The following is a 114,539-nucleotide window of genomic DNA, read 5'->3' on the forward strand; positions in this document are numbered from 1 at the left end:
GCGCGAGCGGGTGCTGCGCGCCAGCGAGGCCGCCTTCGGCTACCGGCTGATGATGGATGCGGTGGTGCCCGGCGGCCTCGCCGTGGACATCGACGCCACCGGCATCAGGGCGTTGCGGGGACTGGTCAAGACCGCCCGCGCCGCGTTCCCGGAACTGGTGAAGCTCTACGACGCCACCGCCTCCCTCCAGGACCGCACCGTGGGCACCGGCGTCGTCAAGGCCGCGCTGGCGCGCCGGTTCGGCGCCGGTGGCTTCATCGGGCGCGCCAGCGGGCGCGCGTTCGATGCGCGGCGGGCCTTTCCCTACCCGCCCTACAACCAATTGCCCTTCGCCGTTCCGGTGCGCCACGAGGGCGACGTGAACGCCCGCATCTGGGTCCGCATCCAGGAGATCGAGGAGAGCCTGTCCCTGGTCTCCCGCATCCTCGACACCCTGCCGGCGGGTCCGGCGCGGGCGGCGGTGGAGGCCGGCCCGGGCGAGGGCACCGCCCTGGTGGAAGGATTCAGGGGCGATGTGTTCGCCTATGTCCGGCTCGATGGCGCGGGGCGGGTGGACCGCGCCCACCTGCGCGACCCCTCGTGGTTCCAATGGCCGTTGCTGGAAGCCGCCATCGAGGGCAACATCGTGGCCGATTTCCCCCTGTGCAACAAATCCTTCAACTGCTCCTACGCGGGCCACGACCTGTAGAGGGCGGCAATGCGCAACATCCTGCTCAAGGGCCTTCTGGCCGGTCCCCTCACCGAGGCGGCGCCGGACGCCGACGAGATCGCGACGCTGGCCACCGCGCTCGGCGATGTCGCCACCGCCCGGCTCGGGCGCTCGCTCGCGATCCGGCAGGTGGATGCCGGCTCCTGCAACGCCTGCGAGCTGGAGATCCACGCCCTCTCCAACCCGTTCTACGATCTGGAGCGGTTCGGGCTGAGGTTCGTGGCCTCGCCCCGCCATGCCGACGTGCTGCTGGTGACCGGGCCCGTCACGCGGAACATGGAAGAGGCGCTGAGGCGCACCTATGCCGCGACACCCGCGCCCAAATGGGTGGTGGCGGCGGGAGCCTGCGCCATCGATGGCGGCGCATTCGCCGGCAGCTATGCGGTGCTCGGTGGAGTGGACGCGGCGCTGCCGGTGGACCTGCGCATTCCCGGCTGCCCGCCGAGCCCCCTGGCCCTGCTCAAGGGCCTGCTGAGCCTGATGCACGCCGCCGACGCGCGCTGACCGACCCCACCGACACCACGCCCCGGCCCCGAGCGGGTCCGGCCGCCGCTCTATTGCCGGCCGCCGGCCGCCTCGCGCGTCAGTTCCTCCACCTTCTGCATGATGGCGAGCCACGTCTGCTGGTCCTGCGTCTTCCCGCCGATCTCGAAGCTCTGCGCCATGCTGGCGGCAAAGCCCACGCCCTCGGCGCCGTACTGCTCGGCGATGATCCAGGCGGTCCGCCACAGGTCCTGCTCGCTCGCCATCGGCCGCCTCCTGCTGGATGCCGGCGGCCGCCGAGGCGGGCCTCTCCGGCGCCGGTGCTCAAAATTTCCCCGGCCACCGCGCTCTTTTTCACCACGCCGGCACCCCGCCGGCTGGTATCAAGAAACCTAAGGTCGCGGCCGGGCCCATCCCTCCGGATCGCCCCAGCCGCGACGTGTCAGATGTCCAACACCAGAAGGTCGCTTTTGGCACGCGACACGCACGCCAGCATCCAGCCCTCTTCGCGCTGGGCCGCGGACAGGCGCTTGTCGCGATGCTCCACCTCGCCCTCCAGCACCTTCACCTTGCAGGTGCCGCAGGCGCCCTGCTCGCAGGAGGTGGGGATCTTCACGCCCGCCGCCTCAAGGGCCGCGGACACCGACTTGTCGCCGGGGATCTCGTAGCTCTTGCCGGAGGAGGCGACCTTCACCGAGAACACCTTGTCCAGCAGCGGCGCCGGCGCCTTGCCGCCGAACCGCTCCATGTGGATGCGGTTGGTGCCGAACCCCTTCTGCTGCGCCACCTTGGATATGGGGTCCATCCACCAGTCCACGCCGCAGACGAACAGATGGGTGTCGTCCGGCCGGTCGGCGAGCAAGGTGGCCGGATTGAAGACCGGCTGAGTGCCTTCCAGATAGAAGGTGGTGTCGCCGGCGAAGCTGGACGCCTCGATGGTGCCCTTGAACGAGCCCGGCGAGCCGCCCGCGAACACATAGTGCAGCTCGAACGGAATCCCCTTGGATTTCAAGTGGTCGGCGATGCTCAGGATGGGCGTGACGCCGATGCCGCGGGCCACCAGCACCGCCCGCGCGGTGTCGCGCGGCACCTTGAAGCGATTGCGCGGAGCGCTCACCTGCAGGGTGTCGCCCACGTTCACCGCCTGGTGCAGGGCCACCGAGCCGCCGCGGCTGTTGGCATCCTTCCACACGCCGATGAGATAGCGATGGCGCTCGCCGGCGCTGTTGTAGAGCGAATACTGGCGCACCAGGCCACCGGGGATCGTGACGTCGATGTGCGCTCCGGGCGAGAAAGCCGGGAGCTCGGCGCCAGAGGGGTCCACCAGTTCCAGCGAGACCATGTTGCTCGCCTCGACGGTCTTCTTCGCTACGACGACCGGATGCAGGACATCGTCAGACATTCCAACCTCTCCATCGACCTAAAGTCGAGGAGAGAGGAGCAAGGCAGAGGCCAATTTTCGGGCGCCAAACCGACACTGCGCACCGATGATTAAATCTTAGGCAGAACCATCCCCGCCCCGCCGGGGACGGCCTGCGGCGCGAAAGCGGCTTCCGCCCAGGCGGAGCCGCTCCCGCGCCGGCCATCAGGCCTCGAAATCGAGGACGATGCGGCCCTGGATGTCGCCCTTGTGCATGCGGGCGAAGATGGTGTTGATGTTATCCAGCCGGTCGGTGTGAATGGTGGCCTTCACCTTGCCTTCGGCGGCGAAGTTCAACGCCTCCTGCAGGTCCAGCCGGGTGCCGACGATGGACCCGCGCACGGTGATGCCGTTCAGCACCGTGTTGAAGATGGACAGCGGGAAGTCGCCGGGCGGCAGGCCATTGAGCGACACCGTGCCGCCGCGCCCGACCATGCCGATGGCCTGCTCGAACGCCTTGGGCGACACGGCGGTGACGAGCACGCCCTGGGCGCCGCCCACCTCCTTCTTCACGAAGGCGACCGGATCGGCGGCACGGGCGTTGACGGTGAGGGCAGCGCCCAGAGTGCGCGCCAGTTCCAGCTTGCTGTCGTCGATGTCCACCGCGATCACGTTGAGACCCATGGCCTTGGCATATTGCACCGCCAGATGGCCCAGGCCGCCGATCCCGGAGATCACCACCCAGTCGTCGGGCTTGGTGTCGGTGACCTTCAGGCCCTTGTAGACCGTCACGCCCGCGCACAGGATCGGCGCGATGTCGGTGAACGAGACCGAGGCCGGCAGGTGCCCGACGAAGTTCGGGTCCGCCACCACATATTCGGCGAAGCCGCCGTTCACCGAATAGCCGGTGTTCTGCTGCTCCTCGCACAAGGTCTCCCAGCCACCCAGGCAATGCCTGCAATGCCCGCACGCGGTATAGAGCCACGGCACGCCGACCCGGTCGCCCTCCTTCACATGCTTCACGCCCGCGCCGACGCCCACCACCGTGCCGACGCCCTCATGGCCGGGAATGAACGGCGGCTTCGGCTTCACCGGCCAGTCGCCCTCGGCCGCATGCAGGTCGGTGTGACACACGCCGCTGGCCGCGATCTTGACCAGGATCTGCCCGGCCCCCGGGGTCGGAACCGGCACCTCCTCGATGGACAGGGGCTGTCCGAACGCATGGACGACTGCAGCCTTCATGGTCCTGGTCATGATTTTCCCTTTCGACCTCACGCGTGTGGATGCGCGCACCACTCCCCCGGCCCCCGCCCCGCTGCCGAGGCCGCGACGAGGCTGAAAGGGCGGCACCCGCGCCGCGCCCTCTACACGCCGGCCGCCGCGGGATGGCCAGCCGCGGTGGTGATTGCGGACTGGTGATTGCGAAACGACGATGCGGCGCGAACAGCCGGCACCCCGGCGGCCACGCCGCGAGACGGTTGGAACGCAGGGGACGGCAGAAGACGGCCACCGGAAACCAGGGGGAAGCTGGTCTCCGGTCTGATGCATGGCCGCCTGGTCCTCCTTGCGCGCTGGTGTCGGTGTCTCATCCGAGACGTCGCCGGCGACGGGCTGAAGTCCGCTGCTCACTCAACGACGCCACGAACCATCGGTTCCGTCCGGCGGGGCGGGAGCCCCCGCGCCCCCGCCGGGTTCGGATCAGAAGAAGCCGAGCTTCTTCGGCGAGTAGCTCACCAGCAGGTTCTTGGTCTGCTGGTAGTGGTCGAGCATCATCTTGTGGGTCTCGCGACCGATGCCCGACTGCTTGTAGCCGCCGAAGGCGGCATGGGCCGGATAGGCATGGTAGCAGTTGGTCCACACGCGCCCGGCCTCGATGGCGCGGCCGAAGCGGTAGGCGCGCGAACCGTCACGGGTCCACACGCCGGCGCCGAGACCGAACAGGGTGTCGTTGGCGATGTGCAGCGCCTCCGCCTCGTCCTTGAAGGTGGTGACGGACACCACCGGCCCAAAGATCTCCTCCTGGAAGATGCGCATGGAGTTGGTGCCGAGGAACACCGTGGGCTTCACATAGAAGCCGTCGGACAGGTCGCCCTCCAGCACGTTGCGTTCGCCGCCGGCCAGCACCTTGGCCCCTTCCGCCCGGCCGATGTCGATATAGCTCAGGATCTTGTGCATCTGCTCGGAGGACGCCTGGGCGCCGATCATGGTGGCCGGGTCGAGCGGCGAGCCCTGGGTGATGGCGGCGACGCGCTTCAGCGCCTTTTCCATGAAGCGGTCATAGATGCTCTCCTGGATCAGCGCGCGGCTGGGACAGGTGCACACCTCGCCCTGGTTGAGGGCGAACATCACGAAGCCCTCGATGGCCTTGTCGAAGAAGTCGTCGTCCTCCGCCGCCACATCGGAGAAGAAGATGTTGGGCGACTTGCCGCCCAGCTCCAGCGTTACCGGAATGAGGTTCTGGCTGGCATAGCCCATGATGAGGCGGCCGGTGCCGGTCTCGCCGGTGAAGGCGATCTTGGCGATGCGGGTGGAGGAGGCCAGCGGCTTGCCGGCTTCCAGGCCGAAGCCGTTCACGACGTTGAGCACGCCGGGCGGCAGGAGGTCGGCGATCAGCTCGGCCAGCAGCAGCATGGAAGCCGGGGTCTGCTCCGCCGGCTTCAGCACCACGCAATTGCCGGCGGCGATGGCCGGCGCCAGCTTCCACGCACCCATCAGGATCGGGAAGTTCCAGGGAATGATCTGGCCCACCACGCCCAGCGGCTCATGGAAGTGATAGGCGATGGTGTCGTGGTCGATCTCGGAGAGCGCCCCTTCCTGGGCGCGCACGCAGGCCGCGAAATAGCGGAAATGGTCGATGGCGAGGGGAATGTCGGCGGCCGTGGTCTCGCGGATCGGCTTGCCGTTGTCCCAGGTCTCGGCCAGCGCCAGCAGGTCGAGGTTTTCCTCCAGCCGGTCGGCGATGCGCAGCAGCACCAGGGCGCGCTCGGCGGCCGGGGTGCGGCCCCAGGCCTCGCGGGCGGCGTGGGCGGCGTCGAGCGCCTTCTCGATATCGTGCTCGTCGGACCGCGCCACCTCGCAGATCACCTTGCCGTTGATGGGCGAGATGTTCTCGAAGTAGCGGCCATTCACCGGCTCCACGAAGGTGCCGCCGATAAAGTTGCCGTAGCGGGCCTTGAAGGGCGAGGCTTTGTCCTTGGTCAGGAACTCTGGCTTATTCATGGTTTCCTCCCGTTTCTGGGTTCGCGCATCATATCGCACTCCCCGTGCCAGTTGCCGCCGCCAGCCCGAACTTTTGTTCTTGCAGTGCGGTAAGTTATTGCGTCACACCAACGTGCGGCAACACTTGGGGGCCTCCGGGCGGCCACCGCTGGACGGGACGCAAATCCTGGTGCAAGACTGTCGCCCATAAGAACAAAGTGGCCGCGACAGGTGTTGCAGAATGCGACAGGTGTCGCGTGGGAGCGAAACCGACCCGAGGTGCCGATGCTTCAGACCGTCCCGTTCTCCGAGGCCCACCTGTTCTCGGCCCAGGCCGTGGCGGAAGCGCGCCACCGTTTCTTTTCCGGCGAGGCGGTCGCGGACGGGGTGGCGCCGCCCATCCTGCGCTCCTGGACCCGCTGCGCCGCGCGCGGCCTGCCCACCGGCGGCCGGCTGCCAGCCGAGCCCCTCGCCGCCAACGAACTGCGCCAGCGCCGGGAGAAGGCCGAGGCGCTGCGCCGGCGCTGCCGCCCGGAGCTGGAGGCGCTTCACGCCGAGGCCGCCGGCACCGGCTCCATCGTCATCCTCACCGACCCCACCGGGCTGGTGCTGGACACGGTGGGCTCCGCCGATTTCGCCGACCGTGCGGCCAAGGTGGCGCTGCTGCCCGGCGTGAGCTGGAGCGAGACCGCGCTCGGCACCAACGCCATCGGCACCGCCCTGGTGGAACGCCGGGCGCTGGAGGTCCGCGGCGCCGAGCACTATGCCGAGGCCCATGGCATCCTGAGCTGCGCCGCCGCCCCCATCCTCGATCCGTTCGGCGAGGTGGTGGGCCTGCTCGACGTGTCGGGCCCGGCCGCCGTCGCCCAGATGCACGCGCTGGGGCTGGTGCGCCTGGCCGTGGGGCAGGTGGAACACCGCCTGTTCGAGGGCGCCTTCCCCGGGCATACCGTGGTGCGCTTCCATTCCGACCCCAGCTTCCTCGGCACCAGCCGCGAAGGCATCCTGGTGTTCGAGGATTATCGGCTGGTGGCCGCCAACCGGCCCGGCCTTGCCCAGCTCGGCCTCGGCTGGGACGCCCTCGCCAACCGGCGCTATGCCGACCTGTTCGACGGCAGCCTCGGCCGCGCCGGAGAGGACCGCCGGGTGCGCTCCGTCACCGGCGACACCCTGCATGTGCGGGTGGAGGCGCCCGCGCCGCAGGCGGCCGCGCCCCGCCCCCCCGCACCCCGCACCGCACCGCCGGCGGGCGCGGAGCCCTGCTTCGACCCCGCCACGCAACAGGCCCTCGGCCGCGCCATCCGCCTGCTCGACGCCGGCGTGCCGGTTCTGGTCCAGGGCGAGACCGGCGCCGGCAAGGAGGTGTTCAGCCGCCAGATGCACCGCCAGTCCAGCCGCGCCGGCAAGCCCTTCGCCGCCGTGAACTGCGCCGCCCTGCCGGAGGGCCTCATCGAATCCGAGCTGTTCGGCTATGAGGACGGCGCCTTCACCGGCGCCCGCCGCGCCGGCTTCAAGGGCCTGCTGCGGGAAGCGGACGGCGGGGTGCTGTTCCTGGACGAGATCGGCGACATGCCCCTGGCGCTCCAGACACGGCTTCTGCGCGTGCTGCAGGAACGGGAGGTGACGCCGCTGGGCGGCGGCCGGCCGGTGGCGGTGGACTTCCGTCTGATCTGCGCCTCCCACCGCGATCTCAAGCAGTTGGTGGATGGCGGCCGGTTCCGCGCCGACCTCTATTTTCGCATCGCCCAATATACCGTGGCCCTGCCGGCCCTGCGCCACCTGCCGGACCGCGAAGCGCTGGTGCGGCGCTTCTGGCGCGATCTGGACGGGAGCGCCGACGCCCCGGCCCTCTCGGATGCCTGCGTGGCAGCGCTGGCGCGCCAGCCCTGGCCCGGCAACTTCCGCCAGTTCGTGGGCACGCTCAAGGTGCTGCACGCCCTCGCCGAGCCCGGCTGCACCCTCGACCTCGACGCCCTGCCCCCCGAGATGCGGGACGACGCCGAGACGCAGCCGCCGGCCGCCGCGCACGCAGCCCCGGCCGTTTCGGCGAGGCCCGAGGCCACCGGCGGCGACGCCGCGAGCCCGGCGGCGGCAGACAACCTCAACGCGGTGACGCGGGCCACCATCCAGGCCGCACTGGCGGCCTGCAACGGCAACATCTCCATGGCGGCGCGCCGGCTCGGCATCCACCGCTCCACCCTCCACCGCCATCTGGCGGCCGGCGGCGGACGCCCCGGCAAGCTGTCCTGAGACGACCGCTGACGCGCGGCCGATCCGCCGCGCCAAGCATCGGCTCCCGCGCTCGATCCGCCCCAGGGGCAGGCAGGGGGCAAGGACAAGCGGCCGACCGCGAAAACGGTAACGCGCCATCCCCCGCCAGCGGGGCCAAGCGGCCCTGGGACATGACGGGAGCCCCTTTCGCGAGGGGCTCTCGCCGGAAAGGTTTTGCCCGGCGCCCCGGGTCATGCCAAAGGCTCGTGAGCGTGACTCCTTGGCCTTTGGTCAAGCCCGCGCGGCGCTTGAGCGGAACCATCTGAGTGGACCCACTTGGCACCGGTCGAAAACCGCGGCCGATGGTATCACCCCCGCAGCAGGCCGCGCAGGGGCGCGACGCCGACGCTCTGCGGAAACACCTGGCCCGCCAGCAGCGCCGGGCTCAGGTCCAGATGGTCCTGCAGCAGCCCCTTGAGCACCGCGCGCAGGTCCAGGGTGGGCGCCAGGTCGCGCCCCTCGAACAAGGCCGCCTGCGACAGGCCCGGCCAGTCGGCGATCACCCGGCCGCCGGCCACCGCGCCGCCGGCCAGCATGGCGATGGTGGCGGTGCCGTGGTCGGTGCCGCGCGATCCGTTCACCCGCGCCGTGCGGCCGAACTCGGTGATGAACAGCACCGCCGTGTCGCGCCACACCGGGCCCAGCCCCTCCTCCAGCGCGGCAACGCCTTGATCGAGGGATTCCAGGGTCTTGGCGAGGCGCCCGTCATAGGGGCCCTGCTCGGCGTGGGTATCCCAGCCGTTGAAGCTGATGGCGCCGATGCGCGGCCCGTCGCTGGCGGCCATGAGCAGGCCGGTGGTCTTCATGGCGTTCGGGAACCCCGCCGCGCTGTCGGCCGCCCGCGCCTTCTCGCCGACCGCCTGCACCCCGAGCAGGCGACCATCCACCTGGGCGCCGGCCGACAGGGCCTCGGCCAGCACCGGATCGCGCGCCTCGTAAAGCCGCATCAGCCGGCGCAGGGTGTCGTCGTCCACATAGTTGAAGGCCTGGGGCTGCCAGCTCTCCACCGGCGCCGCCCCGCGCATGATGAGCGGTGCCGTGGGCGCGACGGCGAGGCCCGCCGGCCCCTTCAGCCGCGCGCCGATCTCCACATGCTCCAGGGCCCGGTTGAGCCACCCGGTCTCGGCGCGCCCGCGAAAGTCAGGCAAGCCGCTCTCCAGCATCGCCTGGGCGTCGAAATGGGAGCGCTCGCGATAGGGCGTGGCGACCGCCTGGAACAGCAGCAGCTCCTTGCGCGCATAAAGGCCGCCGAGATGCTTCAGCGCCGGGTTGAGGGCGAACAGGGAATCGAGCGGCAGCGCCTGCGCCAGGTGCGGGCTGCGGAAGCCGGCCCGCAGCGCCTCGAAATCCGGATCGCCCACCGGCATCACAGCCGCCAGGCCGTCGAGGCCGCCGCGCAGCACCACCACCAGCAGGCGCGGGTCGCGCCCCGCCGCCGCCCAGGCCCGCGGCGCATAGGGCCAGGAGAAGAGCGTCGATGTCGCCAGCGCCGCCCCGCCCGCGGCCAGGAAAGAGCGCCGTGTCAGACCACCAGCAGCCATCGTCACCTCCTCTGCAGTTCGGGGCTCATGATGAGCAGGGTCAGGGCCTGTTCCTGGCTTTCCGCCTGGAGCAGGGTGGTGCGGGTCTCGTCGCTGAGCACGCCGCGCAGCGGCCCATCGGCGATCTGGCGGATGTCGATGGCGGCATGAAACGCACCGGCGACGCTGCGCGCCCAGTCGAGGCGGGTCTTGATGCCGTCGGCGGTGGCCCAGGCGTTGTCCTCGTCCGGCCAGCCCTTGGGCGAGGGGGCGCTGAAATAGGGCTGGCCCATGGCGGCCAGGGCCTGCTCCACCGGCGGCTGGTTCGGCACCGCGTTCAGCAGCCGCGCCACCACATAGACCAGTTCCATGGGTGAGCGCACCTTGCGCGGCGGCAGGCTCCAGGCCTCGTCGGAGCGGACCATCACGCGCACCACCTCGCCCAGGTCGCCGTCGGTGCGCTGGAACGCCTGCGCCATGCGCGCCACCAGCTGCGGCGGCGGCTCCTCGCTGAGGAAGGCGCGGCACATGCGCGTCGACACATGCCGGGCGGTGGCCGGATGACGGGCGAGATCGTCCAAGACCAGCTGCAGCTGCTCGCCGCCCACATCGGGATAGGTCTTGCCGAGCACGGTTTTCGGGCCCGGCTCGTGGTGGGCCGGCTCGAACGCGCAGGCGCCATAGGTGTCGCGCTTGAAGTTCGTCACCATGGACCAGCCGCTGAGCACGGCGGCGAAGGCGGTGACGTCGGTCTGCGTGTAGCCGCCCTGGCTGCCGAGCGTGTGCAGCTCCAGGATCTCGCGGGCGAGGTTCTCGTTCAGCCCATGCCCGCCCTTGAGCCCGGTGCGCGAATTGGGCCCGAACGAACGGTCGTTGTCGAGATAGATCAGCATGGCCGGGTGGGTGACCACCTTGGACAGCAGCACCCGGAACGGGGCGAAAACGTGCGGGCGCAGGGCCTCCCGCTCGAACGGGCCGACCAGCGGCGCCAGCACGCTCTTGCCGCTCTGCGCCACGGTGAAATAATCCGACCAGAACAGCACCAGCCGTTCCGGCAAGGCCTCCTTGTGGGCCAGGGCGCGTTGCACCCGCACCCGGAACTCGTCGCCGGACTTGATCCAGCGCACCGGCGCGCCGTTCTCCATCACCGCCATGGCGGCGGGCGCCGGGGCGGCAACGGCCGGCGCGACCTCGGCGCCGCCTCCGGCCATGGCGCGGTTCGCCGCTTCGGTCTGCGCCTTCTGCTGCCGCGCCGCCTCGCGCAGGGTGCGCCAGCGCCGCACGTTCTCCTGGCCCGACAGCAGCCGGTCACTGAGGCCGGTGGCCGGGGAAACGCCGATCTGCGCTTCCACCCGCGCGCGCGCGTCGGGCCCGGACCAGTCGCCGGACAGGTCAGGACCGAGCCCGAACCGCGCCGCGGCGGTTGCCAACGGGTTTGTACTGTTCATGCGGATGCCCTTGCGTCGCCGGCTGCAGCGCCTGTCGGCGCCGGCGCAAGATCACCCCAACATCGGGCCGAAAACATGACCGCGCCGCCCCGCGCCATCGGGAGGCGGCGCCGGGCCGGCCGGGCCGGGGCGCCTCGCCAAGGGGAAGCGCCCCGGCCGCCGGGTCAGTGCCCGGCCTCGAGAACCACCGCCCCCACCGGCCGGAACCGCAGCGCGATCAGCGCCAGCGTGCCGACACCGCAGGCGAGAATGACCGGGACCATCAGCAGCATCACGTCCGACGGCGTGCTGCCATAGGCCACCAGCGCCCCCGCCAGCAGCGGACCGGCCATGGACCCGAGGCGGCCGACAGCGACCACCAGGCCCACGCCCGTGCCCCGGATCTCCATCGGATAGCATTGCGGGGCCACGCCGTAGAGCACCGACTGCACGCACAGCACGCCGCCGCCCACCAGCGCCACGACGCTCAGGGTCAGCGCCAGCACCGGCGGCAGCACGCCGAGCAGCGCGAGGGCCGCCGCCACGAAGGCGAACGCGATGCCGATCGCCGGCAGGCGCCAGCGGCTGTCGAGCAGGTGCCCGCCGATGAGGCTGCCGGCGACCCCGCCCAGGCTGTAGAGGATCTGCGCCAGGGACGCCTCGCTGCGCGAGAAGCCATGCACCACCAGCAGCTGCGGCAGCCAGTTCATGAGCAGGTACACCACCATCAGGCCCAGGAAGAAGGTGATCCACAACAATACAGTGGTTCCCATCGCATCCGGGCGGAAGATCTCGGTCCAGGCCACGCGCGGCGCCGGCCCGTGGGGCGCGATCTTCAGCGGCGGCAGGCCGGCGAGGATCGGCGGCACCAGCAGCAGCGGCAGCAGGCCGCCCACCAGGAAGATGGAGCGCCAGTCGTCGCCATGAAAATCGAGCAGGGCGACGAGGCTCGCCACCGCCGCGCCGAGCGGCATGCCCGCGTACATCAGCGCCACCGCCCGACCCTTGCGCTCCGGAGCGACCGCCTCGGAGGCGATGGAGACAAGGTTGGGCAGCGCGCCCCCAAGACCGACGCCAGTCAGGAACCGCAGGCCGATAAGCATTTCCACCGAGGTGGCGAAGACCGTGGCGAGGGAGGCGATGCCGAAGGCCAGAAGGGCGATGACGAGCCCGGCCCGGCGCCCCCAGCGATCCGCCGTGTAGCCGCCGGCCAGCGCGCCGAACATCAGCCCCAGCGTCGCCGAGGAGAAGAACAGGCCCATCTGCTGGGGCGTCAGGTGGAACACCGGCGCGATCTTCGGCGCAGCGACGCCGGCCGCCTGCAGGTCGAAGCCCTCGATGGTCGCGGCGAGAAACACGAACAGGAGCGCGCGGTTGCCCGCGGCGCCGGACGGCAAGGCATGGGTCATGGTTTTCTCCCTGGCGCGCGGGCTTTTCGCCCGCGTCTGTTGTGCCGCCGCGCATCGGCGCGGCGGGGACGAGACCTTCGCCCCCCTGGGGGCGGAACGGGCGGGCCCTACTCTGCGGCGTTGCGCGCGTTGAGGATGTCGAGGGCGACGTCGAGGATCATGTCTTCCTGTCCGCCGACCATGCGGCGGCGTCCGAGCTCGACCAGGATCTCGCGGGTGTCGACGCCGTAGAGGCCGGAGGCGGTCTCGGCGTGGCGCAGGAAGCTGGAGTAGACGCCGGCATAGCCCAGCGCCAGGCTCTCCCGGTCCACCCGCACCGGGCGGTCCTGCAGCGGGCGCACCAGGTCGTCGGCGGCGTCCATGAGGGCGTAGAGGTCGCAGCCGGTGGCGATGCCCTTGCGGTTGAGCACCGCGATCAGCGCTTCCAGCGGCGCGTTGCCGGCGCCCGCGCCCATGCCGGCCAGCGAGGCATCCACCCGCACCGCGCCCGCGGCGATGCCGGCCACCGCATTGGCCACCCCGAGGGTGAGGTTGTGGTGGGTGTGCACGCCGATCTCGGTCTGCGGCGCCAGCGCGTCGCGCATGGCCCGCACGCGGACGAAATAGTCCTCCGGCAGGAGCGCGCCGGCCGAATCCGTCACGTAGACGCATTCGGCGCCGTAGCTCTCCATCAGCTTGCCCTGCTCCACCAGCTGCGCCGGCTCCAGCATGTGGGCCATCATCAGGAAGCCGACGGTGTCCATGCCCAGGGCGCGGGCGGCCTCGATGTGCTGGCGCGAGACGTCGGCCTCGCTGCAATGGGTGGCGATGCGCACCGAGCGGGCGCCGGCGGCATGCGCCGCCTTCAGGTCGTGCACGGTGCCGATGCCCGGCAGCAGCAGCACGGTGGGCACCGCGTGGGTGCACACCTGCGCCACCGCGGCGATCCATTCGGCATCGTCATGGGCGCCGAAGCCGTAGTTGAAGGTGGAGCCGGTGAGGCCGTCGCCATGGGTGATCTCGATGGCGTCCACCTTGGCCGCGTCGAGCGCCCGGGCGATGGCGCGGGCGGTGTCGAGGGCGTACTGGTGGCGCACGGCGTGCATGCCGTCGCGCAGGGTCACGTCCTGGATGTAGATCTTGTCCGGGTTGGGGCGGGCCATCACGCGGCCTCCTTCGCGAGCATCTTGGCGGCCCAGTGGTCGGCGGTGACCAGGGCGGCCGAGGTCATGATGTCGAGATTGCCGGCATAGGCGGGCAGGTAGTGCGCGGCGCCCTCCACCTCCAGCAGGATGGTGGTCTTGAGGCCGCTGGAATAGCCGATGCCGGGAATGCGCACGGGCGCGTTGTTGCCGATCTCCTCGAACTGCACCTTCTGCTTCAGCCGGTATCCGGGCACGTATTTCTGGACCGTGGCGGCCATCTCCTCGATGGAGGCGGCGATGGCGTCGCGGTCGCCGCCCTGGCTGAGGGTGAAGACGGTGTCGCGCATGATCGGCGGCGGCTCGGCGGGATTGAGGATGATGACGGCCTTGCCGCGCTCGGCACCGCCCAGCACCTCGATGGCCTTGGAGGTGGTCTCGGTGAATTCGTCGATGTTGGCGCGGGTGCCGGGGCCGGCCGAGCGCGAGGAGATGGAGGCGACGATCTCGCCATAGATCAGGCGCCGGGTGGCGCGCTTGACCGCATACACCATGGGGATGGTCGCCTGGCCGCCGCAGGTGACCATGTTGACGTTGGGCTGATCGATGTTGGCGTCGCCATTGATGGCGGGGATGGTGAAGGGGCCGAGCGCGGCCGGGGTGAGGTCGATGACCTTCTTGCCGTCCTGCTGCAGCAGCGCGTTGTTGCGGATGTGGGCGCCGGCGGAGGTGGCGTCGAACACCACGCCGATGTCGCCGTAGCCGGGCATCGCCCGCAGCCCCTCGATCCCCTCATGGGTCACCGGCACGCCGAGCCGCGCCGCCCGCGCCAGCCCGTCCGACTTCGGATCGATGCCCACCATCGCCCCCATCTCAAGATGGCGCGACGTGCGCATGATCTTGATCATCAGGTCCGTCCCGATATTCCCCGAACCAATGATCGCTGATTTGATCCTGGGCGCGCTCATGCGTCCTTCTCCGCCGTGCTGTGCGTTCCGATGGAAATCTTCACCGTGCCAAGGCCGCCGATGCGCGCCGTCAGCACGTCGCCGGGCACGGCCGGCACCATGGGGCCGAGCGCCCCGCTCAGGACCACGTCCCCGGCCTTCAGCGGCATGTCGAGGGCGGCGCAGGTGCGCGCCAGCCACAGCACCGCCGTCGCCGGGTTGCCGAGGCAGGCCGCCCCGCCCCCGAACGACGCCGCCGTGCCGTTGCGCTCCAGCACCATCGCCAGCCCGGCGAGATCGACGCCGTCGAGCCGGCGGACCGGGCCGCCGATCACGTAGCAGCCGCTGGAGGCATTGTCGGCGATGGTGTCGGAGATGCGGATGTCCCAATTCTGCACCCGGCTGCCGACGATCTCGATGGCCGGAGCCACGAAGTCGATGGCGCGGACGAGCTCGGTGGGCGTGACATCGCGGGCGAGGATGTCGCGCCCGAGGACGAACGCCACCTCCGCCTCCGCCTTCGGTTGCAGGAGACGGGCGAAGGGAACCTCCTCCCCGTCGCCATATTCCATGTCCGCGAACAGCACGCCGAAATCCGGCTGGTGCACGCCGAGCTGCTGCTGGACCGCCTTCGAGGTCAGGCCGATCTTGCGGCCGACGAGCCGCCGTCCCGCCTCCAGGTCGCGGCGGGTGTTGAGGAACTGGACCTGATAGGCGGCGTCGAGATCGAGCCCGATCAGGTCGCGCACCGGCTCACACGGCCGGCCGTCGCGCGCGGCGGCCGCCAGCCGGTCCGCCGCCGCTTGAATGGAATGCGCGGTCATCTGCGATCACCTTGAAAGGAACTGGAGCACGAGGGCGTTGAACGCCTCGGCATGCTCCCACTGGGCCCAGTGGCCGCAATTGTTGAACACGTGCAGCTCGCTGCCGGAGATGCCGGCGAGCAGACGAAGGCCCGCGTCCATGGGCACGAACCGGTCGTTGCGGCCCCAGACCAGCAGGGTGGGCGCCGCGATCTCGCCGAGGCGGGGGCCGAAATCGGGGAACTGCTTGGGGTTCGCCGCCAGGCTGGCGACGAAATTCTCCAGGTGGTCGCGCCGCTTGAGCATGTTGGCGAGTCGCGCCTGAAACAGCTCCTCGGTGAGGTCGCCCGGATCGAACACGAACACCGCCATCATCGCCTTCAGGTTCTCGATGGTCGGCGCGCGATAGAGCGCATTGAGGAGCTTGATGCCCTCGGTCGGCATGGGCGTGAACGGGCTGACGCCGCCGGTGCCCCCCCCCATCAGCACCAGCCGGCCCACGCGGCCCGGATGATCCAGGGCGAAGGCGACGGCGCTGTGGCCACCCATGGAATTGCCGAGGATATGCACCCGGTCGAGCCCGAGCGCATCGAGGACCCCCGCCAGAACCCGCGCGTTGAGGTGGGACCGCGATCCACCGCAGACGATGCTGTCGCTTTTGCTCCAGCCCGGACAGTCCAGCAGGATCACCCGATAACCCGCCGCCGCGAGCGGTTCGATGTTGCGATTGAAATTGGCCCAGCCGGAGGCGCCCGGCCCGGAGCCGTGCAGCATCACCACGCTGGCGCGCGCGGCGCCGGGATCGCAGTCGTTGTAGTGGATGTTCAGCTCGCGCTCGCCATCGCGCACGCGCACGAAGCGGCTGGTCTCGGCTTCGGTAAAGGGTTGGACCATGTCAGGATTCCAGCGGGCTGGCGCGGTGAAAGGCGCCGTTCACATAGATCAGCGGCACGCCGCCGGCGGGCTCGGGGGCGGCCAGCACCTCGCACAGGAAGGCGTGATGGGTGCTCTCGTCGAACACCTTGACCACCCGGCAGTCGAAGGTGGCCAGCGCCCCCTCCAGCGCCGGCGCGCCGGTAATGTGCGTCCGCCACTGCCCGTGCTCGAAGCGCGCCGGGCCGAACACGCCCTCCACCATGCCGGCGAACACCCGCGCCAGGGGCTCCTGGTCGGCGGCCAGCACGTTGATGCACAGGGCGCCGCTGGCCAGGATGGCGTCTGCCGCGGCCACCTTCTTGTTCACCAGCACCACCATGCGCGGCGGATCGACGGTGACCGAGCACACGGCGGTGGCGGTGAGCCCCACCGGCGTCTCGCCATCGCGGGTGGTGATGACCGACACGCCGGAGGCGAGATGGCGCATGCCGCCGCGATGCAGGTCGGCGCTGACCACGGGCAGGCCGTTGAGGTCCGCGTTCGCCGCCCAGTCGAGGCGCTGATTGATGTGGGATGTCATGACGGGGCCTTTCACGCGCGCACGCCGAACGGGTTCGCCGCCGGCATGGGATTGCCCAGCATCTGGCCACCGAGGAGGTCGCCGATATTGTCCTGGTTCTGGGTGATGTGGTTGGCGCCCACCAGGATGTCGCGCAGCTGGCGTTGCATGGGATTGCTCAGCCAGACGCCGCGCGTCGATGTCTTCTTGAAGATCATGTGCGCCGCCTCGAAGCATTCGCTTCCGGTGAACTGGTTGGTGGCGAAGTGGCGCACGCGCACGTCGAGCGGCACCAGCGCGCCCTCGGAGGCGTAGCTCCAGGCCTCGTCGGTGTTGTGCAGAATGCGGCTCGCGGCGGCCAGGATCCGGGCCGAGGCCTCGCCCAGCCGGCCCTTGATGAAGGGGTCGTTGACCGCCGCGCCGATGGCCTGGTTCAGGTTCTGCCGCGGCTTCATGTGCTCGATGTAGAGATCGACCATGCCGCGGGCCATGCCGACGATGACCGATGAAACGGCGGCGTAGAACACGTAGAAGAACGGCATCTTGTAGAGATTTTCCACGTGGCCGTGGGTGTCTTCGCCATAAGCGGCGATGACGTGGCTGCGATAGGCGGGCACGAAGGCATCCTTCACCACCAGCTTCTTGCTGCCGGTGCCGGCAAGGCCCACCACGTGCCAGTCGTCCACGATCTCGAAGTCGCTCGCCTGCACCCAGAACGAGCGGAACACGCCCTCGCCGTTCTCCACCAGCCGGCCGCCCAGGAAGGCGCCGCCCCTGGCATGGTCGCAGCCCGAGGAGGTGAGCCACTCGCCGTTGAGCCGATAGCCGCCGTCCACCGCCGTCACCGTGCCGAACGGGGCGTAGGAGGAGGACACCAGGCGGCTGTCGTCCTCGCCCCACAATTCGTCGCCGCAGCGCGGATCGAGCAGGCCCACCTCGAACGGATGGACGCCCAGCACCATCACGTTCCACGCGCTCGACGGGCAGCCGCGGGCGAGCTCCATGAGCACCCGGTTGAGCACGTTCGGGCTCATCTCGTACCCGCCCCAGCGGCGCGGCTGGAGGATGCGGAAGAAGCCCGCCTCCTGGAACGCCTGGATGGTGTCCTCGGGCACCATGCGGGCCTTCTCCACCGCGTCCGCCTTCTCGCGCAGCCACGGGATCATGGCCTCGGCGCGGGCGACCAGCACGGCTTCGGTGGGGGTGCAACTCGACCGGTCCAACATCTGGGTTCCTCCTGGCTTTTCTTGCTGGGCGTTGACGGCTGACGGAGCGGTCAGCATGGCTCGGCGCTCATCACGCCATAGCCGGCGATCCATTCGTTGATGGGCCGGTAGTAGTCGCTGCGGGCGCGATAGCCGCCGGCGGCGGCGGCGAGCGCGGCGAAGGCCGCCACCCAGGTGCGCACCTCATGGGTGGAACGGCCCGCCGCCCGGGAGATGTCGTCGATGCTGAAGTCGTCCACGGCGTCGAGCCGGCCGGACAGCAGGAGATCGATGAATGCCTGGTCCCATGCCGCGTTGAGCGGCGTCTGGGGGCTCAGCTCGGTGCCGTAGATCTTGCCGGCGGCGATGGTGCGGGCCTGGCGCGCGGCGCGAGCCTCCGGCGTCGGATTGCGGCCGCAGATGAGGAATTCGCCGATGGCCTCGGGGGCGCCGTCGAGCAGCGGCACGGGCGGCTCGTGGGAAAGGCCGCCGGTGCCCACCACCAGCACCCGCTTGTCGAGGCCGGCGAGAAAGCGGCCCACCACCTCGCCCAGCCGGCGCACCCGGCGATAGGGCGCGAACGGCGGCGCCACCGAATTGATGATGATGGGGACCACCGGATAGCGGGTGAGGCTGCCGGTCAGCTCCTCCAGCGTCTGCGTGCAGCCGTGGTCCACCTGGAGCCGGTGGGACAGGGCGATGTCCACGTCGTGATCGAGGATGAAGCGGGCGAGGTTCTCGGCCAGCGTCTTCTCCACCGACAGCGGCCCCAGCCGGGTCATGTAGTCGCCGACCGAGGTCGCCGCCGTGGCGATGACGAACGGCGGCATCAGGTCATAGAACAGGCCGTTGTAGTGATCCGGCGCGAAGATCACGATCAGCTCCGGATCGAACGCCTCGACCTCGGCGCGGGCAGCGGCGATCACCGCGTCGACTTCGGCGACGACCTCGGGACCAGGATCGTTGAGCCCACGCAACGGCGTGTGCGACAGGCACTTGAGCGTGATGGTCATGATGGCTTCCTCAACCGTGGAAGCGGCCGGCCGCCATGGCGCGGCAGCGCGCTCCTCCCGTCCCGGTTGCGTTTTTCGTTGTAGGCGAGGCGCAGAATAGAAGCGGCGGCGGGTGCGCGGGAACAACAAACGCGGCTCTCGTGCACCACGTGCACATTGTTGAAAGAAAAAGATATTTTCTATTTCGCAATGCGGCGCGAAAGTCTGCCGCGCTGCGCAAGATCGAGCATTCGCGCGCCTTTTCGGGCGGATCGGCCGGCGCGGCGGACGCCGCCTCGTCCGGTGAGGCGCACGGATCTTTTGCGATATGCTGGGCCAAAAGCCGGAGGACCCCATGGCGGGCGAGAGCCCCTACAAGACCGTCCGCGGGCTGAGCCGCGGCCTGGCCTTGCTCAACATGCTGAACCGCGTCGACGGCGGCGCCACCGTGGCACGCCTCGCCGCGCTGACGCACCTGCACCGGACCACGGTGCACCGCCTGCTGGAGACCCTCAGCGATGAGGGCTACGTGCGGCGGAGCGGCTCGGATGAGCGTTATTACCTGAACCTCCGGGTGCGCGAGCTCAGCGAGGGCTTTCGCGACGAGCAATGGATTTCCGCCCTGGCATCGCCGCTTCTGGGCCAACTGCTGAAGGAGGTGGTGTGGCCGACCGACCTCACCACCCTCGACGTGGATGCCATGGTGGTGCGCGAGACCACCCACCGCTTCAGCAAGCTGTCGTTCCACCGCTCCATGATCGGACGCCGCCTGCCGCTGCTGCAGACCGCCAGCGGCCTCACCTATCTCGCCTTCTGTCCGCAGGCGGAGCGCGAGAGCATCATCGAGCTCCTCGCCCGGCGGCCGAAGGTGGAGTATCGCCTCGCCCGCGACCGGCCGGCGCTCGACGATCTGCTGGCCCGCGTGGTGCAGCGTGGCTATGGCGAGAACTACATGGCCTGGACCGAGGAGCCGAAGGTGGCCGGCATCGCCGTGCCGATCCGCGGCGGCGGCGGGCTGATCGGCTGCCTCGGCCTCGTCTACATGGCCTCCGCCATGAGCATCGAGACCGCCGCCGGCCGCCACCTCGCGGCCCTGCGGCGGGTCGTCGGGGAAATCGAGGCCGGCACGGCGCGGGCGGCCAAGCCCCCGGAACCGGCTCCGGGCGGCGGGGGCGAGGGGTGAGCCGCGCGGACATCACCGGCGCCGGGCGCCGGCATTCCTGTATCGCGCGGCCGCCACGCCGGGATAGAAGGAGGCCTCCGCGGCGCGCGGGGCGCCCCGAGGAGTCCATGACGCCGTGTCCCCCGAAGCCCATATCCTGATCGTCGACGACGACGCGGAGATCCGCCGCCTCGCCGGCAAGTTCCTGCGCGAGCACGGCCACAAGGTCACCTCGGCGCACGATGCCCGCGAGATGCGGGAGGCGCTGGCCACCGGCCCGGTGGACCTCGTGATCCTCGACGTCATGCTGCCGGGCGTGAGCGGGCTCGACCTGTGCCGCGACATCCGCCGCACCTCCAGCGTGCCCATCATCATGCTCACCGCGCGCGGCGGCGAGGTGGACCGCATCGTCGGGCTGGAGCTGGGCGCCGACGATTATCTGGCGAAGCCGTTCAACCCGCGCGAGCTGCTAGCGCGCATCCACGCGGTGCTGAGGCGCGCGCGCCCGGCCGGCGGCGCCGGCGCCTCCGGCACACGGCTCGCCTTCTCCGGCTGGACCCTCGACACCCGGCGGCGGGAATTGACCACGCCCGAGGGCGCGGTGGTGGACCTCTCCACCGGGGAATATGACCTGCTGCTGACCTTCCTGGAACACCCCCAGCGGGTGCTGACCCGCGACCAGCTGATGGACGCCGCCAAGAACCGCACCGCCACCGGCTTCGACCGGGCCATCGACATCCAGGTGAGCCGGCTGCGCAGGAAGCTCGACTCCCACGGCGGACCGGAGATGGTGAAGACGGTGCGCGGCGCCGGCTATTTCTTCGCCCCGGAGGTGGAGCGCACGTGATCCGCGCCCTCGACAGCCTCGCGGTGCGCACCGCCGTGGTGGCGGTGGCGGGCATCGTCGTCGTCCATGTGCTCAGCCTGTGGACCTATGAGCACGCCAGGGAGCGCGAGCGCCACGCCGCCCACGCCATCCGCCTCGCCGACCAGATCGTCGCGCTGCGCCGGTCGCTGGCGGCGGCGGCGCCGGACAGCCGCGAGGACGTGGCCCATGAGCTGTCCGGCGGCGCTGTCGATGCGCACTGGAGCCGGGAGGCAATGGCCGCCTCCGGCGCCCATGCCGGGGAGGGATGGCAACGCCTCGCCGACGACGTGCGCACGCTGGCCCCCGACCTCGGACCCAGGGACATCCAGGTGGGCGCGGGCAGCGATCCGCACCTCAGCCTGATCGCCGTGCGCCTGCCGGATGGAAGCTGGCTGAACGCGCGCCTGTTCGCCTCCGTGCCGCAGGCGGCGGGCACGCATGGGTCCTTGCTGTCCACCACGCTCATGGCGGCGGGCGTGCTGCTGCTGTCGCTGGCCATCGCCGCCTGGCTCACCCGGCCGCTGCGGGCCATGGCCCGGACCGTGGCGGCCCTGCCGCCCGCCGCGCCGATGGCCCGGCTTCCCGAGACCGGCCCCCGGGAGGTGCGGGAGCTGGCCCACGCCTTCAACGGCATGCAGGCCCGCATCGCCGAGCTGATGGAACGCCGCACCCAGGCCCTCGCCGCGGTCTCCCACGACCTGCGCACCCCCATGACCCGGCTGAGCTTCCGCCTGGAGGACGTGCCCGACGCCGGCCTGCGCGCCGCCATGGCCGCCGACGTGGCGGAGATGGAGCAGATGGTGGAGGCGACCTTGTCCTATCTGCGCGGCGAAGCCGCCAGCGAGCCGGTGCGCGCCCTCGATCTGGTGGCGCTGGTGGAAACCGTGGTGGACGACGCCCGCGACCGGGGCCGCTCCGCCGACCTCTCGGCGCCGCCGCGCCTGGTGGTCGAGGGCCGCCTCGTCAGCCTCAAGCGCGCGGTGTCCAACCTGATGGAGAATGCGCTGGCCTATGGCGGGACGGCCCATGTCACCCTCGTGGATACCGGCGCCGAGGCGGTCCTGACGGTGCGGGACAACGGCCCCGGCATTCCCGAGGACCAGCTCGCCGCCGTGCTCGAACCGTTCGTGCGGCTGGACGCCTCCCGCAGCCGCTCCACTGGCGGGGTGGGCCTCGGCCTCACCATCGCCCGGGACGCGGTGGCCGCCCATGGCGGCGCGCTGACCCTCGCCAACGCCGGGGGCGGCGGGCTCGCCGCCACCATCCGCCTGCCCAAGGCGCAGACTGAAACAAACTGATACAGACGCGATACGCGCCGTGACAGCCGGCGCGCTATCAGCTTCCCCTGCCGGATTTCACAACGGACGGGTCGAGGCATGGCGTTCCCCCTGCTGCGGACAGCAGTCATCGGCTTCTGCGGCCTGCTGGGCGCCATCGCGCTGGCGGTCGGCGCCAGCGCGCACGAGGGGCACGACCATGGCGCGCCGCCGCCCGCCCCCGTGACCGCGCTGGCGCCGCGCGCGGAAGCCGCAACCGCGGATTTCGAGCTGGTGGCGGTGCTGCGCGGCAACACGCTCACCATCCATCTCGACCGCTTCGCCGATAACGCGCCGGTGGAGGGCGCCACCATCGAGGTGGACACGCCTGCGGGCGTGCGCGCCGCGACGCCGGCCGGCCCCGGCGCCTATGTGCTCGCGGCCCCGTTCGCGGCGCGGCCGGGCGGGCACGATCTCGCCTTCACCGTCACCGCCGGCGACGCAGTGGACGTGCTCACCGGCACCTTGACCGTTCCCCCTCCGGCGGTGGACGCGCCTGCCGCCCCGCCGGCGGCCCTGGCGCAGTTCGGCGGGATTCCCGTGGCGATCCTGGCCGGCCTCCTGATCGGCTTCGCGGCGGGCGCGCTCGTCACCTCGCGGCGGCGGCGGGCCGGCGCGCTGCTCGTGGCCGGCGCCCTCGCCCTCGCCACCGCGCCGCAGCCCGCCCAGGCGGACGCTGCACCGGCGGCGGCCCGCGACGCCGCCCAGCGCCTGCCGGACGGCACGGTGATCGTGCCGAAGCCCAGCCAGCGCATCCTCGGCGTGCGCACCATCGTCACCGCTTCCGGCAGCTTCACCCGCAGCGTTGAAATGCCCGGCCGCGTGGTGCCGGATGCCAATGCCAGCGGCCTCGTCCAGGCCGCGGTGGGCGGGCGGCTCGCGCCGCCGAAAGGCGGCTTCAAGCCGCTCGGCGCCACGGTCACGGCCGGCGAGATCCTGGCTTTCGTGCATCCGCCCATCGGCGCCTCGGACCTCAAGGACCTGGAGCAGCAGGGCTACGAACTGGACCAGCAGATCGCCATCGTGAAGCGCCGCTACGAGCGCCTCTCCGCCATTCAGAACGCGGTCACCCGCCGCGAGGTGGAGGAAACCGCCATCGAGCTGAAGGGCCTTGAGACACGCCGCGCCAATCTGGAACGGGTGCAGCGCGAGCCGGAGGCGCTGCGGGCGCCGGTTTCCGGCGTCATCGCCACCGCCGATGCCATGGCGGGGCAGATGGCGGACCCCAATACGGTGGTGTTCCGCATCGTCGATCCCGGCCGGCTCTGGGTGGAGGCGCTGGGCTTCTCCCCCGACGCCGGCCGTTCCGGCGCCTCCGGGCGGCTGGCCGATGGCAGCGCCGTCCCCCTCGCCTTCCTTGGCGCGGGGATCTCCGATCGCGGCCAGGCCTTGCCCCTCCTGTTTTCCGTGACCGGGGGAGCGGAAGGGCTGCGTCCCGGCCAGCTGCTCACCGTGCTCGCGGAAGCCGGCCCCCCGCGCACGGGCATCGCCATCCCCCGCGCAGCGGTGGTGCGCGGAGCGAACGGCCAGTCCATCGTCTATGAGCACGTCGCCGCCGAGCGCTTCCTGGCGCGCGAGGTGAGGACGGAGCCGCTCGATGCCGGCCGCGTGCTGGTGGTCGCCGGCCTGCCGCCCGGCCGGCGCGTGGTCACCGAGGGCGCCGCGCTCATCGACCAGATCCGCTGAGGCCGGCCGATGTTCACCGTCCTCGTCACCCAGTCCCTGCGCAACCGCCTCCTGGTGCTGGCCATGGCGGTCGTGCTGGCGCTCTACGGCGCCTATGCGGTGACCCGCCTGCCGGTGGACGTGCTGCCGGACCTCAACCGGCCCACCGTCACCCTCATGGCCGAGGCCGAGGGCCTCGCCCCGGCCGAGGTGGAACAGCTCGTCACCTTCCCGCTGGAAACCGCGCTGGCCGGCCTGCCGGGCCTCGTCCGCCTGCGCTCGGTCTCGGGCGTCGGCCTTTCGGTCGTCTATGTGGAGTTCGATTTCGGCTCCGACATCTTCCGCGATCGCCAGCAGATCGCCGAGCGCCTCGCCCTGGTGCGGGACCGGCTGCCGGCGAACGTCTCCCCGCAGATGGGGCCCGTCAGCTCCATCATGGGGCAGATCCTGATGTTCGCCGTCACCAGCGACACCGCCTCGCCCATGGCGGTGCGGGACGCGACGGACTTCGTCATCCGGCCCCGGCTCCTCGCCATTCCCGGCATCGCGCAGGTCACCCCCATGGGCGGAGAGGTGCGGCAGGTCCGCGTCTCGCCGGACCTTGCCGCCATGCGCGCCCACGCCATCACGCTCGACGCGCTGGAACGGGCTCTGGCGCGGTTCGGCACCGATTCCGGCGGCGGCTTCGCCGACCAGGGCGCCCGCGAGATGCTGATCCGCAACATCGGCCGCACGCTCAGCCTCGACGACCTGAAAAGCCTCGCGCTGCCGCGCCCCGCCGGTGGCACCGTGCTGCTCCACCAGATCGCTCAGGTGGAGCATGCCGCGCGGCAGAAGCGCGGCGATGCCGGCTACATGGGGCGCCCGGCGGTGATCGTCTCGGTGGAGAAGCAGCCGGACGCGGACACCCTCGCCCTGACCCGCGTCGTGGAGGACGCGCTGGCCGATCTCAACCGCACGCTGCCGGACGGCATCCGCGTCTCGCCGCCGGTCTTCCGGCAGGCGGACTTCATCTCCGCCGCCATCGGCAACGTGGAAAAGGTGCTGATGGAGGCCATGGCGGTGGTGGCGCTGGTGCTGTTCGCGTTCCTGCTGAACTGGCGCACCACCTTCATCTCGCTCACCGCCATCCCGATGTCGATCCTCGCCACCGCCATCGTGTTCCACGCCTTCGGCCTCGCCATCAACACCATGACGCTGGGCGGGCTCGCCATCGCCATCGGCGAACTGGTGGACGACGCGGTGGTGGACGTGGAGAACATCTTCCGCCGCCTGCGCGAGAACGCCGCGGCCGCGGTGCCGCGCCCCGTGTTCGAGGTGGTGGTGGCGGCGAGCCGGGAGGTGCGCTCCGGCATCGTCTATGCCACGGCCATCATCGTCCTGGTGTTCGTGCCTTTGTTCGCGCTCCCGGGCATCGAGGGGCGGCTGTTCGCGCCGCTGGGGCAGGCCTACATCGTCTCCATCCTCGCCAGCCTTGCCACCTCCGTCACGCTCACCCCGGTGCTCGCCTTCTACCTGCTGCCAGCCCTCAGCCGTCGCGCCGAACGGGACCGCGCGCTGGTGCGTGGCCTGAAGGGCGGATACGCGGCGCTGCTCGCCGCCGCCTTCCGCCACCCGCGCCTGGTGACGACGGCGACCGGCCTGCTGTTCGTCGCCGCGCTGGCCGCCGCCGCGAACCTGCCGCGCGCCTTCCTGCCGCCGTTCAACGAGGGCTCCCTCACCATCTCCATGTCGTTCAGGCCCGGCCTCTCGCTCGCCGAGAGCGCCCGCATGGGCCTTATCGCCGAAGCCCTCATCCTGGAGGTGCCGGAGGTGAAGGCGGTCGCCCGGCGCACCGGCCGGGCCGAGCTGGACGAGCACGCCGAGGGGGTGCACGCCTCGGAGATCGAGGTGGACCTCGAGCCCTCCGCCCGCGGCCGGGCCGAGATCACCGCCGACATCCGCGACCGGCTCTCCGTCCTGCCGGCGGCGTTCAACGTAGGCCAGCCCATCTCCCACCGGCTCGACCACATGCTGTCCGGCGTGCGCGCCGAGATCGCCCTGAAGCTGTTCGACGATGACCTCGATGCCCTGCGCACCACGGCCGAGGGGCTGCGCCTGCGGCTCGCCGAGATTCCCGGCCTCGTGGACCTGCAGGTGGAGCGGCAGGTGCGCGTGCCCGAGGTGACGGTGCGGGTGGACTATGGCCGCGCCGCCCTCTATGGCCTCCAGCCCGCCCAGGTGACCGACGCGCTGGCGCGCCTCTCCAACGGGCGTGTGGTCTCAACCCTCGTCGACGGCAACCGGCGCTTCGACCTCGTCGTCCGCCTCCCGGATGCCGCCCGTAGCGCCGAGGGCCTCGCCAGCCTCCTCGTCGAGACACCCTCCGGCTGGGTCCCCCTCTCGGAGGTGGCGGAGGTGAAGGAGACGGACGGGCCGAACCAGATCCTGCGCGAGGGCGGGCGCCGGCGCATCGTGGTGCTCGCCAACACCACCGGCGGACGCGACACCGCCGCCATCATCGCCGACATGCGCCAGGCCATCGCGGCCACCGCCTTGCCGCCGGGCACCACCGCGAGCCTGGAGGGCACCTTCATGGCGCAGGAGGACTCCCTGCGCACCATCGGCGGCCTCGCCGCCGTATCGCTGCTGCTGGTGTTCGCGCTCCTCTACAGCCGCTACCGCTCGGCTCTGTTCGCGCTGGTCATCATGGTGAGCGTGCCGCTGGCGCTCATCGGCGCGGTGGTTGCCCTCTGGCTCGCCGGCCAGCCGCTCTCGGTGGCGAGCATGATCGGCTTCGTCACGCTCACCGGCATCGCCGCGCGCAACGGCATCCTGAAGGTCAGCCACATCATCAACCTCGCCATCGAAGAGCGGATGGCGTTCGGCCCCGAGCTGGTGATGCGCGGCAGCCTGGAGCGCCTCACGCCGGTGCTGATGACCGCCGCCGCCGCCGGCATCGCCCTTCTGCCGCTGCTGAGCGGGGCCGAGGTCCCGGGCAAGGAGATCCTGCACCCGGTGGCCATCACCCTCTTCGGCGGCCTCGTCAGCGCCACGCTGCTCGATGCCGTGCTCACGCCCGTGCTCGTCCTCGCCTACGGCCGCCGCCCGCTGGAGCGGCTGGTGGCCGCCGCCCGCGCGCCGGGCCCCACCGCCGCCGCCCGCGCGGATGCGTTCTGACTGGAGACCGCCCCATGATCTTCCCGCGCCTCGCGCAAGCCCTCCTCACCCTGCCCCTCCTCACCCTGCCCCCTCTCGCGGCCCCGGCCCTCGCCCACGAGCCGGGCGCGGGCGCCAACGGCGGGGTGCGGGTGGATGCCGGCCGCTTCCACGCCGAGCTGGTGGCCGACGGCACACCGGCCGTCTCGCTCTTTCTCAGCGACGGCACCGACAAGCCGGTGCCGGCCGAGGGCTTCAAGGCAAACGCCATCCTGGTGGTGGACGGCAAGGCCCAGCGCTTTCCCCTCGTCCCCTTTGCCGGCAGCAACCGCCTCGCCGGGACCGCACCGGTCGCCGTACCCAAGGGCGCGAAGGGCGCCATCCAGATCACCGCGCCGGACGGCTCCACCGCCCAGGCCAAATACTGAAGACCAGAGGCTTCGCGTCGCCGGGCCCGCCCGGAACCGCGCCAAGGAGGTCCATGATGACCCGAACCATGCTCCAGCCCTCCCTCTCCCGCCGCGCCGTCCTGGCCGGCGGCGCAGCTATCGGCGCGCTCGCTCTGTCCGGTGGCTGGAACCGCGCCGTCGCGGCTCCGCTGCTCACGGTCGAAAGCGTCACTCTCGATGTCAACGGAAAGGCGGCCAAGGTCTTCGCCGTGAAGGGGCCGGCCGGCGAAGGCGTTTTCGCCAAGGCGGGGGACCGGCTTGCCGGCGCTGTGCTCAATGCCTCGCAAACCCCGGCGGTGATGCACTGGCATGGCCAGCTCTTCGCGCCCGCGGACCAGGACCGGGCGCGCCCCGACGGCGGCGAGCTGGCCCCCGGCGCTGCCGACCAGGTGGACTTCCCCCTGACCCCCGGCACCCACTGGATGCACTCCCACACGCTCAGCGAACAGCAATTGCTCGCCGCCCCCCTCGTCACCCGAGAGGCGGATGCGGGCGATGCCCAGGACGTGGTGGTGATGCTGCACGACTTCTCCTTCCGCAGCCCGGAGGAGATCCTGGCCGGGCTCGGCGGCGCGAACGCCCATGGCAGCCACGGCGGCCCGGGGATGAGCCCGCCGGCGCAGGGCATGGCCGGGATGGCCATGCCGGGCATGGACCATTCCGGGCATGGCATGGGCGGAATGGGCGGCGGCATGATGGGCGCCGCGCCGGCCGGTCAGAGCGGCGGCCACATGGGGCATGGCACCGGTGGCGGCATGGGCCAGGACATGGGCCAGGACATGGGCCAGGACATGGGCCAGGACATGGGCCACGGAATGAGCGGTCGAATGGCCGCGCATGCCAACGATGTGGCCTACGACGCGTTCCTCGCCAACCGCCGCACCCTCGCCGACCCCGAGGTGGTCCAGGTGGAGAAGGGCGGGCGGGTGCGGCTGCGCCTCATCAACGGCGGCACCGCCACCGCCTTCTTCATCACCGTGCCGGGCCTGAAGCCGCGCTGCATCGCGGTGGACGGCACGCCCTGCCTGCCGGTGGAAGCGGAGGCCTTCCCCCTGGCCCAGGGCCAGCGCATCGACCTCCTCGTGGATATCCCGGCAGGCGGCGGCGCCTTCCCGGTGCTGGCGCAGGTGGAGGCCTCCCCCCGCCGCACCGGCCTGGTGCTGGCGACCGCCGGCGCCGCCGTCGCCCGCATCGCCGAGACGGCGGAGCGGGCGCAGGGCCTGCTTGACCTGTCGTTCGAGGCGCGCCTGACGGCGGCCAGGCCGCTCGTCGCCCGCAAGGCCGACAAGTCCTTCCCCATCTTCCTCGGCGAGGACGCCGGCTACCGCTGGACCATCAACGGCCGCGCCTACGGCGAGGCGGAGCCGTTCGCCGTGAGCCAGGGCGAACGGGTGGAGATGACCTTCATGAACCCCACCGCCATGAGCCACCCCATGCACCTGCACGGCCACCATTTCCAGGTGGTGGGCATCGGCGGGCGCCGCTTCTCCGGCGCGCTGCGCGATACGGTGATGGTGCCTCCGCACACCCCGGTGACCATCGCCTTCGACGCCGGGCCGAGGGGGGAGTGGTTCCTCCATTGCCACCACCTCTACCACATGGCCACCGGGATGATGGCCGTGGTGAAGGTGGCCTGAACCGGCAGCCGCCGCCGCGGCATGCCGGCGCTGGGCATCGCCGCCGCCGTCACGTACCCCGGAGACAGGCGGCGCGGGCCGGACGGCACGCCGGGAAGGACAGCGCAGATGGACGAAACACAGGCGCCGGGGCCGACGCGCGATGCCGCCGCGGGGAAAGGCCGGCCCGCCATTCCCCGCACCGTGTGGGCGCTTGGCCTCGTCAGCATGTTCATGGACATCTCCTCCGAGATGATCCACGCGCTGCTGCCCCTCTTCCTCACCGGCACGCTCGGCGCGAGCGTCGCCGTGGTGGGGCTGATCGAGGGCATCGGGGAATCCACGGCGCAGGTGGCGAAGATGTTCTCGGGCTATCTGTCGGACCGGTTCGGCCGGCGCAAGCCGCTCATCCTGCTGGGCTACGGGCTCGGCGCCGTCTCCAAGCCGGTGTTCGCCCTCGCCGGCGCGCCGGGCATGGTGCTGGCCGCGCGCTTCGCCGACCGGGTCGGCAAGGGCCTGCGGGGGGCGCCCCGCGATGCCCTGGTCGCCGATGTGACGCCACCCGAGATTCGCGGCCGCGCCTACGGCCTGCGCCAGGCCCTCGACACGGTGGGCGCCTTCGTCGGACCGCTGCTCGCCATCGCGCTCATGGCGCTGCTCGCCGACGACATGCGCATGGTATTCTGGATCGCGGTCGTTCCCGGCCTGTGCGCCGTGCTGTGCGTGGTGGCAGGGGTCGAGGACAGCTCCGCCCACCCCATCGGCGCAGGGCGCCCGCCGCCGGTGCGCCTCACCGATCTCCGGCAGCTCGGCCGCCCGTTCTGGGGGGTGGTCGCGGTCGGCGTCGTCTTCACCCTGGCGCGTTTCAGCGAAGCCTTTCTTGTGCTCAAGGCCCATGACGAGGGGCTGCCGCTGGCCCTCGCCCCGCTCGTGCTGGTGGCGATGAACGTGGTCTACGCGCTCGGCGCCTATCCCGCCGGGGCCTGGTCCGACCAGGTACCGCCGGCCCGGCTGCTGCTCGGCGGCCTGGCGCTGCTGGTGGCGGCCGATGTCATCCTGGCCGTCGTGCCCGGCCTGCCTGGCGCCTTCCTCGGCATCGTCCTGTGGGGCGGCCACATGGCGCTCACCCAGGGGCTGCTCGCCAAGCTGGTGGCCGAGCACGCCCCCGCGGCGTTGCGCGGATCGGCCTTCGGCCTGTTCAACCTCGCCACCGGCGTGGCGACGCTGCTGGCGAGCGTGGTCGCGGGACTGCTGTGGGACGCCGGAGGGGCCCAGGCCACCTTCATCGCCGGAGCCGTCTTTGCCCTGCTCGCCGCCGGGCTCGTCGGCCTCTCCGCCCGCCGCCAGGCGGGGTGAGCCGCGGCCCGGCGCCCGTCCTGGCCGCGCGGGTCCGCGATCAGCGCTCCTCCGGCGGCCGGATGTGCCGGACGGCCCGGAGCAAGGCGAGGTCGTAAAGGATCTTGAGCGCGCCGCACAAGGTGAAGGGCAAGGCTTCATGGCCGGCGGCGAACAACGCCCCGGCCAGGGCCGGGCTCAGGGCCGCGGCGAGGCTGCGCGGCACCGAGGTGAGGCTCGCCGCCGCCGCGCGCTCCGGCGGCGTCACCACCGCCATCACGTAGGAAGAACCGGTCGGAACGTCCATCTGCGACAAGGCGGAGCGCAGCAGCAGCAGGCCCAGCGCCGCATCGAGGCTCGGCACCAGGGCGGCGCCGATCAGGCAGACACTCGACGGGACGTGCGTGAACACCATGGTGTTGACGAGCCCGATGCGCCGCGACAGCCAGGCCGCCACCGGAAAGGAGAAGGCGGACAGCACACCCGAGAGGAAGAAGAACCCGCCGGCTTCGGCGAGCGACAGGCCGAAACGGGTGCACAGCCAGAGTATTTAGTCTCGGCATTTGGTGAATTGGATTGAGCGTGAATCGTTCTGGCTCTGAAGTCCATCGTTTGTAGATGAACTCGTAGGGCGTGAGGCCTTTCAGGGTCTTGAGGCGGCGGGCGAAGTTGTCGGCGGCAACGAAGCTTTTGAGATGGGCTCGAAGCTGGTCGTGGTCGCCATAGTGGACGCGCTTGACGGTCGCCTCCTTGATCATGCGGGACAGAAGCTTGACCTGCCCATTGGTGCAGGGATGCCTGGGCTTCGTCAGCCGGTGTTCGATCCCGTGGGCCTGGCAGGCGCGATCAAAGGGATGCCCGCGCCACATGGCGGTCGGACCGGAACGGTTCTTCGGCAGGTCGGCGAACTGGACGCCGGTGTCGGTCAGAACCATCTTGATCCTGTAGGGAATGACGGCCACCAGCGCATCAAGGAAAGCGCGTGCCGTTGCCGGGATGGCCTTGTCGACCAGTTGGGCAAAGGCGAACTTCAAGGTGCGGTCGATGCCGACATACAGATGCAATTGACCTTCCGCCGTCTGCACCTCGGCGAGGTCGATGTGGAAGAAGCCGATCGGGCAGGCCTTGAATTTCTTCTTCGCCGGCTTGTCGCCTTCGACATCGGGCAGGCGGGAGATGCAGTGGCGCTGAAGGCAACGGTGAAGCGATGAGCGGGTCAGGTGGGGGATCGTCGTCTGAAGGGCATAGAGGCAGTCGTCGAGCGGCAACAGGATATGCCTGCGGAAGGCGACGATGATCGCCTCTTCCTCAACGGACAGGACCGTCGACTTGGCGTCCTTCGGGCCGGTGGGAAGATCCGCGCAGGAGGTCCGCTTCTTCCATTTCGCGACGGTCTTCTGGTTGATCCCGTAGCGCCGGGCCAGAGCCCTCAGGCTCTCTTGACTATGCTGTATCGCTCGCCGGACCGCCTCTGTCGTCATGGCGCATCCATGCAGAACCTGGCCCATAGTGCATCCTTCCAGTCCTGCGAAAAGACTGCACCATCAAAGCCCGGGATCAAACAGCTAGATAGTCGGACAATATCTCGGCCCTGATTTCCAGCAGGACGGGGCGTCCGTCCGTGTCCCTTTTCAGTTGGGCGACATCGATCCAACCCTCATTGGGCCGGAACCAGGTATCGGCCTCGCGTTCAAGCTTCAGCGCGACCTCCAGATCTTGATGCAGGTGCCATGTCTGAAGATCGAACCCGTCTTTGCCCTGTGCGATTACGAGGCGCGTCCCGATGACCCTGCGCTCGTCGTTCCATTCGCTATGAACGTCGGCCTGCCGGTAGATGCCTTTCTCAACGCTCGGGCTGTGGGTTGATGTATCGACCTCGCTCCAGGTCAGCAGTTCGACCGCTCCGCGATCGGCCGAAAGCACGGCGAGTGCTGCGATGCCCGAATACTTTCGGATCGCGCCGATCCCGGCGAACGGACTTTCGTGCTCAGTCTCCCCGTCCTGACGCAACGGTATCCATCTGCGCCCCTGCGCCGCTCGGACATCGTCGAGTTCAAAGAACCGTGGGTTGAGGGTCGAGGATTCGGTCATCGCAACGATATAGAGTTGGGCTGGGCCGAATGCCCGAGTATTCGTGCCGGATCAGCCCTTTCAGCAGCGCGGAGTCGGCGTGATCCGTCCCTGCAGCCTGCCTCCAACCTCGCCCGGGAGAGCAACGATATGGCCAAGGCCAACAAGACCCCCGCAAGGCTCTACAAATATCGCGCGTTCAGCAATCTCACCCTTGAGATGCTCGTCGACGACACCCTGTATTTCGCCGACCCCAGCAGCTTCAACGACCCGCTCGACACCAGACCTACGCTCGATGCCGACGTCGGTGCAGCCGAGCTAGAATCCATGCTGCTGCGGTTGGTTCAACAGCGGGCTGAAGCCGAGATGTCGGCTGCCGCCAAAACCATTCGCTATCGTGGCCCTAAAACGATCGAGCATATCTCGCGCCACAGCCAGCGCGAGGCCGCGCAGCTGATAGAGCGCATTCGCTACTATGCTACCAATCCCGAGTACGAGATCGATGATCCGGAGCAGTATCTTCTCGGCCACTATGTGGAGAGCGAACTCCTCCAGCGGTATGACAAGGGCGTGTTATCGCTAGCCGAGCGGGCGCACTGCCCACTGATGTGGAGCCACTACGGTGATCAACATCGCGGGCTTTGCATCGGATATTCCGTCCCCGACGACGCCCGGCCAGACCTCCACAAGATCAGCTATGGAGGCAATCGACTGGTGGCGGCGAGCGCGGTGGGACGGATGCTCAACGGCGACGCTACCGCCCGCGCGCAGGTCGACGGGGCGGTCCTGCTGCGTAAGGCAGCGGAATGGCGCTACGAGAAGGAATGGCGGCTGATCGGTCCGCGCGGGCTCCATGATTCCCAGCTGGAGCTCGAGGAAATCGTGTTCGGAATGCGATGCACCAGCGCAGTAAAGTACGCCGTGATCAAGGCGCTCGAGGCGCGCCACCGCCCGGTCCAATTCTACGAGATCCGCGAACAGGTTGGTCAGTTCACGCTCGCGAAGCGGGCGCTCAATATTGATGAACTGGCGGCGTCCTACCCGTGCCGCGCTCGGTCGTTTCGCGAGGCCTTTTCAGACCTCGAAGATCTGCCCCGAGGCAGTGCCTAGACGTCACAGCGGCACCCATTCGGAGCATGGCGAAGGCTTAGCTTGCCTCCAAGGCAAGTGAAATAGGGCCATCGCGATCCTATGTTCGACCCGAGGGGCACATTTCGCTAGTATCGCCTGAACGCGCTTCCTTTTTGCGTGCCCGCCGCCCGTAGAGTTGAAGACCATGATCGATTGGGATGGCGTTCGTTACTTCCTCGCTGTCGCGCGTGAAGGGTCTGTCCGGGCCGCCGCCGAGCGCCTCAAGGTAAACCACTCCACGGTCCTGCGTCTGACGTTGCCCCGAAGTTTTATCCAGCGGTGCGTTTGTTCTGGCGGTTGGATTTGGCCTTGTCGGCCGGGTGAGCGACGGGATCTGTCGCGGAGCTTTTGGCCTGGCGCCGCGGCAGATCCCGTCGCGGATGGAAGGTGGCGGCGAAGGCGGAGGGGGTCTGCCAGCCGAGGGCGGAGTGCGGGCGTGATCCATTGTCGTCGAACCGCCACCTGCCCAGGCTTGCTCGGGCCTGGCCGAGCGCCGAGAACAGCGTCTCGTGGAGAAGCTCGTCCCGCAGGCGGCCGTTGAAGCTCTCGATGAAGGCGTTCTGCATGGGCTTGCCCGGCGCGATGGAATGCCACTCGACCTGTGCCGCGACCGCCCAGGCGAGGATGGCATTGGATGTGAACGCGCTGCCGTTATCGCTGACGATCATCTTCGGCCGGCCGCGCTCGGCCACAAGGCGGTCCAACTCTCAGGCCACCCGCACGCCGGACAGCGATGTGTCCGCCAGCAGGGTGAGGCATTCCCGGGTGCAGTCGTCGACGACGGTGAGGATACGGAAGCGACGGCCACAGGTGAGCTGGTCCGACACGAAGTCGAGCGACCAGCGCGCGTTCGGCCGCATCGGGATCGTCATGGGGGCCCGCGTCCCGATGGCCCGCTTGCGGCCACCACGGCGCCGCACCTTGAGACGCTCCTCGCGATAGAGCCGGAACAGGCGCTTGTGGTTGACCGTGAAACCCTCCCGCTTGAGCCGCACGTGCAGGCGCCGATAGCCGAAGCGACGCCGCTCATGGGCGATGGCCTTCATGCGCTCGCGCAGGGCGCCGTCGTCGCCCCGCTTTGCCTGGTATCTCATGGTCATGCGGCAGAAGCCGGTGGCTTTACACGCCCGCCGTTCATTCATCCCGTGATGCTCCACGAGATGGGCGACAGCTCTGCGCGCGGCAGCGGGCGTCACCCCTTCTTTCCCAGCAGATCCTTCAGCGCGACATGATCCAGCATGGCATCGGCGAGCATGCGCTTCAGCTTGGCGTTCTCGTCCTCCAGCGCCCGCAGCCGCTTGGCTTCCGACACCTCCATGCCGCCGAAGCGGGCCTTCCACTTGTAGATGCTGGCGTCGCTGACCCCGTGCTTGCGGCACAGATCGCAGACAGGCACTCCGGCCTCGTGCTCCTTCAGGATCGAAATGATCTGCTCTTCCGTGAACCGGATGCGCTTCATGTCCTGGTCCTCGCAATGGGCCAGAACAAACTTCAAACTCCATTAGCTTGCAGGGGCAACGTCATTCGGGCCGGTTGGCAGGTCAGCACAGGACGTCCGCTTCTTCCATTTGGCGACGGTTTTCGGGTTGATGCCATAGCGCTTCGCCAGCGCCGTCAGGCTCTCTTGACTCTCTTGTATCGCTCGACGGACCGCCTCTGTCGTCGTGGCGCACCCGTGCAGAACCTGGCCCAGAGCGCATCCTTCCAGTCCTGCGAAAAGACTGCACCAGCAAAACCTGGGATCAAACAGCCGGGTATTGAGGGCCTGTAGCGGCCGGCCCGACAACGAAAAGCCCGCCTCCCTGGCGCCCACCGGCTCCGATCGGCACATTCAAGGGACAAGGCGGGCAAGGTCGCGAGTACCAGCGGGGAATCCTTGACCCGCCAAGGGCTCACCGGGAGGGGCGCGCGCGATGCAGCCCCTCCCGCTCTGTTCCCCGTGTTCCCCGTGTTCCCCGTGTTCCCCGTGTTCCCCGGGCGAGGGAACGGCGGGGAACAGAAATATGCCAAGTGAAATCAAGCCTGTACCCCACGTTCCCCGTGTTCCCCTCGGAAACGGTGCATCTGCGCTCGGAAAGACACCATGCCCGACACCCTCGACATCCTCCCCCTCGCCGACATCAAGGGCCATCTGCGGATGACACCCGATGAGAACGAGGAAGACATCGCCATTGCCGGCATGATCGAGACCGCACGCGGCTTCGTGGAAGGCTGGTGCGGCCCGCTGAACGGCTTCACCGATGGTGTGCCGGCGCCCCTGGTGCACGCCATGAAGCTCTACGTCGCCCACCTCCATTCGAACCGCGAAGCCACCTTCGACGGGACCATATCCGAGGCGCCCCTCGGCTTCTTCGACCTGATCGACCCCTATCGCCTGAGGACGTGCTGATGCCTTGGGCGCCACCGAAGCACTGCCCGCGCGGCCATCCGGCCTTCACCGGCTCGCACTGCCCCGCGTGCGCTGCCGAGCGGAAGAAGGCGGCCGATGCGCGCCGCCCCTCGGCCTCCGCCCGTGGCTATACCGAGACGTGGCGCAAGGCGTCCCGCGCCTGGCTCGCCGGCCCTGGCCGTGACCGCTGCGTGCACTGTGGTGGGCCTGCCGAGATGGTGGATCACCGCACCGCGCCCAAGGGTGACATGCGCCTGTTCTGGGACACGGCCAACTGGCAGCCCGCCTGCCGGGCCTGCAACACCCGCAAGGCCATCCGCGAGGAAGGCGGGTTCGGCAAGCTGGCATCGAGGTAGGGGGGGGGTGGATCGCGACTTCGCCCCCCTCGCCCCCTGACCGGTGGTGCAGTCTTGCGCGCACTCTCGGGCAAATGGGGTTTTTGGAAAGGGAGGTTCCCCACATGAAAGGCCGTAAGCCGACGCTCCAGATCGTGGCCGGCAGCAAGGGCGCTGGACGCTGCCCGCCGCCGCCCGGATCGCTCTGCCCTCACGGGGCCGCGGAATGGACGCGCACCGCACCGCTCCTGCATGAGCGCGGGCACCTTGCCGCCGGCACCCTGGCGACGCTGGAAGGCGACTGCCGGGCCGTGGGCCTCGCGCGCACCTGCACCGAGATGATGAACGCCGAAGGCCATGTGCTCCAGACCGACAAGGGGCCGGTGACGCACCCCGCCTTCAAGATGCTCATGGGCGCCATGCGGGAAGCGCGCCTGCTCGCCGCCGAACTCGCGCTGACGCCCCATCGGCGTGGCACCGCCGCCAAGGAGGGGGACGCCGCCAATGGCTGGGACACCGATCTTCTCGCCTGAGTCGGGGCTCTATCCCGACCCCACCGGCCGGGCGGATCGCATGTGCCGCTTCGTGCGCCGGCTCAGGCTGTGGGAAGGGCGCTTCGCGGGCCAGCCCTTCACCCTGCATCCGCTTCAGGAAGCCATCATCCGCCGCATCTATGGCCCCTCGACGGACACCGGGGCGCGGCTGGTGCGCACCGCCTGCATCTGGATTCCCCGAGGCAATGCCAAGACCACCCTGGCCTCAGCCCTCGCGCTCGCCCACTTCATGGGGCCGGAAGCGGAGGCCGGCGGGCAGGTGATCCAGGCGGCGGCCGACCGGGAGAATGCCGGCATCGCCTTCAAGCATTCATTCGAGATGGTGAAGCAGGACGGCGCCTTGCTCTCCCGCGTCGCGCCCATTGAAAGCCGCAAGACCCTCAACCATCCCGGCACCGCGAGCGTGCTGAAGGCCGTCTCCACCGAGGCCTATTCCAAGCACGGCCTGAACGTCTCCTTCTTCCTGGCGGACGAGGTGCATGCGTGGCCGGCTTCCGAGGCGCGCAAGCTGTTCAAGGTGGTGACCGATTCCATGGTGAAGCGCGACCAGCCCCTGACCATCGTCATCTCGACGGCCGGCGAGGGCACGGGCGGGCTTGCCGCCGATCTGTGGGCGTACAGCCACAAGGTGGCCTCCGGCGAGATCGACGACCCGACCTTCGCCCCCATCATCTTCGCCGCGCCGATGGGCGCCGACTGGCGGGATGAAAGCGCCTGGCACAGCGCGAACCCCGCCATCGCCGCTGGCTTCTGCTCGCTGGAAGAACTGCGCATCAAGGCCCGGCGGATCGAGCACTTCCCGGCTGAGATTGCCGACTTCAAGCGCTTCCACCTCAATCTGTGGCAGGAAGGCGCCGCCGAGCCCTGGCTCGCCCTTGAGGTGTACGACGCGGCCGAACCCATGGCCCCGGCGGAAGAGCTGGAAGGCCGGCCCTGCTGGGTGGGCATCGACCTTTCCAGCGTGGAAGACCTCACCGCCGTGGTGGCCGTGTTCCCCTCTGCAGGCGCGGACGGCCACGCCCGCTATGACGTGGTGCCCATGTTCTTCCTGCCCGAGGCCGGCCTTGCCCGCAAAGCCGAGCGCGACCGGGCGGACTATCTGCGCTGGAAGGACGAAGGCGTCCTCACCGTCACCGCCGGCAACGTGGTGGATCACGGCGCCATCATCGCGCACGTGGTGGGCCTGGGGGAGCGCTTCGGCGTTCAGGAAGTGGCCATCGACCGATGGAACTCCACCGCCGTGAACACCGCCCTTCAGGAGGAGGGCTTCACCATCAACCAGTTCGGCCAGGGCTTCGCCAGCATGGCGGCGCCGGTCAAGGAACTGAAGCGAGCGATTCTCGCCGGCCACTTCCGGCACGACGGCAATCCCCTCCTGCGCCTGTGCTTCGGCAATGCGGTGGCCGAGCGCGATGCGGCCGAGAACGAGAAGTTCACCAAGGAGAAAGCCCGCGAGCGCGGCCGGATCGACGGCGCCGTCGCCGCCGCCATGGCCATCGGCCGCATCCTGACCACCGACACCGCCACCAGCATCTACGACAGCGACGAATGGACCCCCGACATGATGGTCATGTGAGGGGAGCCAAAGCTCTGCGCTTAGTGACTTGTCGGTGACTTGGGATTTTCTGAAGACTTGGCTCTAGGCGCTAAGTCATTGATTTAATGGCGCGCCGGGGAAGATTCGAACTCCCGACCCCCAGATTCGTAGTCTGGTGCTCTATCCAGCTGAGCTACCGGCGCATTGTCCCGTGGAATTCGGCGGGGAACCAGCCGAAGTGGAAGGATGGAGCCTTCCCGGGAGCGGCGGCGGAAGTTTCCGCCGGCGAGGTCCGTTTGCTACCCCCTTTCATCGCCGTGCGCAAGAGCGAAGCGACGCCCGCCGCCCTGCGCCATGGCCAAGCTGTGGATAAGTTCACGCCACGCGGCCCTACGCCCGAAGCCGCTCGCGGCGCTGGCGCCCTTCCTCCGACTGGTCCGGCAAGGTGATGCGGAATGCGGTGCCCACCGGAGCGTCGATCAGGCGGATCTCGCCGCCATGAGCCCGCACCAGTTCGTCGGCGATGGGCAGGCCGAGCCCGGTGCCGCCGCGCCGCGCGGACGAGACAAAGGCCTCGAACAGGTGGGCCCGTCGCGCCGCGGGAATCCCCGGTCCGGTGTCGGCCACCTCGATCTCCACCGTGGTGCCGAGCCGCTTGGCCTTGATCCGGATCTGGTCCCGCCCGGGGTCGAGCGGGGCGCGCGCTTCCAGCGCCTGGACCGCATTGCGCGCGATATTCAAGATCACCCGGAACAATTGGTCGGGGTCGGCATCCACCGTCAGCCCCGCCTCCAGCGACACCACCCAGCCGATGCCGGCGCCCAGGCCGAGCGTGTCGCGCACCTCGTCCAGCAGGTGGGCCAGATCCACGTCCCGGCGCTCCGGCAGCGGTTCCATGGCCCGGCCGTAGGACAAGGTCTGCTCGCAATAAGTGATGGCGCGATCGAGGGCCGAGAGCAGCTTGGGCGCGAACCGCTGCACGGTCGGGTCGGGCAACGCCGCCAGGCGATCGGAGATGAGCTGCGCCGCCGCCAGCAGGTTGCGCAGATCGTGGTTGATCTTCGAGACCGCCAGCCCCAGCGCCGCCAGATGGCTTTTCTGGCTGAGGGTCTGGGACAGCGCCCGCTGCAGCTCTTCCAGCGTTTCCTCGGCGGTGCCGATCTCGTCGCTGCGGCCGCTGGGCACGATGATTCGGGTGGCGTCCTCCGGATTTTCGCGGAACGCCGCCATGCGCTCGGTCAGTCGCCGCATGGGCCGCACGAACAAAGCGTTGAGCCCGAAATAGACCAGCGCGCCGGCCGCGCCGGCCACCAGCAGCGACACCAGCAGCGTGGTGGTGGTGAAGCGCAGCAGCGCGCGCTTGAGCGGCGTTTCCGAGATCACGATCTCGATGAAGTCGGCGCCGGAGGGGGGATCGCCCACCACCCGCAGGATGCGGCCCTCAGGCGCCGTGAGCGTGTGGAAGGCCCCCTCCACCGCGCTCCACAAGGTGGTCTCGCGCATGTCCAGGTGCTCATCCGCCTGGGGCGGCATGTCGGACATGGCGAGCAGGCGGCGGGTGTCCTCGCGCTTCACCACGATCACCTTGGCGCCCACGCTCGCCAGCAGCTGGCGGGTGAGGTCCATGGGGATGCTGTCCTGCGGCGCCGCGTCGAGCACCAGGGCAGCGGTCCGGGCGGCGGCAAGGCGATCCGACAGCCAGGCGATGCGGAAATTGGCGATGGTGGGCACCAGCACCGCCGTCTCCACCGCCGCCACCACGATCACCGTGAGCAGCAGCAGCTTGGCCGACAGGCTGAAGCGGCGCCGGCGGGCGGGCGGCGGGCTCGTCGCTGGCTGGTCGGCTCTCGTCGCGAACATGGCACCCATGGCACCTGGGGCGAACCGCCCGTTCCCGTCTTCCGCGCCCTGCGCGCGGAAATGTGAACGCTAGAGATAAGCACAGACCTTGCGCAGCGCCAGCGGCGACATGCGGCGCAGCCCCGGGCGCAAGGTCGCGTGGGGCGCGGAACGGAGATCAAGGCAAGCCGCCAACCGTCGGCGGGGCGCTATTCCTCTTCGCCGAAGCGATCGGCGACCAGGGCGGTGAGCGCGTCGAGCACCGCCGTCGCCTCGCGGCCGGTGGCGGTGACGGTGACCGCTGTGCCGGGCGAGGCCGCCAGCATCATCAGCCCCATGATGGAATTGCCGCAGACTTCCTCGCCGCTGCGGCAGACGCTGACCCGGGCATCGTACTGCTCGACGGTTTGCACGAACTTGGCGGACGCGCGGGCGTGCAGGCCGCGCTTGTTGACGATGGGCAGCACCCGCACCTCGGCATCGGCGCGGATGGCGCAGCCGCAGGCCTCGGCGGGATCCTCCGCCGTCACCGGATCGAAGGCGTCATTTACCAGCGAGGACGCGGCTTGCGACATTGATGTATTTCCTGCCTGCTTCCTGGGCCACGTCCACCGCCTCGCCCAGCGGCAGCTCGCCGCGCACCTTGGCGAGCTTCACCAGCATGGGCAGGTTGATGCCTGCGACCACTTCCACGTCGGGGCTGTTCATGACCGAGATGGCGAGGTTGGAGGGCGTGCCGCCGAACATGTCGGTCAAGATAACCACCCCGGCGCCGGAGCGGACCCGCTCCACGGCGTCGATGATGTCTTGGCGGCGCCGCTCCATATCGTCATCCGGCCCGATGGTCACGGTGGCGATCTGGCTTTGCGGCCCCATGACGTGCTCTAGCGCCGAACAGAACTCGTCGGCGAGGCGACCGTGGGTGACGAGGACAAGACCGATCATGTTTCCTCCGCCCTCACCCCCCCGATGAAGGCCTCCCGCAGCGCGGGGATGTCATATTCAGAGCGGCTCAAAATTTACGCAAGGGGTGCAACGCACAAAAGCACATTTAGTTTGCGTAAGGTTCACTGGCCAGCGCCACCGCCACCAGCAACGCTGCGCTTTCAAGGTGCTCGGGCGCGATGCGCGGCAGCGCGCAGCCAGAGATGCGAACGGTTTGCGCCTGTTCCGGCGGCAGACGGGTGGCGTCCGGCGCGCCGAGATCCACCACCACGGCCAGCGACACCCTGTCGCGATAGGGGAGCCGTCGAAGCCCCAGCCCACGCGCTTCCACGAGCCCGGCGAGCGCCGGCACCGGCCTGGCCACCAGGGCCCCCGCCTCCACCCGCAGCAGCACCCGGTCATCCGCCACCAGCTCCGCCGGCGCCAGCACCCGCGGCGCATCGAGGATGAGCCGCAGCGCCAGGGTGGACTTGCCGGCCCCCGACGCGCCCCGGATCAACACCCCGCGTCCGCCGATGGCGACGCAGCTGGCGTGGATCGAGGGCTCCCCCATGGCCGGCCTCACCCCGCCGGCAGGCGAACGATGAAGCGGGCGCCGACCACCCGCTCGATCCCGTCCGGACCGGTCGCGGTGCGGTTCTCGGCCCAGATGCGGCCGCCGTGCGCCTCCACGATCTGCCGCGAGATGGACAGGCCCAGCCCCGAATTCTGGCCGAAGCCCTGGTGCGGGCGGTCAGTGTAGAAGCGCTCGAAGATGCGCGCCAGGGCGTCGGGCTGGATGCCCGGGCCGTCGTCATCCACCACGATCTCCACCTCGTCCTTCAACCCGCGGCAGGTCACGCGCACCTCCCCGCCCTTGGGCGAAAAGGAGCGGGCGTTGGACACCAGATTGTCCACCACCTGCCCGAGCCGGGAGGCATGGCCCGGCACCACGAACGACGCCGCCGCCCCTGCGCCGCGCTCGAAGGCGAGGGAAACGCGCACGCCGTCGTCGCGGCGCACGTCCTGCGCCATGCCCACCACCATCTCAAGCAGCTGCTTCAGGTCCACCGCCACCGCTTCCTGGCGCTGCAGCTCGGCATCCAGGCGGCTGGCGTCGGAAATGTCCGAAATGAGGCGGTCGAGCCGCTTCACGTCGTGCTGGATCACCTCCATGAGCCGCGCGCGAGAGGAATCGTTGCGGGCGAGCGGCAGCGTCTCCACGGCGCTGCGCAGGGAGGTGAGCGGGTTCTTCAGCTCGTGGGCCACGTCGGCGGCGAAGCTCTCAATGGCCTCGATGCGATTGTAGAGCGCCCGCGTCATGTCGCGCAGCGCGCCGGACAGATGGCCGATCTCGTCCGAGCGGGAGGTGAAATCGGGGATCTCCACCCGGGTCTTGATGCGCCGGCGCACCCGCTCGGCGGCCGCGGCGAGCTTGCGCACCGGATCGGCGATGGTGCCCGCCAGCAGCACCGAGAGCAGCACCATCACCACCGCGGCCACCACGAACACGCGCACGATGACGAAGCGCTCGGCGCGCACCGCCTCGTCGATCTCGCCGCCCTGGGTGGACAGCAGCAGCACGCCGAGGATGGCGCGGAAACGCTGGATCGGCACCGCCACCGACACCACCACCCGGCCGCGCTCGTCCACCCGCACCTCGCTGGCCTTGCCCCCCAGGGCGGCGGTGGCCACCTCGGGGTAGTTCTTGCCGGCCTGGGGACCGTACTCCTTGTAGAGCGGCAGATCGCCCCGGCCGAACCAGAGCTGCACCGCCCGCCACAGGCGCTCCAGCGGCCCCGGCCGCGGCTCCGTGGGCGAGGGCATGTCGAAGCGCAGGATCTCGCCGCGCGAATAGAGCGAGCGGGAATCCAGCAGCAATTGCCCGTCGCGATCATAGATGCGGGCACGGGTGCGGGTGGGGCCGACGAGGCGCCGCAGCACCGGCGCCACCCGCTCCGGATTGATGGGGAATTCCAGCGGCGCGAAGCCTTCCTCGCCCGGGCCGTAGCTCTCGCCGGCCTGCAGCTCCAGCAGCCGCTCGGGATCGACGGTGATGGAGTTGGTTTCCACCTGGGCCGAAGAGGCGATGGCGGCGGCGATGATCTCGCCCTGGACCAAAAGGCTCTGGATGCGCGCATCGATGAGGCCCGAGCGGAACTCGGACAGGTACAGGATGCCCGACACCAGCGCGCACAGGCCGGCCAGGTTCAGGAGCACGATGCGCCGGGTGAGCGAGGAGAAGCTCTTGAACGCCACGAACCGGCGCACGCGCCGCAGCGCCCCAAGGACACCCCGCGCCGGAGCCGGCGGCTCGCCGGCGCCCTCGCGCGGCTCCGCATCCGCCGGACCGGCGTGCTCCCGCATCGGACGATCTGTCATCGGGCGCTCCTGCGGGCGGTCTTCCACGCGATCCCCCGCCCCCAACGCGGATGGGCGAAGCAGGCGGGCGATGGCGGGGCCGGACGCGTGATCATTCCTTGAAGCGGTAGCCGACGCCGTAGAGGGTCTCGATCATCTCGAAGCTCTCGTCCACCGACTTGAACTTCTTGCGCAGGCGCTTGATGTGGCTGTCGATGGTGCGGTCGTCCACATACACCTGGTCGTCATAGGCCGCGTCCATGAGGGCATTGCGGCTCTTCACCACGCCGGGCCGCTGGGCCAGCGCCTGGAGGATCAGGAATTCGGTGACGGTGAGGGTGACCGGCTCGCCCTTCCAGGTGCAGGTGTGGCGCTCGGGGTCCATGCGCAGGTTGCCGCGCTCCAGCACCTTGGCGCTGTCCACCTCGCGCGGGGCGACGCCGTCCTTGGCGCCGGCGCGGCGCAGCACCGCTTTCACCCGCTCCACCAGAAGGCGCTGGGAGAACGGCTTCTTGATGAAGTCGTCGGCCCCCATCTTGAGGCCGAACAGCTCATCGATCTCCTCGTCCTTGGAGGTGAGGAAGATCACCGGCATGTCGGTCTTCTGGCGCAGCCGGCGCAGCAGTTCCATCCCGTCCATGCGCGGCATCTTGATGTCGAGGATGGCGAGGTCCGGCGGATTGGTCTTGAAGCCGTCGAGGGCGGAGGCGCCATCGGTGTAGGTGTCGATGCGATAGCCTTCCGCCTCCAGGGCGATGGACACCGAGGTGAGGATGTTGCGATCGTCGTCGACCAGGGCGATGGTGGGCATGACACCTCTTTCAGCCGTCGGCCACGGGCACCCGCCACGGGCGATCGGCACGGCATTCGGACAGAGCACTTCGCCGCCGAGCGGAGCCCCCCTCGCGCGGCAAAAATGCGGCAACTCACATCATCAAGGCGCTTTCGCCAGGTGCGGCATCCAAAACGCCCCGTTTCCGGCCCCCTGCGCGGCCAGCACCCGCCCTGTGAAGCGGCAGCGCGTGGCCGAAATGTGACACTCAAGAGTCAACCGCGGCAAAATAGCGAGATTCTCACAAGACGCAAAACCTTCCAGCCCCATCGGCGGTGGATGGCACCGGCGACGGGCGGAACCATTCCAATGTCGTCGCCCCGGCCAAGGCGCCCCTTGCGGCCGGCGAGGGCGGCGGCCATCCTCCGCCGCGACCATACGGAGACACCAGCGTGACCGAGACCGCACCCGACGCCGCCGCGGCCAAGCCCGTGGCGCAGACCGCCGCCGCCACCGTGCGCCGGCTCATCCGCGAGGCCCGCTTCGGCACCCTGGCGAGCCTCGACGCCGACGGCGGCCCCTATGCCTCCCTGGTGGCGGTGGGCACCGATCCGGAGGGCCGGCCGACCCTGCTCATCTCCCGCCTCGCCCGCCACACCCAGAACATCGCCCGCGACACCCGGGTGTCGCTGATGATCGGCGATGCCGGCGCCGCCGATCCGCTCAACGCGGCGCGGGCGAGCCTCATCGGCCGCATCGTCGCCGCCGGCGACCCGCTGGTGCGCCCGCGCTACCTCGCCCGCCACGAAGCCGCCGGCGGCTATGTGGACTTCGCCGATTTCGGCTTTTACCGCATCGACATCGACCACGCCCACCTGGTCGAGGGCTTCGGCCGCATCGTCGACGTGCCCGGCGCCGCGCTGCTGACCGACTGGACCGGCGCCGACGACATCCGCGCCGCCCATGACGGCATCGTCTCGCACATGAACGCCGACCACGCCGACGCCGTCGCCCTCTACGCCACCGTTCTCGCCAAGGCGCCGGCCGCGGCCTGGCGCATGGTGGGCATCGATCCCGAGGGTTTTGAGATCGGCTCCGGTGAGCAGGTGCGGCATCTCATCTTCCCGCAGCGCAACACTAGTGTGGGCGAAGTACGGAAAAACCTGGTGTCCCTGGTGGAACAGGCGCGCAAATCGGACCAAGCCTGAGTGTTCAACGCCTTTCGTCGCCTTTTCTTCACCGAAATGCACTTCTAGCCTTGAGCTGCGGGGGCGAGGCGTGCCAGAGCAGACATTGCCCCGCGCCCAAGGCCGGCCGTGCGCCGGCGATAAAATCCTGGAGGACACGCCGTGCTTGAGACCGGTCATCGCAACAGCGCCTGCGGCGCGGACAGCTTCGGCTTGAAGCATCTCACCGCCGTTCACTGGAACCTTCTCGAGCCGCAGCTTTACGAGCATGCCCTGGAGCGCCTGGAAGGCAAGCTCGCGTCGGGCGGCGCACTGGTCGCCGAGACCGGCGCCCACACCGGCCGCAGCCCCAAGGACAAGTTCGTGGTGCGCGACGCCGCCACCGAGAACGCCATCTGGTGGGACAACAATGGCGCCCTCTCCGAGGACCAGTTCGAGGCCCTGTACCAGGACTTCCTGGCCGCCGCCGAGGGCAAGAGCCTCTATGCCCAGGACCTGTATGGCGGCGCCGACCCGGCCTGCCGCATCAAGGTGCGCGTCTACACCGAATTCGCCTGGCACTCCCTGTTCATCCGCACCATGCTGCGCCGGCCCGAGCGCGCCGAGCTCGACAGCTTCGTGCCCAACCTCACCATCATCGACCTGCCGTCGTTCAAGGCCGATCCGGCCCGCCACGGCGTGCGTTCGGAAACGGTGATCGCCGTCAACTTCACCCGCGGCATCGTGCTGATCGGCAATTCGTCCTATGCGGGCGAAATGAAGAAATCGGTCTTCACCGTACTTAACTACCTGCTTCCGGAGCAGGGCATCATGCCCATGCATTGCTCCGCCAACGTCGGCCCGGAGGGGGACGTCTGCCTGTTCTTCGGCCTGTCCGGCACCGGCAAGACCACCCTTTCGGCCGACGCCCGACGCACCCTGGTGGGCGACGACGAGCACGGCTGGAGCCGCGACGGCGTGTTCAACTTCGAAGGCGGCTGCTACGCCAAGACCATCCGCCTGTCGGCCGAGGCGGAGCCGGAGATCTTCTCCGCCTCCAACCGCTTCGGAACGGTGCTGGAAAACGTGGTGCTGGACCCCGTCTCCCGCGTGCCGGACTTCGATGACGGCAGCCTCACCGAGAACACCCGCGCCGCCTATCCGCTGGCCTTCATCCCCAATGCCAGCGCCAGCGGCCGCGCCGGCATCCCCAAGAACATCGTCATGCTCACCTGCGATGCGTTCGGCGTCCTGCCGCCCATCGCCCGGCTGACGCCCGCCGAGGCCATGTATCACTTCCTGTCCGGCTACACGGCCAAGGTGGCCGGCACCGAAAAGGGGGTGAAGGACCCGGAGGCCACCTTCTCCACCTGCTTCGGCGCCCCCTTCATGCCGCGCCACCCCTCTGCCTATGGCAACCTGCTGCGTGACCTCATCGCCAGCCACGGGGTGAACTGCTGGCTGGTGAACACCGGCTGGACCGGCGGCAAGTACGGCGTCGGCCGGCGCATGCCCATCAAGGTCACGCGCACCCTGCTCGCCGGCGTGCTGGACGGCTCGCTTCTGGATGCGGACGTGCGCACCGACCCCTATTTCGGCTTCAAGGTGCCCACCAACGTGCCGGGCATCGAGCCGCACGTCCTCCATCCCTCCAAGACCTGGGCCGACAAGGCGGAGTTCGACGCCACCGCGCGCCGGCTGGTGGCCATGTTCCAGGAGAATTTCGCGAAGTTCGAGGCCCATGTGGACGCCGCCGTGCGCGACGCCCAGCCCCAGGTGCGCATCGCCGCCGAGTGAGCGGCGCGCCGGCGCCGGGCGCCGCGGCAGGAAGCAAGACAGAAAGGGCGGCCGGGAAGCCTCGGCCGCCCTTTCGCATGGCCCCGCCCCAGCCGCCCGCACGCGGGCGGTCCGGATGACGCCGCCCGGTCGCGACAGCGTAAAGACATCGCCAACCATTGCCGCAATTGCCGCTTTCTAGACGCAAGGTCATGCCGGCTTCGTGCGAGAATCGACACAATGAACGACGAAGGTGCGCTCATTCGATTGGAGTGCACATCATGTTCGGGATGAAGAAGGTGGCGCTCGCGGCAGCCATGCTCGCAAGCGGAATCCTTTCATTTTCCCCGGTGCCGGCGGGGGCCCAGGCGTTGCGCCTCGGCCTTGCGGACCAGCGCGTTCAGGGGGCGGCAGTCGAACAGGTTGAATGGCGGGGACGACCCGGCGGCCAGGGCTATCGGGCCCCAGGGCGCGGGCCGGCGGTCGGCCGCCCCGGCTATGGCGGGCCGCGCTATGTCCGCCCCGGCGGGTATGGACGCCCGGTCTATCGACCGGCCTATGGTCGCCCAGGTTATGGCGGGCCCGTCTACGGGCGCCCCGTCTACGGGCGCCCCGGCTACGGTGGGCCACGCTACGTACAGGGCGGGCCGGGCTGGAACCGGCCAGGCTGGCGGCCCGGACCGGGCCCCGGACCCGGCTGGGGCCACCCCGGCTGGCGGCCGCCGCCCGGCGCCTGGGGCCCGGGCCGGTGGTATCCCGGCTGGGGCTGGAACCGCCCGGGCTGGGGTTGGGGCTATTATGACAACAGCGGCGCGTGGATCGCGCTCGGCGTCGCGAGCGGCGTGGCGCTTGGCGCGGCGGCGGCCGCGGTGGCCTCGGAACCGGTCGAGGTCATCGACGATTCCGTGGCCTACTGCGCGCAGCGCTACCGCTCGTACAATGTGCGCACCGGCACCTACACCGGCTACGACGGGTTGCAGCACCCCTGCCCGTAAAGCGGGGTCGCCGCGCCGCGCGGCCGTTCCCCCGCCGGATCGCGCAAGAGTTTGGCGCTGGCCGGATGACCGGCGCCCACTCCGGTGATCGGGGTTCGGCGTGCAAACCGGTGCGGCGGGCATCGACGGCCCCCTTGGCCGAGAGTCCTTGGCCGACAGCCCGGAACCAGACGCACGCCGCGGGCCCCCTCTCCCGAACACCGAACGCGCCGGCCTCGCCCCTCTGGTGACGCCGAGAGCCCAGGAGCGACCCGACGGACGGACGGGCTCAAAGGGCAGCGTCCGGCTGCCACGTCCTGGGCCGAGATACGGACGCATGCAATCGCCCTTGCGTCATCCGCCGTGCCGGGGCGCAGCGGTGCGGCGCGACAGGCGGGCGATGGAGTGGGACGCCTGGGCAGCGCCGCGCACCGCCCGCATGCCGCGGCCTCTTCGCTTACGGCGCGGCGGAAACACGACCTTCCGCGTCCCGGAACGCGAACACGGTCCGCAAGGCCCCGCCCCGGTCCGCGACGGGCACTTGAATGACCTCGTTCACAAAGTGGCTGGCTCTGAAAAGCGACCGCGCCACGCACGCCCGGAAACCCAAAAGCTCCTCAAGACCAGCTCCCGCCCCTTCGACGCCTTTGATCGGCCTGGGTTCCGCTCGCCGGCTGGAACTCGGGGGCTGGAACTCGGGGGCTCCGCCAAGACAAAGGCCCTCAAGACAAAGGCCCGGAGCGCGGCGCGCTCCGGGCCTTTGTCTTGAATGCAGACCTCGCGGCCCGGCCCCAAATCCAGCCACGCCCTGGAGCGGCAGCCTTCGCGGCGCACCATCGAGCAGCGCGGCGCCGAGGCCGAAGTGCGCGCCCTCGGACCATCCAAGATGAGGCCCGCGCGCCGCCGGCCCATCGGGCCCGCAGGACCCTGCGGGCTCCGGTCCGTCGCGCCTCAGCGGGGCGCGAGGATCATGATCATCTGACGGCCTTCCAGCATCGGCTCGGCTTCCACCTTGGCGATGGGACCGACCTCTTCCTTCAGCTTCTGCAGAAGCTTGTAGCCGATGTCCTGGTGCGCCATTTCGCGACCACGGAAACGCAGGGTCACCTTGACCTTGTCGCCTTCCTCGAAGAAGCGCTGCATGGCGCGCATCTTGACGTCATAATCGTGGTCATCGATGCCGGGACGCAGCTTGATCTCCTTGACCTCGACGACCTTCTGCTTCTTGCGGGCCTCGCTGGCCTTCTTCTGGTTCTGGTACTTGAAGCGGCCGTAGTCGAGAATCTTGCAGACCGGGGGCGCGGAATTGGGCGCGATCTCCACGAGGTCGAGGCCGGCTTCCTGCGCCAGCGCCAGCGCGTCGCGGATAGCCACCACGCCGCGATTCTGGCCCTCCTGGTCGATCAGCTGGACTTCGCGGATGCGGATTTCCTCATTGACGCGCGGTCCATCCTTCTCCGGCGCGACGGGTCTCATGGGGCGGCGAATGGCGGCGATCTCCTCAGCGGTGAATCCTGTTCCCGCGAGCGCTCGGGCATTGTCCACGAAGACGCGACGTGGTTCGCAGCCGCCGTCGTCGTGCCCCAAGGCTCAGGGTAGACGCTCAAGATCGTGACAAATGGGCAGAAAGTCAATGACCCGGCTGGATTTCCCGCCGCTCCCGGGCGCCAGGGCGCCGGTCTTTTCCGGGTCCCGGGCCGCCTCCGGCCGGCTGGACGCCTGCCCGCCGCGCACGGCATAGTCGCAGCAGCCACAGTTCAGCCGCGTTCCGCCCGCATCTCGGAGCTGATTCCCCGAGCGCGTTCGAAACGGGGTTGCCTTCTCGCCGGCACGGCCGGAGCCACGGTGACTTGAGATGATCGACGCCGTTTTCCCCTCGCACATCTGGCGCGGGCTTCTCGCCGCCTCCGCCCTCCTCGCCGGCGCCGTCCCGGCGCGGGCCGAAGGCCGGCTCGATGCCAAATATGTGCTGAGCGTCGGCGGCGTGGAGCTCGGACGCGCCTCGGTGGTGGTCCAGGCCGGCGCCGACAGCTACGAGATCTCCGGCTCCGGCCGCATCACCGGCGTGATGCGCGCGGTGTCGTCCGGCAAGGGGGTGGCCGCCGCCCGCGGCATGCTCACGGCCGGTAAGATGGTGCCGCGCGTGTATGCACTGAACGCGGAGGCCGACGGCAAGAAGGAAGGCGCGCGGCTCGCCATGGCCGGCGGCGCGCTGGCGGAGATGGAGGTCGACCCGCCGCTGAAGCCGGCGCCCGACCGCGTGCCGCTGACGAACGCCACGTTGCAGAACATCATCGACCCCATGAGCGGTGCCTTCGTCTACGTGCCCGCCCCCACCGAGCTGCTGTCGGCGGCCGCGTGCGAGCGGGCGGTGCCGGTGTTCGACGGCCGCCAGCGCTATGACATCGTGCTGACCTACCTGCGGACCGAGCAGGTGAAGGTCAGCGGATACAAGGGCCCGGCGGTGGTCTGCGGCGTGCGCTACCAGCCGGTGGCCGGCCACCGGCCGAGCCGCTACACGGTCCAGTACATGGTGGACAACAAGGACATGTTCGTGTGGCTGGTGCCCATCGCCGGCACCCGCCTCATGGCGCCATTCAAGGTTTCCGTGGCCACCATGATCGGCACCGCCGTGTTCCAGGTCACCAGCTTCGAGGCCAAGGCCGACGACAAGGCGAAGGACGAGCCGGTGCCGGTGAACGCGGCCAAGCCCTGACCGCCCGCCGCCAGGGGGGTGAAAGGCGAACCCGGCGCTCCCCGCGATTCGGTCGCGATTCGTTCGGCCCCTGTTCCAGGGGGGCCCGCACCCGGTGGCGCGCAGGCCATCCTGGGACAGCTCCGGCGCCCGCGCGCCGCGAACGCGGCTTTTCACACCCGCGCCGCGTTGACACTGCCGGTGCCGCCGGTGTTCCCTGGCGGAGCGTGAGCGTGTCACGCAAGAGGACATCATGTCGAAACGCAGCAAGGTTGCGGAGAAGCACGCGGCGGACGCGCCGCGCGGAGTCACATCCTTAAGCGAAGCCAAGGCCTGGATGGCGGCGCGGGAAATCACCGAGATCGAATGCACGGTGCCGGACCTCGCCGGGGTGGCCCGCGGCAAGATCATGCCGACGTCCAAGTTCGCCTCATCGCCGGTGATGAACCTGCCGCTCTCCGTGTTCCTGCAGACCATCTCCGGGGAATACCCGTCCTACGACGGCCTGGTGGATTCGGTCGTCGCCGACAGCGACCTCGTGCTCGAGCCGGATTTCTCCACCCTGTGCTCGGTGCCCTGGGCCCAGGACCCCACCGCGCAGGTGATCCACGACGCCTTCCACCGCGACGGGCGCCCGGTGGAGATCGCCCCCCGGCAGGTGCTGAAGCACGTCATCAATCTCTACGCCGCCAAGGGCTGGAAGCCGGTGGTGGCCCCCGAGATCGAATTCTATTTGGTGGAGCCCAACACCGATCCCGACTATCCGCTGAAGCCGCCGGTGGGCCGCTCCGGGCGGCCGGAGATCGGCCGGCAATCCTATTCCATCCAGGCGGTGAACGAGTTCGATGCCCTGTTCGAGGACATCTACGACTATTCGGAAGCCCAGGGCCTGGAGATCGACACGCTGATCCACGAGGACGGCGCGGCGCAGATGGAGATCAACCTGCGCCACGGCGACCCGCTGGCGCTGGCCGACCAAGTGTTCCTGTTCAAGCGCACCATCCGCGAGGCGGCGCTCGCCCACAAGATCTACGCCACCTTCATGGCCAAGCCCATCGCCAACGAGCCGGGCAGCGCCATGCACATCCACCAGTCGGTGGTGGACGCCCAGACCGGCCGGAACATCTTCTCCGACAAGGACGGCGACCCGACGCCGGAATTCTTCTCCTTCATCGCCGGACACCAGAAATACCTGCCGGCGGTGATGTGCATCCTCGCCCCATACGTGAATTCCTATCGGCGCCTGACCCGCGATTCCATGGCCCCCATCAACGTGCAGTGGGGCTATGACAACCGCACCGCCGGCCTGCGCGTGCCCCCGGCCGTGCCCGAGGCACGGCGGGTGGAAAACCGCGTGCCCTCCTCGGACGCCAATCCCTATCTGGTCATCGCCGCCTCGCTCGCCTGCGGCTATCTCGGCATCACCGAGGGCCTGCGCGCCACCGACCCGCTGGAAGGCGACGCCAAGGACCTCGATTTCGAGCTGCCGCGCGGCTTGCTTGAAGCGGTCGCCGCATTCGAGGATTGCGAGCCCCTGGCGGAGGTGCTCGGCAAGCGATTCGTCGCCACTTATGCGGCGGTGAAGCAGGCCGAGTTCGAGACCTTCATGCGGGTCATCTCCCCCTGGGAACGCGAATACCTGCTGCTGAACGTATAGGCGCCCCCGGCCCTTCCCGGCCGCCAGAAACGGAGCAGGACATGGCCTCCCCACGCCCCATGGCGCATCCCGCATCATGGTATGTGGCAACCGCCAACCCCATGCCGGACTTCCCGCCCCTCACCGGGGCGGCGGAAGCCGACGTGTGCGTGCTGGGCGGCGGCTACACCGGCCTGTCGGCGGCGCTGCACCTCGCCGAAGCCGGCTTCGACGTGGTGCTGCTGGAGGCCTCCCGGGTCGGCTCGGGCGCTTCCGGCCGCAACGGCGGGCAGATTCATTCGGGCCAGCGCCGCCACCAGGATTTTCTGGAAGCGGCGGTGGGCCTCGACGATGCCCGCAAGCTATGGACGCTCGCGGAAGAGTCGAAGGCCCTGGTGCGCGACCTGGTCGCCCGCCACACCATCGACTGCGACCTCGCCGACGGGCTGATCCTGGCCGACCACAAGCCCCATTACGTGGCCGAAAGCCACGCCTATGCCGCGCACCTGCGCGACACCTACGGCTATGAGGCCATCGAGCCTCTCGACCAGGAGCAGGTGCGGGCGCTGGTGGGGTCCCCCGCCTATTACGGCGGCGTCTTCGACCGGGGCGGCGGCCACCTGCACCCGCTCAATTTCGCCCTCGGCCTCGCCGGCGCGGCGCGGCGCGCCGGCGCGCGCATTCACGAGCGCACCCGCGTGACCGCCCGCGTCGACAGCCCCCAGGGTGTCACCATCACCACCGACACCGGCACGGTGAAGGCCCGCTTCCTGCTGGAATGCGGCAACGGACTCATGGACGGGCTGGACCGGCAGGTTGACACCCATGTCATGTCGATCTGCAACTACATCGCCGCCACCGAGCCCCTCGGCACGCGGGCGCGCAGCATCATCGCCAACGGCGCGGCGGTGTCGGACAGCAAGTTCGTGGTGAATTATTTCCGCCTGTCCCGCGACGGACGACTGTTGTTCGGCGGCGGCGAGAGCTACCGGCGCACCCTGCGCGACAACATTCCGGCGTTCGTGCGCCCCTTCATGGCGCGGATTTTTCCGCAGCTCGCGGACGTGCGCATCGATTACGGCTGGGGTGGCGTGCTCGGCATCACCCTCACCCGGCTGCCGTTCGTGCGGCGCCTGTCCGACCATGTTCTGGTGTCGGCCGGCTATTCCGGCCACGGCGTGGCCCTGGCGCCCCTGTTCGGCAAGATCCTGGCCGAGGCGGTGCAGGGCCAGCTCGAGCGCTTCGACCTGCTGGGACGCCTGCCGGTTCCCAGCTTTCCGGGCGGCACCCTGCTGCGCTACCCGCTGCTGGTGGCCGGCCTCAGCTATTACGCCCTGCGCGACCGGCTCTGAGCCCGCGAACACCCGGCGGCCCAGACGCCCCGCCTCGCGCCAAAACGGCGAGAGACGGCAGCGGTGGCGCGGATCAGTTCAGTCCGCCGAGGGTGCGGGCCTCGTTCAGCGCCTTCATGCACCCCGCTTCGTCGCCGGCGGCCTGCAGGTTGATGGCGGCATTGAGCGCGCCCAAGGCGCCGTCCTGCGGCGGGTTGAGGCCGGCGGCGGCCAGCGAGCCGGGGGTGGGCTGACGGTCATCCTGGGCGCCGATGCTCTGCGGCTCGGAGGGCGGGCGCGCCGGCCGCGGCTCTTTCGCCTTCAACTGCGCCTGCACGGTCACGATCTGCTCCAGGCACGCCTGGGCGCGGGCCGGCGTGGGGCCGGCGACCAACGCCGCGGCGAGACTGGCGAACACGGTCGCGTTCAAGGCCAGCGCCTTGAGCGGCCGGGGGGAAAGCGCGCGCGCGATGACGGGTCCCATGGCCGATCCTTCGACTTCAAGCGGCATCTCGAAGACCGGCCCGCGAGGAACAGCGTGCCGGCTCCCGGTGGATAAGGCGCCGTGCGCCGACGCGCCGCCCGTGCGTCGGCCGGCGCGTTCGCCTGTTAGAGCCCAGCCCCGTCGCCCCCGCAAGGGGCAGGGAAAGCGGCGCACCGGAGGGCGGCTGCCGCGGCGCGAGGGCACCGACGCCCATGCGAACGCCCATGCCCCGGACCTGATGCGCCGGACCCGGTACACAAGGCCCGGCGCAGCCTTGGCGGGCGCGCCGGGCCGGCCGTCAGCCGTGGCCCACCTTCTCGCGGCGCTTGCGCACCAGCATGTTGAGGCCCTCGATGGCGGCCGAGAAGCCCATGGCCGCGTAGACATAGCCCTTGGGCACGTGGGCGCCGAAGCCTTCCGCGATCAGCGTCATGCCGATCATGATGAGGAAGCCCAGGGCCAGCATCACCACGGTGGGGTTGGCCTCGATGAAGCGCGCCAGCGGGTCGGCGGCGAGCAGCATGCAGGTGACCGCCACGATGACGGCGATGATCATGATCGGAATGTGCTCGGTCATGCCGACGGCGGTGATGATGCTGTCGATGGAGAACACCAGGTCCAGCATCAGGATCTGCGCGATGGCCGCGGCGAACCCCAGCGAGGCCTTGGTGTCGAACATGTCGTCATTGGGATGGGGATCCACATTGTGATGGATCTCCTTGGTGGCCTTCCACACCAGGAACAGGCCGCCGGCGATGAGGATCATGTCGCGCCACGAGAAGCCATGCCCGAACACCGTGAACACCGGGGTGGTCAGGGTGACGATGATGGCCACCGTGCCCAGCAGGGCGAGGCGCAGGATCAGCGCCAGGCCGATGCCGATGCGCCGCGCCTTGGTGCGGTATTGCGCCGGCAGCTTGTTGGTGAGGATGGAGATGAAGATCAGATTGTCGATGCCGAGCACCACTTCCATGGCGATCAGCGTAATGAGCGCGACCCACGCCGCGGGGTCGGCGGCAAGATGCAGAAGATAATCCATCAGAGGTCACCTTGGGACGATGAAGACCGGAAAGGGAAAGGCGCCGGGTCGGCCGGCAGCGCGCGCGGGGGCGCATGAACCCGGATGGCGCCGGGCCGCACCTTGAAGCAGGCGGGCGTGAAGGTGACGAGCTCGCCGTCCGTGTTCACCGGCCGGGGCCGGCTGGTGCGCACCACCACTTCGGTGGTGCTGAAGGCACGCACGTCGTCCCACTGGCCCTGGGTGCCGCGCCGGAGGCTGGGCAGCAGCGCCAGCAGGCGCCACCAGTGGTCCACCTCCAGGCTGTAGAAATCGAGCCGGCCGTCGTCGGCGGTGGCGGTGGCTTCCACCGCCATGCCGCCCCCGTAATAGCGCCCGTTGCCCACCGATACCTGAAGGGTGCGCACCGTCTCCACCGTGTTGTCGTGCTCGATGAAGGCGGTGAACAGGCGGGATTGCCACAGCAGGCGCGCGGCCACGATGCCGTAGCCGAGCACCCCGAACCGCTTCTTGGCCCGGGCGGTGAGGGCGCGGGCGAGATCGGCGCTGAAACCGATGCTGGCGACGTTCAGGAACGGATGCCCGTTCACGTCGCCGAGGTCCACCGGACGCGGCGGCCTCTCGACGATGACCCGGGCGGCCGCCGCCAGATCGGGCGGGATGCCGAGGGTGCGGGCGAAATCGTTGGCAGTGCCCAGGGGCAGCACGCCGAGCGGCAGCTGGGTGTCGTGGAGGCCCAGGGCCGCCGCGTTCAAGGTGCCGTCGCCACCGCCAAGGATGACGAGATCGACATGCCCCGCCTGCTGGCGGATCACATCGCTGATGGCCGTGGCCCCCGCCGCCCGATCGGGCCATGGCGCCTCGATCAGGTCGATGGCCCCGGCGTGCAGCACCGCCCGCGCGGCCGCAAGCGAGGCGCCGCCCTGGCGGGCGCGAGGATTGGCAAGCAGCAGCGCCCGGCGGTGGCCGGGCACGGGCGCGGAAACCGTCATGACGGCGGCAAACGGATCATCGGGGCCTCAATCCTGGGGGCATTCGCTGGAGAACGCCCGGTACCTGGCGCCGCGCCCCAGGGGGCCGGGCGGCCGGACAGAGCGTCCAGGCCAGCGGTACCGTCCCCATGACACGCGATGATCCGACATCGCGCGGCAGCTGCCACGCCAGAGGGGCCCGGATCGGTTCGCCTAAGGTAAGAAACTTCCGCGCTGCACCAAGAGCCGCCGGATGTGGCGGAATGCCGCACTTCACGCAATCTGCCGCGGCGAGCTGACGCGAACGTCGAGCCGGGCGGATGACGGAGCGACCGCGCGCGGATGCGCCGGGTCGAGACGATGGGCAGGAAGAGGCGGAAAGAAGAGGCAGGAAGAGTAGGGAGGAAGAGTAGGGAGGAAGAGTAGGGAGGAAGAGTAGGGAGGAGAGCGGGGGCGGTGCTCTCCTCCCTCAGCCCGGCCAGCCGTTGGGTTGCGGAGCCAGCGGATGACCGAACGGTTCGGTCGAACTCCTTTGACATAACCGACCCCCATGCGTTACGCAAGAAGAAACTGAACGGTTCGGTCGGGGCGCCGTCAAGTCGTCACCGGGAACCGCCGGAGGCCCTCGCCCGACGCCCGACGTCGTGTCAGGACTGCTTTGGGACTCGGCCCAGGCCGGATGACCTGCTTGCGCGGACGATGCCGGATGCCCCAGAACGCGCGCGAGGGTGGAGAGGAAACTCCAGGTGACGACGAACGACCCCAAGGCCACAGATCCCGCCGCGGCTCCCGCGTGCGACCCGCGCGAGAACGTCGCCGGTCCCGGACAGGACCCGGAGAAGCGCCGGCAGATCCTGGCCGGCGCCCGTCAGGTGTTCCTGGAGCGCGGCTTCGACGCCGCCAGCATGGGCGACATCGCGCGCGCCGCCGGCGTCTCCAAGGGCACGCTCTACGTCTATTTCCAGGACAAGGAAGACCTGTTCGCCGCCCTGGTCTCCAGCGAGTGCCACGAGACCGCCGAGCGCCTGTTCGTGCTCGACAACAACGAGCCCGACGTTGAGAAGGTGCTCACCACCCTCGGCCATTCCTTCATCGCCGCCATGATCCGCCCGGAGCACATGGCCACCCTGCGCACGGTGATTGCCGTGGGCAGCCGGTTTCCCGCCATCAGCCATCGCTTTTTCGAAGCCGGCCCGTGCCAGGGCATCCGCCGCCTCGGCGACTTTCTCACCGCCAAGGTGGACCAGGGCGCCCTCGCCATCACCGATGTGGAGCAGGCGGCGAGCCAGTTCCTGTCCCTGTGCAAGGACGGCATCACCGTCCCCATCCTGATGGGCGAGACCGAATCACCCGACCCGGTCCACACCGACAAGGTGGTGAAGGGGGCGGTGCACCTGTTCATGAGTGCCTACGGCATCCGGCGCTGAGCGCTGCCGGCCCCGCCGCCTCCGCGATCCAACCGACCCCAGCCACGCGCGCCGCCCGGCGCCAGCCAAGGGACAGGACCCATGTCGAACCCGGTCACCCTCTACGGCATCAAGGCCTGCGACACCATGAAGAAGGCCCGCACCTGGCTGGACACCCACGCGGTTGCCTATGTCTTCCACGACTACAAGGCGGAAGGGGTGCGCCGCGAGCGGCTGGCGGCCTGGGTGGAGGCCGTCGGCTGGCCGACGCTGCTGAACCGGGCCGGCACCACCTTCCGCAAGCTGCCGGAGGCCGACAAGGCCGACATCGACGCCGACAAGGCCATCGCCCTGATGCTGGCCCAGCCCTCCATGATCAAGCGGCCGGTGCTGGAGATCGACGGCAGGCTGCTGGTGGGCTTCAAGCCGGACGCCTACGCCGCCGCCTTCGGCGCCGGCCATGCGTGAGCCCCTGACCTTCGGGCCGGCGGCGCGCGGCCGACACCCCGGCGGCGGGCGATTTGCGCGCCGCCCCGCTTGCCGCTATCCAATGCCCGCTTCAAACCAGCATATGCGAGCAGCGGGCGGCTCCGTGCAAGTGGTACAGGATTGATGGGCCGTCTCGATCGCTACATCTTCTCCACGGCCGCCTTCGCCTTCGCCGGCGTGGTGGTCGTGCTTGCGGGCATGATCTGGTCCACCCAGGCGCTGCGGCAGCTCGACCTGGTCACCAGCCAGGGCCAGACCATTCTGGCCTTCATCGCCATCACCAGCCTCACCATGCCGACGCTGGTTCTGGTGATCGCTCCGGCGGCGCTGTTCATCGCCACCGCCTACACCCTGCTGAAGCTCAACGGCGACAGCGAGATCGTGGTGATGGCCGCGGCCGGCATGAGCCCGTGGCGCGTGCTGCGGGCGCTGATGATCCTGGCGCTGCTGGTCTCCGCCTTCTGCTCGGCGCTGGCGATCTCGGTGGTGCCCTCCAGCCTGCGGGCATTCCGCGACCAGGTGACCAAGGTGCGCGCCGACGTGGTGTCGTTCGTGGCCCAGCCCGGCCGCTTCATCACTCTCACGCCCGGCCTCGTGTTCCACGTGCGCGAGCGCGCCGGCAACGGCGTGATGCAGGGCATCTTCATCCACGATGCCCGCGACAAGGAAATCACCACCTATCTGGCCGACCGCGGTCAGATCGTCGACAGCGACGCCGGCACCTTCCTGGTGCTGGAGAACGGCTCCATCCACCGGCGCGGCGGCGAGAAGAACAACAGCACCTCGGTGGTGGAATTCCAGCGCTATGCCCTCGACCTGTCGTCGCTGGCGCCCAATTCCCAGGGCCAGGACGTGCGCCCGGCCGAGCGCCCGCTCGACTATGTGATGAATCCGCCCGCCAACGACCTCTACCAGCTCATGCAGCCGGGCCGTTTCCGCGAGGAGCTGCACAAGCGCCTGTCGGCGGGCCTCTATCCGCTCGCCTATTTCGCCATCGCCGCCGCCGCCTTGGCGCGGCCGCGCACCACCCGCCAGAGCCGGGGCGCCGCCCTGATGGCCATCATCCCGGCCATGGCGATCGTGCAGATCGGCAATTTCGCCATCGCCGGCCAGTTGCGGACCCAAGCCCTGGCGGTGCCGCTGATCTACCTGTTCCCGCTGGTGGTGGTGCTGGTGTGCGCCCTGGTGCTCTCCGGGCACATCCACCTGGCCCCCCCGCGCCGGCTCGCCGCCGCGCTCGACGACCTCAAGCAGCGCCTGACGCGCCGGGCGGCGGCATGATGCCCCGCCGCGCCACCCACAAGGGTGCGACAGCATGATCGGCCCCACCCTCGGCTTCTACTTCGGGCGCCGCTTCGCCTCGGCGGTGGCGCTGATCTTCTTCGGCTGCGTCGGCCTCGTCATGCTGGTCGACTTCCTGGAGATGGCGCGCCGCACCGCCGACCGCGAGAACGTCAGCACGACCATGGTCGCGCTGGTCACGCTCTACCGCGCGCCGGCCTTCACCGAGCAGCTGCTGCCGTTCGCGGTGCTGTTCGGCGCCATCGCCACCTTCGTGCTGCTGTCGCGGCAGCTGGAACTGGTGGTGGCGCGGGCGGTGGGCCTGTCCGCCTGGCAGTTCACCGCGCCGGCGCTGCTGGTGGCGTTCCTCATCGGCGTGTTCGCCACCTGCGTGTTCAATCCCATCTCCGCCGATTTCAAGGAGCGCGCCAACGAGCTGGAAAGCCAGATGTTCGGCGCCTCCGCCGCGCTCGCGGCCGGCGGCAAGCAGGACTTCTGGGTGCGCCAGCAGAGCCTGGACGGCCAGGCGATCATCCAGGCCGGCGCCTCCTCCCAGGGCGGGCGGGTGCTTTCGTCGGTCGTGGTTTATGAATTCTCAAGGGACGGCCGGCTGACCGAACGGGTGGAGGCGCGCACCGCCACCCTCGGCAACGGCGCCTGGATTCTCAGCGACGCGCGGGTGCTTATCCCCGGGCAGGACCTGCAGAAATTCGAGACCTACCTGATCGCAACCAACCTCGATCCCGCCCAGGTCCAGGAGAACCTGATCGCCCCGGAGACCGTGCCTTTTTGGCAACTGCCGGCGGCTATTCGCGGCGCCGAACACGCCGGCTTTGGCGCAACGCGGTATCGGCTCCAGTTCCAAAGCCTTTTGGCGCGGCCGTTTTTGCTGGTGGCGATGGTGCTGATCGCCGCCGTGGTCGGCCTGCGGGTGTTCCGCTTCGGCGGCGTCGGGCAAACGATTCTCGGTGGCGTGGCGGCGGGGTTTCTGCTTTATGTGGGGACCAAGCTCGCCGAGGATCTGGGCGAGGCAGGAATCGTTCATCCTGTTGCTGCAGCATGGTTTCCAGCAGTGGCGGGAATCGTTATGGGGGCTCTCATTCTGTTGCATCGGGAGGACGGATGAGGGTCGCCTCGAACCCCATCGCAGCACCGCTGACCCCGCCTCGCGCCTCTGGCGCCCGCGGGCTTCGGGCGGGTGCGCCTGCGCTGATGGGCCTCCTCCTGCTCGCTTTGCCTCTTGCCGCCGCTCCTGCTGCGGCGCAGCAAGGCGCTGCCCCCCAGGGCACCTCCAGCCGCACCTCCAGCCAAGGCGCGTCCAACCAGGGCGCGCCCGCCTTTGGCGGGAACGTGCTGCCGAACCATAAGCTCGACCCGAACCAGAAGATGCTGGTGACGGCCGACCAGATGGAATACGACTTCCAGAAGGAAACCGTTGCCGCCTCCGGCAACGTCCAGATCTATTACGACGGTTCCAGCCTGGAGGCGAACCGCGTGGTGCTGGACCGCAAGGCCAATGTGCTGCGCGCCATCGGTAACGTCCGCCTCAAGGACAAGGACGGCAAGGTCGTCACCGCCGACCACCTGGAGCTGACCCAGGACTTCAAGCAGGGCTTCATCGATTCGCTGCGGCTCGACACGCCCGACAAGACCCATTTCGCCGCCGTGCGGGCGGACCGTACGGAAGGCAACGTCACCGTCTTCCAGAACGGCGTCTACACCGCCTGCGAGCCCTGCCGCGACGACCCCACCCGGCCGCCGCTCTGGCAGATCAAGGCGAAGAAGATCATCCACAACCAAGAAGAGCGGATGATCTATTATGAAAATGCCACGGTTGAGTTCTTCGGCTTCCCCGTCGCCTATTTCCCGTATCTGTCGTCGCCCGACCCGACGGTAAAGCGCAAGACCGGCTTCCTGATGCCGGAGTTCTTCTCCTCGAGCCAGATCGGCTATGCGGTGGGAACCCCGTTCTTCTGGAACATCGCGCCCGACCGGGACCTGACGCTGACCCCCACCGTCACCACCAAGCAGGGTGCGCTGATGCAGGGCGAGTGGCGCCAGCGGCTGATCAACGGCAGCTACACCATCCGCGCCGCCGGCATCGTCCAGGCGGACAAGAACGCGTTCATCACCACCAACACCACCACCGGCCTGCCGGACTACCTGCCCGGCTACCGGGACAACCGCGGCGCCATCGAGACCACCGGCAACTTCGCCATCAACGAGTTCTGGAGCTTCGGCTGGGACGGCACGCTGGCGTCGGACCGCACCTTCCTGCGCGACTACAACCTCGCCGGCGACACGGTCACCACCAAGACCTCCTTCGTCAACCTGACGGGCCAGGGCGACCGCTCCTATTTCGACCTGCGCGGGCTGTACTTCCTCGGCATGTCGGTGACCGACGATCAGGACCGCATCCCCATCGTCGGCACGCTCAACTATTCCAAGGTGTTCGACAAGCCGCTGTGGGGCGGCGAGTCCGGCGTCAAGGTGAACCTCACCAGCCTGACCCGCGAGCAGGCCGACTTCCTCGGCACGTCCTCCCTGTGGTCGAGCGAGGGCGCCACCGGCGTTCCCACCGGCTCGTGCACGCTCGCCAACCCGAACCCGCAGCAGTGCCTGCTGCGCGGCGCGCCGGGCGACTACACGCGCCTGTCCGCCGAGCTCTATTGGAAAAAGACCATCACCGACACCGCCGGCCAGATGTGGACCCCGTTCGTCACGGCGCGGGTGGACGTGGCCTCGGTGAACGTCGATCCCCTGCCCTACAGCTACATGTACGGCCCCACCCTGCCCGGCCAGAATCCGTTGCAGTCGGGCAGCGACGAGCTCATCCGCGGCATGCCCGCGGTCGGCCTCGACTACCGCTATCCGTTCATCTCGCTGGAGAGCTGGGGCACCCAGACCATCGAGCCCCGGGCGCAGATCATCATCCGCCCGAACGAGAGCGGCATCGGCGCCTTTCCCAACGAGGATGCCCAGAGCCTCGTGTTCGACGACACCAACCTGTTCGAGATCAACAAATATTCCGGCTATGACCGGGTCGAGGGCGGCAGCCGCGCCAATGTGGGCGTGAGCTACGCGGCCAACATCAACGGCTTCGGCACCCTCAACGCGCTGGTGGGCCAGTCCTACAATCTGTTCGGCAAGAACTCCTACGCCTATGGCGACATGGCCAATACCGGCCTGGAATCCGGCCTGGAGACCGCCGCCTCGGACTACATCGCCCGCCTCGGCTATTCGCCCACCAAGAACCTGGAGTTCATCTCGCGCTTCCGCTTCGACAACGACAACATGTCGTTGCAGCGGTTCGAGCTCCAGGGGCGCGCCTCCATCGACAAGCTCGGCGTGTCCGTCACCTACGGCCGCTACGAGCCCCAGCCGCTGCTTGGCTATTACGACATGCGCGAGGGTGTCTACACCACCGCCGCCTACAAGCTGACCGACTATTGGACCCTGTCCGGCGGCGTGCGCTACAACATCGCCGAGTCCGAGTTCGACTATACCCTCATCGGCCTCAGCTATATCGACGACTGCTTCACCCTGGCGATCAACTACATCACCGACTACACCATCAATGGTCCGGGCGGTGATCCGGTGAACAAGGTGATGCTGCGGATTGGCCTGCGCACCCTGGGCGAAGGCGGCTTCTCCACCTCGTTCGGCTCCTCCTCGTCCGACGGCACCTCCCAATAGGCCCGCCAGCCTTGAGCCCGGCGCGTCGAGCCGCTAGATTTGACAGCCGAGGGCGGCGCCGGGCCGGCGCCGCCCTCGCTTGGTCGCGCCTGCCGGCGGGCGGACCGCTTCGGGCGCGACGGTCGCCGTGAAACCGGATGGCGCCGTGACAGCGGGGCGGTCCGGCCCCATTCCCGCCACGACGCGCGGGGACAACGGATGGTCTTCGCCCTCGCCCCGTCGCTCTCCCTCGCCGGCCACGGAAAGGACCATGCGCATACTTCCCCGCCTCGCCCCCGCGCTCCTCTTCGCGCTCGCCCTGCTGGCTCCCCTGCTCGGCTCCAGCGGCGCCGCCCGCGCCCAACAGATCGTGGTGATGGTGAACGGCGAGCCGATCACCTCCTACGACGTCTCGCAGCGCCAGCGCCTGCACCAGCTCCTCGACAAGAAGAGCGTGTCCGCGAAGGACGCCCTGCAGGAGCTGATCGACGACCGGATCAAGGTCCAGCAGGCGCGCAAGCTCACCACCGACCTGGAGCAGAAGGACATCGACCGCATGTATGCATCGGTGGCCGAACGCTCCGGCCGCACCGCCGCCCAGCTCACCCAGGGCCTCGGCCAGGCCGGCCTCGACGCCCAGACCTTCAAGACCAAGCTGGCCGCCGACTATGTGTGGAGCCAGTATGTGCGCAGCCGGTCCGGCAACGTCACCATCCGTGAGGCGGACGTGACCGCGGCGCTCCAGCAGCGCGGCCAGACCACCCTCATCTCCACCGAGTTCGTGCTGCGCCCGATCATCTTCGTGGTGCCGCGCAACGCCAACACCTACGCCTCCCGGCTGCAAGAGGCCAACGCCCTGCGCGCCAGGTTCAACGGCTGCGAGGCCGGGCTGGAGATGGTGAAGGGCCTCAAGGAAGTGGTGGTCCGTCCGCAGGTGCTGCGCCTGTCCTCGGACATCCCGCAGAACCTGCAGAAGATCCTCGACCAGACCGCCATCGGCCGCCTGACGCCGCCGGAAGTGAGCCAGGCCGGCATCGAGACCTTCGCCGTCTGCGACAAGCGGGAAGTACGGGGCGAGAGCGCCCAGAAGCGCGATGTCAAGGACGAACTGTCAAGCAAGCAGTTCAACGCCGAATCGAAGAAGCTGCTCGACGAGCTGCGCAAGACCTCGCTCATCCAGTACCGGTGATGACCCGCCCCGCCCCGCCGCCGCTGGCGCTCACCGCAGGAGAGCCGGCGGGCATCGGCCCCGAGCTCGCCCTGGCAGCGTGGCAGGCGCGGGCCGAACTGCCCGCCTTCATCGTCGTCGGCGATCCCGAGCTGCTGGCGGCGCGAGCGAAGCTTCTCAACGTGGCGGTGCCGCTCGCCGTCTGCACCCCCGAACAGGCACCGGCGCGGTTCGCCGAGGCCCTGCCGGTGCTCCCCGTCGGCGCCCGCGCCACGGCCGCGCCCGGCCATCCCGATGCCAGCAGCGCCCGGGCCGTGATGGCCAGCCTCGACGCCGCGGTGGACCTCGTCCGCGCCGGCCGGGCCGCCGCCCTGGTCACCAATCCGCTCGCCAAATCGGTCATGTACGCCGCCGGCTTTCCCTTTCCCGGCCACACCGAATACCTTGCCGCCCGCGCCGCCGAGGGCGCCGCGGTTCCGCCCCGGGCGGTGATGATGATCTGGTCGCCGGCGCTGGCGGTGGTGCCCGCCACCATCCATGTGCCGCTGCGCGCGGTTCCGGACCTGCTGACCACCCGCCTGCTGGTGGAGACCGGGCGCATCGTTGCCGCCGACCTGCGCGGGCGCTTCGGCCTTCGGACGCCGCGTCTCGCCTTCGCGGGCCTCAATCCCCACGCGGGGGAGGACGGAACCCTGGGCCGCGAGGACGAGGAGGTGGTCCGCCCGGCGGTGACGCTGTTGCGCGCCGAGGGCATCGATGCGCGGGGCCCGCTGCCGGCCGACACCCTGTTCCACCCGGAGGCCCGGGCCGGCTACGACGTGGCGGTGGGCATGTATCACGACCAGGTGCTGATCCCGGCCAAGACCCTGGCCTTCCACGACGGGGTGAACGTCACCCTCGGCCTGCCCTTCATCCGCACCTCCCCCGACCACGGCACCGCGTTCGACATCGCCGGCACCGGCCGCGCCAATCCGGCGAGCCTGATGGCGGCGCTGCGGCTCGCCCGCCGCCTCGCCGACACTGAAGCCCTCCCGCACGAGGCCCATTCCGCTTGAGCGCCCTCGACGACCTGCCGCCGCTGCGCGACGTGATCCGACGCCACGGCCTTTCCGCCCAGAAGTCGCTGGGCCAGAACTTCCTTTTGGATCTCAACCTCACCGGCCGCATCGCCCGGGCCTCCGGCCCGCTGGAGGACGCGACCGTGGTGGAGGTGGGGCCTGGCCCCGGCGGCCTCACGCGAGCCTTGTTGGCGCTGGGGGCGAAACGCGTCATCGCCATCGAGCGCGACCCGCGCTGCCTCGGCGCCCTGGCCGAGATCGCAGATCATTATCCCGGCCGCCTGGAAGTGATCGAGGGCGACGCCCTCAAGGTGGACGTGCGCCCGCTCCTCGGCGACGGGCCGGCACGGGTGGTGGCCAACCTGCCCTACAACGTCGCCACCCTATTGCTGGTGGGCTGGCTGTCCACCGATCCCTGGCCGCCGTGGTTCGCCTCGCTGACGCTGATGTTCCAGAAGGAAGTGGCGGAACGCATCGTCGCCGCGCCGGCCTCCAAGGCCTATGGCCGGCTGGCGGTGCTGGCGGGCTGGCGCACCCAGGCCCGCATCGCCTTCGATGTCGCCCCCTCCGCCTTCGTGCCGCCGCCCAAGGTGACGTCCTCGGTGGTGCATCTGGTACCGCGCCCGCAGCCGCTGCCATGCCGGCTTGCGGCGCTTGAAAAAGTGACGGAAGCCGCCTTCGGCCAGCGCCGCAAGATGCTGCGCCAGAGCTTGAAGAGCCTCGGCGTCGACCCGCTCCCGCTCATCGCCGCCGCCGGGGTGGGCGAGACCCAGCGGGCGGAAGAGATCGACGTCGCCGGCTTCGTGGCCATGGCGAACGCCTATGCCGAGGGTCGCGGCAACCTGCCGTGGGGACCGCTGCTGTCCAAGACCGGAGCGTGACGCGGCCGAGCGGCGACGGCGCGCACACCTTCGTAAGGACGCATTTGACGATTATGATCTTATAGGTTGTACTTCCACGCAGCACCGCCGGGAGAGCGGGCGCAGAGTGGGAGGGTGCTGGCCGTGAACACGCAGAATGTTCCAACGCATATCGTGGTCTTCGCCGATGAAGCCGACGATCACGAACAGCTCCTGGCCGATGCCATGGGGATCAAGAGCGCGCAGGAGGTGCCCGCCGGAACCGAGGCCGGGACCCGCCTTCTGAAGGCCGAGCGCAAGACGTCATCCCGCGTCCGCCCCGATGGCATCGTCGAGATGGAACTCTATGCGGGCCTGGGGGTGGCCGGGGCCGATCTGGCCCCGACCCAGGCGGCGAGCCTGCGCCGCAACGACCGGGTGATCCAGGTCGTCGAGAACACCTATCGCAGCCGCCCGCGCCCGACCGTGCGCAAGCTCCTTGGACCCCAGGGGCTGGAGCTGCCGCCGGCGCCGGCGATGCCCCTGCCAACCGACCCCCTGGCGGCCTACATCCTCGGCATGAAGGCGGCACTCGACAACATTGCCCGCGCCGTTGCCCAGCAAGGCCCGCCCTTCAACCCAGCCATGGCCGCCAACCTGGCAGTGGCCGCCAACGGGGGAGGAGAACTGGGCTGGCCGCTCACCATGATGGGGCTGAACGGAGCGCCCGCCGAACCCACCGGCAAGGGCATCCGGGTGGCTCTGCTCGACACCGGCATCGACGTCGACCATCCCGACCTCGCCGCGAAGGTCGACCTCACCGAGACCACCAAATGCTTCGTGCCCAATGAGACGGTGGATGACAGCGACGGCCACGGCACGCACTGCGCCGGGGTGATCGCCGGGCCCCACACGCCCACCTCCGGACCGCGCTTCGGGGTCGCCCCGGACGCCGAGCTTCTCGTCGGAAAGGTGCTGGGTCCCACCGGCGGCTTCGACACCTGGATTTTACGTGGGCTGGCCTGGGCCGTCGCCCAGCGGGCGCGTGTCGTGTCACTGAGCCTCGGCAGCGTGCCCGATCCCAACGGCTACCCGTCGCAATACGAAACTGCCGCCACCCGCGCGCTGGCCCAGGGCACCATCGTCGTGGCGGCCAGCGGCAACGACAGCGCCCGCCCCACCCATGTGCGGCCGGTGACGGTGCCCGCCAATTGCCCCTCCATCTTCGCCGTCGGCGCGGTCGGACGCGGCGGGCGGATCGCGGCGTTCAGCAACGAGCGGGTGAATGCGCACCCCGGGGCGGAGATCGACTTCGTCGCGCCCGGCGTGGAGGTCCTCTCCACCTACCTGAACGGCAGCTATGCCCTGCTCTCCGGCACCAGCATGGCGACCCCCCATGTGGCCGGGCTGGCCGCGCTGTACATGGAGGCGTTCCCTCATCTCAACGCAGCGGCCATCGTCAGCCACATGAAGAGCCGCAGCTCGCCCATCGCCCCGCAGGAGACCTATGGCAGCGGCCTGGTCCGGCTCTGATGCCCCTGCGGCTCGGGCTCATGGGCCCTTGCCCAAGGCCGCGCCGCGCTTGAGCAAAACCGGCGCCGCCGGTGGAGCACCGGGCCGACGGGCTGACGCCGCTCCCGCCGACGCGCGCCGCGACCCGGCGGTAACACCGCCCTCGCCGCGCGCCGGCGGCCGGGGACGGCGCCATGTGGGCGGCCCAGCCCCTGGCTCCCGATCGCCCGCGGCACCGGCAGGCCGCCCGGGAACCCAATTTTGACAGAGAGACCGTGCAGCATTGGGCTCCCCCATGAACGAGGTCCACTCGGCACGAGGTTGCCATGCCCACCGCGAACCGTTACCTGGTCACCCTTTCAGATGAGACCATCGCCCGGCCGGAGGAAACTCGGGAGGTGCTCGACACCCTCCACCATCTGGTCGGAAGTTCCGGCGAGGTGCTGGACAGCGCGCCGGACGACCGCACCCTGATCGAAGCCCTCGGCACCGTGGTGGTGGAGGCGCCCAGCACCCTGAAAGCACAACTGGAGCAGGTCCCGGGCGTGGCGCGGGTCGACGACGACAGCTTCCGGGAGCGCGCCCCCTGATCCCCTCGCCGGACGGCCGGCCATCTCCGGGCCGAAGACGCCAGCCCATGCGGCCCCCCTCCCCCGGGGCCGGCATGCCGGCCATGCGCGCCCTCGATCCGCCCCAGGCGCAGCCCCTCCGCCGCCGGTGTTTGACCAGCGCGGATGGGCGGCCCTGCAGACGGACGCGTCCGCGGGGGACGGTCCGCAGCGGAGCGGGTTCGCTCACCCCTCCCCCGGCCTCGCAGTCCCCGCGGCCTTCGACGGCCCGCATGCGTCGCCCAGGGCTTGGCAGAGCCACGCGCCGGCTTGCGAAGCCCCCGCCGACACAGGCGCCGGGCGGAACCTCGCGGTGCTTGGCCCGGCCCGGCGGCGCTTGGCAGACGCCGGGCGCGATGAAGCCTACTCCGCCGCCGCCTGGCGGGCCGGGTCGTAATTGAGAATGGGCGCGAGCCACTTCTCGGCCTCGGCCAGGGTCCAGCCCTTGCGCAGGGCATAGTCCTTCACCTGGTCGCGCTCGATGCGACCGACGCCGAAATAGGCCGCCTCCGGATGGGCGAAATAAAGCCCCGACACCGCCGCCCCCGGCCACATGGCGAAGCTCTCCGTCAGGTGGATGCCCGCCGTCTCGGTGGCGCGCAGCAGCGCGAACAGGGTGCCCTTCTCGGTGTGGTCGGGCTGGGCCGGATAGCCCGGTGCCGGGCGGATGCCGCGATAGCGCTCGGCGATCAGGTCCTCGTTCGACAGCGCCTCGTCGGGCGCATAGGCCCAGTAACGGGTGCGCACCAGATGGTGCATGCGCTCGGCCAGCGCCTCGGCGAGGCGATCGCACAGGGCCTTCAGCAGAATGGCGGAATAATCGTCATGGGCGGCCTTGAAAGCGCTCACCCGCTCCTCCTCGCCAATGCCGGCGGTCACCGCGAAGGCGCCCACGTAATCGGCCACGCCGCTGTCCACCGGGGCCACGAAATCGGCCAGCGCCAGATTGAAGCGGCCCTCGCGCCGGGCCAGCTGCTGGCGCAGGGTGTGCAGGGTGGTGAGCGGATTGGCGCGGGTGTCGTCGCGGAACAGCACGATGTCGTCGCCCACCGCGTTGGCCGGCCAGAAGCCGATGACGGCGCGGGCCTGAACCCACTTCTCGTCCACCATCTTCCTCAGCATCGCCTGGGCATCGTTGAACAGCGCCCGCGCCGGCTCGCCCACCACCGCGTCATCGAGGATGCCCGGATAGCGCCCCTTCAGCTCCCAGGACTGGAAGAACGGCGTCCAGTCGATGAACGACACCAGGTCGGCCAGGTCGTAATCCTCGAACACCTCGGTGCCGATGACGGTGGGCCGGGGCGGCGCATAGGCGGAAAAGTCCAGCCGCAGGCCGTTCTGCCGCGCCTTGGCCAGCGGCACCCGCTGCTTGCTGGCGTCGGCGCGGGCGTGGGCATCGGCCAGCTTCTCATACTCGGCCCGGATGTCCGCCACGTAGGCGCCGCGCGTCTCCGTGTTGAGCAATTGCGACACCACGCCCACCGCGCGGCTGGCATCGGTGACGTAAACCGCCTGGCCGCGCGCGTACTGCGGCGCGATCTTCACCGCCGTGTGCACCCGCGAGGTGGTGGCCCCGCCGATCAGCAGCGGCACCGAGAAGCCCTCGCGCTCCATCTCGGCGGCCACGTTCACCATCTCGTCCAAGGAAGGGGTGATGAGGCCGCTGAGACCGATCACATCCACCTTCTCATCCCGGGCGGTCTGGAGAATCCGCGCCGTGGGCACCATCACGCCGAGGTCGATGACCTCGTAATTGTTGCACTGCAACACCACGCCGACGATGTTCTTGCCGATGTCGTGGACATCGCCCTTCACCGTGGCCATCAGGATCTTGCCGGCGGCCGACTGGGCTGTGAGGCCCTGCTCTTCCTTTTCCTTCTCCATGAAGGGCATCAGGTAGGCCACCGCCTGCTTCATCACCCGCGCCGACTTCACCACCTGGGGCAGGAACATCTTGCCGGCCCCGAACAGGTCGCCCACCACGTTCATGCCGGCCATCAGCGGCCCCTCGATGACGTGCAGCGGACGGGCGACGGCCAGCCGGGCGGCCTCGGTGTCGGCCTCCACGAAATCGGTGATGCCGTTGACCAGGGCATGCTCCAGGCGCTTGTCCACCGGCCACGAGCGCCAGGCCAGGTCCGCCTCGCGCTTTTCCTTGCCGGCCACGCCCTTGAACCCCTCCGCCAGCTCCAGCAGGCGCTCGGTGGCGTCGGCGCGGCGGTTCAGCACCACGTCCTCGCAGGCCTCGCGCAGGGCCGGCTCGATCTCGTCATAGACCGCGAGCTGGCCGGCATTGACAATGCCCATGTCCATGCCCGCCTGGATGGCGTGATACAGGAACACCGCGTGCATGGCCTCGCGCACCGGCTCGTTGCCGCGGAACGAGAACGACAGGTTGGAGACGCCGCCGGAAATGTGGGCATGGGGCAGGCTCTTGCGGATCCAGGCCGTGGCCTCGATGAAGGCGACGCCATAGCCGGCATGTTCCTCGATGCCGGTGGCGACCGCGAACACGTTGGGGTCGAAGATGATGTCCTCGGGCGGAAAGCCCATTTCGGTGAGGATCTTGTAGGCCCGGGCGCAGATCTGGGTCTTGCGCGCGTAGGTGTCGGCCTGGCCGTCCTCGTCGAACGCCATCACCACCACGGCGGCGCCGTAGCGGCGCACGAGCCGCGCCTTCTCTCGGAACGCCGCCTCCCCCTCCTTGAGGGAGATGGAATTGACGATGCCCTTGCCCTGCAGCCGCTTCAGCCCCTGCTCGATGATCTCCCACTTGGAGGAGTCCACCATCACCGGCACCTTGGCGATGTCCGGCTCGGAGGCGACCAGGTTCAGGAAGGTGATCATGGCCGCTTCGCTGTCCAGCAAGCCTTCGTCCATGTTGATGTCGATCACCTGGGCGCCGTTCTCCACCTGGTCGCGGGCCACCGCCAAAGCGGCGGGGAAATCGCCGGTGGTGACGAGCTTGCGGAAGCGGGCCGAGCCGGTGACGTTGGTGCGCTCGCCGACGTTCACGAACGGAATCTGCGGCGTCAGCTCGAACGGCTCCAGGCCGGACAGGCGCAGGCGCGGCTCGATCTCGGGAACGGCACGGGGCGTGACCCCCTTCACCGCCCCGGCGATGGCGGCGATATGGGCGGGGGTGGTGCCGCAGCAGCCGCCGACGATGTTGACGAGGCCGGAGGTGGCGAACTCGCCCACCAGCGCCGCCATCGCCTCCGGGCTCTCGTCATAGAGGCCGAACTCGTTGGGCAGGCCGGCATTGGGATAGGCGCACACCAGCGTATCCGCCACCCGGCCGATCTCGGCCACGTGGGCGCGCATCTCCCGGGCGCCGAGCGCACAGTTGAGGCCGATGGAAAAGGGCTGCGCGTGGCGCAGCGAATACCAGAAGGCGCTCGGCGTCTGGCCCGACAGGGTGCGGCCGGACAGGTCGGTGATGGTGCCGGAGATCATCACCGGCAGGCGGAAGCCCAGCTCGTCGAACAGGCCCTCGATGGCGAAGATCGCCGCCTTGGCGTTCAGGGTGTCGAAGATGGTCTCCACCAGCAGGATGTCGGCGCCGCCGGCAACGAGGCCCCGCGCCTGCTCGCCATAGGCGGCGGCGAGTTCGTCGAAGGTCACGGCACGGAAGCCGGGGTCGTTCACATCTGGCGAGATGGAGGCGGTGCGGTTGGTGGGCCCGAAGGCGCCGGCCACGAAGCGGCGGCGGCCGTCGTGGGCCTGCGCCAGCGCCGCCGCCTCCCGGGCGAGGCGGGCGCTCTCGAAATTCAGCTCGTAGACGATCGCTTCCATACCGTAGTCGGCCTGGGCGATGGAGGTGCCGGAAAAGGTGTTGGTCTCCACCATGTCCGCGCCCGCCAGGAAATACTGGAGGTGGATGTCGCGCACCGCGTCGGGCTGGGTGAGGCTGAGCAGGTCGTTGTTGCCGCGCACGTCGCGCGGCCAGTCCTTGAAGCGGTCGCCGCGATAGCCGGCCTCGTCCAGCTTCAGGGCCTGGATCATGGTGCCCATGGCGCCGTCCAGCACCAGGATGCGCGCGCGCGCGGCGGCGCGGAGGGCGGTGAAGACATCGGCGGCGGTCGCGGGCGTGTGGGCGGGCGTATTCGCGGACATGGCAGGGCTCTTTGAGGCTCGGGGCGAGGCCCGAAGGCCGCCTCGTTCGAGAAAAGGTGCGGTGGCGATGATTCACGCCGGGCACCGGCCCGGCATGGCGTCCCTCGGGAGCAGGCCGGCACGCATGCCGGCCCGGCCCCGACCCTTCAGACCGCGACCGCCGGCGCGGCCACCGGCGCCGCCTGCGGGCGCAGGCCCAAAAGGTGGCAGATGGCATAGACGAGGTCGGCGCGGTTCAGCGTATAGAAATGGATGTCGGTGACACCCCGATCAACCAGATCGGTCACCTGCTCGGCGGCCACGGCAGCGGCGATCAGCTTGCGCGTTTCGGGATCGTCGTCCAGCCCCTCGAACCGCTTCAGCAGCCAGGCCGGCACGCTGGCGCCGGTGCGGGTGGCGAAATTGGACGCCTGCTTGAAATTGGTCACCGGCAGCAGGCCGGGCACGATGGGAATGTCGATGCCGCGCGCCCGCACCTTGTCGAGATAGCGGAAATAAACGTCGTTCTCGAAGAAGAACTGGGTGATGGCACGGGTGGCGCCCGCATCCACCTTGGCCTTCAGCACGTCGATGTCGGCGTCGATGGTGGCGCTTTCCGGATGCTTTTCCGGATAGGCGGAAACCGACACCTCGAAATCGCCGATGCGCTTGATGCCCGCCACCAGGTCGGCGGCATAGGCATAGCCGCCGGGGGTGGGCTCGTAGCGGGTGCCGACCCCGGTGAGCGGATCGCCGCGCAGGGCCACGATGTGCTTCACCCCGGCCTCGCCATAGGCGCGCACCACCGCATCCACCTCGTCGCGGGTGGCGGCGACGCAGGTGAGATGGGCGGCGGGCGCCAGCGGGGTTTCCCGGGCGATGCGCGCCACGGTGGCATGGGTGCGCTCACGGGTGGAGCCGCCGGCGCCGTAGGTCACCGACACGAACTCGGGCTGGAGCGGCGACAGCCGGTGGATGGAGGCCCACAGGGTCTTCTCCATTTCCTCGGTCTTGGGCGGAAAGAATTCGAAGGACACCGAGACCGGAGCCCGCTCCGTCTCGCGGCTCGCCCGCACAGCACCCGTCATCACGCCACCTCCCTGTCGGCCGCGCCGCCCTCGCGGGTCGGCCCCGGCCCGCCCCCGTCCGCACCTGCGGCCGGGCGCGGATCGCGCGCCAGCCACAGGGATACCGTCAACCCACCCTCGCGCCCGGGCTCCAGCATCTGGAACCGCTCGGGCACGAGTCCCGCCTGGACCAGCCAGCCTTCCACCGTCTCACGCGCGAAGCCGAGGCGCCGGTGGGCATGGGCCTCGCGCAGGAACTCGAGATCATGGGGGGCGAAATCCACCACCAGCAGCCGCCCGCCGGGCCGCAGCACCCGCGCCGCCTCGCCCAAGGCCCGGCCGGCGTCGTCGAGATAATGCAGCACCTGATGCACGATCACGGCATCGAACGAATCACGCGGCGCCGGCACCGCATAGGCATCACCTTGCCGCAGCAGGCAATGGCGGATGCCGGCCCGCTCCAGATGGGTGCGCGCCACCGCCAGCATCTCCGGCGAGAGATCGAGCCCAAGGCCGCGCTCGATGTCGCCGGCGAACACTTCCAACATGCGCCCGGTGCCGGTGCCGAGATCGAGCAGGGCGCGGATGGGGGCGCCCGCCAGCGCCGCCCGCGCCGCCGCCTCCACCGCCGCCTCGGGCACGTGGAGCGTGCGGATCTCGTCCCATTCCCGGGCATGGGTGGCAAAATAGGCCTGCGCGGCCGCCGCGCGGCCGGCACGCACCGCCTCCAGCCGCTCGCGATCGCGCGCCAGCACCGGATCGGCGGGATCGAGCAGATCCAGCAGGCGCGCGGCCACCCGCGCCAGCGGCCCCTCGGCGGCGCGGCGGTAGAAGATCCAGCTCGCCTCGCGGTGGCGCTCCAGCAGGCCGGCCTCGGCCAGCAGCTTGAGATGGCGGGAGATGCGCGGCTGCGACTGGCCCATGATCTCGGTCAGGTCGGACACCGTCAGCTCGGCCTCGCCCAGCACCGCCAGCAGCCGCAGCCGCGTGTCCTCTCCCCCCGCCTTCAAGGCGTCGAGGAGGGCGGCGAAGGACAGGGAAGCGGGCGAGCCGTCTTTAGACATAAAGATATCTTTATATCCTATTCGAACCGCTGGCAAGAGAGGCCTGACCCCCGCCGCCCGTGCCATGCCGATCACGATATGCGGCGTTGCGCGCTCGTGCGTTGCACCGGCGGTGTGGCGGCGCTACACGCGTTTCAAGAGGGCTTGTGCCAGACGTCGCGCGGGGCAACGCCGGGCGTACAGCCTCAACCTCAGCGTGTCGAAATTTATCTTTCGTCGTTTCCAATTTCGTCACGTTTCAGGGTTAACTCCAATTCCATGACGCTGCGCCAGAAACTTCTCCTCGCCGCCTTCGGGGCTTCCTTTCTCTCCGCGCCGGCCTTCGCGCAGGGCGCCTACTCTGCGGGTTACGGCGTCGGCGGCGCCGCCGCTGACGAGGAGGCCGAGGCCCAGCAGGCCGACGTTCCGCCCGGCGCCCTGAGCGGCGGCTACGGCGCCCCTCCCGGCTACAGCGACCCCTACGCCCGCGCGCCGAGCCGTGGCGGCGACCGGGTGGAGCGCACCGAGGTGGCGCCGCCGGCCGGCTATCCGCAGGCGGGCAGTGCCCAGCCGGCCTATCCGCAATCGGCCTATCCGCAGCAATCCTATCCGCAGCAGAACGCCGGCCGTTCCGGGTACGGGCAGGCGCCGTCCAGCGCCTCCGCGCAGCCGGCCCCGGCCGCCTATCCGCAGCCCCCCTATGGGCAGCCCGCCTATCAGGCCGGCGCCGCGCAGCAGGGCTATGGCCAGCAGCAGACCTATGGCTCCGCCTCGCACCAGCCGGCGCCCGGCGGCTATGTCAGCCAGGGCGGCTACGCCGCGGCCGCCGCGCCGCCGGCGGGCGTCTATGCGCCCAATGCGGCCGTGGTGCCCGGCACCCAGGAGGCTCCCTCCGGCCCCCGCATCGAGGATGTGGACCCCGCCGAGCCGGTGCCGGATCGCTTCCGCCGCCAGACCGTGGACTATGTGACCACCCAGCCGGCCGGCACCATCATCATCGATACGCCGAACACCTACCTGTATTACGTGGTGGGCGGCGGCAAGGCCATCCGCTATGGCATCGGCGTCGGCCGCGACGGCTTCACCTGGTCCGGCACGGAGCGCATCTCCCGCAAGGCCGAGTGGCCCGACTGGCGTCCGCCGACCGAGATGATCCAGCGCCAGCCCTACCTGCCGCGCTTCATGGCCGGTGGCCCCGGCAACCCCATGGGCGCCCGCGCGCTCTATCTGGGTGGCACCATCTACCGCATCCACGGCACCAACGAGCCGCAGACCATCGGCAAGTTCGTGTCCTCGGGCTGCATCCGCATGCTCAACAGCGACGTGGAAGACCTGTTCGACCGCGCCAACGTGGGCACCAAGGTGGTGATCCTGCCGAAGTCCAACGCTGCCGTTCAGGCCAGCGCTACTGGCGCCATGCCAGTCGCCCAGACCTCGCGCTGAGCCTCCCGCATCGCCGTTTCAGGGCGCGTCCGGTCCATCCGGGCGCGCCTTTTTCATGCCCGCCGCATCCGCGCGCCCGGCGGCCCCCGCCGGCATGCGCCTCACAACAGCGCCGCCGCCACATTGACGCTCAGGGCGATCACCGTGGCATTGAACAGATAGGCCGCGATCTGGTGGCCCAGCACCAGCCGGCGCAGCCGCGCCGAGGTCACGCAGACGTCGGAGGTCTGCGCCGCCGTGCCGATGTTGAAGGCGAAATAGAGAAAATCCCAGTAATCCGGCTCGCTGGCGCCCGGAAAGGTCAGCACCGGCGCTTCGTCCGCCGGGTTGGGTCGATAGTATTCCCGGGCATAATGAAACGCGAAGACGGCGTGGAAGAACAGCCACGCCAGCACCAGCGTGCCCACCACCAGCGGCATGTGGGTCAGCCGGTGGTCCGCGCCTTCCGCCGATGCCCGCGCCTCGACGATGACCGCGCACACGCTGACGATGCTGGCCAGGAGCGAGATGCAGAAGACCGCCCAGGTGCCCTCGTCCTGCGCCTCGGCGCGGCGGCGCACCCGCGCGGCGTCGGCGCCGATCACGAGGGCAAAGGCCAGCGCCAGCCACAGCGCCGCCGCCACGTCGAAGGCGATCAGGAAGCGCACCACGTCGGTCGCCTCGCCCGGTAGCAGCAGGAAGATCAGCCCCGCCAGCGCCGCCGCCGCCCAGAGCCGCAGATGCGGCCGGGCGATGCGATAGGCCCGCCAATGGAACGGCGCCGGCCCCCGATTGGCGTTCGGTTCGGTCATCGTGCGTCTCCCGCGGCCGGCGGTGTCCGGCCGGAAAAAGGGTGGAGCGGCTTGCGCCGGCGCATTCTCATATCCCCTGGCGGTGCTAACTTCGCGACGAAAGCGCGGTCACGACGCGTCTCGATCCGGATCCGGCGCTCACGAAACAGTTCGGTGGCGCACGCATTAGTATAATATGTCTATTTATATAGTATGATTATCAGACCCAGCCGGCCCGGCCTCCCGCGCCCGGCTCCAACGTCGGAGATGGCACCATGACCTTCCCAGCAGCGGCCTCCACCTCAGCGCTCACCGACAAGCTCGGCGCCATCCGCGCCAACTGGGGGTGGTTCGTCGCCCTCGGCATCGCCTTCGTGGTACTGGGCCTCATCGCCCTCGGCCATGTGCTCCTGTTCACCCTGGGCGTCACCATCTATGTGGGCGCGCTGATCCTGGTGGGCGGCGTGGTCCAGGTCATCCATGCCTTCCGGGTGCAGGGCTGGGGCCAGTTCTTCTACTGGCTGCTGGCGGGCGTCCTCTACGTGGTCGCCGGCGGGCTCATCATGTACAACCCCGCCCTCGGCGCCGGCGTCATCACCCTGCTCATCGGCGTGGCTCTGGCGGTGGAAGGCATCGTCCGCATCGCCGCCGGCATCGGCTCCCGGCCCGGCAACGGTTGGGGCTGGATCGTCTTCTCCGGTCTCATCACCTTGCTGCTCGGCGCCATCATCATCGCCCAATGGCCGGTGAACTCGCTCTACATCCTCGGCCTGTTCCTGGGCATCGACCTGATCGTGAACGGCGTCGGCACCTTCTTCTTCGGCCTCGCGCTGCGGCAGAAGGCGGCCTGAAGCCCCACCGCCCGGAAAAGCCGCGGCCCCGGTTCGCAGGAACCGGGGCCGCTTTCATGAGGAGGCCCGGCGCCGACGGGGGCGGTGCCGGCTCCGGTCTCCCCATGCCGTCGGCCCCGGCGCGCGACCGGGGCGAAGGCGATCCGGCCCGGGCGCACCCGGGCTCGAGGCTCAGTGGACCGCGTGCGGCAGGCCGGCGGAGGCGGCCGCGCCCGGCACCTTCACCCGGAACCAGGTGGCGTAGAGCGCCGGCACCACCAGCAGGGTGAGCGCCGTGGCCACCAGCAGCCCGCCCATGATGGTGATGGCCATGGGCCCCCAGAACACGCTTTCCGCCAGCGGGATCATGCCCAGCACCGCCGCCAGCGCGGTGAGCACCACCGGCCGCGCCCGGCGCAGGGTGGCGTCCACGATGGCCCGGTGCGGGCTCGCCCCGGCGGCGATGTCGGTGTCGATCTGGTCCACCAGGATCACCGTGTTGCGCATGATCATGCCGGCCAGCGCGATCAGCCCCAGCAGCGCCACGAAGCCGAACGGCCGGTGTGTCACCAGCAGCGCCGCCGAGGCGCCGATGAGCCCCAGCGGCGCCGTGGCGATCACCAGGGCGAGGCGCGAGAAGCTCTGCAGCTGCACCATGAGAATGCTCAGCATCACGATGATCATGACTGGGAACACCGCGGCCAGCGACGCATTGGCCTTGGCGCTCTCCTCGATGGAACCGCCGGTCTCGATGCGATAGCCGGCCGGCAGCGCCGCCTTGACGGCGGCGAGCTTGGGCAGCAGGCGCAAGGTGACGTCGGGCGGCTGCACGCCGTCCGCCACGTCGCCGCGCACGGTGAGCACCAGGTCGCGGTCGCGCCGCCACAGGATCGGCTCCTCGCTGGCATAAGCGATGCGCGCCACCTGACCGAGCGGCACCGCGACACCGTTGGAATTGGCCACCGTGAGCGCGCCGAGCCGCTCCAGGTCCACCCGCTCCTCCGGCACCGCCCGCGCCACCACGCCGATCAGCAGGTTGCCTTCGCGATACTGGGTCACGGTGTAGCCGGACAAGAGGGTTTGCAGGGTCTCCGCCAGGTCGCGCGGCGTGGTGCCCAGGGCCCGCGCCCGGTCCTGGTCCACCGCCAGGGTGATGGATTTCACCTGCTCGCCCCAATTGAGGTGGGGCGCGATCATGGCCGGGTCGGAGGCCATCACCTGGCGCACCTGGTCGGCGATGTCGCGGACCTTCAGCGGGTCCGGGCCCACCACGCGGAATTGCACCGGAAAACCCACCGGCGGGCCGAACACGAAGCGGTCCACGCGCACCCGCGCTTCCGCAAGGGCCCCCTCCGCCACCTCCGCCTCAAGCTTGGCCTTGATCCGCTCGCGCGCCTCCAGGTCCTTGGTGACGATCACGATCTGCGCGAAATTGGGGTTCGGCAGCACCGGGTTGAGGCCCAGCCAGAAGCGCGGCGCCCCCTGCCCGATATAGGTGGTGGATGACACGATGCCCGCGTCCGTGCCCACCAGCGCCTCCGCCTTCCGCGCCGTGGCCTCGGTAGCGGCGATGGAGGTGCCCTCCGGCAGGCGCATTTCCAGGAACAACTCGGTGCGGGTGGAGGTGGGGAAGAACTGCTGCTGCACGAAGCCGAAGCCCACCACCGCCAGCGCGAACAGCGACACCGTGGCGCCGATGACCAGCAGGCGATGCCGCAGGCAGGCCTCCAGCATCACCCGCAGCAGCCGGTAGAGCCGGCCGTCGTGGCCGGCATGGGGGACGTGGCCGGCCTTCGCCTGCGGCAGCAGCACGGTGCCGAGATAGGGCGTGAACAGCACCGCCACGAACCACGACGCCACCAGGGCAATGCCCACCACCCAGAAGATGCCGCCGGCATACTCGCCGGAGGACGAGCGCGCGAAGCCGACCGGAAGGAAGCCCGCCGCCGTCACCAGCGTGCCGGTCAGCATGGGGAAGGCGGTGGAGGTCCAGGCGAAGCTGGCGGCGGACACGCGGTCCCAGCCCTCCTCCATCTTCACCACCATCATCTCGATGGCGATGATGGCGTCATCCACCAGCAGGCCCAGCGCGATGATGAGGGCGCCGAGCGTGATGCGGTGCAGGTCCATGCCGGAGGCGAACATCACCAGGAACACGATGGCCAGCACCAGCGGCACCGACAGCGCCACCACGATGCCGGAGCGGAAGCCGAGCGACAGGAAGCTCACCACCAGCACGATGACGAGCGCCTCGGCGAAGGTCTTCAGGAACTCGCCCACGGATTCGCCGACGATGTGCGGCTGGTCGGCCACCTGCACCACGTCGATGCCCACCGGCAGCTCGGTCATGGCTTCCGCCATGGCCGCCTTGATCTCCTCGCCGAGGGTGAGGATGTTGGCCCCCTGGGCCATGGAGACGCCGATGCCCAGCGCCGGCCGCCCGTGCTGGCGGATGACGAAGGACGGCGGGTCCTCGTAGCCGCGCTTGACCGTGGCGATGTCGCCGAGCCGCACCAGCGCGCCGCCGGCATTGATCGGCACCTCGGCGATGGCCTCGGCGCCGCTGAAGGCGCCGGTCAGGCGCAGGTTGATGCGATCGGCCTTGGTGTCCACGGCGCCGCCCGCCACCACCGCGTTCTGGCGCGCCACGCTGTCGAAGATCTGCGCCGGGGTGATGCCCAGGGTGGCGAGGCGGGCGTGGGAGAACTCGATATAGATGCGCTCGGGCCGCTCGCCGATCAGGTCCACCTTCTCCACATCCGGCACGCGCAACAGGCGCTGGCGGATCATCTCCGCCTGCCGCTTGAGCTCGGCCGGGGCGACCGCCTCGCCGCTCAGCATGTAGAGCGCCGAATAGACGTCGCCATATTCGTCGTCGAAGCCGGGCCCGACCACGCCCTGGGGCAGGTCGCCGCGAATGTCGCCCACCTTCTTGCGCACCTGGTACCACAGGTCCTTCACCGCCGCCGGCGGCGTGGTATCGGACAGGAACACCTGAACGAAGCTGACACCGGGGCGCGAATAGCTTTCCACCCGGTCGAGGTGCGGCAGGGTCTGCAGCTTCTTTTCGATGGGGTCTGCGACCTGGGATTGCATCTGCGAGGCGGTGGCGCCGGGCCAGGCGGCAGAGATCACCATCACCTTGATGGTGAAGGAGGGGTCCTCGGCGCGCCCGAGGTTCAGATAGGAATAGAAGCCCGCCGCCCCCAGGAGCAGGATGGCGAACAGAGTCAGCGCGCGATGGGTGATGGCAAAGCGGGAGAGGTTGAACGGGCTCTCCAGCGCTTTCTGTTCCTCGGGGGTGGGACCGGTGCTCATGGCCGCGCCTCCGCACGGACGGAGGCGCCGGCCTCGTCGCGGATCGGCACGGTGCGCACGCTCTGGCCGTTCTCCAGCGTCTGCACGCCGAGGGTCACCACCTTGTCGCCCTCACGCACGCCGGCGGCGACCAGCGCGGATTCGTCGGTGAAGCCGGCCACCTCCACCGGCCGGGCGGCCAGCGTGTGGGTGGTCTCGTCCACCACGAACACCTGCGGCCCGTGACCCTTGTCGAACACCGCCGACAGCGGCAGCCGCGCCACCGCGGCGCCCGCCTTGGGCGCCAGGATCACGGTGGCGGTCATGCCCAGGGCCACGGCTTCGTCGGCGCCGTCGAGGGTGAAGCGGGCGGCATAGGTGCGCGAGACCGGATCGGCCTGGGGCGACAATTCCCGCAGGTGCGCCACGATGCGCCGGGTGGGATCGGCCCACAGGGTCACGCGCGCCTCGGCGCTGCGGGCGGCGGCCAGGGCGGTTTCGGGCAAGGCCACCACCGCCTCCTTCTCGTCGAGCCGCGCCACCCGGACGATGGTCTGGCCGGACGACACCACCTGCCCCGGCTCGGCCGCGGCAGACACCACGACACCCGCCGTGTCGGACACCAGCTCGGCATAGGACAGCCGGTTCTCGGCCAGCTCCAGCGACCGCCGGGCCCGCTCCAGGCGACCCACCGCCTCTTCCTTGGCCAGGGCCTTGCGGTCCAGCTCGGCGTTGGAGGCGACCCCCTTGGCGGTCAGCGAGCGGTAGCGCCCGTCGTCAGCCGAGGTCTGGGCCAGGTTGGCGGTGGCGGCGGCGAGCTCCGCGCGGGCGCTCTCCACCTCCAGCTTCAAATCCTCCGGATCGATGCGCGCGATCAGGGTGCCCGGCGCGACGCGATCACCCACCTCCACCTTGCGCTGAACCACCTTGCCGCCGACGCGGAAGGCCAGGTCGATCTCGCGGCGGGCGCGCACCACGCCCACGAAGGTCTTCTCCGGCTCGCGCGGGCGAAGCTGCACCGTGGCCACCTGCACCGGACGCGCCGGCGCCGCCGCGGTCTGGGCCGGCGCCGGCTCGCCGCAGCCGGAAAGGCCGACCGCCAGCATCCCGGCGGCGAGGCCGCTCCAGGCGGAGGGGGGAAGACGCCGGCCCCGCCGGGGGGCCGGCGCCGACGACGGACGGCGGGAGAGAGCAGCCATGACACCGACCCTGTTGAGTGAAGATTTATGGTTCAACGCTGATGACTTTTGAAACTTGTCACACGACGGACGCAAGACGACGCCCGCGGGCCATGCCCCCACCTAGGGAAGGGGCGTGCGGGTCTCCTCGATGCCGCGCAGCAGGAAGGCCACCGTGGCTTTCAGGTTCGCCTCGAGGTCATCGTCGATGTGCTGGGCCACCAGCAACGGGTGGCAGTACAGCACCATGGCGCCCAGGATGAGCCGGCTGACCAACTCGGGGTCATGGGGCACGAACACCCTGTCCCGGATCCCGTCCGCCAGCACCCGCGCCACCACCGCGCGGATCCGCTCCTTGTGGGCCTCGATATTCTCCCAATTGTTCTCGATGGCCACCTGCACCATGTCGTGCACGCGCCGCTCGACCAGGAAGTTGGCCTTGTGGTAGGCCAGAATGGCCAGATAGATGTCGCGGATGCGCTGCTGAGGCGGGGACGGCCGGGCCGCGATCTCCGCCGTCTGCCGGTCGATCTCGCCCAGGGAGCGATCGCAGATGGTGGCGACGATCGCGGTCTTGGAGGGGAAGAAGCGATAGACGTTGGCCGGCGACATGCCGAGCTCGGCGGCGATATCGGCCACCGCGGTCTTGGCAAAGCCCATGCGGCGGAACAAGTCCTCCGCCACCCGCGCGATCCGCTCGCGGGTCTCGTCCGCCGTCTCCTTCGCCCTGATATTCACGATCGTCCCCGATGAAGTGATAAATTTCATAAATCATCACAGATCAGGATGCAAGGCGCACGCACCGGGCCGGTCCCGGCTTCGACTGCCACGCCCGCCCGCCGATGGCCGGTCGCGGCCCTCACCCGCGACGGGGCGCGAGGATGGGCCGGAAAGCGACCGCGCCGCGCGGATCACCGGCCGGATCGGCTCATGCCGCGGCTGACGTGCTTTTCGGCCCAATGGGCGAGGCGCACGAACGGCAGGCCCAGCAGCAGGTAAATGGCCGCCACCAGGATGCCGGTTCCGAAATAATCGTAATAGGTGGTGGAGATCTGCTCATAGGTCTTGGTCAGCTCCACCAGCGAGATCACCGACACCAGCGACGAATCCTTGATGAGGGAGATGAAGTCGTTGGTGGTGGGCGGCAGCACCATGCGCGCCGCCTGGGGGATGATCACGCTCCTCAGGGCCTGGCGCTCGGTCATGTTCAACGCCACCGCCGCCTCCATCTGGTGGCGTGGCACGGCGAGCAGGCCGGCGCGGTAGTTCTCCGCCTCATAGGCGGCATAGTTGAGCCCCAGGGCCAGCACGCCGGCCACGAACGGGTCGAGCTGAAGGCCAATCTTCGGCAGGCCGTAATAGATGAACAGCACCTGGATCAGCAGCGGCGTGCCGCGCACCACCTCGATATAGACCTGGGCGAGGCGGTCGAGCACGGTGCCGCCATAGACCCGGCACAGCGCCAGCCCGGCGCCGAGGCCCACCGCCAGCACCATGGCCAGGATGGAGATCTCCATGGTCATCAGCGCCGCCCAGCCGAGCTGCGGCAGGAAGCGGGCGTAGCGCTCCAGCTGCGCCCTCCAGCCGGAGGGCTGGGTGGCGGCGACGAAATGGTCGTAGTTCACCGGCTGGGCGGTCATGGGCTTCGCGTCGCCGGTCACCTGCGCCATCATCGGCGACCAGAGCGCCCAGGAATCGAGGATGGCATGCAGGCTGCCGTCCGCCGACATCTGCGACAGGGCGGTGTTGATGGCGGCGAGCAGCTGCGGGTCCGCCCCCTTCTTCAGGGCGATGCCGTATTCGATGCGGCCGATCATGGGCCCCGTGAACTGCAGCTCGCGGTCCGGCAGGGCGTAGTAGACGGCGATGGGGAAATCCATCACCGTGGCGTCGAGCCGGCCGAGCTTGAGATCGGAGTAAGCGTCGATCTCCTCGTCATAGGTGCGCACGTCGATGCCGCCGGCCTTGCGCAGCACATATTCCATCTGGCTCGACTTCAGCGTGCCGACCTTCCTGCCCTTGAGGTCGGCAAGCCCGTCCACCGGCGTGTCGCCGCGGCGGATCACGATCTGGCCGAAGGTGGTGTAGTAGGGAATGGAGAAGTCCGCCGCCGCCTGGTGCGCCGGCGTGATCTCCAGCCCGCTCAGGGCCACGTCGTACAGGCCGTTGTCGAGGCCGGGGATCAGGTTGCTCCAGTCGTTCTGGACGAACACCACCGGCCGGCCGAGATGGCGGCCGATCTCCTCCATGATGTCCACCTCGAAGCCGACGGTGCGGTTCGGGTCGGCCGGGTCCTTGAAGATATAGGGGGCGCCGGAGGTGCCGTCGCCGCCGTAGCGCAGCGGCGGACCGGACAGGGCGGGCGCGGCGGGCGCCGGCCCCGTCTCCGCCCGCGCCGGACCCTGGGCAAGCGCCACAATGACGGCCAGCGCGACGGCCAGAAGAAGGTGCAGGCGCGACCCGATGGCGCGCGGCAGAACGTGACCCATGGCGACCCCCGGGCGGGAACAGGCGGGAACGGCGGCGCGCATCACAGAAACCGGCGCAGGAACTGGCGGGTGCGCGGGTCCTTGGGGTTCGTGAACATCTCGTCCTCGTCCGAGATTTCGACGATCTCCCCCTTTTCCATGTAGATGATGTAGTCGGAGGCATCGCGGGCGAACCGCATCTCGTGGGTCACCACGATCTGGGTCATGCCCTCGCGATCCAGTTCCTTCATCACGTCCAGCACCTCGTCCACGAGGCCCGGATCAAGCGCTGAGGTCGGCTCGTCGTAGAGCATCACGCGCGGCGCCATGGCGAGCGCGCGGGCGATGGCGCCGCGCTGCTGCTGGCCGCCAGACAGGTCGATGGGGTAGTGCTCCAACCGCTCGCCCAGGCCCACCTTTTTCAGGAGCCCCTCGGCCAGCGCCTCCGCCTCAGCCCGGGGCATGGCCTTCACCACCATGGGCGCGAGCATCACGTTTTCCAGCAACGTCTTGTGCGGAAACAGGTTGAAGCTCTGGAAAACCATGCCGACATTCTTGCGCAGCAGGTGGGCGGCGGCGGCGAGGTCGCCAACGCCGCCTTTTCCCTTGGCGCCGTTCGCGCCGGGGCCGGCAGGCGGCCGCGCCAGCGTCACGCCGCAGATCTCGATCCGGCCGGAATCCAGACTCTCAAGCCCGTTGAGGCAGCGCAGCAGGGTGGACTTGCCACAGCCGGAGGGGCCGATGAGGGACACCAGGTCGCCCTCCTCGATGGTGAAGCTCACGCCCTTGAGGATGTGCGTTGCGCCGTAGGACTTCCGCACGTCCTCGACGCGCACGATGGCGCCCGCGTCCCGGAGTTGCGCATCCGGCAACGGCGCGCCCTGTGATTGCGACTGCATCTCTCGCCCCCGCAGCCGCGGGACGCGGCCGCATGTCCCTGGAGGGCATGGGGTAATGGCGACCGATGACACGGCCGTGACCGGCCCGCCGGCTCAGCGCCCGTCCGCCACCAGGCAGCCGGCCGGGATCGCCGCTCCGGTCAGGGCGGCGACCACGCAATGGGCGGAAATCATGTTGCCGCGCGCCAGCGCCTCGCGGCTGGAGCCGGAGGCATGGGCGCTCGCCACCACGTCGTCGCGGGCGATCAGCGCCTCCGCCAGCGGCCGCAAGGCCGGGTCGTTCTCCGCCTCGAACACGTCGAGGCCGGCGCCGCCCAGCCGGCCGCCGCGCAGGGCCTCGAGCAGGGCTGCGTCATCGATGAGGCCGCCGCGCGCGGTGTTCACCACCACCGCGCCGGGCTTCAGGGCCTGCAGGGTGCGCGCATTCAGGAGGTGGCGGGTGTCGGCGGTGAGCGGCGCATGCACGCTGACCACGTCGCTGGCGGCGAACAGCTCCGGCAGCGGCACATAAGTGACGCCACTCACGGCGAAATCCGGCCGGGGCGTGGCCACCAGCACCCGCGTGTCGAAGCCGTGCAGCCGCCGCGCCACCTGCCGGGCGATGCGCCCGAAACCGATGAGCCCCACGGTCTTTCCGTAAAGGTCGCTTCCGCTCACCACCCGCCAGTCGCCGGCGGCGAGGGCCGCCTGGCCCGCCCGCAGGCGACGCAGCACCGCCAGCATCAGGGCCAGGGTGTGGTCGGCCACCGCCGCGTCATTGGCACCGGCGGCGATGGTCACCACCCGCCCGAGCGCGCGCGCCGCCTCCACGTCCACCCGATCGTAGCCGACGCCACGGCGGGCGATCACTGCCAGCCCAGGATGGCGGGCGAGCACCTCGCGCGTCACCGCGCGCTGGCCGACGATCCAGCCCGCCGCCCCCTCCAGCAGCTGGTCGAGCGCGGCGTCGGGAATGTCGGTGTCGATGGCATCGCCGGGCAGGCCGGAGGGCACCACGTCGAACCCCTGCTCCACCAGATGGTGCGCGGCGGCGTCATCGAACAGGCGGGTGGTGACGAGAACCTTGCGCGGGGCAGCCACGATGGAACGATCCTTGGACAGTCGAGGAAACCCTCTTCCTCGACCCATCCGGCGCCGGGATCAAGGGCGCGACGCAAAACGGCGGCGCTTGCGGCGCCGCCGTGGTGGATCAGCCGATCAGGCCGGCGCTCAGGCGGCCTGCGGGGCCTCGACCGCACCGGCGATGGTCTTCGGGGCGGCCGCCTGGGTATTGATGGGGATGACGCGCGGCTTCTTGGCCTCGGGAATATTGCGCACGAGGTCCACGTGCAGCAGCCCATTCTCAAGCACCGCGCCCTTCACCTCCATATGGTCGGCGAGCTGGAAGCGACGCTCGAAGGCGCGGGCGGCGATGCCGCGATAGAGCACCTGGGCCGCGTCGGCCGATTCGGCGGCTTTCTTCTCGCCCTTGAGGGTCAGGGCATTTTCCTTCACCTCGATGCTGAGTTCAGCATCGGTGAAGCCCGCCACCGCCACGGTGATGCGATAGGCATTCTCGCCGGTCCGCTCGATGTTGTAGGGCGGATACGTCGGCGCCGCGTCGACACCACCGACGGAATCGAGCAGCGAGAACAGCCGGTCGAATCCGACCGTGTTGCGATACAGGGGGGAAAGATCAAACGTACGCATGGCATATCCTCCAGTGAAGCGACATGCAGGGCCCTCCGAAGCCGGGCCCGGTTCTGACGCCGTCGTCATGACCAGCGCCGTTTTGGATGTGGGAACGCCTCCCCGTCCCGTCAAGGGTCGCCCGTCCCGGCGCGGGCGAAGCCAGATGAACCGGCGCTGAACGGAACGGCTGCCATTCGTTCAAGGAAGCGGGCTAGACTGACCGTCCGCGAGGCGTGACACGACGCGGCGGCGGGGCGCGGCTCCCGCCACGAGACCTGCAGCGGGAAAGGGCAGACGATGCGAGGCCCCCTGTACCGGCTTTCCGGCCTCGCGCTGGTCTTGATCGCCGCGATTCCGATCGCCTTCGACCTGGACGAGACGACGGCCGCGCAGACCGGCGAGGCGATCCGCGCATCGTCCACGCTCCATTCGGTGCCCCCGCGCAACCTCTACCGCGCCTATGAAGGACAGCTGCCGCGCGCCGGCCGCCCGCTGACCCCCACCACCCTGGTCGCCGGGCTGGAGGCCCGCGGCTTCTCCCGGGTGGACATCCTGCGCCGGCGCGGCCACAGCATGTTGGCCGAGGCCACCGGCCCGCGCGGCGAGCGGGCCCGGCTGGTGGTGGACACGGTGACCGGCGAGATCACCGGCCTGCAACTGCTCGGCTTCGCCGCCGACGACGATGCCGGCACCGGCCGATAGGCCCGCGGGACCGCGCGGCGCCGAAGATTGTGCCGGGGCGGCCGGCATGCAACCCTCCCGCCGCCGGCCGCCATGGTCGCAGCCAGATCCGAGCCCCGATGACCCTGTTCTCCATCCCCGGCAATCCCATCCCCGAAGGCGCCGTGAGCGGCGAGATCGTCGCCGCCGACGGCGTGCGGCTGCGCTATGCCCGCTGGATGCCGGACAGCGGCCTGCGGGGCACCGTCGCTGTCTTCACCGGGCGCGCCGAATTCATCGAGAAGTATTTCGAGGTGGTGCGCGAGCTGCGCTCGCGCGGCTTTGCCGTGGCCGTGCTGGACTGGCGCGGACAGGGCGGCTCGCAGCGCCTGCTGCGCCACCCCGGCAAGGGCCACGTCCGCCATTTCCGCGACTACCAGATCGACCTCGAGGCCTTCGCCCGGCACGTGCTGCTGCCCGATTGCCCGGCCCCCCATTTCGCCCTCGCCCACTCCATGGGCGGCACCATCATGCTGCAATCGGTGCTGGCCGGCCGGCGCTGGTTCGATCGCATGGTGCTGGGGGCACCGCTGCTCGGCATCAAGATCATACCCGCGCAGGGCATGGTGCGGGCGCTGGTAACCACCCTCGCCTACACCGGCTTTGCCCGCGCCCTCGTCCCGGGCGGGCGCAGCACGCCCATCACCGAGGTGCCGTTTGCCCGCAACCCGGTGAATTCGGACCCGGTGCGCTACGCGCGCGCCGCGGAGGTGGTGCGCGCCTTTCCCCAGCTCGGCATCGGCGCGCCCACCAACGGCTGGCTGCACGCGGCCTACCGGGCCATGGACCAGCTCGCCGATCCGGAGGTGGTGCGGCAGATCCGCCAGCCGCTGCTGATGATCGCCGCCGGCGGCGACCGGCTGGTGTCCAACGCCGCCATCGAGCACCTCTCGGCCCGGCTGATCGCCGGCGCCCATGTGGTGGTGCCGGCGGCGCAGCATGAGATCCTGATGGACCAGGACCTGTTCCGCGCCCAATTCTGGGCGGCGTTCGACGCCTTCATCCCCGGCACGCCGGTGGTGTGAGGCCGGCCGGGCTCAGCCGGCGAGCATCCGCAGCGCCTGCTCGTGCACGGCGCGGCTGCCCGCCGCCACCACCCGTCCGCCCTTGGCCGGCGCGCCGCCCTCCCAAGTGGTGACGACGCCGCCCGCGCCCTCGATGATGGGGATGAGCGCCACGATGTCGTGGTCCTTCAGCTCGGTCTCGATGACGAGATCCACCAGCCCCGCCGCCAGCATGCAATAGACGTAGCAGTCGCCGCCGTAGCGCGAGAGGCGGACCTGCTCCTCCACCCGGCCGAAGTCCGCGCGGTCGGCGTCGTTCATCAGGCGCGGGCTGGTGGTAAACAAGATCGCGTCCTCCAGCCGGGCGCAGTCGCGCACCCGCAGCACACGCTCGCCCGCCGGGCCGCGATAGCGCGCGGCGGCGCCGTCGCCGTAGAAGCGCTCCTTGATGAAGGGCTGGTGCATCATGCCGTAGACCGGGTCGCCGTCCTTCAGCAGGCCGATGAGCGTGCCCCAGGCCGGCAGGCCGGCGATGAAGGACTTGGTGCCGTCGATGGGATCGAGCGCCCACACATAGGGCGAGCTGCCGGCCACGTTCTCGAACTCCTCGCCGATGATGCCGTGGCTCGGGAACGCCTCGCGGATCAGGCGGCGCATGACCTGCTCGGCGGCGCGGTCGGCTTCGGTGACGGGGTCGAACGCCTTGCCCCGGCTCTTGTCCTCCACCCCCAGCGAGGTGCGGAAGAAGGGCAGGATGGCCTCCCCCGAAACGGTCGCGAGCTGATGGACGAAATCGTCGATGGCGACGGCGGTCATGGTTTCCGCACTCCTAGTCTGCGGCGCGCGCGGCGCTCCGGAACAGGCGACGAGGCCGTCACGGACGGCGGGCGTTCTTCCCGGACATGCAGCGGAAGAGGGCTCGGGATCAAGCGCGATTCACGCCGCCGCCGCACCACCCCGGAGAACTGACGCACTTCTAGGCAGTGCCGGGGCGCATGATCGGTCAAGGAATAGGCAGATCGGATGGAGCGGTGTTCAGGTGGCGCTTTTGAAGCGGATAGCTGCCTAAACAATCTGCTGTGAAGCATCTTGCTGCAAACGCCCGATCCTCGCATATTGATGCAGCGCGGCATTGCCTGTTGCGATGCCGCTGCCCTCCTTGGGCGTTTCCTCCCTAGACTTGGGCCGCTCCCTTCGGGTGAAGCGGCCCCTTTCTTTTTGGGCCCGCCAGTTACTTGGCCCGGCGCTTCTCTTCCCCATTCCGCATCCGAACTTCGCGACAGGCCCGAACTCCAGCCCGGCGCAACGACGACCCGCGCCCGCGCGCCAAACGCCGGCCTCCGCGCCCGCGTGCCTGCGGACAAGCCGCCGGCAGCGCGCGATTCGCCCGCAGGACCCCATACAAGCGCGGGGAAGCCGCCGGCCCAGGTCAGGCGGCCTGAAAATTATAACGTAAAATCAATAAGTTATATAAAATTACACAGATGCGACAAACGGGCACTTGATTTATGGCACTGCACTCGGCTATTTGTGCATTGCGACATGGCGATTGGCGTCGCTGTGTCGCTGCCCTCCTTGGGCGTTTCCTCCCTAGACTTGGGCCGTTCGCCAACGCGGACGGCCCCTTTCTTTTTTGGGCCCGGCACAAACCCATTCCCACGCCCCATCTGGCGGATCGGCTCTAAGGCCCCATTATCCAGACGGACCGTTTCAGCGCCCCTCCCGGCACGGCTTCGACGCCGCCTTAGGGATGCTGCTGTACACCAGCACTGCGACAGGCCGATGCGCTGTCAGGACAGGGATGTCTGACCGCGCCAAATTCGTATATCTGCCATTCGAAAAACGCAAGGCACCATTTGCGGATTTGCAGAGCCTTGTCACGCGGACGTCGCCGATGCCCCCTCCTCCGCGCACCGGCGAAGCGGGGTGCCCGGCCTCCCTGCGGTCCGGGCAGGGTTCGCGGGCTGGCGCGGATATGCCATCGCCGCGGTCTCGACCGATGGCAGAGGCACCGCGGAAGCGGCGCGGCCGTGACCAGACCGCCATGCGTCAAGCGCAAGGCCTTTGGCATGATTCCGGCGAACGGGAGCCGCCCCGCCCGGGAAGCGGGCCCGCGCGCCGGCGGGCGCCTTGCCGCCCACGGGCAGCCGGCACCCCGTGCGGCATCAGCCCGGGCTGGGACCGGCCATCGCCATGCGGACACGCGAGGCGACAGAGCCACGCCCCCTCCCACGCCAACGCCAGGCGGCACCGGCATCGGCCGCCGCCTGGGACGGTCCGTCTCATTCGGCGGCGGCGCGCGGCGCCTCCAGGGTGCCCAGCACCTGGGCGAACACGCGCGGCATGGCCACGCGGATATGCTCCTTCAGCCGCTCGAACCCCGCCGAGCGGGCATAGAGCGCCTCTTCCATGTAGAGGGCGCGATTGACCTCGATCTGCACCGCATGCAGCCCGGCGGCGGGGTTGCCATAGTGCTCGGTGATGTAGCCGCCGGCATAGGGCTTGTTGCGCAGCACCCGGTAGCCGGCCGCCGACAGCTCCCGCTCCAGGGCGTCGGTCACGATGCCGCTGCAGCTGGTGCCATAGCGATCGCCGAGCACCACGTCGGCGCGCTGGCTCTCGTCGCGGGTCGAGGTGGACGGCATGGAATGGCAATCCACCAGCACCGCCATGCCGAACCGCCGCTGGGTGGTGGCGATCAGCCGCCGCAGCACCTGGTGATAGGGCTTGTAATAAGCCTCGATGCGCTCCAGCCCTTCCACCACGGTCAGCCGGCGCGGATAGATCTCCTGCGCGTCGCCCACCACGCGGGCGATGGTGCCGAGCCCGCCCGCCACCCGCACCGAGCGGGTGTTGGCATAGGGCGGCAGGCGCCCCTCGAACATGCGCGGATCGAGCTCGTAGGGCTCGCGGTTGAGATCGAGGAATGAGCGCGGGAACAACGCCCGCATGAGCGGCGCCCCGGCATTCACCACGTCCTCGAATAATTCGTCCACGAAGCTGTCCTCGGACCGGCGCAGCGTGGCAAAGTCCAGCCGTGTCTGCGCCACGAAGCTCGTGGGGTAGATGCGGCCCGAATGGGGGGAGTTGAACAGGAACGGCCCGGTCGCGGCCTCGAGCCCCAGGATCTCGAACGCAGGATCTATGGTGTCGGCGAGGCAGGCAGTCATCGCGCGCCGCGGAACTCCGGAAGGTTTCTAAATGCTTGTTTCACCTACATGATGCCCGCCGAAGGGGGGGCTTGTGAAGGGGGCGCGGCACTTTCACTCCGAATTTACCCGAATGGGCGAGACACTCACATGGGTTCCGGCCGCCGTGGCCGGTCCACGGCTTACGATTGATCAGGGGAAACGGCGTGTCCAAGATCCTGCTCGCCGAGGACGACAACGACATGCGGCGCTTCCTCGTGAAGGCGCTGCAGAATGCCGGCTATTCGGTGGCTTCCTACGACAATGGCAAATCGGCCTACGAGCGGATGCGGGAGGAGCCGTTCGAGCTCCTGCTCACTGACATCGTCATGCCGGAGATGGACGGAATCGAGCTGGCGCGCCGCGCCACCGAGCTCGACCCCGACCTCAAGGTGATGTTCATCACCGGCTTCGCCGCCGTGGCGCTGAACGCCGACGGCGAAACGCCCTCCGAGGCGAAGGTTCTCTCCAAGCCCTTCCACCTGCGCGATCTCGTCGCCGAGGTCGGGAAGATGCTGGACGCCGCCTGAACGCGGCGACCCCACGCCGCGCCGGTGTCCCGCGCTTTGCACAGGCGCTGAAAACCCTGCGGCGTCCGGCGCTTAGGCGCCTTTTTCACGCGGACGGACACGGTTTCGCTTGAAAACCCGCGACAGCGCCTTGCCTCCGATCTTCGGAGCCGATATAGAGGCGCTTCCTGCAGGTGGGGCGCGTAGCTCAGCGGGAGAGCACTACGTTGACATCGTAGGGGTCACAGGTTCGATCCCTGTCGCGCCCACCATTCCTTTCCCGATGTTTTGAAAATCCAGCTCCACGGAACGCCGTGGCCGTAGTGGATTCGCAGCCCCGCCGCGCTTCACGCACGGCGTGAGCGCACAAGCCCGATTGACGTGGCCGCGACACATCGGCATCAGCGCGCGAGAGGTGCCCCATGACCCCGTCGACCGCGATTTCCCCAACCGCCGCGCTTGCGCCCGATCATCCCCCGGTCGCCCATCCCCCAGTGGCCCATCCCCCAGTGGCCCATGGGCGCATCGGCGTGCTCATCGTCAATCTCGGCACGCCGGCCGGCACTGACTACTGGTCCATGCGGCGCTATCTGAAGGAGTTCCTGTCCGACCGGCGGGTGATCGAAGTCAACCGCGCGGTGTGGTGGTTCGTGCTCAACGCCATCATCCTCACCAGGCGGCCCGGCCCCAAGGGCCGCGACTACCGCAACATCTGGAATACCGCGCGCGACGAGGGCCCGCTGCTCACCCTCACCCGCGCCCAGGCGGAGAAGCTGGCAGCGACACTGGCGGCGCGCGACCCGCGCATCATCGTCGATTTCGCCATGCGCTACGGGGCGCCGGCGATCGCCGAGCGAATCAACGCGCTGCAGGCGGCGGGCTGCGAGCGAATCCTGATCGCCCCGCTCTATCCTCAATATGCTGCCGCCACCACCGCCACCGTCGCCGACGCCGCCTTCGACGCGCTCAAGGCCCTGCGCTGGCAGCCGGCGGCGCGCATCGCCGCGCCCTGGCACGACGATCCCGTCTATATCGATGCGGTGGCTGAGGACCTGGAACGCCATCTGGCTGCGCTCGATTTCGAGCCCGAGGTGATTCTCGCCTCCTTCCACGGCATCCCCAAATCCTACCACCTGAAGGGCGACCCCTATGCCTGCCAGTGCGCCAAGACGGCGCGCCTGCTGCGGGCGCGGCTGGGGATGGGGGAAGACCGGCTGCGCCTCACCTTCCAGTCGCGATTCGGCCGCGAGGAATGGCTCCAGCCTTACACCGACGTGACGGTGAAGGCGCTGGCCGAGAGCGGCGTGAAGCGCCTCGCCGTGGTCAATCCCGGCTTCGTCGCCGACTGCCTGGAGACGCTGGAGGAGATCGGCGTGGAAAATCGCGAGATCTTCCTGGCCCATGGCGGCGAGAAATTCGCCGCCATCCCCTGCCTCAACGACAGTCCGGCCGGCATGCGCGTGCTGGAGGCGGTGGTGCGCCGCGAATTGTCCGGCTGGATCGCGGCCTGAGCGCCCGGCGCCCAGGCGGGCCCGGGAGCCGCGCGAACCCGCGCCCGGGCATCGTCCCGCCGAGCGCCTGGCCGCCTGGGGCCTTGGCAACCTGGGGGCTTTGCCGCAGCGGGGCGCCGCGTCGCCGCCGGCAGCGGCCGCGCCGACGGGTGGCGCGGCACCGCAAGCGCGACCCCTCACACCGGGCGGCGATCCTCGATGGTCTTGGCGTCCGCCGGCAGGGTGCCGGGGGCAAGAAGCGCGAGGCGGCCACGCAGCTTGGTGGCGGCACGCAGGTCCTCCAGCAACGCCTCCTGCGACAGGGCGGCGGAATCGGCCACCTCCACTTCCAGCAGCATGTCGTCGGCATCGCCCACACGGTCCACCACGAGCCGCGCCCGGGCCACCGCCGGATGCTTCCTCACCGCCGCGCTCACCTGCACCGGATGCACGAACATGCCGCGGATCTTGGTCACCTGATCGGCCCGGCCGAGCCAGCCCCGCAGCCGCACATTGGTGCGCCCGCAGGGGCTGAGGCCCGGCAGCACCGCCGACAGGTCGCCGGTGGCGAACCGCACCAGCGGATAGTCGGCATCGAACAGCGTCACCACCACCTCGCCCACCTCGCCGACGGCCTCCACCGGATCGCCGGTACCCGGGCGCAGGATCTCCACCAGGCAGCCCTCGTCCACGATCATCCCCTCCTCCGCCTCGCTCTCATAGGCGACGAGGCCGAGGTCGGCGGTGCCGTAGCACTGGCGGGCGATGATGCCGGCGGCCTTCAGCTCCGCCCGGTGCGGCGGCAGGAAGGCTTCCCCCGTCACCAGCGCCTTCCTGAGGGAGGAAATGTCGGTGCCGGTCTCGCGCGCCTTGTCCACCAGGATCTTGAGGAAGGACGGGGTGCCGCCGTAGCCGTCGGGGCGAAGGTCGGCGATGGCGCGCAATTGCAGGTCGGTCTGGCCGACGCCGGCCGGCACCACCGCGCAACCCAGCGCGTGGGCGCCGCTCTCGATCATCGAGCCGGCCGGGGTCAGGTGATAGGAGAAGGAATTGTGCACGATCTCGCCGGCCCGGAAGCCGGCCGCGTAAAGGCCACGGGCGAAGCGCCAGAAGTCCGGGCCGTGGCCTTCCGGGTCATAGATCGGCCCCGGCGACATGAAGATGCGCGCCAGCTTGCCCGGCGCCACCGCATTCAGCCCGCCGAAGGGCAAGCTCCGGGGCTGGATCTCCAGGAGGTCCGACTTGCGGGTGACCGGCAGGCGGGCGAGCGCCGCGCGGCTGGTGACCGCGGCCGGGTCCACATCCTTGAACAGGTCCGCGAAATAGGCCGATTTCGCCTTCGCGTGGGCGACCTGGGCGGCAAGGCCCGCCAGCAACGCCTGCTCGCGCGCTTGCGGATCGCGGGTCTCGCTCGCATCGTAATGGCGGTTCGGATCGGTCATCTTGGAGCCCACATCTGCACGGGTTGAGGCCAGTCTCGGGCGCCCGGCCCGCCCCCGGCCACATGGCGGCGGGGGAAGAGGGCGCGCCAGGGTCGTCATGGCCCGGCCGCGACGCCGGGCGGTCCAGGCGGCAAAAAGCCCTCCCCCGCGCGCGGGGGAGGGTTGGAAGGCGGCGGGAGAAAGCCGAACAGGCCGCGTGCCACGCCACCGGTGCCGGGCCGGCGGCCGCGACGCTCATACCAAAGGCCCGTGGGCATGACTCATGGGGCTTTGTTCAAGCCCGCGCGGCGCTTGAGCGGACCCACGTGGCACCGGCCGCAGACCGGGGCCGATGGTCTCACAGCCAGCGCTTGCGGCGCTTGAAGCTCTTGAGGTTCTTGAACGACTTGCGCTCCTCGCCGCCGCCCTGGCCCAGGTAGAACTCCTTGACGTCCTCATTGGTCTGCAGCATTTCGGCCGAGCCATCGAGCACGATCTTGCCCTGTTCCATGATGTAGCCGTAATCGGCCACCGAGAGCGCCACCCGCGCGTTCTGCTCCACCAGCAGGATGGTGACGCCCAGGTCCTGGTTGAGCTTCTTGATGATGGCGAACACCTCCTTCACCATCAGCGGCGACAGGCCCATGGAGGGCTCGTCCATGAGGATGAGCTTGGGGCGGGCCATCATTGCCCGGCCGATGGCCAGCATCTGCTGCTCGCCGCCGGAAAGGTAGCCGGCAAGGCCGGTACGCTCGCGCAGGCGCGGGAAGAAATCGTAGACGCGCTCGATGTCGCTCTTCACCTCGTTGTCGCGGCGGGTGAAGGCGCCCAGCTTCAGGTTCTCCAGCACCGTCATGTCCGAGATGATGCGGCGTCCCTCCATCACCTGAAAGATGCCGCGGCGAACGATCTTGTCCGGCTCGATGCCGTTGATCTTCTCGCCCAGGAAGTTCACCTCGCCCCGGGTGATCTCGCCGTCCTCGGTCTTGAGCAGGCCGGAGATGGCCTTGAGCGTGGTGGACTTGCCGGCTCCGTTGGAGCCCAGCAGCGCCACGATCTGCCCCTTGGGCACCTTCAGGGACAGGCCGCGCAGCACCAGGATGACGTCGTTATAGACCACCTCGATGTTGTCCACGGACAGGAGCGGCGCGGCGCCGGCGTCCGCGACCGGTTCGAGCTTCAATGCGGCTTGGGCCATGGAGGTCTCCGATTTCGGGGCCACCCCCTCCCCCGGAGGCGGGAGAGGGGGCGCGCGTTCCGCCCGTCCCTTGCGGGACGCGATGTCAGGGCCGGCTCACCAGCCCTGCAGCTCGGTCTTGCGCGGCAGGTCCACCGTGGTGACCTTCTCGAGCTTGATGGTGCCGTTCTTGATGAGCTCGGTCACCGAGGCGTCGGTGGGTCCGGTCACCACCGCGCGGTAGAGGTCGACGGTGGTGGTGGGGCGGTGATCGGTGGGGGTCCAGGTGGACGGCACGCACACGCCCTCCATGCCCACCGGCACCCAGTCCTTCTTCTGGTACATGCCGTCGCGGATCTTCACGCCGGTGATGCCGCCGCTCTTGTCGGCCCACTCCATGGCCTCCTTCATGTAGAGGGCGGTGCAGATGGCGGTCAGGTAGTGCACCGGGCGATAGGTGTTGCCCGACGGGTCGGAAATCTTGGAAATGGCCTTCGCGGTGGCAAGGCCCGGCGCGTCGCCAGCCCAGGTGGTGGCGGTGCGCACCGGGAACACCACGCCGTTGGCGGCCTCCCCCGCCGCCTTCATGGCATTCTCGTCCATGCCCCACACATTGCCGAGGAACTGCACGTCCACCCCGGCGGTCTTGCAGGCCTTCAGCACCGAGATGTTGGAGCCGGCGGTGTTGCCGAGATAGGCGTAATTGGCGCCGGACTGCTTCAGCGTCAGGCACTGGGGCGTGTAGTCGCCGGGGGTGAGGGCGAAGGTGATGGGGTCCAGCACCTCGAAGCCGAGTTCCTTGGCATAGGCTTCCGCCGCCGCCTTGGGCGAATTGGGATAGGGGTGGTTGGCGCCCATGTGCACCCACTTGGGCTTGCCGGGCTTGCCCTTGGCCTTCCAGTCGTCGGCCGCCCACTTCACCATGGCCCGGGCGGAATCGGAGTACGACGGGCCGTAGAAGAAGTTGAACGGGGCGGCGCGCTCGCTCTTCTCGTTCACCTTGCCCACCGGATCGGTGAGGGAGGCGGAGTAGGAGCCGGAGAAGTAGGGGATCTGCTCCTTGGTCACCATGGCCACCAGGGCCTCGGTGTCGGCGGTGCCCCAGCCCTGGATGGCCACCACCTTGTCGGAGCCCACCCACTTCTTGAAGGCGGCCAGCGCGCGCGGCACCTGGTAGCCGTATTCGTTGAAGTCGGAATTGATCTTCTTGCCGTTCACCCCGCCATTGGCGTTGATCCAGGCGATGGTGTCCTGGATCGCCTGGCCGTAGGGCTGGCCAACGTCGGAGGTGCCGCCGGAATAATCGGCGAGATGGCCGATGTTGATGGACTGGGCGAGCGCCGGCGCGGCCCCGGCCAGCGCCAGAGTCGAGACCAGGGTGAGGGCGGCAGCTTTGGTCTTGTTCATTGTCGTCTCCTTGGCGTTTCCTGTATCGCGGCTTGTGCCGTCTGTTTTCGGAAAGATCAGAACGAGAAGGGGTAGAGCTTCCAATAGGCCTTGATCTGGCGCCAGCGGTGGGCAAGTCCATCTGGCTCGAAGATCAGGAACAGGATGATGGCGGCGCCGATCAGCATCTCGCGCATGTAGGTGATGCCGTCCTTCAGGTGCAGCGCCTGGTCGATGAAGCTGCCCGACAGGGCCGAGGCGAGCCAGCCGGTGGCCTCCGGCAGCAGCACCATGAAGATGGTGCCCATGAGCGAGCCCATGATGGAGCCGAGGCCGCCGATGATGATCATGCCGAGGAACTGGATGGAGAACAGGATATCCAGCCCTTCCACCGACATGAACCCCACATAGTGGGCATAGAGCGCGCCGCCGATGCCGGCATAGAAGGACGAGATGCCGAACGCCATGGTGCGATACTTGGCGAGGTTCACGCCCATCATCTCGGCGGAGAGATAATGGTCGCGCACCGCGATCAGCGCCCGCCCGTCGCGGGAGCGCATGAGGTTGGTGGCGCCGAGATACATCACCACCACGAAGAACAGCACGACGTAGAAATACTTGTCGTCGCTGGAGAGGTCGTAGCCGAACAGGGTGAAGGGCGCGGCCATGGCGCCGTGGGTGCCGCCGGTGAACCATTCGGCGCGCACGAAGAAGTCCTGCAGGATGAACTGGGCGGCCAGGGTGGCGATGGCAAGGTACAGCCCCTTCACCCGCGCCGCCGGCAGGCCGAAGATGAGGCCCACCACCGTGGTCCACAGCCCCGCCAGCACAATGGCGAACGGCACCGGCACGCCCTTATTGGCGAGATAGGCCGAGGCAAAGCCGCCGAAGCCGAAGAACACGGCGTGGCCGATGGAGATCTGGCCGGAAAAGCCGACCAGGATGTTGAGCCCCAGGGCGGCGATGCCGAGATAGCCGATCTGGATGAACAGGCTCAGCACGTAGCGCGAGAAGAAGAAGGGCGCGAAGCACAGGGCCACCACCGCCGCCACGCAGATGAGCATGGTGAGCCGCGTCTGGAAGATGGTCTGGTCGGCCTGGTAGCTGGTGCGGTAGTCGCCGCACGGACGCATGGTGTTGATGGCCATGGGATCAAACCCTCTCGATGTCGCGGGTGCCGAACAGGCCGTAAGGCTTGATCATGAGGATGATGATGAGGGCGTAGAAGGGGATGATCTCGTAGAGATTGCCCCACTTGAGATACTGGCTGTCCACGTACTGGCCGAGGTTTTCCAGGAGGCCGACGATCAGGCCGCCCACCACCGCGCCGAAGATGCTGTCGAGGCCGCCGAGGATGACCGCCGGGAACACCTTGATGCCGAAGTAGGAGAGCGCCGAACTGACGCCGTTGACGATGCCGACCACCACGCCGGCAACCGCCGAGACCGCCGCCGAGATGCCCCAGGACAGCGCGAACACCTGCCGCACCGAGATGCCGAGCGACTGCGCCACCTGCTGCGAAAAGGCGGTGGCCCGCATGGCGAGGCCCATCTTCGAATATTTGAAGAACCAGGCAAATCCCGCCATGATGGCGAGGCTCACCCCGGTGGACATCAGATAGGCGGTCTGCACCTGGAGCCCGAGCACGTTCACCTTGTCCACCGGGAAGATGGGCGGGAACGGCTGGGCGAAGGTGCCGAACATCCACTTCATCAGCGCCTGGAAGAAGATGGACATGCCGATGGTGACCATGATGACCGAGATGATCGGCTCGCCGATCAGCGGCCGCAGGACGATCATCTGCACCGCCATGCCGAACACCATCATGAAGCAGACGGCGATCAGGAAGCCCCAGAAGAAGGGGATGTTCCAGGCGGTGAGCAGCCACCAGCAGGTCCAGGCGCCGATGAGCAGGAATTCGCCCTGGGCGAAGTTCACCACCTGGGATGCCTTGTAGATGAGCACGAAGCACATGCCGACCACGCCATAGAGCGTGCCGATGATGAGCCCGTTGATGATGAGCTGAAGCAGAAGCTGGGATTGCATCAGAACGCTCCCGCGATCGCCCGCCGCCGCAGGGCGGACAGGGCTGGGAGGGGGAAGGGACGGCGGCGGGCGCCGGCGATGGTCACGTCACGGGAGGGCGCCTGCCCCCTCCCCGGCAGTCCAGGCCCCATGGCCGGAGGCATGCGGCAGCGGCCCGTCATCATGCCGCCCTCCGCGATCCGCCGGGGACGAGGGCGCCGAGGTCGATCACGTCGAGCTTGGTCTTCACCCGCTGCTTGGTGCCGTCCTGGAAGGTGATGGTGGTGTCCACGTCGATCACCGCGTCGCCAGCGTACATGGCGTCGATGATGGTGCCGTAGCGCTCGTTGATGACACCGCGCCGCACCTTGCGGGTGCGGGTGAGCTCGCCGTCGTCGGCGTCCAGCTCCTTGTACAGCAGGACGAAGCGGCCGATGCGCTGCTTCTCCGCCAGCGTCTTGTTGACCTCCTCGACCTCCTTGCGCAGCAGGGCGATCACCTCCGGCTTGGAGGACAGGTCGGTGTAGGTGGTGAAGGCGATGCGGTTCTTCTCCGCCCATTTGGAGACGATGGAGAAGCGGATGCACAGCAGTGCCGCGAGGCTGTCGCGGCCGTCACCCAGAACCACCGCCTCGGCCACGTAGGGCGAGAACTTCAGCTTGTTCTCGATGTATTGCGGCGAGAAGCGGTCGCCGTGGGAGGTCTTGGCCATGTCGCGCACGCGGTCGATGACCACCAGATGGCCCTTGCCGTTGAAGAAGCCGGCGTCGCCGGTGCGCATCCAGCCCTCTTCCGCGAACGACTTCACGGTTTCCGCTTCATTGCGGAAATAGCCGGTGAAGCAGTTGGCGTGGCGCGTCACCACCTCGCCGAGGCCATTGGGATCGGGATCGTCGATGCGGATCTCCACCCCCTGGAACGGCACGCCCACGGTGTCGAAATCCACGTCGCCGGCGGTGTGCAGGGTGTAGGCACCCAGCAGCTCGGTCTGGCCGTAGAGCTGGCGCATGGGCACGCCGAGCGCCAGGAAGAAGCGGAAGGTGTCGGGCCCGAGCGCCGCCCCGCCGGTGGCCGCCGACTTGAGGTGGGAGAAGCCGAGCCGGTCACGCAGAGCCCGGAACAGGATGAAGTCCGCCAGCGGCGAGCGCCGGCCGTCGTCCAGCGCCTTGAGGCCGAGCTTCATGCCGAGATCGAACATGGCCCGCTTGAGGCGGGAGGAGTCCATCATGCGCGAGCGCACGTCGGCGGCGATCTGCTCCCACACCCGCGGCGCGAACAGCACGAACGAGGGGCCGATCTCGCGCATGTCGGCCATCAAAGTCTCCTGCTCCTCCACGAAGTTCACCTTCATGCGGGAGATGAGCGCCTGACCGAAGGCGTAGATCTGCTCCATGATCCACGGCATCTGCAGCACGCTGACGTATTCGTCGCCGGGTCCGCGCGGGTCCATCTCCAGATAGGCGCGGCAATGCTTCAGCACCGCGCCGGCGGTGAGCATGGCGAGCTTGGGATGGGAGGTGGTGCCGGAGGTGGTGCACAAGATGGCGACGTCGGCGCCGGTGCCGACGCTGACGAAGCGCGCGTAGCGGTTGGGGTCCTTGCCCGCCACCGCGCGCCCGCGCTCCTCCAGCGCTTTCAGGGAGACGAGGCGCGGATCGTCATACTTACGGATGCCGCGCGGGTCCGAATAGACGATGTGGCGAACGGTGGGGATCTTGTCGTCCAGTGACAGGAGCTTGTCCACCTGCTCCTCGTCCTCCGCGAACACCACCGCCACGTCGGCATAGGTGATGAGGTAGGCCACCTCGTCCGCCAGCGCATCGCGGTAGACGCCGAGGCTCAGGCCGCCCAGGGCGTGGGTGGCGATCTCGCCCATCAGCCATTCGGGGCGGTTGTCGCCGAGCAGGGCGACCACGTCGCCGCGCCGGACGCCGAGGTGCTCCAGGCCGAGCGTGATGGCCTCCACCCGGTCGGCCACCGCCTTCCAGGTGTAGGAAATCCAGATGCCGAGGTCCTTTTCCCTCAGCCAGACGTCGTTGGGGTGCTGGGCGGCGTTGCGCGCCAGCAGCTTCGGGAAGGTGTCGTGCTGCGTCACGTCCGCCCAGTCGTGGACGGAGGGGGTCACGGCGGCGATCGTCATGGCGTCTCTCAGGCGGACAGGGCGGTTGGGGCGGACTCGTCTTCCAGCAGAGGGTCTTCCTCGCCGAGATAGGCCTTGCGCACGTGCGGATCGGCCAGCACCGCGGCGGGCTCGCCCTCCACCAGCTTCTTGCCGAAGTCGAGCACCATCACCCGGTGAGAGATGTCCATCACCACCCCCATGTCGTGCTCGATCATGATGATGGTCATGCCCCACTCCTCGTTCAGGTCGACGATGTAGCGGGCCATGTCCTCCTTTTCCTCGAGGTTCATGCCGGCCATGGGCTCGTCGAGCAGGATGAGCTTGGGTTCCAGCGCCACGGCGCGGGCCAGTTCCACCCGCTTGCGCAGGCCATAGGAGAGGGTGCCCGCGGTGGCCTTGCGCACGTGCTGGATGTCGAGGAAGTCGATCACCTCCTCCACCTTGCGCCGATGCTCCAGCTCTTCTTTCTGCGCCCCGCCGATCCAGTAGAGGGCGCCGGTGAAGAGATTGTTCTTCAACAGATGGTGGCGCCCCACCATGATGTTGTCGAGCACGCTCATATGGCTGAACAGCGCCAGGTTCTGGAAGGTGCGACCAAGGCCGATGGCCGCGCGCCGGTTGGGCTTCAGCTTGGTGACATCGACGCCGTCGAACACCACGCGACCCTCGCTCGGGGTATAGCGGCCCGAGATGCAGTTCAGCATGGAAGTCTTGCCGGCCCCGTTGGGGCCGATGATGGAGAACAGCTCTCCCTTGTTCACGTGGAAGCTCACGTCCGACAGGGCCTTCAGGCCGCCGAAGCGCAAGGAGATGTTTTCGACGCCAAGAAGCGCGCGCGCGTCCGCAACAGCCTGCGGAACCACGGAAGTGGTGCTCAAGCCCGGTTCCTCCCTATGTGACGGGAGAATCGGGCCCCTGGCCCCTTCTCCCGTTTTTCTGCGCCCCGCTTTGCTGTGGCTCGGCGGCTGGCTTGGCGCAGGTGCCCGATCGTTGCGTCAGGCTTTAGTGGAAACAATCAAGCGTTCTTTTTTATTGTGGTCAAGCGGCATTTCATGTCGCAGGATGAACTTGCATCGCTCCGGCGGCTTGCCCAGTCTGGCCGCCGCATCGACAGGGCTCACGCGATCTTGCGTGATTCGGTTTTCCGGCACGGGCTTCCCGTGCCCTTCAACGTCTTGAAGGCCATGGCGCGCACCATCGGTTCCAACGGCACCCGCACCGCCGAGGCGATCCGCCAGGCGGGGGTGAAGCTCATCTACAAGCATGGCTATGAGGCCATGAGCCTGCGCCAGCTCGCTTCCGAGGTCGGGCTACAATCCGGCTCGCTCTACAAATACTTCGAGAACAAGCAGAATCTCCTGTTCGACATCGTCCGCGAGCACATGGAGGACCTGACCTCGAAGGCGGAAGCGGACCTCGCCGGCATCACCGATCCGCTCACCCGGCTGAAGACCTTCACCGCATTCCACCTGCGCTACCACATGACGCGCATGGCCCATGTCTTCATCGCCAACATGGAGATCCGCTCCCTGGAAGACGAGCACCGCGCCGTCATCATCGCCCAGCGCCACCGCTACGAAGGCCTGCTGGAAGGCATCCTGCGCCAGGGCGCCGAGGCCGGCGTGTTCCAGGTGCGCGAGCCCAAGGTGGCGACCTATGCCATCATCTCCATGTTGACCGGCATCTGCATGTGGTACCGGCCCGAGGGGCGGCTGAGCCAGGACGATCTCATCGCCATCTACAGCGGCCTGGTGGTGGGTGGCGTGACCGGGGCCGATGCCGCGCACGCAACCGGCACCCCGCTGGCCCCTTCGCTGCCCCTGCCGGCGCGGCCACCGCTGGCAGAGATCACCGTGACCGAAGCCGTCCGCGACGCCGATGCGCCGCGCGCCGCGCGCAAGCCGCGGGCAAAGGCGGCCCCACCCGCGCCCGCCAAGGCGGCGGCGACGGCGACGGCGGCGGCGGCGCCAAAGCCCGCCCCGGCCCGCGCACGGGGCCGCTAGCCCTCCCGCGGCCGGCCCGGCACACGCGGCCCGACGAGGCCGATCGAAACCTCTTGCGCCCCTCGGAAAAAAACGTACGATCGTTTCCAAGCCGACACTGATCGGCAGGAGGACACGCCCGACCGCCATGCCCCGCAGGCCCCGCGCCCGCGGGTCCCCGCCCGCCCGGACGGGGCCGGCCGCGCGCGTCCTTCCCCACACGGACGGGCCCAGGCGCCCAGAGGACGAGGCCGCTCATGGCGATCATCGAGGATGCGGTGGACCGCCGCTCCGACGCATTCCGCCGCAACACCCAGGCGCTGGAACACGCCGTCGCCGACCTGCGCGCGAAGGTGGAGCAGATTTCCGAAGGCGGCGGCGAGGTCGCCCGCGAGCGCCACCTCAAGCGCGGCAAGCTGCTGCCGCGCGACCGCATCCGCACCCTGCTGGACACCGGCTCGCCGTTCCTGGAGCTCTCCCAGCTCGCCGCCTACGGCATGTATGACGACGAGGTTCCGGCGGCCGGCATCATCACCGGCATCGGCCGGGTCTCGGGCCGCGAATGCGTCATCGTCGCCAATGACGCCACGGTGAAGGGCGGCACCTATTATCCGGTGACGGTGAAAAAGCACCTGAGGGCGCAGACCATCGCCCGGGAAAACCACCTGCCCTGCATCTACCTGGTGGATTCCGGCGGCGCCAACCTGCCCAACCAGGACGAGGTGTTTCCCGACCGCGAGCATTTCGGCCGCATCTTCTTCAACCAGGCCAACATGTCGGCCGAAGGCATTCCCCAGATCGCGGTGGTGATGGGCTCGTGCACCGCCGGCGGAGCCTATGTGCCGGCCATGGCCGACCAGTCCATCATGGTGAAGAACCAGGCCACCATCTTTCTCGGCGGCCCGCCTCTGGTGAAGGCCGCCACCGGCGAGGTGGTCACCGCCGAGGAGCTGGGCGGCGCCGACGTGCACACCCGCACCTCCGGTGTCGCCGACCACATGGCCGAGAACGACGCCCACGCGCTCGGCATCGCCCGGTCCATCGTGGCCGACCTCAACCGCACCAAGGCGCACAGCCTGGACATCCGCGAGCCGCGCGCGCCGCTGCACGACCCGCGGGAGATCTACGGCATCGTCTCGGCCGATCCCAAGCAGCCGTTCGATGTGCGCCAGATCATCGCCCGCATCGTCGACGGGTCGGAGTTCGACGAGTTCAAGCCGCTCTACGGGCCGACCCTGGTGACGGGCTTTGCCCGCATCTTCGGCTACCCGGTCGGCATCGTCGCCAACAACGGCATCCTGTTCTCGGAAAGCGCGCTCAAGGGGGCGCACTTCGTGGAGCTGTGCGCCCAGCGCAACATTCCCCTGGTGTTCCTGCAGAACATCACCGGCTTCATGGTGGGCCGGAAGTATGAAAGCGGCGGCATCGCCAAGGACGGCGCCAAGTTCGTCACTGCCGTGTCCTGCGCCAGCGTGCCCAAGTTCACCGTGGTGATCGGCAATTCCTTCGGCGCCGGCAATTACGGCATGTGCGGGCGAGCCTTCGACCCGCGCTTCCTGTGGATGTGGCCGAATGCCCGCATCTCCGTGATGGGCGGCGAGCAGGCGGCCGGGGTGCTGGCCCAGGTGAAGCGCGACGGGCTGGAAGCGCGCGGCGGCCAGTGGTCCAGCGCCGAGGAGGAGGCATTCAAGGCACCCATCCGCGCCCAGTACGAGCGCCAGGGACACCCCTATTACTCCTCGGCCCGGCTGTGGGACGACGGCGTGATCGACCCCGCCGACACCCGCATGGTGCTGGCGCTGGCCCTGTCCGCCGCCCTCAACGCCCCCGAGCAGGAGACACGCTTCGGCGTGTTCCGCATGTGATGATGCCGAACGCCGCGCGGAGGACACCATGAGCCTCGTCGCCACCACCGAGGACGGCGTGCGCGTCCTCACCCTCAACCGGCCGGAGGTGCACAACGCCTTCGACGATGCCCTCATCGCCGCCCTCACGGCAGCCTATGCCGCGGCCATCGCCGACCCGTCGGTGTGGGCCATCCTGCTGCGGGCCGAAGGCAAGAGCTTCTGCGCCGGCGGCGACCTGAACTGGATGCGCCGCATGGCCTCCTATTCCCACGCCGAGAATCTGGAGGACGCCGAGAAGCTCGCCGCCCTCATGCGCACCATCGACCTCAGCCCCAAGCCAACCCTGGCGCGGGTGCATGCCTCGGCCTTCGCCGGCGCAACCGGGCTGATCGCCGCCAGCGACATCGCGGTGACGGTGCCGGAGGCCGAGTTCGCGGTGACGGAAGTGCGCATCGGCCTCATCCCCGCGGTCATCAGCCCCTATCTGGTGCGGGCCATGGGCGCGCGGCAGGCGCGGCGCTATTTCCTCACCGCCGAGCGCTTCCCGGCGGCCACCGCCCTCGCCCTCGGCCTGGTGCACGAGGTGGTGCCGGCGGAGGCCCTCGACGCCGCCATCGCCCGGCACCTCAAGGCGCTGCGGGCGGCGAGCCCGGCCGCGCTGGCCGCCACCAAGGACCTCGTCCGCGCCGTCGACCGGCCGCTGGACGCCCAGGTGATCGCCGACACCGCTCGCCGCATCGCCGACGTCCGCGCCAGCGCCGACGGCAAGGAAGGGGTGAGCGCCTTCCTCGAAAAACGAAAAGCCCAATGGGGCACAACAAACGCCAGGAACGGGGAACCCACATGAGCCGTGCGATCCGCACCCTGCTCGTCGCCAACCGGGGCGAGATCGCGGTCCGCGTCATGCGCACCGCCAAGGCGCTGGGCCTCACCACCATCGCCGTCTATTCCCAGGCCGACGCCGACGCCCTGCACGTGGCGGCGGCCGACGAGGCCTATCCCATCGGCCCGGCGCCGGCCCGCGAGAGCTATCTTCGGATCGACGCCATCCTCGATGCGGCGCGCAAGGCCGGGGCGGACGCCATCCACCCCGGCTATGGCTTCCTGTCGGAGAATGCTGCCTTCGCCGAGGCCTGCGCGGAAGCCGGCATCGTTTTCGTCGGCCCGCCGGCCGCGGCGATCCGCGCCATGGGCTCCAAGAGCGCGGCCAAGGCGCTGATGGAGACGGCCGGCGTGCCGCTGGTGCCGGGCTATCACGGCGCGGACCAGGACCCTGCCCTGCTCGCCCGCGAGGCGGAGCGCATTGGCTTTCCGGTGCTCATCAAGGCCTCCGCCGGCGGCGGCGGCAAGGGCATGAAGGTGGTGCGGAGCGCCGCCGAGTTTCCCGACGCCCTCGCCTCCGCCCAGCGCGAGGCCAGGAGCGCCTTTGGCGACGACCGGGTTCTGGTGGAAAAATACCTCACCACGCCGCGCCATATCGAGGTGCAGGTGTTCGCCGACAGCCACGGCAACGCCGTCTACCTGCACGAGCGCGACTGCTCCATCCAGCGCCGCCACCAGAAGGTGGTGGAGGAAGCCCCCGCCCCCGGCATGACGCCGGAGCGCCGCGCCGCCATGGGCAAGGCCGCCGTGGATGCCGCCAAGGCGGTGGGCTACGTGGGCGCCGGCACGGTGGAGTTCATCGCCGAGGGCGACGCCTTCTATTTCATGGAGATGAACACCCGCCTGCAGGTGGAGCACCCGGTGACCGAGGCCATCACCGGCCAGGACCTGGTGGAATGGCAGCTGCGCGTCGCCGAGGGCGCGCCCCTGCCGCTGGCGCAACACGACATTCCCCTCGCCGGCCACGCCATCGAGGTGCGGCTCTACGCCGAGGACCCGGCGCGGGACTTCCTGCCGCAGGTCGGCACCCTCGACCATCTGGTGCTGCCCGCCCATGTGCCGGGCACCCGTGTCGATACCGGGGTGCGGGCGGGGGACACGGTGTCCATCCACTACGACCCCATGATCGCCAAGATCATCGTCGCCGGCGCCGATCGCTCGGAGGCGGTGGGGCGGCTCCAGGCGGCACTGGCGGCCACCGAGGTGGTGGGCCTTGCCACCAACCGGGTGTTCCTGAAGGCCATCGCCGGCCACCCGGCCTTCGCCGCGGCCGAGCTCGACACCAATTTCATCGCCCGCCACCAGGACGACCTGTTGCCGGCGCCGCGTCCGGCGGGCGACCCGGTGCTGGCGCTGGCCGCCCTCGCCTTGCTGAAGGAGGAGGCGCGCCAGTCGGCCGAGGCGGTGGACCCGGCGGACCCGTTCTCCCCCTGGGGCCGGGCCCCCGGCTGGCGGCTCAACCGCGACGCCCATGTGGACCTCACCTTCCAAGACCCCCATGTGGACGGCCGCACCGTGGTGCGGGCCCACTTCAAGGCCAGCGGCTTCGTGCTGGACCTGCCCGGCGGCCTGATGACGGTGGAGGGCGAGGGTGACGATGCCGGCGGCCTCTCGGCCCGGCTCGACGGGGTCAAGCTCTCCGCCCGCGTCATCCGCGCCGGCAACCTGCTCACGGTGTTCGTGCGCGGCGGCGAGTACCAGTTGGAGTTCATCGACCCCCGCCTCGCCTCGCTCGCCGCCACCGGCACCGCGGGGCGGCTGGTGGCGCCCATGCCGGGCACCATCATCCGCATCGCCGTGGAGGCCGGCCAGACGGTGGCCAAGGGCGCGCCACTGGTGGTGGTGGAGGCCATGAAGATGGAACACACCGTCGCCGCCCCCCGAGACGGGCGCGTCAAGACCCTCAACTTCGCCGTGGGCGACCTGGTGGACGAGGGCGCCGAGCTGCTGGTTCTGGAGGACGCCTGATGACCCGCCCCGCTTCCGTGCGCATCGTCGAGGTGGGCCCGCGCGACGGGCTGCAGAACGAGCCGGGCCTGGTGCCGCTCGCCGCCAAGGTGGCGCTCATCGACGCCCTGACCGAGGCCGGCCTTCCCGCCATCGAGAGCGGCTCCTTCGTGTCGCCCCGATGGGTGCCGCAGATGGCCGACACCGCCGCCGTTCTGGCCGCCATCCAGCGGCGCGCGGGGGTGCGCTATCCGGTGCTCGCGCCCAACCTGAAGGGGCTGGAGCTGGCCATCGCCGCCGGGGTGGAGGAGGTGGCGGTGTTTGCCGCCGCCTCCGAGGCGTTCAGCCAAAAGAACATCAACTGCAGTATCGCAGAGAGCCTGGCGCGCTTCGCGCCGGTGCTGGACCTGGCGCGGGCCAACGGCATTGCCGTGCGCGGCTATGTCAGCTGCGTGCTCGGCTGCCCCTACCAGGGCGAGGTGCCGGTGGCCAAGGTGGTGGAGGTGGCCCAGGCGCTGGTCGCCATGGGCTGCTACGAGGTCTCGCTCGGCGACACCATCGGCGTGGGCACCCCGGACAAGGCGAAGGCCATGGCGCGGGCGGTGGCCGGGCACATCGGCATCGCCCGCACGGCGGTGCATTTCCACGACACCTACGGCCAGGCGCTCGCCAATGTGCTCGCCTGCCTCGAGCTGGGCATCGCCACTGTCGATGCCTCGGTGGCCGGCCTCGGCGGCTGCCCTTATGCCAAGGGCGCCTCCGGCAACCTGGCCACCGAGGACCTGGTGTACATGCTCGACGGCCTCGGCATCGCCACCGGCGTGGATCTCGACCGGCTCGCCCGCGCCGGACGTGCCATCACCGCCGCCCTCGGCCGCGCGCCCACCTCCCGCGTGGCACAGGCGCTGGCGGCGAAGGTGCCCGCGGCCGAAGCCGCCGCCGCCACGGCGGGCTGAGCCCGCTCCCCACGCCGCCGGGCCCTCCCATGAGCCCGCGCCTCAAAGGCCCGCCCCGAAGCGCCCGCGCGGCTCTGCCCACCCGGCCGGCGCGCGCCGGCGGCGGACGCCACGGTAAAGGCGCGCGCCGGACCGAAGCCCCCCGCCACGGCCCGGCCGCCCCGTGCCGGGCCACGGGGGCCCGCGCTCCGTTGGCCTGTGCCGGATGCCTGTCGCGCCTGCCGGGGGCGCACGACCTTCCCTTACGTGCGGCGTGACGCCGCGCGCCCTCCCCATTTGGTGATTTGACCCGGATCGCCGTAACCATACGGATGATTGCACCAGCCGGGCGGTTGCGCTGGGGGGCACAGCCTCCTAACAGTCAGCAACACCCGCCCATCGGCTTTGCTCGCAGGTCGCGCCATGTGGACATCAGGTCGCCTCGCCGCTGTCGCAGCGGCGCTCTTCCTCACCGGCGCGGGCGTACACGCCCAGGAGCTCACCCGGCTCTACGCGCCGAAGCCGCCGGCCGGCTCCGCTTATGTGCGGGTGGTGGACCTGACGCGCTCCGGCGCCCTCATCGGCTTCGATGCCGGGTCCGGCGTCGCCGCCGCCCCGGGCGATCCCGCCACCATCTACCGCATCGTGAAGGGCGGCGCGCCGCTCCCCCTCACCCTCGCCGGCAAGCCGGTGAAAGGCACGGCGACGCCGCCCGCCGACGCCTTTTCCACCATCGTCATCGGCCCTGACGGAGCGGTGCTGATCGCCGACTCCACCGAGGGTCGCAACGACCTCAAGGCGCAGCTGCGCTTCTACAATCTGGTGCCCGGCTGCGCCGGCGCGGTGGCGGTGGCCGACGGCCCCACGGTGTTCGACGCCGTGGCCCCCCACGAAACGCGCCAGCGCGCCATCAACCCCATCGAGGCGACCCTGGTCGGCCGGTGCGGCGACGCCCGGACCGGGAGCCTGAAGCTGCCGCCACTGAAGGCGGGCGACCACTTCAGCCTGTTCCTGCTCCCCGGCGCGGACGGGGCGCCGGTGCTGGCGGGCCAGCGCGACGAGACCGAACCCTATCGCGGCCCGAACTGACGTGCGGCCATGGTCTTCGCCTCCGACAGCTTCCTGTTCCTGTTCCTGCCCGTCTTCCTCATCGTCTACGCGCTGACGCCGGGGGCGGCGCGCAACCTCGCCATCCTGGCCTTCTCCTGGCTGTTCTATGCCTGGTGGCGGGCGGATTTCCTGCCCCTCATCGTCTCCATCGCCATCTGGTCGTGGGCCACCGGCCTCTGGATCACCCGCGCCGACGGCGCCGGACGGCGCACCGCACTGCTGGTGGGCATCGCCTGGCCGCTGGTGTCCCTGGTCTGGTTCAAGTACGCCAACATGCTGGTCGCCACCGGGGAGGCGGTCACCGCCTCGGTCTGGGGCTGGGACAGCGTGCTGCTGCCCATCGGCCTCAGCTTCTTTGTGTTCGGCGCCATCTCCTATTCCATGGACGTCTACCGCCGCACGGTGCCGGCGGAGCCCTCGTTCGTGAACTACGCCACCTACCAGTCCATGTTCGGCCACCTGGTGGCAGGACCGGTGGTGCGCTACAAATGGGTGGCCGAGCGGCTGAAGGAGCGCACCTTCCACCGCGCCGAATTCATGTTCGGGGTCGAGCGCTTCATGCTCGGCTTCGCGCAGAAGGTGTTGATCGCCGACACCCTGGCACCGCTGGTGGACGCCGGCTACGCGCTCGGCGCCCCCACCACCGCCGACGTCGCCCTGGCGGTCACCGGCTATACGCTGCAGCTCTATTTCGACTTCTGCGGCTACAGCGCCATGGCCATCGGCCTCGGCCTGATGGTGGGCCTGAAGTTTCCCGAGAATTTCGACAATCCTTACCTTGCCACCTCGCTGTCGGATTTCTGGCGGCGCTGGCACATCTCCCTGTCGAGCTGGCTGCGCGACTATCTCTACATCACCCTGGGCGGCAGCCGCGGCACCACCGCGCGCACCTCCGCCAACCTCATCCTCACCATGGGCCTGGGCGGACTGTGGCACGGGGCGAGCTGGACCTTCCTGGCCTGGGGCCTGTGGCACGGGTTCGGCCTGATGGTGGGCCGGGTGTGGACCAACCGCTCGTTGCCGGCGCTGGGCCCGGTGCTGGGGCATGTGCTGACGCTGCTGTTCGTCATGCTGGGCTGGGCCCTGTTCCGCGCCCAGACCTGGAGCGAGGCCGCCACCATCTTCGCCGGCCTCGGCGGCGCCAACGGGCTGGGGCTCTCGCCGGCGCTGACGGCCGCGCTCCGGCCGGTTGAAGTGCTGGCGCTGGTGGTGGGAATCGGTTTCGTCTACCTGCCCAAGCTGCTGCGCATCGATCCGGCGGCGCCCGAGCCGGGGCACGCCCTGCGCGCCTGGAGCGCGCTGCCGCTGTTCCTGTTCGCGGTGCTGGTGCTCCAGGGACGCGCCGTCGTGCCCTTCCTCTATTTCCAGTTCTGAGGGGGCGATCCGCATGGCCCGCCTCGCCCGCATCATGGCCACCCTGGCCTTCCTCGCCCTCATGCTGGCCGGGCTCGGCTTCGTCACCGTGCATCTGGCCGGCCCCGCCGGCGGCCGCATCGCCGCGCAGGCGAGCGTCAGGGGGGTCCTCGACGGCTCGCTCGCCGCCCGCCTGGATCAATCCGTAGTGGCGGCGCTGCCGCGCCTGCAGGGGCTGGAAGACATGGTCTCCGGCCTCGCCTATCGCACCCTGGGGGATGCCGGCCCGCAGGTGCGCGCCGGCTGCCCCGGCTGGCTGTTCCTGGCCGAGGAGCTGCTGGAGACCCGAGACGGCGCCGCCCACCTTGCCGCCCGCATCACGCTCGCGGCCCGGATCAAGGCGGCGGTGGAGGCGCGCGGCGCCGCCCTGGTGGTGCTGCCGGTGCCGGACAAGGCCGACCTCTCCCGCGAGACCCTGTGCGGACTTGCCGTCTCCGCCCAGGCCCGGGGCCGCGCCGCGGCCTGGCGGCGGCAGAGCGCCGGCCTGGGGCTCGACCAGGTGGACATCGCCGCCGACTGGCCCACCGGCGCCTTCCTGCGCACCGACACCCACTGGAACGACGACGGCGCCGCCTTCGCCGCCCACCGGGTGGCCGAGCACGTCATCCGCCGCCTCGGCCCCGGCGGCGAGCCGGCCAGCGTGGTGGTGGGCGAGCCTAAGGACCGCATCGGCGACCTCATGCGTCTGGCCGGCCTCGCCCGCTCCTGGCCGTGGTCCGGGCCGCAGCCGGACCGCCAGCCGGACGTGAGCACCGCCTTCACCCGCACCGGCGGCCTGCTGGATGACGTGCCGGCGCCCACGGTGCTGCTCGCCGGCTCCTCCTACTCGCGCAATTCCGGCTTCCTCGACTATCTCCAGGACGCCCTCGACCGCGAGGTGGCGCAGAAAAGCCAGGACGGCGGTGGCTTCGCCGGGCCGCTGCTCGACATCCTCGCCCGCGAGCCCGACCTTCTCAGCCAGACCCGCCTCGTGGTCTGGGAATTTCCCATGCGCGTCCTCACCCAGCCGCTGACACCGGCTGAGCGCACCTTTCTGGGAGACGACAAATGACCCACCCTGCCCCGCGTCCACTGCGAACCGCCCTGCGGCGGCTGCGCGGCGCCGCCCTCTCCGCCACCCTCGCCCTTGGCCTGGCTGCCGCCGGCGTTGCCGCCGCCAGCCTGCCGGCCGCCGCCCAGAGCGGAGTCATCCAGGGCCAGGGCGGCTGGCTGTTCCCCGGTTGGGAAAGCCTGAGCGTGCTCGACAAGGCCGGCATCGCCCGCACCATCGGCCTGCTCAAGGACACCCAGGCCGCGCTCGCGGCCAGGAACATCAAGCTGCTGCCGATCGTGGTGCCGCTGAAGGCCAGCTTCTATGCCGACAAGCTGCCGGACGGGAACCGGATCTCCGCCGACATCGCCGGCCAGTACGACTATATCCTCGCCGAGCTGAAGAAGGCCGGGCTCGATACCGTGGACCTGCGCCCGGCGCTGAAGTCCGTGGCCACCGGCAAGCAGGTCATCTTCTACCGTGCCGACTACCACTGGAGCGCCTGGGCGGCGGAGGCCGCGGCCGATGCGGTGGCGCAGGCCATCAAGGCCAGCGGGGTGAAGCTCGCCGGCGCCGCCGGCAGCGGCGACAAGCTGGCCCAATGGGTCACCCAGCGCCACCTCGGCGACCTTGCCGAGCGCTTCCTGACCCCCGACCAGCAAAAGCAGGTGGGCCCCGACCTCTACACCGTGCGCGTCCAAGCCGAGGCCAAGGGCGCCCTGGTGGATACCGCCGTCGCCCCGGTGCATGTGGTGGGCAACAGCTTCGTCCAGCCCTATCTCGGCTTCCCGCAGAAGCTCTCCAATGCCATCGACCGGCCGGTGGCACTCACCTGGAACCCGGGCAATGTCGGCCCCTGGGTCACGTTCCTGCAGTTCGCGGGGGCGCCGGACTTCGCCCGCACCCCACCGCAGGTGGTGGTCTGGCAGTTCAACGAGGGCCCGTTCCACTCCTCGCCAGAGGCGACCGACCAGTGGGACGCCTCCTCCATCATGACCTCGCAGCAGTTCCGCGAGCGCATGCAGGCGGCGGTCGGCAAGTAGGGCCGGAGAGGCCCCGGGAATTTGCTCCCGGTTTGCCGCGATTTGCCTCATGAGGCCTCTGCTGGAGCCCGCGCGACATCCAGGCAAACCCCTGGTGCCGGTCAAAGACCCGGGGCCGA

General features: G+C 69.5%; 92 protein-coding genes, 2 tRNA genes and 5 pseudogenes (1 of these 99 only partly in view). 49 read left to right on the forward strand and 50 right to left on the reverse strand.

The window, feature by feature from the left end; translation table 11 throughout:
- Together V5F53_RS16555 and V5F53_RS16560 are read left to right on the forward strand one after the other, a co-directional pair.
- Nucleotides 1-688: the end of a hydrogenase large subunit gene (locus V5F53_RS16555; protein WP_393994765.1), read on the forward strand. Its footprint begins 821 nt before the window's first position; the window shows 688 of its 1,509 coding nt (coding positions 822-1,509); its start codon lies beyond the left edge, outside the window; its stop codon occupies nt 686-688.
- Between the two features lie 9 nt (nt 689-697).
- Entirely contained in the window at nt 698-1,213 is a 516-nt protein-coding gene (locus V5F53_RS16560; RefSeq protein WP_393994764.1) for an NADH-quinone oxidoreductase subunit B family protein, read from the forward strand.
- A 50-nt stretch (nt 1,214-1,263) separates the two neighbouring features.
- Here the strand turns inward: V5F53_RS16560 and V5F53_RS16565 are convergent, their stop codons facing one another.
- From V5F53_RS16565 to adh, 4 genes are all read right to left on the reverse strand, one after another.
- Nucleotides 1,264-1,458, reverse strand: a complete 195-nt coding sequence (locus V5F53_RS16565; RefSeq protein ID WP_393994763.1) for a hypothetical protein — start codon at nt 1,456-1,458, stop codon at nt 1,264-1,266.
- A gap of 176 nt (nt 1,459-1,634) precedes the next feature.
- A complete protein-coding gene (locus V5F53_RS16570; protein WP_393994762.1) occupies nt 1,635-2,594 on the reverse strand; it encodes a PDR/VanB family oxidoreductase in 960 nt (319 codons plus the stop codon).
- Between the two features lie 183 nt (nt 2,595-2,777).
- The gene (gene adhP, locus V5F53_RS16575) at nt 2,778-3,806 is read right to left on the reverse strand and encodes an alcohol dehydrogenase AdhP (RefSeq protein ID WP_393994761.1); all 1,029 of its coding nucleotides are present in this window, start codon (nt 3,804-3,806) and stop codon (nt 2,778-2,780) included.
- Between the two features lie 444 nt (nt 3,807-4,250).
- Complete coding sequence (adh, locus tag V5F53_RS16580) at nt 4,251-5,771, reverse strand: aldehyde dehydrogenase (RefSeq protein WP_393994760.1); 1,521 nt, start codon at nt 5,769-5,771, stop codon at nt 4,251-4,253.
- A gap of 264 nt (nt 5,772-6,035) precedes the next feature.
- Here adh and V5F53_RS16585 point away from each other — a divergent pair, with 264 nt between their 5' ends.
- Nucleotides 6,036-8,000, forward strand: a complete 1,965-nt coding sequence (locus V5F53_RS16585; RefSeq protein ID WP_393994759.1) for a sigma-54-dependent Fis family transcriptional regulator — start codon at nt 6,036-6,038, stop codon at nt 7,998-8,000.
- A 329-nt stretch (nt 8,001-8,329) separates the two neighbouring features.
- Here the strand turns inward: V5F53_RS16585 and V5F53_RS16590 are convergent, their stop codons facing one another.
- From V5F53_RS16590 to V5F53_RS16635, 10 genes are all read right to left on the reverse strand, one after another.
- A complete protein-coding gene (locus V5F53_RS16590; protein WP_393994758.1) occupies nt 8,330-9,562 on the reverse strand; it encodes a DUF1501 domain-containing protein in 1,233 nt (410 codons plus the stop codon).
- 2 nt (nt 9,563-9,564) lie between these two features.
- The gene (locus V5F53_RS16595; protein ID WP_393994757.1) at nt 9,565-10,989 is read right to left on the reverse strand and encodes a DUF1800 domain-containing protein; all 1,425 of its coding nucleotides are present in this window, start codon (nt 10,987-10,989) and stop codon (nt 9,565-9,567) included.
- Between the two features lie 164 nt (nt 10,990-11,153).
- Entirely contained in the window at nt 11,154-12,377 is a 1,224-nt protein-coding gene (locus V5F53_RS16600; RefSeq protein ID WP_393994756.1) for an MFS transporter, read from the reverse strand.
- 107 nt (nt 12,378-12,484) lie between these two features.
- Nucleotides 12,485-13,519 carry a 4-hydroxy-2-oxovalerate aldolase gene (gene dmpG, locus V5F53_RS16605; RefSeq protein WP_393998847.1) on the reverse strand — a complete coding sequence of 345 codons (1,035 nt, stop codon included), beginning with the start codon at nt 13,517-13,519 and terminating at the stop codon, nt 12,485-12,487.
- Nucleotides 13,519-14,466, reverse strand: coding sequence for an acetaldehyde dehydrogenase (acetylating) (locus tag V5F53_RS16610; protein WP_509212487.1), 948 nt, complete (start codon nt 14,464-14,466; stop codon nt 13,519-13,521). Before V5F53_RS16610 ends, dmpG begins: the two co-directional genes overlap by 1 nt.
- On the reverse strand, nt 14,463-15,269 hold the full coding sequence (locus tag V5F53_RS16615; RefSeq protein ID WP_393998757.1) for a 2-keto-4-pentenoate hydratase: 807 nt from the start codon (nt 15,267-15,269) through the stop codon (nt 14,463-14,465). The genes V5F53_RS16610 and V5F53_RS16615 overlap by 4 nt, the downstream gene beginning before the upstream one ends.
- Nucleotides 15,270-15,275: 6 nt before the next feature.
- The gene (locus V5F53_RS16620; RefSeq protein ID WP_393998758.1) at nt 15,276-16,142 is read right to left on the reverse strand and encodes an alpha/beta fold hydrolase; all 867 of its coding nucleotides are present in this window, start codon (nt 16,140-16,142) and stop codon (nt 15,276-15,278) included.
- 1 nt (nt 16,143) lies between these two features.
- Nucleotides 16,144-16,704, reverse strand: coding sequence for a flavin reductase family protein (locus V5F53_RS16625; RefSeq protein WP_393998759.1), 561 nt, complete (start codon nt 16,702-16,704; stop codon nt 16,144-16,146).
- A gap of 11 nt (nt 16,705-16,715) precedes the next feature.
- Entirely contained in the window at nt 16,716-17,909 is a 1,194-nt protein-coding gene (locus V5F53_RS16630; RefSeq protein WP_393998760.1) for an acyl-CoA dehydrogenase family protein, read from the reverse strand.
- Nucleotides 17,910-17,959: 50 nt separating this feature from the next.
- Nucleotides 17,960-18,901, reverse strand: coding sequence for a 3-carboxyethylcatechol 2,3-dioxygenase (locus V5F53_RS16635; RefSeq protein WP_393998761.1), 942 nt, complete (start codon nt 18,899-18,901; stop codon nt 17,960-17,962).
- A gap of 307 nt (nt 18,902-19,208) precedes the next feature.
- On the opposite strand from V5F53_RS16635, the gene V5F53_RS16640 reads away from it, so the two are divergent.
- The 8 genes from V5F53_RS16640 to V5F53_RS16675 all read left to right on the forward strand — a co-directional run bounded on the left by V5F53_RS16640 (nt 19,209) and on the right by V5F53_RS16675 (nt 30,450).
- Nucleotides 19,209-20,063, forward strand: a complete 855-nt coding sequence (locus V5F53_RS16640; protein WP_509212489.1) for a DNA-binding transcriptional regulator — start codon at nt 19,209-19,211, stop codon at nt 20,061-20,063.
- A 115-nt stretch (nt 20,064-20,178) separates the two neighbouring features.
- Nucleotides 20,179-20,889, forward strand: a complete 711-nt coding sequence (locus V5F53_RS16645) for a response regulator (RefSeq protein WP_393998763.1) — start codon at nt 20,179-20,181, stop codon at nt 20,887-20,889.
- A complete protein-coding gene (locus V5F53_RS16650; RefSeq protein WP_393998764.1) occupies nt 20,886-22,208 on the forward strand; it encodes an ATP-binding protein in 1,323 nt (440 codons plus the stop codon). The genes V5F53_RS16645 and V5F53_RS16650 overlap by 4 nt, the downstream gene beginning before the upstream one ends.
- Before the next feature lie 78 nt (nt 22,209-22,286).
- A complete protein-coding gene (locus V5F53_RS16655; protein ID WP_393998765.1) occupies nt 22,287-23,912 on the forward strand; it encodes an efflux RND transporter periplasmic adaptor subunit in 1,626 nt (541 codons plus the stop codon).
- A 9-nt stretch (nt 23,913-23,921) separates the two neighbouring features.
- The gene (locus V5F53_RS16660; RefSeq protein ID WP_393998766.1) at nt 23,922-27,050 is read left to right on the forward strand and encodes an efflux RND transporter permease subunit; all 3,129 of its coding nucleotides are present in this window, start codon (nt 23,922-23,924) and stop codon (nt 27,048-27,050) included.
- A 14-nt stretch (nt 27,051-27,064) separates the two neighbouring features.
- Nucleotides 27,065-27,457: a hypothetical protein gene (locus V5F53_RS16665; RefSeq protein WP_393998767.1), complete on the forward strand. Its 393-nt coding sequence runs from the start codon at nt 27,065-27,067 to the stop codon at nt 27,455-27,457.
- A gap of 53 nt (nt 27,458-27,510) precedes the next feature.
- A complete protein-coding gene (locus V5F53_RS16670) occupies nt 27,511-29,115 on the forward strand; it encodes a multicopper oxidase domain-containing protein (protein ID WP_509212492.1) in 1,605 nt (534 codons plus the stop codon).
- 108 nt (nt 29,116-29,223) lie between these two features.
- Nucleotides 29,224-30,450 (forward strand): MFS transporter, encoded by a 1,227-nt coding sequence (locus V5F53_RS16675; RefSeq protein ID WP_393998769.1) that lies wholly within the window; start codon nt 29,224-29,226, stop codon nt 30,448-30,450.
- 40 nt (nt 30,451-30,490) lie between these two features.
- Here the strand turns inward: V5F53_RS16675 and V5F53_RS16680 are convergent.
- The 3 genes and pseudogenes from V5F53_RS16680 to V5F53_RS16690 form a co-directional block, all read right to left on the reverse strand.
- Nucleotides 30,491-30,976, reverse strand: a pseudogene (locus V5F53_RS16680) (MFS transporter); the annotation flags it as partial.
- Between the two features lies 1 nt (nt 30,977).
- A pseudogene (locus V5F53_RS16685) lies at nt 30,978-31,937 on the reverse strand (IS481 family transposase); the annotation flags it as partial.
- A 49-nt stretch (nt 31,938-31,986) separates the two neighbouring features.
- Nucleotides 31,987-32,520 carry a hypothetical protein gene (locus V5F53_RS16690; protein ID WP_393998770.1) on the reverse strand — a complete coding sequence of 178 codons (534 nt, stop codon included), beginning with the start codon at nt 32,518-32,520 and terminating at the stop codon, nt 31,987-31,989.
- A gap of 129 nt (nt 32,521-32,649) precedes the next feature.
- On the opposite strand from V5F53_RS16690, the gene V5F53_RS16695 reads away from it, so the two are divergent.
- Nucleotides 32,650-33,609 carry a DUF2971 domain-containing protein gene (locus tag V5F53_RS16695; RefSeq protein WP_393998771.1) on the forward strand — a complete coding sequence of 320 codons (960 nt, stop codon included), beginning with the start codon at nt 32,650-32,652 and terminating at the stop codon, nt 33,607-33,609.
- Between the two features lie 166 nt (nt 33,610-33,775).
- Nucleotides 33,776-33,880: pseudogene (locus V5F53_RS16700) on the forward strand (LysR family transcriptional regulator); the annotation flags it as partial.
- A gap of 19 nt (nt 33,881-33,899) precedes the next feature.
- Here V5F53_RS16700 and V5F53_RS16705 read toward each other — a convergent pair.
- Nucleotides 33,900-35,089: pseudogene (locus V5F53_RS16705) on the reverse strand (IS3 family transposase).
- A gap of 60 nt (nt 35,090-35,149) precedes the next feature.
- Nucleotides 35,150-35,323, reverse strand: a pseudogene (locus V5F53_RS16710) (helix-turn-helix domain-containing protein); the annotation flags it as partial.
- Between the two features lie 390 nt (nt 35,324-35,713).
- On the opposite strand from V5F53_RS16710, the gene V5F53_RS16715 reads away from it, so the two are divergent.
- The 4 genes from V5F53_RS16715 (at nt 35,714) to V5F53_RS16730 (ending at nt 38,484) form a co-directional block, all read left to right on the forward strand.
- Nucleotides 35,714-36,019, forward strand: a complete 306-nt coding sequence (locus V5F53_RS16715; protein WP_393998849.1) for a head-tail connector protein — start codon at nt 35,714-35,716, stop codon at nt 36,017-36,019.
- Complete coding sequence (locus tag V5F53_RS16720; RefSeq protein ID WP_509212495.1) at nt 36,019-36,375, forward strand: HNH endonuclease; 357 nt, start codon at nt 36,019-36,021, stop codon at nt 36,373-36,375. The genes V5F53_RS16715 and V5F53_RS16720 overlap by 1 nt, the downstream gene beginning before the upstream one ends.
- Before the next feature lie 104 nt (nt 36,376-36,479).
- Nucleotides 36,480-36,887 carry a P27 family phage terminase small subunit gene (locus tag V5F53_RS16725; protein WP_393998845.1) on the forward strand — a complete coding sequence of 136 codons (408 nt, stop codon included), beginning with the start codon at nt 36,480-36,482 and terminating at the stop codon, nt 36,885-36,887.
- Nucleotides 36,859-38,484, forward strand: a complete 1,626-nt coding sequence (locus V5F53_RS16730; RefSeq protein WP_393998846.1) for a terminase large subunit — start codon at nt 36,859-36,861, stop codon at nt 38,482-38,484. Before V5F53_RS16725 ends, V5F53_RS16730 begins: the two co-directional genes overlap by 29 nt.
- 87 nt (nt 38,485-38,571) lie before the next feature.
- Here V5F53_RS16730 and V5F53_RS16735 read toward each other — a convergent pair.
- The 7 genes from V5F53_RS16735 to V5F53_RS16765 all read right to left on the reverse strand — a co-directional run bounded on the left by V5F53_RS16735 (nt 38,572) and on the right by V5F53_RS16765 (nt 44,380).
- Nucleotides 38,572-38,648, reverse strand: a tRNA-Arg gene (locus V5F53_RS16735).
- Nucleotides 38,649-38,835: 187 nt separating this feature from the next.
- The gene (locus tag V5F53_RS16740; RefSeq protein ID WP_393996260.1) at nt 38,836-40,305 is read right to left on the reverse strand and encodes an ATP-binding protein; all 1,470 of its coding nucleotides are present in this window, start codon (nt 40,303-40,305) and stop codon (nt 38,836-38,838) included.
- 188 nt (nt 40,306-40,493) lie between these two features.
- Nucleotides 40,494-40,859: an HPr family phosphocarrier protein gene (locus V5F53_RS16745; protein ID WP_393996259.1), complete on the reverse strand. Its 366-nt coding sequence runs from the start codon at nt 40,857-40,859 to the stop codon at nt 40,494-40,496.
- Complete coding sequence (locus tag V5F53_RS16750; RefSeq protein WP_393996258.1) at nt 40,828-41,229, reverse strand: PTS sugar transporter subunit IIA; 402 nt, start codon at nt 41,227-41,229, stop codon at nt 40,828-40,830. Before V5F53_RS16750 ends, V5F53_RS16745 begins: the two co-directional genes overlap by 32 nt.
- A 106-nt stretch (nt 41,230-41,335) precedes the next feature.
- A complete protein-coding gene (locus tag V5F53_RS16755; protein ID WP_393996257.1) occupies nt 41,336-41,782 on the reverse strand; it encodes an HPr kinase/phosphorylase in 447 nt (148 codons plus the stop codon).
- An 8-nt stretch (nt 41,783-41,790) separates the two neighbouring features.
- Nucleotides 41,791-43,590, reverse strand: a complete 1,800-nt coding sequence (locus V5F53_RS16760; RefSeq protein WP_393996256.1) for a sensor histidine kinase — start codon at nt 43,588-43,590, stop codon at nt 41,791-41,793.
- A gap of 91 nt (nt 43,591-43,681) precedes the next feature.
- The gene (locus V5F53_RS16765; RefSeq protein WP_393996255.1) at nt 43,682-44,380 is read right to left on the reverse strand and encodes a response regulator transcription factor; all 699 of its coding nucleotides are present in this window, start codon (nt 44,378-44,380) and stop codon (nt 43,682-43,684) included.
- A gap of 413 nt (nt 44,381-44,793) precedes the next feature.
- Here V5F53_RS16765 and V5F53_RS16770 point away from each other — a divergent pair, with 413 nt between their 5' ends.
- The 3 genes from V5F53_RS16770 to V5F53_RS16780 all read left to right on the forward strand — a co-directional run bounded on the left by V5F53_RS16770 (nt 44,794) and on the right by V5F53_RS16780 (nt 48,278).
- Nucleotides 44,794-45,549 (forward strand): HugZ family pyridoxamine 5'-phosphate oxidase, encoded by a 756-nt coding sequence (locus V5F53_RS16770; protein ID WP_393996254.1) that lies wholly within the window; start codon nt 44,794-44,796, stop codon nt 45,547-45,549.
- 141 nt (nt 45,550-45,690) lie between these two features.
- Nucleotides 45,691-47,304: a phosphoenolpyruvate carboxykinase gene (locus tag V5F53_RS16775; RefSeq protein WP_393996253.1), complete on the forward strand. Its 1,614-nt coding sequence runs from the start codon at nt 45,691-45,693 to the stop codon at nt 47,302-47,304.
- 260 nt (nt 47,305-47,564) lie between these two features.
- The gene (locus V5F53_RS16780) at nt 47,565-48,278 is read left to right on the forward strand and encodes a BA14K family protein (protein WP_393996252.1); all 714 of its coding nucleotides are present in this window, start codon (nt 47,565-47,567) and stop codon (nt 48,276-48,278) included.
- A gap of 930 nt (nt 48,279-49,208) precedes the next feature.
- Here the strand turns inward: V5F53_RS16780 and infC are convergent.
- A complete protein-coding gene (gene infC / locus V5F53_RS16785; protein WP_393996251.1) occupies nt 49,209-49,733 on the reverse strand; it encodes a translation initiation factor IF-3 in 525 nt (174 codons plus the stop codon).
- A 379-nt stretch (nt 49,734-50,112) separates the two neighbouring features.
- Between infC and V5F53_RS16790 the strand changes: the two genes are divergently transcribed.
- The 3 genes from V5F53_RS16790 to V5F53_RS16800 all read left to right on the forward strand — a co-directional run bounded on the left by V5F53_RS16790 (nt 50,113) and on the right by V5F53_RS16800 (nt 53,940).
- A complete protein-coding gene (locus V5F53_RS16790) occupies nt 50,113-50,973 on the forward strand; it encodes a DUF3108 domain-containing protein (protein WP_393996250.1) in 861 nt (286 codons plus the stop codon).
- 232 nt (nt 50,974-51,205) lie between these two features.
- On the forward strand, nt 51,206-52,609 hold the full coding sequence (locus V5F53_RS16795; protein ID WP_393996249.1) for a glutamine synthetase family protein: 1,404 nt from the start codon (nt 51,206-51,208) through the stop codon (nt 52,607-52,609).
- A 41-nt stretch (nt 52,610-52,650) separates the two neighbouring features.
- A complete protein-coding gene (locus V5F53_RS16800; protein ID WP_393996248.1) occupies nt 52,651-53,940 on the forward strand; it encodes an NAD(P)/FAD-dependent oxidoreductase in 1,290 nt (429 codons plus the stop codon).
- A 73-nt stretch (nt 53,941-54,013) separates the two neighbouring features.
- On the opposite strand, the gene V5F53_RS16805 is transcribed toward V5F53_RS16800, so the two are convergent.
- The 3 genes from V5F53_RS16805 to V5F53_RS16815 all read right to left on the reverse strand — a co-directional run bounded on the left by V5F53_RS16805 (nt 54,014) and on the right by V5F53_RS16815 (nt 56,413).
- Nucleotides 54,014-54,403 (reverse strand): hypothetical protein, encoded by a 390-nt coding sequence (locus V5F53_RS16805; protein ID WP_393996247.1) that lies wholly within the window; start codon nt 54,401-54,403, stop codon nt 54,014-54,016.
- Nucleotides 54,404-54,701: 298 nt separating this feature from the next.
- Nucleotides 54,702-55,442, reverse strand: coding sequence for a TerC family protein (locus V5F53_RS16810; protein ID WP_393996246.1), 741 nt, complete (start codon nt 55,440-55,442; stop codon nt 54,702-54,704).
- A complete protein-coding gene (locus V5F53_RS16815; RefSeq protein ID WP_393996245.1) occupies nt 55,442-56,413 on the reverse strand; it encodes a lipid kinase in 972 nt (323 codons plus the stop codon). Before V5F53_RS16815 ends, V5F53_RS16810 begins: the two co-directional genes overlap by 1 nt.
- A gap of 725 nt (nt 56,414-57,138) precedes the next feature.
- Here V5F53_RS16815 and V5F53_RS16820 point away from each other — a divergent pair.
- The 10 genes from V5F53_RS16820 (at nt 57,139) to V5F53_RS16865 (ending at nt 68,410) form a co-directional block, all read left to right on the forward strand.
- On the forward strand, nt 57,139-57,819 hold the full coding sequence (locus tag V5F53_RS16820; RefSeq protein ID WP_393996244.1) for a TetR/AcrR family transcriptional regulator: 681 nt from the start codon (nt 57,139-57,141) through the stop codon (nt 57,817-57,819).
- Nucleotides 57,820-57,900: 81 nt separating this feature from the next.
- Nucleotides 57,901-58,266 carry an ArsC family reductase gene (locus V5F53_RS16825; RefSeq protein ID WP_393996243.1) on the forward strand — a complete coding sequence of 122 codons (366 nt, stop codon included), beginning with the start codon at nt 57,901-57,903 and terminating at the stop codon, nt 58,264-58,266.
- 144 nt (nt 58,267-58,410) lie between these two features.
- Nucleotides 58,411-59,568, forward strand: a complete 1,158-nt coding sequence (gene lptF, locus V5F53_RS16830) for an LPS export ABC transporter permease LptF (protein ID WP_393996242.1) — start codon at nt 58,411-58,413, stop codon at nt 59,566-59,568.
- A gap of 34 nt (nt 59,569-59,602) precedes the next feature.
- A complete protein-coding gene (gene lptG, locus V5F53_RS16835; protein WP_393996241.1) occupies nt 59,603-60,694 on the forward strand; it encodes an LPS export ABC transporter permease LptG in 1,092 nt (363 codons plus the stop codon).
- Between the two features lie 86 nt (nt 60,695-60,780).
- Complete coding sequence (locus tag V5F53_RS16840; RefSeq protein ID WP_393996240.1) at nt 60,781-63,264, forward strand: LPS-assembly protein LptD; 2,484 nt, start codon at nt 60,781-60,783, stop codon at nt 63,262-63,264.
- Between the two features lie 250 nt (nt 63,265-63,514).
- A complete protein-coding gene (locus V5F53_RS16845; protein ID WP_393996239.1) occupies nt 63,515-64,432 on the forward strand; it encodes a SurA N-terminal domain-containing protein in 918 nt (305 codons plus the stop codon).
- Nucleotides 64,432-65,466 carry a 4-hydroxythreonine-4-phosphate dehydrogenase PdxA gene (pdxA, locus tag V5F53_RS16850; protein ID WP_393996238.1) on the forward strand — a complete coding sequence of 345 codons (1,035 nt, stop codon included), beginning with the start codon at nt 64,432-64,434 and terminating at the stop codon, nt 65,464-65,466. The genes V5F53_RS16845 and pdxA overlap by 1 nt, the downstream gene beginning before the upstream one ends.
- The gene (rsmA, locus tag V5F53_RS16855; protein ID WP_393996237.1) at nt 65,463-66,350 is read left to right on the forward strand and encodes a 16S rRNA (adenine(1518)-N(6)/adenine(1519)-N(6))-dimethyltransferase RsmA; all 888 of its coding nucleotides are present in this window, start codon (nt 65,463-65,465) and stop codon (nt 66,348-66,350) included. Before pdxA ends, rsmA begins: the two co-directional genes overlap by 4 nt.
- 123 nt (nt 66,351-66,473) lie before the next feature.
- Nucleotides 66,474-67,841 (forward strand): S8 family serine peptidase, encoded by a 1,368-nt coding sequence (locus tag V5F53_RS16860; RefSeq protein WP_393996236.1) that lies wholly within the window; start codon nt 66,474-66,476, stop codon nt 67,839-67,841.
- 305 nt (nt 67,842-68,146) lie between these two features.
- The gene (locus tag V5F53_RS16865) at nt 68,147-68,410 is read left to right on the forward strand and encodes a hypothetical protein (protein ID WP_393996235.1); all 264 of its coding nucleotides are present in this window, start codon (nt 68,147-68,149) and stop codon (nt 68,408-68,410) included.
- Between the two features lie 381 nt (nt 68,411-68,791).
- Here V5F53_RS16865 and metH read toward each other — a convergent pair whose 3' ends face one another.
- The 3 genes from metH to V5F53_RS16880 all read right to left on the reverse strand — a co-directional run bounded on the left by metH (nt 68,792) and on the right by V5F53_RS16880 (nt 74,654).
- Nucleotides 68,792-72,544: a methionine synthase gene (gene metH / locus V5F53_RS16870; protein WP_393996234.1), complete on the reverse strand. Its 3,753-nt coding sequence runs from the start codon at nt 72,542-72,544 to the stop codon at nt 68,792-68,794.
- Nucleotides 72,545-72,690: 146 nt separating this feature from the next.
- The gene (gene metF, locus V5F53_RS16875; RefSeq protein ID WP_393996233.1) at nt 72,691-73,611 is read right to left on the reverse strand and encodes a methylenetetrahydrofolate reductase [NAD(P)H]; all 921 of its coding nucleotides are present in this window, start codon (nt 73,609-73,611) and stop codon (nt 72,691-72,693) included.
- Nucleotides 73,611-74,654: an ArsR/SmtB family transcription factor gene (locus V5F53_RS16880; RefSeq protein WP_393996232.1), complete on the reverse strand. Its 1,044-nt coding sequence runs from the start codon at nt 74,652-74,654 to the stop codon at nt 73,611-73,613. Before V5F53_RS16880 ends, metF begins: the two co-directional genes overlap by 1 nt.
- 258 nt (nt 74,655-74,912) lie before the next feature.
- Here V5F53_RS16880 and V5F53_RS16885 point away from each other — a divergent pair, with 258 nt between their 5' ends.
- The gene (locus V5F53_RS16885; RefSeq protein ID WP_393996231.1) at nt 74,913-76,076 is read left to right on the forward strand and encodes a L,D-transpeptidase; all 1,164 of its coding nucleotides are present in this window, start codon (nt 74,913-74,915) and stop codon (nt 76,074-76,076) included.
- A gap of 101 nt (nt 76,077-76,177) precedes the next feature.
- Here V5F53_RS16885 and V5F53_RS16890 read toward each other — a convergent pair whose 3' ends face one another.
- Nucleotides 76,178-76,867, reverse strand: coding sequence for a DUF1345 domain-containing protein (locus tag V5F53_RS16890; protein ID WP_393996230.1), 690 nt, complete (start codon nt 76,865-76,867; stop codon nt 76,178-76,180).
- A gap of 254 nt (nt 76,868-77,121) precedes the next feature.
- On the opposite strand from V5F53_RS16890, the gene V5F53_RS16895 reads away from it, so the two are divergent.
- Entirely contained in the window at nt 77,122-77,697 is a 576-nt protein-coding gene (locus tag V5F53_RS16895) for an HdeD family acid-resistance protein (RefSeq protein WP_393996229.1), read from the forward strand.
- Between the two features lie 171 nt (nt 77,698-77,868).
- On the opposite strand, the gene V5F53_RS16900 is transcribed toward V5F53_RS16895, so the two are convergent.
- From V5F53_RS16900 to V5F53_RS16930, 7 genes are all read right to left on the reverse strand, one after another.
- Entirely contained in the window at nt 77,869-80,994 is a 3,126-nt protein-coding gene (locus tag V5F53_RS16900; protein ID WP_393996228.1) for an efflux RND transporter permease subunit, read from the reverse strand.
- Nucleotides 80,991-82,172 (reverse strand): efflux RND transporter periplasmic adaptor subunit, encoded by a 1,182-nt coding sequence (locus V5F53_RS16905; protein ID WP_393996227.1) that lies wholly within the window; start codon nt 82,170-82,172, stop codon nt 80,991-80,993. The genes V5F53_RS16900 and V5F53_RS16905 overlap by 4 nt, the downstream gene beginning before the upstream one ends.
- 102 nt (nt 82,173-82,274) lie before the next feature.
- A complete protein-coding gene (locus tag V5F53_RS16910; protein WP_393996226.1) occupies nt 82,275-82,889 on the reverse strand; it encodes a TetR/AcrR family transcriptional regulator in 615 nt (204 codons plus the stop codon).
- A 173-nt stretch (nt 82,890-83,062) separates the two neighbouring features.
- Nucleotides 83,063-84,640, reverse strand: coding sequence for an ABC transporter substrate-binding protein/permease (locus tag V5F53_RS16915; protein ID WP_393996225.1), 1,578 nt, complete (start codon nt 84,638-84,640; stop codon nt 83,063-83,065).
- Between the two features lie 41 nt (nt 84,641-84,681).
- Nucleotides 84,682-85,518, reverse strand: coding sequence for an amino acid ABC transporter ATP-binding protein (locus V5F53_RS16920; protein WP_393996224.1), 837 nt, complete (start codon nt 85,516-85,518; stop codon nt 84,682-84,684).
- 93 nt (nt 85,519-85,611) lie between these two features.
- Nucleotides 85,612-86,598 carry an NAD(P)-dependent oxidoreductase gene (locus V5F53_RS16925; protein ID WP_393996223.1) on the reverse strand — a complete coding sequence of 329 codons (987 nt, stop codon included), beginning with the start codon at nt 86,596-86,598 and terminating at the stop codon, nt 85,612-85,614.
- A gap of 129 nt (nt 86,599-86,727) precedes the next feature.
- Entirely contained in the window at nt 86,728-87,207 is a 480-nt protein-coding gene (locus V5F53_RS16930) for an Hsp20 family protein (RefSeq protein ID WP_393996222.1), read from the reverse strand.
- Between the two features lie 279 nt (nt 87,208-87,486).
- Here V5F53_RS16930 and V5F53_RS16935 point away from each other — a divergent pair, with 279 nt between their 5' ends.
- Both V5F53_RS16935 and V5F53_RS16940 read left to right on the forward strand, forming a co-directional pair.
- Entirely contained in the window at nt 87,487-87,891 is a 405-nt protein-coding gene (locus V5F53_RS16935) for a hypothetical protein (RefSeq protein ID WP_393996221.1), read from the forward strand.
- A gap of 98 nt (nt 87,892-87,989) precedes the next feature.
- Complete coding sequence (locus V5F53_RS16940; protein WP_393996220.1) at nt 87,990-88,934, forward strand: alpha/beta fold hydrolase; 945 nt, start codon at nt 87,990-87,992, stop codon at nt 88,932-88,934.
- A 12-nt stretch (nt 88,935-88,946) separates the two neighbouring features.
- Here the strand turns inward: V5F53_RS16940 and hisN are convergent, their stop codons facing one another.
- Nucleotides 88,947-89,729: a histidinol-phosphatase gene (hisN, locus tag V5F53_RS16945; RefSeq protein ID WP_393996219.1), complete on the reverse strand. Its 783-nt coding sequence runs from the start codon at nt 89,727-89,729 to the stop codon at nt 88,947-88,949.
- Between the two features lie 1,466 nt (nt 89,730-91,195).
- Nucleotides 91,196-92,083, reverse strand: a complete 888-nt coding sequence (locus tag V5F53_RS16950) for an N-formylglutamate amidohydrolase (RefSeq protein WP_393996218.1) — start codon at nt 92,081-92,083, stop codon at nt 91,196-91,198.
- 221 nt (nt 92,084-92,304) lie between these two features.
- Here V5F53_RS16950 and V5F53_RS16955 point away from each other — a divergent pair, with 221 nt between their 5' ends.
- The 3 genes from V5F53_RS16955 to hemH all read left to right on the forward strand — a co-directional run bounded on the left by V5F53_RS16955 (nt 92,305) and on the right by hemH (nt 94,121).
- Nucleotides 92,305-92,631: a response regulator gene (locus tag V5F53_RS16955; protein WP_509213014.1), complete on the forward strand. Its 327-nt coding sequence runs from the start codon at nt 92,305-92,307 to the stop codon at nt 92,629-92,631.
- 176 nt (nt 92,632-92,807) lie between these two features.
- Nucleotides 92,808-92,882, forward strand: a tRNA-Val gene (locus tag V5F53_RS16960).
- A gap of 150 nt (nt 92,883-93,032) precedes the next feature.
- Entirely contained in the window at nt 93,033-94,121 is a 1,089-nt protein-coding gene (gene hemH, locus V5F53_RS16965) for a ferrochelatase (RefSeq protein WP_393996216.1), read from the forward strand.
- Nucleotides 94,122-94,297: 176 nt separating this feature from the next.
- Here the strand turns inward: hemH and V5F53_RS16970 are convergent, their stop codons facing one another.
- From V5F53_RS16970 to V5F53_RS17000, 7 genes are all read right to left on the reverse strand, one after another.
- Nucleotides 94,298-95,542, reverse strand: a complete 1,245-nt coding sequence (locus V5F53_RS16970; protein ID WP_393996215.1) for a phenylacetate--CoA ligase family protein — start codon at nt 95,540-95,542, stop codon at nt 94,298-94,300.
- Between the two features lie 337 nt (nt 95,543-95,879).
- Nucleotides 95,880-96,719, reverse strand: coding sequence for an ABC transporter ATP-binding protein (locus tag V5F53_RS16975; RefSeq protein ID WP_393996214.1), 840 nt, complete (start codon nt 96,717-96,719; stop codon nt 95,880-95,882).
- 96 nt (nt 96,720-96,815) lie between these two features.
- Nucleotides 96,816-98,105 (reverse strand): ABC transporter substrate-binding protein, encoded by a 1,290-nt coding sequence (locus V5F53_RS16980; RefSeq protein ID WP_393996213.1) that lies wholly within the window; start codon nt 98,103-98,105, stop codon nt 96,816-96,818.
- Nucleotides 98,106-98,161: 56 nt separating this feature from the next.
- Entirely contained in the window at nt 98,162-99,232 is a 1,071-nt protein-coding gene (locus V5F53_RS16985; RefSeq protein WP_393996212.1) for a branched-chain amino acid ABC transporter permease, read from the reverse strand.
- Nucleotides 99,233-99,236: 4 nt separating this feature from the next.
- On the reverse strand, nt 99,237-100,130 hold the full coding sequence (locus tag V5F53_RS16990) for a branched-chain amino acid ABC transporter permease (RefSeq protein WP_393996211.1): 894 nt from the start codon (nt 100,128-100,130) through the stop codon (nt 99,237-99,239).
- A gap of 160 nt (nt 100,131-100,290) precedes the next feature.
- Nucleotides 100,291-102,249: a long-chain fatty acid--CoA ligase gene (locus V5F53_RS16995; protein ID WP_393996210.1), complete on the reverse strand. Its 1,959-nt coding sequence runs from the start codon at nt 102,247-102,249 to the stop codon at nt 100,291-100,293.
- Nucleotides 102,250-102,257: 8 nt separating this feature from the next.
- A complete protein-coding gene (locus V5F53_RS17000) occupies nt 102,258-103,109 on the reverse strand; it encodes an ABC transporter ATP-binding protein (protein ID WP_393996209.1) in 852 nt (283 codons plus the stop codon).
- A gap of 249 nt (nt 103,110-103,358) precedes the next feature.
- On the opposite strand from V5F53_RS17000, the gene V5F53_RS17005 reads away from it, so the two are divergent.
- The 9 genes from V5F53_RS17005 to V5F53_RS17045 all read left to right on the forward strand — a co-directional run bounded on the left by V5F53_RS17005 (nt 103,359) and on the right by V5F53_RS17045 (nt 114,420).
- Nucleotides 103,359-104,234 carry a TetR-type transcription factor C-terminal domain-containing protein gene (locus V5F53_RS17005; RefSeq protein WP_509212509.1) on the forward strand — a complete coding sequence of 292 codons (876 nt, stop codon included), beginning with the start codon at nt 103,359-103,361 and terminating at the stop codon, nt 104,232-104,234.
- A 236-nt stretch (nt 104,235-104,470) separates the two neighbouring features.
- Nucleotides 104,471-106,078: a carboxyl transferase domain-containing protein gene (locus V5F53_RS17010; protein ID WP_393996207.1), complete on the forward strand. Its 1,608-nt coding sequence runs from the start codon at nt 104,471-104,473 to the stop codon at nt 106,076-106,078.
- A gap of 28 nt (nt 106,079-106,106) precedes the next feature.
- Nucleotides 106,107-106,907, forward strand: a complete 801-nt coding sequence (locus tag V5F53_RS17015) for an enoyl-CoA hydratase-related protein (protein WP_393996206.1) — start codon at nt 106,107-106,109, stop codon at nt 106,905-106,907.
- Nucleotides 106,904-108,910, forward strand: a complete 2,007-nt coding sequence (locus V5F53_RS17020) for an acetyl/propionyl/methylcrotonyl-CoA carboxylase subunit alpha (RefSeq protein WP_393996205.1) — start codon at nt 106,904-106,906, stop codon at nt 108,908-108,910. The genes V5F53_RS17015 and V5F53_RS17020 overlap by 4 nt, the downstream gene beginning before the upstream one ends.
- Nucleotides 108,910-109,845, forward strand: a complete 936-nt coding sequence (locus V5F53_RS17025; RefSeq protein WP_393996204.1) for a hydroxymethylglutaryl-CoA lyase — start codon at nt 108,910-108,912, stop codon at nt 109,843-109,845. The genes V5F53_RS17020 and V5F53_RS17025 overlap by 1 nt, the downstream gene beginning before the upstream one ends.
- 402 nt (nt 109,846-110,247) lie before the next feature.
- On the forward strand, nt 110,248-110,913 hold the full coding sequence (locus V5F53_RS17030; RefSeq protein WP_393996203.1) for an alginate O-acetyltransferase AlgF: 666 nt from the start codon (nt 110,248-110,250) through the stop codon (nt 110,911-110,913).
- A gap of 9 nt (nt 110,914-110,922) precedes the next feature.
- A complete protein-coding gene (locus tag V5F53_RS17035) occupies nt 110,923-112,308 on the forward strand; it encodes an MBOAT family O-acyltransferase (RefSeq protein WP_393996202.1) in 1,386 nt (461 codons plus the stop codon).
- Nucleotides 112,309-112,321: 13 nt separating this feature from the next.
- The gene (locus V5F53_RS17040; protein WP_393996201.1) at nt 112,322-113,398 is read left to right on the forward strand and encodes an alginate O-acetyltransferase AlgX-related protein; all 1,077 of its coding nucleotides are present in this window, start codon (nt 112,322-112,324) and stop codon (nt 113,396-113,398) included.
- A complete protein-coding gene (locus tag V5F53_RS17045; RefSeq protein WP_393996200.1) occupies nt 113,395-114,420 on the forward strand; it encodes an alginate O-acetyltransferase AlgX-related protein in 1,026 nt (341 codons plus the stop codon). Before V5F53_RS17040 ends, V5F53_RS17045 begins: the two co-directional genes overlap by 4 nt.
- Nucleotides 114,421-114,539 lie beyond the last annotated feature (119 nt).

Source organism: Xanthobacter cornucopiae (genome assembly GCF_043195065.2).
In the GTDB taxonomy this organism is placed as follows: domain Bacteria; phylum Pseudomonadota; class Alphaproteobacteria; order Rhizobiales; family Xanthobacteraceae; genus Xanthobacter.

Excerpts from the sequence above, each read along its gene's own strand:
- V5F53_RS16560 (WP_393994764.1), top strand. The coding sequence starts at position 698 with ATGCGCAACATCCTGCTCAAGGGCCTTCTGGCCGGTCCCCTCACCGAG.
- V5F53_RS16565 (WP_393994763.1), bottom strand. The coding sequence starts at position 1,458 with ATGGCGAGCGAGCAGGACCTGTGGCGGACCGCCTGGATCATCGCCGAG.
- V5F53_RS16570 (WP_393994762.1), bottom strand. The coding sequence starts at position 2,594 with ATGTCTGACGATGTCCTGCATCCGGTCGTCGTAGCGAAGAAGACCGTC.
- adhP (WP_393994761.1), bottom strand. The coding sequence starts at position 3,806 with ATGACCAGGACCATGAAGGCTGCAGTCGTCCATGCGTTCGGACAGCCC.
- adh (WP_393994760.1), bottom strand. The coding sequence starts at position 5,771 with ATGAATAAGCCAGAGTTCCTGACCAAGGACAAAGCCTCGCCCTTCAAG.
- V5F53_RS16585 (WP_393994759.1), top strand. The coding sequence starts at position 6,036 with ATGCTTCAGACCGTCCCGTTCTCCGAGGCCCACCTGTTCTCGGCCCAG.
- V5F53_RS16590 (WP_393994758.1), bottom strand. The coding sequence starts at position 9,562 with ATGGCTGCTGGTGGTCTGACACGGCGCTCTTTCCTGGCCGCGGGCGGG.
- V5F53_RS16595 (WP_393994757.1), bottom strand. The coding sequence starts at position 10,989 with ATGAACAGTACAAACCCGTTGGCAACCGCCGCGGCGCGGTTCGGGCTC.
- V5F53_RS16600 (WP_393994756.1), bottom strand. The coding sequence starts at position 12,377 with ATGACCCATGCCTTGCCGTCCGGCGCCGCGGGCAACCGCGCGCTCCTG.
- dmpG (WP_393998847.1), bottom strand. The coding sequence starts at position 13,519 with ATGGCCCGCCCCAACCCGGACAAGATCTACATCCAGGACGTGACCCTG.
- V5F53_RS16610 (WP_509212487.1), bottom strand. The coding sequence starts at position 14,466 with ATGAGCGCGCCCAGGATCAAATCAGCGATCATTGGTTCGGGGAATATC.
- V5F53_RS16615 (WP_393998757.1), bottom strand. The coding sequence starts at position 15,269 with ATGACCGCGCATTCCATTCAAGCGGCGGCGGACCGGCTGGCGGCCGCC.
- V5F53_RS16620 (WP_393998758.1), bottom strand. The coding sequence starts at position 16,142 with ATGGTCCAACCCTTTACCGAAGCCGAGACCAGCCGCTTCGTGCGCGTG.
- V5F53_RS16625 (WP_393998759.1), bottom strand. The coding sequence starts at position 16,704 with ATGACATCCCACATCAATCAGCGCCTCGACTGGGCGGCGAACGCGGAC.
- V5F53_RS16630 (WP_393998760.1), bottom strand. The coding sequence starts at position 17,909 with ATGTTGGACCGGTCGAGTTGCACCCCCACCGAAGCCGTGCTGGTCGCC.
- V5F53_RS16635 (WP_393998761.1), bottom strand. The coding sequence starts at position 18,901 with ATGACCATCACGCTCAAGTGCCTGTCGCACACGCCGTTGCGTGGGCTC.
- V5F53_RS16640 (WP_509212489.1), top strand. The coding sequence starts at position 19,209 with ATGCTGGGCCAAAAGCCGGAGGACCCCATGGCGGGCGAGAGCCCCTAC.
- V5F53_RS16655 (WP_393998765.1), top strand. The coding sequence starts at position 22,287 with ATGGCGTTCCCCCTGCTGCGGACAGCAGTCATCGGCTTCTGCGGCCTG.
- V5F53_RS16660 (WP_393998766.1), top strand. The coding sequence starts at position 23,922 with ATGTTCACCGTCCTCGTCACCCAGTCCCTGCGCAACCGCCTCCTGGTG.
- V5F53_RS16665 (WP_393998767.1), top strand. The coding sequence starts at position 27,065 with ATGATCTTCCCGCGCCTCGCGCAAGCCCTCCTCACCCTGCCCCTCCTC.
- V5F53_RS16670 (WP_509212492.1), top strand. The coding sequence starts at position 27,511 with ATGATGACCCGAACCATGCTCCAGCCCTCCCTCTCCCGCCGCGCCGTC.
- V5F53_RS16675 (WP_393998769.1), top strand. The coding sequence starts at position 29,224 with ATGGACGAAACACAGGCGCCGGGGCCGACGCGCGATGCCGCCGCGGGG.
- V5F53_RS16690 (WP_393998770.1), bottom strand. The coding sequence starts at position 32,520 with ATGACCGAATCCTCGACCCTCAACCCACGGTTCTTTGAACTCGACGAT.
- V5F53_RS16695 (WP_393998771.1), top strand. The coding sequence starts at position 32,650 with ATGGCCAAGGCCAACAAGACCCCCGCAAGGCTCTACAAATATCGCGCG.
- V5F53_RS16715 (WP_393998849.1), top strand. The coding sequence starts at position 35,714 with ATGCCCGACACCCTCGACATCCTCCCCCTCGCCGACATCAAGGGCCAT.
- V5F53_RS16720 (WP_509212495.1), top strand. The coding sequence starts at position 36,019 with ATGCCTTGGGCGCCACCGAAGCACTGCCCGCGCGGCCATCCGGCCTTC.
- V5F53_RS16725 (WP_393998845.1), top strand. The coding sequence starts at position 36,480 with ATGAAAGGCCGTAAGCCGACGCTCCAGATCGTGGCCGGCAGCAAGGGC.
- V5F53_RS16730 (WP_393998846.1), top strand. The coding sequence starts at position 36,859 with ATGGCTGGGACACCGATCTTCTCGCCTGAGTCGGGGCTCTATCCCGAC.
- V5F53_RS16740 (WP_393996260.1), bottom strand. The coding sequence starts at position 40,305 with ATGTTCGCGACGAGAGCCGACCAGCCAGCGACGAGCCCGCCGCCCGCC.
- V5F53_RS16745 (WP_393996259.1), bottom strand. The coding sequence starts at position 40,859 with ATGTCGCAAGCCGCGTCCTCGCTGGTAAATGACGCCTTCGATCCGGTG.
- V5F53_RS16750 (WP_393996258.1), bottom strand. The coding sequence starts at position 41,229 with ATGATCGGTCTTGTCCTCGTCACCCACGGTCGCCTCGCCGACGAGTTC.
- V5F53_RS16755 (WP_393996257.1), bottom strand. The coding sequence starts at position 41,782 with ATGGGGGAGCCCTCGATCCACGCCAGCTGCGTCGCCATCGGCGGACGC.
- V5F53_RS16760 (WP_393996256.1), bottom strand. The coding sequence starts at position 43,590 with ATGACAGATCGTCCGATGCGGGAGCACGCCGGTCCGGCGGATGCGGAG.
- V5F53_RS16765 (WP_393996255.1), bottom strand. The coding sequence starts at position 44,380 with ATGCCCACCATCGCCCTGGTCGACGACGATCGCAACATCCTCACCTCG.
- V5F53_RS16780 (WP_393996252.1), top strand. The coding sequence starts at position 47,565 with ATGTTCGGGATGAAGAAGGTGGCGCTCGCGGCAGCCATGCTCGCAAGC.
- infC (WP_393996251.1), bottom strand. The coding sequence starts at position 49,733 with ATGAGACCCGTCGCGCCGGAGAAGGATGGACCGCGCGTCAATGAGGAA.
- V5F53_RS16790 (WP_393996250.1), top strand. The coding sequence starts at position 50,113 with ATGATCGACGCCGTTTTCCCCTCGCACATCTGGCGCGGGCTTCTCGCC.
- V5F53_RS16795 (WP_393996249.1), top strand. The coding sequence starts at position 51,206 with ATGTCGAAACGCAGCAAGGTTGCGGAGAAGCACGCGGCGGACGCGCCG.
- V5F53_RS16800 (WP_393996248.1), top strand. The coding sequence starts at position 52,651 with ATGGCCTCCCCACGCCCCATGGCGCATCCCGCATCATGGTATGTGGCA.
- V5F53_RS16805 (WP_393996247.1), bottom strand. The coding sequence starts at position 54,403 with ATGGGACCCGTCATCGCGCGCGCGCTTTCCCCCCGGCCGCTCAAGGCG.
- V5F53_RS16810 (WP_393996246.1), bottom strand. The coding sequence starts at position 55,442 with ATGGATTATCTTCTGCATCTTGCCGCCGACCCCGCGGCGTGGGTCGCG.
- V5F53_RS16815 (WP_393996245.1), bottom strand. The coding sequence starts at position 56,413 with ATGACGGTTTCCGCGCCCGTGCCCGGCCACCGCCGGGCGCTGCTGCTT.
- V5F53_RS16825 (WP_393996243.1), top strand. The coding sequence starts at position 57,901 with ATGTCGAACCCGGTCACCCTCTACGGCATCAAGGCCTGCGACACCATG.
- lptF (WP_393996242.1), top strand. The coding sequence starts at position 58,411 with ATGGGCCGTCTCGATCGCTACATCTTCTCCACGGCCGCCTTCGCCTTC.
- lptG (WP_393996241.1), top strand. The coding sequence starts at position 59,603 with ATGATCGGCCCCACCCTCGGCTTCTACTTCGGGCGCCGCTTCGCCTCG.
- V5F53_RS16840 (WP_393996240.1), top strand. The coding sequence starts at position 60,781 with ATGGGCCTCCTCCTGCTCGCTTTGCCTCTTGCCGCCGCTCCTGCTGCG.
- V5F53_RS16845 (WP_393996239.1), top strand. The coding sequence starts at position 63,515 with ATGCGCATACTTCCCCGCCTCGCCCCCGCGCTCCTCTTCGCGCTCGCC.
- pdxA (WP_393996238.1), top strand. The coding sequence starts at position 64,432 with ATGACCCGCCCCGCCCCGCCGCCGCTGGCGCTCACCGCAGGAGAGCCG.
- V5F53_RS16865 (WP_393996235.1), top strand. The coding sequence starts at position 68,147 with ATGCCCACCGCGAACCGTTACCTGGTCACCCTTTCAGATGAGACCATC.
- metH (WP_393996234.1), bottom strand. The coding sequence starts at position 72,544 with ATGTCCGCGAATACGCCCGCCCACACGCCCGCGACCGCCGCCGATGTC.
- metF (WP_393996233.1), bottom strand. The coding sequence starts at position 73,611 with ATGACGGGTGCTGTGCGGGCGAGCCGCGAGACGGAGCGGGCTCCGGTC.
- V5F53_RS16880 (WP_393996232.1), bottom strand. The coding sequence starts at position 74,654 with ATGTCTAAAGACGGCTCGCCCGCTTCCCTGTCCTTCGCCGCCCTCCTC.
- V5F53_RS16885 (WP_393996231.1), top strand. The coding sequence starts at position 74,913 with ATGACGCTGCGCCAGAAACTTCTCCTCGCCGCCTTCGGGGCTTCCTTT.
- V5F53_RS16890 (WP_393996230.1), bottom strand. The coding sequence starts at position 76,867 with ATGACCGAACCGAACGCCAATCGGGGGCCGGCGCCGTTCCATTGGCGG.
- V5F53_RS16895 (WP_393996229.1), top strand. The coding sequence starts at position 77,122 with ATGACCTTCCCAGCAGCGGCCTCCACCTCAGCGCTCACCGACAAGCTC.
- V5F53_RS16900 (WP_393996228.1), bottom strand. The coding sequence starts at position 80,994 with ATGAGCACCGGTCCCACCCCCGAGGAACAGAAAGCGCTGGAGAGCCCG.
- V5F53_RS16905 (WP_393996227.1), bottom strand. The coding sequence starts at position 82,172 with ATGGCTGCTCTCTCCCGCCGTCCGTCGTCGGCGCCGGCCCCCCGGCGG.
- V5F53_RS16915 (WP_393996225.1), bottom strand. The coding sequence starts at position 84,640 with ATGGGTCACGTTCTGCCGCGCGCCATCGGGTCGCGCCTGCACCTTCTT.
- V5F53_RS16920 (WP_393996224.1), bottom strand. The coding sequence starts at position 85,518 with ATGCAGTCGCAATCACAGGGCGCGCCGTTGCCGGATGCGCAACTCCGG.
- V5F53_RS16930 (WP_393996222.1), bottom strand. The coding sequence starts at position 87,207 with ATGCGTACGTTTGATCTTTCCCCCCTGTATCGCAACACGGTCGGATTC.
- V5F53_RS16935 (WP_393996221.1), top strand. The coding sequence starts at position 87,487 with ATGCGAGGCCCCCTGTACCGGCTTTCCGGCCTCGCGCTGGTCTTGATC.
- V5F53_RS16940 (WP_393996220.1), top strand. The coding sequence starts at position 87,990 with ATGACCCTGTTCTCCATCCCCGGCAATCCCATCCCCGAAGGCGCCGTG.
- hisN (WP_393996219.1), bottom strand. The coding sequence starts at position 89,729 with ATGACCGCCGTCGCCATCGACGATTTCGTCCATCAGCTCGCGACCGTT.
- V5F53_RS16950 (WP_393996218.1), bottom strand. The coding sequence starts at position 92,083 with ATGACTGCCTGCCTCGCCGACACCATAGATCCTGCGTTCGAGATCCTG.
- V5F53_RS16955 (WP_509213014.1), top strand. The coding sequence starts at position 92,305 with ATGCGGCGCTTCCTCGTGAAGGCGCTGCAGAATGCCGGCTATTCGGTG.
- hemH (WP_393996216.1), top strand. The coding sequence starts at position 93,033 with ATGACCCCGTCGACCGCGATTTCCCCAACCGCCGCGCTTGCGCCCGAT.
- V5F53_RS16970 (WP_393996215.1), bottom strand. The coding sequence starts at position 95,542 with ATGACCGATCCGAACCGCCATTACGATGCGAGCGAGACCCGCGATCCG.
- V5F53_RS16975 (WP_393996214.1), bottom strand. The coding sequence starts at position 96,719 with ATGGCCCAAGCCGCATTGAAGCTCGAACCGGTCGCGGACGCCGGCGCC.
- V5F53_RS16980 (WP_393996213.1), bottom strand. The coding sequence starts at position 98,105 with ATGAACAAGACCAAAGCTGCCGCCCTCACCCTGGTCTCGACTCTGGCG.
- V5F53_RS16985 (WP_393996212.1), bottom strand. The coding sequence starts at position 99,232 with ATGGCCATCAACACCATGCGTCCGTGCGGCGACTACCGCACCAGCTAC.
- V5F53_RS16990 (WP_393996211.1), bottom strand. The coding sequence starts at position 100,130 with ATGCAATCCCAGCTTCTGCTTCAGCTCATCATCAACGGGCTCATCATC.
- V5F53_RS16995 (WP_393996210.1), bottom strand. The coding sequence starts at position 102,249 with ATGACGATCGCCGCCGTGACCCCCTCCGTCCACGACTGGGCGGACGTG.
- V5F53_RS17010 (WP_393996207.1), top strand. The coding sequence starts at position 104,471 with ATGGCGATCATCGAGGATGCGGTGGACCGCCGCTCCGACGCATTCCGC.
- V5F53_RS17015 (WP_393996206.1), top strand. The coding sequence starts at position 106,107 with ATGAGCCTCGTCGCCACCACCGAGGACGGCGTGCGCGTCCTCACCCTC.
- V5F53_RS17020 (WP_393996205.1), top strand. The coding sequence starts at position 106,904 with ATGAGCCGTGCGATCCGCACCCTGCTCGTCGCCAACCGGGGCGAGATC.
- V5F53_RS17025 (WP_393996204.1), top strand. The coding sequence starts at position 108,910 with ATGACCCGCCCCGCTTCCGTGCGCATCGTCGAGGTGGGCCCGCGCGAC.
- V5F53_RS17030 (WP_393996203.1), top strand. The coding sequence starts at position 110,248 with ATGTGGACATCAGGTCGCCTCGCCGCTGTCGCAGCGGCGCTCTTCCTC.
- V5F53_RS17035 (WP_393996202.1), top strand. The coding sequence starts at position 110,923 with ATGGTCTTCGCCTCCGACAGCTTCCTGTTCCTGTTCCTGCCCGTCTTC.
- V5F53_RS17040 (WP_393996201.1), top strand. The coding sequence starts at position 112,322 with ATGGCCCGCCTCGCCCGCATCATGGCCACCCTGGCCTTCCTCGCCCTC.
- V5F53_RS17045 (WP_393996200.1), top strand. The coding sequence starts at position 113,395 with ATGACCCACCCTGCCCCGCGTCCACTGCGAACCGCCCTGCGGCGGCTG.